This window comes from Anaeromassilibacillus sp. SJQ-5 (assembly GCF_054108045.1).
Genome location: NZ_JBPJWQ010000001.1, coordinates 1,499,074 through 1,614,416, shown reverse-complemented (window position 1 = coordinate 1,614,416; position 115,343 = coordinate 1,499,074). Strand labels below are relative to the sequence as shown.

At 60.4% G+C, this 115,343-nt stretch carries 83 protein-coding genes and 1 rRNA gene (2 of these 84 only partly in view); 68 read left to right on the top strand and 16 right to left on the bottom strand.

The genetic code is table 11. From position 1 onward, the window contains the following. The 47 genes from ACSAMM_RS06955 to ACSAMM_RS06725 all read left to right on the top strand — a co-directional run. Nucleotides 1-679: the 3' portion of a carbohydrate ABC transporter permease gene (locus ACSAMM_RS06955; protein WP_457790685.1), read on the top strand. It extends 200 nt beyond the left edge of the window; the window shows 679 of its 879 coding nt (coding positions 201-879); its start codon lies beyond the left edge, outside the window; the stop codon is at nt 677-679. A 20-nt stretch (nt 680-699) separates the two neighbouring features. Continuing rightward, nucleotides 700-2,466 (top strand): extracellular solute-binding protein, encoded by a 1,767-nt coding sequence (locus ACSAMM_RS06950; protein ID WP_457790683.1) that lies wholly within the window; start codon nt 700-702, stop codon nt 2,464-2,466. A 44-nt stretch (nt 2,467-2,510) separates the two neighbouring features. Further along, nucleotides 2,511-4,988: a hypothetical protein gene (locus tag ACSAMM_RS06945; RefSeq protein WP_457790681.1), complete on the top strand. Its 2,478-nt coding sequence runs from the start codon at nt 2,511-2,513 to the stop codon at nt 4,986-4,988. Beyond that, on the top strand, nt 4,985-5,542 hold the full coding sequence (locus tag ACSAMM_RS06940; RefSeq protein ID WP_178720752.1) for a hypothetical protein: 558 nt from the start codon (nt 4,985-4,987) through the stop codon (nt 5,540-5,542). Before ACSAMM_RS06945 ends, ACSAMM_RS06940 begins: the two co-directional genes overlap by 4 nt. Nucleotides 5,543-5,567: 25 nt before the next feature. Next, on the top strand, nt 5,568-7,625 hold the full coding sequence (locus ACSAMM_RS06935; RefSeq protein ID WP_457790679.1) for a hypothetical protein: 2,058 nt from the start codon (nt 5,568-5,570) through the stop codon (nt 7,623-7,625). Between the two features lie 35 nt (nt 7,626-7,660). Beyond that, the gene (locus ACSAMM_RS06930) at nt 7,661-8,980 is read left to right on the top strand and encodes an SGNH/GDSL hydrolase family protein (RefSeq protein WP_457790677.1); all 1,320 of its coding nucleotides are present in this window, start codon (nt 7,661-7,663) and stop codon (nt 8,978-8,980) included. A gap of 591 nt (nt 8,981-9,571) precedes the next feature. Next, entirely contained in the window at nt 9,572-10,012 is a 441-nt protein-coding gene (locus tag ACSAMM_RS06925; RefSeq protein ID WP_178720708.1) for a sigma-70 family RNA polymerase sigma factor, read from the top strand. A 421-nt stretch (nt 10,013-10,433) separates the two neighbouring features. Next, on the top strand, nt 10,434-11,543 hold the full coding sequence (locus tag ACSAMM_RS06920) for a recombinase family protein (protein WP_457790675.1): 1,110 nt from the start codon (nt 10,434-10,436) through the stop codon (nt 11,541-11,543). Nucleotides 11,544-11,761: 218 nt separating this feature from the next. Further along, nucleotides 11,762-11,878: ribosomal RNA gene (gene rrf / locus ACSAMM_RS06915) — 5S ribosomal RNA — on the top strand. A gap of 556 nt (nt 11,879-12,434) precedes the next feature. After that, nucleotides 12,435-13,505, top strand: coding sequence for a GntR family transcriptional regulator (locus ACSAMM_RS06910; protein ID WP_457790673.1), 1,071 nt, complete (start codon nt 12,435-12,437; stop codon nt 13,503-13,505). 169 nt (nt 13,506-13,674) lie between these two features. After that, nucleotides 13,675-15,987 carry a hypothetical protein gene (locus ACSAMM_RS06905; protein ID WP_457790671.1) on the top strand — a complete coding sequence of 771 codons (2,313 nt, stop codon included), beginning with the start codon at nt 13,675-13,677 and terminating at the stop codon, nt 15,985-15,987. An 81-nt stretch (nt 15,988-16,068) separates the two neighbouring features. Next, nucleotides 16,069-17,688 (top strand): hypothetical protein, encoded by a 1,620-nt coding sequence (locus ACSAMM_RS06900; RefSeq protein WP_457790669.1) that lies wholly within the window; start codon nt 16,069-16,071, stop codon nt 17,686-17,688. Between the two features lie 102 nt (nt 17,689-17,790). Next, nucleotides 17,791-20,229: a hypothetical protein gene (locus tag ACSAMM_RS06895; RefSeq protein WP_457790667.1), complete on the top strand. Its 2,439-nt coding sequence runs from the start codon at nt 17,791-17,793 to the stop codon at nt 20,227-20,229. 18 nt (nt 20,230-20,247) lie between these two features. Then, nucleotides 20,248-21,183: a hypothetical protein gene (locus ACSAMM_RS06890; RefSeq protein WP_457790665.1), complete on the top strand. Its 936-nt coding sequence runs from the start codon at nt 20,248-20,250 to the stop codon at nt 21,181-21,183. Next, on the top strand, nt 21,180-22,544 hold the full coding sequence (locus ACSAMM_RS06885) for a hypothetical protein (protein ID WP_457790664.1): 1,365 nt from the start codon (nt 21,180-21,182) through the stop codon (nt 22,542-22,544). The genes ACSAMM_RS06890 and ACSAMM_RS06885 overlap by 4 nt, the downstream gene beginning before the upstream one ends. A 107-nt stretch (nt 22,545-22,651) precedes the next feature. Further along, entirely contained in the window at nt 22,652-25,453 is a 2,802-nt protein-coding gene (locus ACSAMM_RS06880; RefSeq protein WP_457790662.1) for an extracellular solute-binding protein, read from the top strand. Between the two features lie 10 nt (nt 25,454-25,463). Then, nucleotides 25,464-26,396, top strand: a complete 933-nt coding sequence (locus tag ACSAMM_RS06875) for a carbohydrate ABC transporter permease (protein ID WP_457790661.1) — start codon at nt 25,464-25,466, stop codon at nt 26,394-26,396. Nucleotides 26,397-26,407: 11 nt separating this feature from the next. Further along, nucleotides 26,408-27,271 (top strand): carbohydrate ABC transporter permease, encoded by an 864-nt coding sequence (locus tag ACSAMM_RS06870; protein WP_457790659.1) that lies wholly within the window; start codon nt 26,408-26,410, stop codon nt 27,269-27,271. 9 nt (nt 27,272-27,280) lie between these two features. Beyond that, entirely contained in the window at nt 27,281-29,407 is a 2,127-nt protein-coding gene (locus tag ACSAMM_RS06865; RefSeq protein WP_457790658.1) for a YIP1 family protein, read from the top strand. Nucleotides 29,408-29,444: 37 nt separating this feature from the next. Beyond that, on the top strand, nt 29,445-32,072 hold the full coding sequence (locus ACSAMM_RS06860; RefSeq protein WP_457790656.1) for a DUF5696 domain-containing protein: 2,628 nt from the start codon (nt 29,445-29,447) through the stop codon (nt 32,070-32,072). After that, nucleotides 32,062-33,003, top strand: a complete 942-nt coding sequence (locus ACSAMM_RS06855) for a carbohydrate ABC transporter permease (protein WP_457790654.1) — start codon at nt 32,062-32,064, stop codon at nt 33,001-33,003. The genes ACSAMM_RS06860 and ACSAMM_RS06855 overlap by 11 nt, the downstream gene beginning before the upstream one ends. Continuing rightward, nucleotides 33,003-33,938, top strand: coding sequence for a carbohydrate ABC transporter permease (locus tag ACSAMM_RS06850; protein WP_457790652.1), 936 nt, complete (start codon nt 33,003-33,005; stop codon nt 33,936-33,938). The genes ACSAMM_RS06855 and ACSAMM_RS06850 overlap by 1 nt, the downstream gene beginning before the upstream one ends. Nucleotides 33,939-33,970: 32 nt before the next feature. Next, on the top strand, nt 33,971-36,676 hold the full coding sequence (locus ACSAMM_RS06845; RefSeq protein WP_457790650.1) for an alpha-mannosidase: 2,706 nt from the start codon (nt 33,971-33,973) through the stop codon (nt 36,674-36,676). A 16-nt stretch (nt 36,677-36,692) separates the two neighbouring features. After that, complete coding sequence (locus ACSAMM_RS06840) at nt 36,693-36,881, top strand: hypothetical protein (RefSeq protein ID WP_457790649.1); 189 nt, start codon at nt 36,693-36,695, stop codon at nt 36,879-36,881. Between the two features lie 5 nt (nt 36,882-36,886). Beyond that, nucleotides 36,887-37,015: a hypothetical protein gene (locus ACSAMM_RS06835; protein ID WP_457790648.1), complete on the top strand. Its 129-nt coding sequence runs from the start codon at nt 36,887-36,889 to the stop codon at nt 37,013-37,015. Between the two features lie 75 nt (nt 37,016-37,090). Further along, on the top strand, nt 37,091-38,356 hold the full coding sequence (locus tag ACSAMM_RS06830) for an L-rhamnose isomerase (RefSeq protein ID WP_457790647.1): 1,266 nt from the start codon (nt 37,091-37,093) through the stop codon (nt 38,354-38,356). A gap of 537 nt (nt 38,357-38,893) precedes the next feature. Further along, nucleotides 38,894-40,057: a M24 family metallopeptidase gene (locus ACSAMM_RS06825; RefSeq protein ID WP_457790646.1), complete on the top strand. Its 1,164-nt coding sequence runs from the start codon at nt 38,894-38,896 to the stop codon at nt 40,055-40,057. Between the two features lie 12 nt (nt 40,058-40,069). Continuing rightward, nucleotides 40,070-42,148 carry an alpha-amylase family protein gene (locus ACSAMM_RS06820; RefSeq protein WP_457790645.1) on the top strand — a complete coding sequence of 693 codons (2,079 nt, stop codon included), beginning with the start codon at nt 40,070-40,072 and terminating at the stop codon, nt 42,146-42,148. Nucleotides 42,149-42,375: 227 nt separating this feature from the next. Next, nucleotides 42,376-42,741 (top strand): sensory rhodopsin transducer, encoded by a 366-nt coding sequence (locus ACSAMM_RS06815; RefSeq protein ID WP_457790644.1) that lies wholly within the window; start codon nt 42,376-42,378, stop codon nt 42,739-42,741. A gap of 68 nt (nt 42,742-42,809) precedes the next feature. Continuing rightward, nucleotides 42,810-44,108 carry a hypothetical protein gene (locus tag ACSAMM_RS06810; RefSeq protein WP_457790643.1) on the top strand — a complete coding sequence of 433 codons (1,299 nt, stop codon included), beginning with the start codon at nt 42,810-42,812 and terminating at the stop codon, nt 44,106-44,108. 76 nt (nt 44,109-44,184) lie between these two features. Then, nucleotides 44,185-46,431 (top strand): hypothetical protein, encoded by a 2,247-nt coding sequence (locus tag ACSAMM_RS06805; protein WP_457790642.1) that lies wholly within the window; start codon nt 44,185-44,187, stop codon nt 46,429-46,431. Between the two features lie 24 nt (nt 46,432-46,455). Beyond that, nucleotides 46,456-49,335 (top strand): extracellular solute-binding protein, encoded by a 2,880-nt coding sequence (locus ACSAMM_RS06800; protein WP_457790641.1) that lies wholly within the window; start codon nt 46,456-46,458, stop codon nt 49,333-49,335. A gap of 26 nt (nt 49,336-49,361) precedes the next feature. Next, a complete protein-coding gene (locus ACSAMM_RS06795) occupies nt 49,362-50,300 on the top strand; it encodes a carbohydrate ABC transporter permease (protein ID WP_457790640.1) in 939 nt (312 codons plus the stop codon). 25 nt (nt 50,301-50,325) lie between these two features. Continuing rightward, the gene (locus tag ACSAMM_RS06790) at nt 50,326-51,204 is read left to right on the top strand and encodes a carbohydrate ABC transporter permease (protein ID WP_457790639.1); all 879 of its coding nucleotides are present in this window, start codon (nt 50,326-50,328) and stop codon (nt 51,202-51,204) included. A 48-nt stretch (nt 51,205-51,252) separates the two neighbouring features. Then, entirely contained in the window at nt 51,253-53,367 is a 2,115-nt protein-coding gene (locus tag ACSAMM_RS06785) for a YIP1 family protein (protein ID WP_457790638.1), read from the top strand. Nucleotides 53,368-53,389: 22 nt separating this feature from the next. Beyond that, the gene (locus ACSAMM_RS06780; RefSeq protein ID WP_457790637.1) at nt 53,390-55,624 is read left to right on the top strand and encodes a DUF5696 domain-containing protein; all 2,235 of its coding nucleotides are present in this window, start codon (nt 53,390-53,392) and stop codon (nt 55,622-55,624) included. A 16-nt stretch (nt 55,625-55,640) separates the two neighbouring features. Then, nucleotides 55,641-56,522 (top strand): carbohydrate ABC transporter permease, encoded by an 882-nt coding sequence (locus ACSAMM_RS06775; protein ID WP_457790636.1) that lies wholly within the window; start codon nt 55,641-55,643, stop codon nt 56,520-56,522. A gap of 18 nt (nt 56,523-56,540) precedes the next feature. Continuing rightward, the gene (locus ACSAMM_RS06770; RefSeq protein WP_457790635.1) at nt 56,541-57,533 is read left to right on the top strand and encodes a carbohydrate ABC transporter permease; all 993 of its coding nucleotides are present in this window, start codon (nt 56,541-56,543) and stop codon (nt 57,531-57,533) included. 48 nt (nt 57,534-57,581) lie between these two features. Then, on the top strand, nt 57,582-60,071 hold the full coding sequence (locus tag ACSAMM_RS06765) for a hypothetical protein (protein ID WP_457790634.1): 2,490 nt from the start codon (nt 57,582-57,584) through the stop codon (nt 60,069-60,071). A 15-nt stretch (nt 60,072-60,086) separates the two neighbouring features. After that, entirely contained in the window at nt 60,087-61,883 is a 1,797-nt protein-coding gene (locus ACSAMM_RS06760) for an ABC transporter substrate-binding protein (protein WP_457790633.1), read from the top strand. Between the two features lie 229 nt (nt 61,884-62,112). Beyond that, nucleotides 62,113-63,540, top strand: a complete 1,428-nt coding sequence (locus ACSAMM_RS06755; RefSeq protein WP_457790632.1) for a M81 family metallopeptidase — start codon at nt 62,113-62,115, stop codon at nt 63,538-63,540. 71 nt (nt 63,541-63,611) lie between these two features. Then, a complete protein-coding gene (locus tag ACSAMM_RS06750) occupies nt 63,612-64,625 on the top strand; it encodes a LacI family DNA-binding transcriptional regulator (RefSeq protein WP_457790631.1) in 1,014 nt (337 codons plus the stop codon). Between the two features lie 146 nt (nt 64,626-64,771). Beyond that, complete coding sequence (locus ACSAMM_RS06745) at nt 64,772-66,037, top strand: hypothetical protein (RefSeq protein ID WP_457790630.1); 1,266 nt, start codon at nt 64,772-64,774, stop codon at nt 66,035-66,037. Between the two features lie 6 nt (nt 66,038-66,043). Then, complete coding sequence (locus ACSAMM_RS06740) at nt 66,044-67,333, top strand: GDSL-type esterase/lipase family protein (protein WP_457790629.1); 1,290 nt, start codon at nt 66,044-66,046, stop codon at nt 67,331-67,333. Between the two features lie 129 nt (nt 67,334-67,462). Beyond that, nucleotides 67,463-67,756 carry an autorepressor SdpR family transcription factor gene (locus tag ACSAMM_RS06735; RefSeq protein WP_457790628.1) on the top strand — a complete coding sequence of 98 codons (294 nt, stop codon included), beginning with the start codon at nt 67,463-67,465 and terminating at the stop codon, nt 67,754-67,756. Next, nucleotides 67,743-68,372: an SdpI family protein gene (locus ACSAMM_RS06730; RefSeq protein ID WP_457790627.1), complete on the top strand. Its 630-nt coding sequence runs from the start codon at nt 67,743-67,745 to the stop codon at nt 68,370-68,372. The genes ACSAMM_RS06735 and ACSAMM_RS06730 overlap by 14 nt, the downstream gene beginning before the upstream one ends. Before the next feature lie 54 nt (nt 68,373-68,426). Further along, nucleotides 68,427-68,636: a hypothetical protein gene (locus ACSAMM_RS06725; RefSeq protein ID WP_178723206.1), complete on the top strand. Its 210-nt coding sequence runs from the start codon at nt 68,427-68,429 to the stop codon at nt 68,634-68,636. Between the two features lie 45 nt (nt 68,637-68,681). Here ACSAMM_RS06725 and ACSAMM_RS06720 read toward each other — a convergent pair whose 3' ends face one another. The 5 genes from ACSAMM_RS06720 to ACSAMM_RS06700 form a co-directional block, all read right to left on the bottom strand. Then, a complete protein-coding gene (locus tag ACSAMM_RS06720) occupies nt 68,682-70,265 on the bottom strand; it encodes an amidohydrolase (protein WP_457790626.1) in 1,584 nt (527 codons plus the stop codon). 159 nt (nt 70,266-70,424) lie between these two features. Then, on the bottom strand, nt 70,425-70,736 hold the full coding sequence (locus ACSAMM_RS06715) for a helix-turn-helix domain-containing protein (RefSeq protein ID WP_457790625.1): 312 nt from the start codon (nt 70,734-70,736) through the stop codon (nt 70,425-70,427). A 288-nt stretch (nt 70,737-71,024) separates the two neighbouring features. Further along, a complete protein-coding gene (locus ACSAMM_RS06710; RefSeq protein ID WP_457790624.1) occupies nt 71,025-71,240 on the bottom strand; it encodes a hypothetical protein in 216 nt (71 codons plus the stop codon). A 164-nt stretch (nt 71,241-71,404) separates the two neighbouring features. Next, the gene (locus ACSAMM_RS06705) at nt 71,405-72,625 is read right to left on the bottom strand and encodes a hypothetical protein (RefSeq protein ID WP_457790623.1); all 1,221 of its coding nucleotides are present in this window, start codon (nt 72,623-72,625) and stop codon (nt 71,405-71,407) included. A gap of 22 nt (nt 72,626-72,647) precedes the next feature. Continuing rightward, a complete protein-coding gene (locus tag ACSAMM_RS06700; RefSeq protein WP_457790622.1) occupies nt 72,648-73,169 on the bottom strand; it encodes an RNA polymerase sigma factor in 522 nt (173 codons plus the stop codon). A 266-nt stretch (nt 73,170-73,435) separates the two neighbouring features. On the opposite strand from ACSAMM_RS06700, the gene ACSAMM_RS06695 reads away from it, so the two are divergent. From ACSAMM_RS06695 to ACSAMM_RS06685, 3 genes are all read left to right on the top strand, one after another. Further along, nucleotides 73,436-73,768, top strand: a complete 333-nt coding sequence (locus tag ACSAMM_RS06695; RefSeq protein ID WP_457790621.1) for a cell division protein SepF — start codon at nt 73,436-73,438, stop codon at nt 73,766-73,768. Between the two features lie 223 nt (nt 73,769-73,991). Then, the gene (locus ACSAMM_RS06690) at nt 73,992-77,663 is read left to right on the top strand and encodes a discoidin domain-containing protein (protein WP_457790620.1); all 3,672 of its coding nucleotides are present in this window, start codon (nt 73,992-73,994) and stop codon (nt 77,661-77,663) included. A 169-nt stretch (nt 77,664-77,832) separates the two neighbouring features. After that, entirely contained in the window at nt 77,833-80,454 is a 2,622-nt protein-coding gene (locus ACSAMM_RS06685) for a valine--tRNA ligase (RefSeq protein ID WP_457790619.1), read from the top strand. Between the two features lie 81 nt (nt 80,455-80,535). Here the strand turns inward: ACSAMM_RS06685 and ACSAMM_RS06680 are convergent, their stop codons facing one another. The 6 genes from ACSAMM_RS06680 to ACSAMM_RS06655 all read right to left on the bottom strand — a co-directional run bounded on the left by ACSAMM_RS06680 (nt 80,536) and on the right by ACSAMM_RS06655 (nt 86,635). Then, nucleotides 80,536-83,016: a S8 family serine peptidase gene (locus tag ACSAMM_RS06680; RefSeq protein ID WP_457790618.1), complete on the bottom strand. Its 2,481-nt coding sequence runs from the start codon at nt 83,014-83,016 to the stop codon at nt 80,536-80,538. 21 nt (nt 83,017-83,037) lie between these two features. Beyond that, nucleotides 83,038-83,607 (bottom strand): hypothetical protein, encoded by a 570-nt coding sequence (locus tag ACSAMM_RS06675; protein ID WP_457790617.1) that lies wholly within the window; start codon nt 83,605-83,607, stop codon nt 83,038-83,040. 53 nt (nt 83,608-83,660) lie between these two features. Further along, nucleotides 83,661-84,230 (bottom strand): hypothetical protein, encoded by a 570-nt coding sequence (locus tag ACSAMM_RS06670; RefSeq protein ID WP_457790616.1) that lies wholly within the window; start codon nt 84,228-84,230, stop codon nt 83,661-83,663. Nucleotides 84,231-84,567: 337 nt separating this feature from the next. After that, a complete protein-coding gene (locus tag ACSAMM_RS06665) occupies nt 84,568-84,768 on the bottom strand; it encodes a hypothetical protein (RefSeq protein WP_178723781.1) in 201 nt (66 codons plus the stop codon). Nucleotides 84,769-84,838: 70 nt separating this feature from the next. Then, complete coding sequence (locus ACSAMM_RS06660) at nt 84,839-85,702, bottom strand: patatin-like phospholipase family protein (protein WP_457790615.1); 864 nt, start codon at nt 85,700-85,702, stop codon at nt 84,839-84,841. A 318-nt stretch (nt 85,703-86,020) separates the two neighbouring features. Continuing rightward, nucleotides 86,021-86,635, bottom strand: a complete 615-nt coding sequence (locus ACSAMM_RS06655; protein ID WP_457790614.1) for a sugar transferase — start codon at nt 86,633-86,635, stop codon at nt 86,021-86,023. 477 nt (nt 86,636-87,112) lie between these two features. Here ACSAMM_RS06655 and ACSAMM_RS06650 point away from each other — a divergent pair, with 477 nt between their 5' ends. Both ACSAMM_RS06650 and ACSAMM_RS06645 read left to right on the top strand, forming a co-directional pair. Then, nucleotides 87,113-87,721, top strand: a complete 609-nt coding sequence (locus tag ACSAMM_RS06650) for a sugar transferase (RefSeq protein ID WP_457790613.1) — start codon at nt 87,113-87,115, stop codon at nt 87,719-87,721. Between the two features lie 101 nt (nt 87,722-87,822). Further along, a complete protein-coding gene (locus ACSAMM_RS06645) occupies nt 87,823-88,653 on the top strand; it encodes a P-loop NTPase (protein ID WP_178723776.1) in 831 nt (276 codons plus the stop codon). Nucleotides 88,654-89,144: 491 nt separating this feature from the next. Here ACSAMM_RS06645 and ACSAMM_RS06640 read toward each other — a convergent pair whose 3' ends face one another. Next, nucleotides 89,145-89,783: a S24 family peptidase gene (locus tag ACSAMM_RS06640; RefSeq protein WP_178723772.1), complete on the bottom strand. Its 639-nt coding sequence runs from the start codon at nt 89,781-89,783 to the stop codon at nt 89,145-89,147. 371 nt (nt 89,784-90,154) lie between these two features. On the opposite strand from ACSAMM_RS06640, the gene ACSAMM_RS06635 reads away from it, so the two are divergent. The 11 genes from ACSAMM_RS06635 (at nt 90,155) to ACSAMM_RS06585 (ending at nt 98,583) form a co-directional block, all read left to right on the top strand. After that, nucleotides 90,155-90,532: a hypothetical protein gene (locus ACSAMM_RS06635; RefSeq protein WP_178723769.1), complete on the top strand. Its 378-nt coding sequence runs from the start codon at nt 90,155-90,157 to the stop codon at nt 90,530-90,532. A gap of 3 nt (nt 90,533-90,535) precedes the next feature. After that, nucleotides 90,536-90,811 carry a hypothetical protein gene (locus ACSAMM_RS06630; RefSeq protein WP_457790612.1) on the top strand — a complete coding sequence of 92 codons (276 nt, stop codon included), beginning with the start codon at nt 90,536-90,538 and terminating at the stop codon, nt 90,809-90,811. Further along, a complete protein-coding gene (locus tag ACSAMM_RS06625; protein WP_178723763.1) occupies nt 90,799-90,966 on the top strand; it encodes a hypothetical protein in 168 nt (55 codons plus the stop codon). Before ACSAMM_RS06630 ends, ACSAMM_RS06625 begins: the two co-directional genes overlap by 13 nt. Beyond that, the gene (locus tag ACSAMM_RS06620) at nt 90,956-92,245 is read left to right on the top strand and encodes a PBSX family phage terminase large subunit (protein ID WP_457790611.1); all 1,290 of its coding nucleotides are present in this window, start codon (nt 90,956-90,958) and stop codon (nt 92,243-92,245) included. The genes ACSAMM_RS06625 and ACSAMM_RS06620 overlap by 11 nt, the downstream gene beginning before the upstream one ends. Before the next feature lie 124 nt (nt 92,246-92,369). Then, nucleotides 92,370-92,636: a hypothetical protein gene (locus tag ACSAMM_RS06615; protein ID WP_457790610.1), complete on the top strand. Its 267-nt coding sequence runs from the start codon at nt 92,370-92,372 to the stop codon at nt 92,634-92,636. A 5-nt stretch (nt 92,637-92,641) separates the two neighbouring features. Then, the gene (locus ACSAMM_RS06610) at nt 92,642-94,363 is read left to right on the top strand and encodes a hypothetical protein (protein WP_457790609.1); all 1,722 of its coding nucleotides are present in this window, start codon (nt 92,642-92,644) and stop codon (nt 94,361-94,363) included. Next, on the top strand, nt 94,332-94,703 hold the full coding sequence (locus tag ACSAMM_RS06605; RefSeq protein ID WP_457790608.1) for a hypothetical protein: 372 nt from the start codon (nt 94,332-94,334) through the stop codon (nt 94,701-94,703). Before ACSAMM_RS06610 ends, ACSAMM_RS06605 begins: the two co-directional genes overlap by 32 nt. A 148-nt stretch (nt 94,704-94,851) precedes the next feature. Then, on the top strand, nt 94,852-95,763 hold the full coding sequence (locus ACSAMM_RS06600; protein WP_457790607.1) for a hypothetical protein: 912 nt from the start codon (nt 94,852-94,854) through the stop codon (nt 95,761-95,763). Nucleotides 95,764-95,838: 75 nt separating this feature from the next. Next, on the top strand, nt 95,839-96,228 hold the full coding sequence (locus tag ACSAMM_RS06595) for a hypothetical protein (protein WP_457790606.1): 390 nt from the start codon (nt 95,839-95,841) through the stop codon (nt 96,226-96,228). Then, nucleotides 96,210-98,243: a hypothetical protein gene (locus tag ACSAMM_RS06590; protein WP_457790605.1), complete on the top strand. Its 2,034-nt coding sequence runs from the start codon at nt 96,210-96,212 to the stop codon at nt 98,241-98,243. The genes ACSAMM_RS06595 and ACSAMM_RS06590 overlap by 19 nt, the downstream gene beginning before the upstream one ends. A gap of 139 nt (nt 98,244-98,382) precedes the next feature. After that, the gene (locus tag ACSAMM_RS06585; protein ID WP_457790604.1) at nt 98,383-98,583 is read left to right on the top strand and encodes a hypothetical protein; all 201 of its coding nucleotides are present in this window, start codon (nt 98,383-98,385) and stop codon (nt 98,581-98,583) included. Nucleotides 98,584-98,700: 117 nt separating this feature from the next. On the opposite strand, the gene ACSAMM_RS06580 is transcribed toward ACSAMM_RS06585, so the two are convergent. The 4 genes from ACSAMM_RS06580 to ACSAMM_RS06565 all read right to left on the bottom strand — a co-directional run bounded on the left by ACSAMM_RS06580 (nt 98,701) and on the right by ACSAMM_RS06565 (nt 103,465). Further along, on the bottom strand, nt 98,701-98,922 hold the full coding sequence (locus tag ACSAMM_RS06580; protein WP_178724781.1) for an NINE protein: 222 nt from the start codon (nt 98,920-98,922) through the stop codon (nt 98,701-98,703). A gap of 302 nt (nt 98,923-99,224) precedes the next feature. Beyond that, a complete protein-coding gene (locus tag ACSAMM_RS06575) occupies nt 99,225-100,580 on the bottom strand; it encodes a GH39 family glycosyl hydrolase (RefSeq protein WP_457790602.1) in 1,356 nt (451 codons plus the stop codon). A 124-nt stretch (nt 100,581-100,704) separates the two neighbouring features. Then, nucleotides 100,705-102,594, bottom strand: coding sequence for a DUF5696 domain-containing protein (locus tag ACSAMM_RS06570; RefSeq protein ID WP_457790600.1), 1,890 nt, complete (start codon nt 102,592-102,594; stop codon nt 100,705-100,707). 4 nt (nt 102,595-102,598) lie between these two features. Continuing rightward, nucleotides 102,599-103,465 carry a helix-turn-helix domain-containing protein gene (locus tag ACSAMM_RS06565; RefSeq protein ID WP_178722089.1) on the bottom strand — a complete coding sequence of 289 codons (867 nt, stop codon included), beginning with the start codon at nt 103,463-103,465 and terminating at the stop codon, nt 102,599-102,601. Nucleotides 103,466-103,900: 435 nt separating this feature from the next. Between ACSAMM_RS06565 and ACSAMM_RS06560 the strand changes: the two genes are divergently transcribed. The 5 genes from ACSAMM_RS06560 to ACSAMM_RS06540 form a co-directional block, all read left to right on the top strand. Next, on the top strand, nt 103,901-105,826 hold the full coding sequence (locus ACSAMM_RS06560) for a DUF4838 domain-containing protein (RefSeq protein ID WP_457790598.1): 1,926 nt from the start codon (nt 103,901-103,903) through the stop codon (nt 105,824-105,826). A gap of 21 nt (nt 105,827-105,847) precedes the next feature. Beyond that, nucleotides 105,848-107,542, top strand: a complete 1,695-nt coding sequence (locus tag ACSAMM_RS06555) for a DUF4838 domain-containing protein (RefSeq protein ID WP_457790596.1) — start codon at nt 105,848-105,850, stop codon at nt 107,540-107,542. Between the two features lie 47 nt (nt 107,543-107,589). Further along, nucleotides 107,590-109,434 (top strand): extracellular solute-binding protein, encoded by a 1,845-nt coding sequence (locus ACSAMM_RS06550; RefSeq protein ID WP_457792160.1) that lies wholly within the window; start codon nt 107,590-107,592, stop codon nt 109,432-109,434. Nucleotides 109,435-109,474: 40 nt separating this feature from the next. Further along, a complete protein-coding gene (locus ACSAMM_RS06545; RefSeq protein ID WP_457790594.1) occupies nt 109,475-114,112 on the top strand; it encodes a hypothetical protein in 4,638 nt (1,545 codons plus the stop codon). A 112-nt stretch (nt 114,113-114,224) separates the two neighbouring features. After that, nucleotides 114,225-115,343, top strand: the start of a protein-coding gene (locus ACSAMM_RS06540) for an extracellular solute-binding protein (protein ID WP_457790593.1). 1,746 nt of this gene lie beyond the right edge of the window; the window shows 1,119 of its 2,865 coding nt (coding positions 1-1,119); its start codon is at nt 114,225-114,227; the stop codon falls past the right edge of the window.

Here is a 115,343-nt window from a genome sequence, read left to right as displayed (position 1 = left end):
TTTGTTTCAGGATAGCATCGGGCGTTCTTTTCTTATTTCCATTGTCGTGACAATCACCAGTACTCTGTATTCCATGCTCCTGCTGTCTTTCGGCGCATACGCCCTGATCAAGGAAAACCTGCCGGGCAAGAAAATCTTCTTTACGCTATTGCTGATTACGATGTTTTTCGGAGGCGGTCTGATTCCCACGGTGCTGACCCTCCGTTCGCTTCACCTGACCGACAGCTATCTGGGACTTATCCTGCCTTTTGGCATTTCCGCGTTCAACATCATTTTGCTACGCAACTTCTTCGCTCAGGTTCCCCGCAGCGTAATGGAATCCTGCCGTATTGACGGTGCCAACGATTTCCGTTGCCTTTTTCAGTTCCTGCTGCCGCTGTCTAAGGCGGGACTCGCAACCATTTCCGTGTTTACTATCGTGGGAAAATGGAACGACTGGTACTGGCCGATGGTGCTGTTAAGCGATGAACGTATGTACCCGCTGGCCTATCAGGTGAAAATGGCACTGAGCGCCACAGGAGATAATCTCGAGGCCGGTATCATCGATATGACTAAGGTATTCGCTGAGGGTCGAAACGGCGCTATCATTGTGATTTCCCTGCTGCCGATTGCCATCGTTTTTATTGCGCTTCAAAAATATTTTGTACAGGGCGTTATGCTGGGCGCTGTTAAATCCTGAACATTGAGAGGAGCAACGACATGAAAAAATTATTCAGAAAAGGCGCCGCCATCATACTGGCGCTGGGCATGTGCCTTACGGCGCTGACTGGCTGCAACAGCTCGAAAGAGGCCGGCGAGGATGGAGCGCTGACGCTGTTCTATTCAGATCTCAGCGGCGTCAACACCGCTATTAAGAGAAAATCGGATTTATATAAGAAATACATGGAGCTTTGCGGCGTGGATTTTACCTGCCTGATTGCAGGCGGCGGTCAGGCGGACACCAAGCTGCAGCAGTATTTTAATACAGGTAATCTCCCTGATATGTTCATCTCCCGGACGGCGGAAACCCCGGTGCTGTTCAATAAGATGATTAAGGCCGAGGCGCTGCTCCCGATATCGGACTACGTTTCGGAAAAGGAATATCCAAACATCTACCGGCAGCTTCAGAAATATTCGTTCTTAAGCAAGAACATTGATTTCATGAACGGTAAAATGTATATGATTCCCACGGTCTGGACGCAGGAACACACCATGTTTATTCGTATGGACTGGATCGAGAATCTGAATAAAAAGCTGGCGTCAATCCTGGTGAAAGATGGCGTCATCAGTAACGAGATCTCTATGACGGACGCAATATATGAGACATACAAATTCACCGTGCCGCAGGACCTGATGGAGTTTTACCGTCTCTGCCGCGCCTTCACGTTGTATGACCCGGACGGCAATGGGAAAGACGATACCTATGGCTATACCTCAACGGTGGATATGTATTCCGACAACTGGCTGTATGTCGCGGGCGGCGGATACCGCATCATGGAGGATAACAATAAGGACGGCAAATATGAATTCAGCGGCACCAGTGACGGCAATAAGTACATTGTTAATTTTGTCAACAATCTACTGACAAACGGATTTATGGATCCCAGCTGGGCAACCAATGATGCCTCAGACAAGCTGGCGGCTTTCGGCAATGGACAAGTGGGTATCATCGAAAATCAGGCCATGCTCAACCTGGTGCTCTCCTATTTTGTTACCCAAAAAAACTGGTCTTATGAAGAAGCAGCGGAGAAGATTGCCATGTTTGCGCCGCCCAAGGGGATTGACGGGGAGTACGGTATTCAAGGTCATCCGAACTTTTGGACGTCGGTTTGCCTGAGTGCGGATATGTCGGAGAAAAAACGCGGCGATGCATTGAAACTGATGGATTGGCTGCTCAGCGACGAGGCTGTGGATTTATTGACTTATGGAGTAGAGGGGATCCACTATAAAAAGAGCGAAAATAACGAGAAAACTGTCCGGGAAAGCCTGATGGGCGCACAGGAAGGGGAGCATCCTGTGAACTGGACGATTGACGGGAAAGACACATTCAGCGCGCTGCGCCTATTCACCAATATCACCTCCAACTATTACAACGAAATGCAGACCAACAGCGGCAAAATTATTGAGGCGATGGAAAAGGCCAAAACGTATAACCGCTATCCCGATTACTATATGTTAACTGAGAAAACCTATACGGAATATTTTGAGGGCCTTTGCGACAAAATGCAGACAGAGTTTACGCTGATGGAACGCAATACCAGCTATGCCTCGGCCAAGCCGGATTTCACCAAGACCTCCGATACCTGGTGGGACACGTTCAAGCAGTATAGTGAGCCGTTCAACAGTGCCTGGAGTAGTTATGTGAAGACCATGAACACGACATACAAAGGGGATGCCATCACAACCGCTTACAACGCGGCCCTCAAAAACGGGCAGCTCGTCAAGGCACCCGAGATCGGCAGTGACGGCCGTTTGGTCTTTGACTGAGTTACTTTCTCCCGGGCTAACGATTGTAGTAAGGAGAGACACGGATGAAACGAAAGGGAAGCCGGATTCTGCAGATGGCCCTTACTGCCGCCCTGAGCTTCACATGGCTCATGGGAAGCTGGGGGACGAGCGTCACCGGTTTGGCGGAGGGGATCCGCGCAGACGGCGATTGGTATTACCTGTACGGGGATTTTTCCGGTCGGTATTTCAAAATGAGCCAGAAATCCGAGACGCTGTGGCGGTATACTGACGCCGATACGTTTGCTCAGGTTGAAATCGGGCAGCAGAATATCGTCAATTTGCATCCGGGCAATTTCGGAAACACTATAAAGGCATGGCGCGCACCGGCCGATGGAACGGTCAGCCTGAAAGGCAGTGTGAAACTGCTGTCGGATCCCCGCGCGGCGGGCAGCGACAGTGTCAACGGCATCCGGTTTTCCCTGCTGAAGCGGACGTTTGATGGGAAAAACTACGGGCCTGCGCAGGCGGTCGATCAGATCTGGGACGACGTACTCCTGAACGATCCAACGCCTGTGGACTTTACCGTTGACGACATCGACGTGTGCGCCGGCGATTTGATCGCGCTCTCTGTGAATAACAACGGCTGCAACGACAGCGATGGAAACTCTGTTACCTTTCAAGTCGGCTTTACCAAAGCGCCCGGGGCTGTGGAGTCAGAATTGCCGGAGGATTTGGGGTGTTCGGCAGCGCCGATCCCCAGCTTTTCCGACCAGCAGGGGAAAGACGGCTGGTTTTATGCCTATGGATTGCTGGAAAAGTATGTGCTGATGGACTGGGGTCATGTTTATGGGGACCATCAATGGACCTCAAAAAATCCTTTCCAGTTTATCGGGCGAACCAAAATGCACCCTTATGGAAAGTTTGATAACTTGAAAATATGGGTATCCGACTTTGATGGAGAAATCGCGGTGGACGGTTATGCGGCGAGGGATTCCGCCGTGGGTGACGGTTCGGTGGCGGGCGTCTATTTCAATGGTCAGCCCCTCTGGAAAGAGAACTGCGACCACACGGGCCGGAAGTACTATCGAATTCCGGAACAACGACTTTCTGTAAAAAAAGGCGATACGGTTATGTTTACCCTAGGAACGGGAGCGCAGTTTAATGAGTCGGGCGACAGTACGGATTTCATCACCAATATTTACGAAGTGCGCGTGGACAACCGTGGATCCGGCATCGATTTGAAAGGGTATCTGCATTTAGCGGATAATGAGGCCGAGCTCTTAAAAGTGAACGGCGAGGTTCCGGAGACGGAAGAACCCGCGTCCCGAGAATGGTTTTATCTATATGGCGATTTCTCCGGACGGTATTTTCAAATGTTTAAGAATTCCGATACCCTGTGGCGGTATACGGACACGGACACGTTTGCCCAGGTGGAGATCGGTTCCCGAGGGGCCGTCAATCTGCATCCCGGCAACTATGGTGATACCATCAAGGCCTGGCGTGCGCCGGCGGACGGTGTGGTCAATCTGAGCGGGAGCGTACAGTTGAAAACAGACGCTACAGCGGCGGACAGCCGGGATGTGGATGGTATTCGGTTTTCACTGGAAAAGCGGTCGTTTACCGGCGACGGTTATACGGACGCACAGGTGCTGGATGCATCGCTCGTGGATGTGGAGTTGACTAACGACAAGCCTGTGGAATTCAGTCTCAGCGGCATAGAGGTTCATGCGGGTGATTTAGTTGCCCTTTCTGTTAACAACAATGGCTGCAATGACAGCGACGGTAATATTGTTCTCTTTCAGGCGGATTTTACCGGGACGGCGGGGGCAGCGGATACAAAACTATCGGAGGATCTTGGCTGCTCCAAGGCGCCGATTCGCAGTTATTCAAACGAACAGGGTAAATACGGTTGGTTTTATGCATATGGCCATCCGGAAAAGTATCTTCTGATGACCTGGAACAATGTGTATGGAGAAAACCAGTGGGCCAGTCACTACCCGTATCAATTCATCGGCAGGACCACCGTACATCCTTATGGCAGGTTTGAAAACTTAAAAATCTGGGTGTCGGATATCGACGGGGAAATCGCAGTGGACGGCTATGTATCCCGTACCGCCACGGAGGGCGACGGCGCAGTCGCGGCCCTGTATTTCAACGGTCAATCCCTGTGGCGAGAAACCTGCGATTACATGGGTAAAAAGAATTACAGGATTCCAGAACAACGACTGAAGGTGAAGAAAGGCGACACAATTATCTTTGCCTTGAGTGCCGGGGAGAGATACAGCGAAGCGGGCGACGGTGTCAGCTATATCACCAATATTTACGAACTGAGCGTAGAGAACCGGTCGGTCAATGAGGGTTTAACAAAATATTTGAGTTTGGCCAAGAATGAGGCCGAGCTTATACAGAAAGATCCGTCAACAACCGAGATGGCGGTATCGGTTCGAGACAATACCGTACCTATCCTGTACATAGCACTTCCGGTCGCCGCGGTATGCGCTGCAGCCGGTGGTGTTACCGGTATCCTCATCCTGCGTAGGAGAAAGAGGGAGCATACATGAGAAGAAAATGCGCGGCTATGATGGCATCGCTGCTCTGTGTACTGCTGATACTGGCGGCGGGCGGTTGCGGAGAATCGGTTCAAACTTTTAACAACCTGACCGACTATGCGGCGCAACAGGGGCACATGGGGTGGAGTTATCTATTTGGCACAGTGAACTTTCAGCCGACTTTCATGACATACAACGCATACTCTGGTTGTTACAATTCGACGGTTACCTCTGTGGTAGGCGCGGAATGGAAGCCGCATCAGAATGAGGATATTATTCTGCGCTTTGAATCACCGAAAAGCGGCAAAGCGTCTGTCCACTGCACGGTCAACCTCATGCAGATTCAACGGACAGACGACGATGGTGTGCTCTTCAGCGTTTATGGCAGGGACACAGGCAAAGCCCTGACGGAAATGTCCCTGACGGGCAACGGAGAGGAGAGTGCGGCAGAAGAGAAGCTCTCCGTACAGCTCAAAAAAGGAGATTTTCTCTATTTCGTCCTGAACGCCGGATACGTCAGCGACAACGACTTGACCCATGTGGATATCACCGTTACCTTTGCGTGATATTGTGTCGGGAGGCTATGAGTGAATGAAATTCTGGAATAAGAAATTTCTGTCGATCCTGTTGAGCGTCTTGCTGGCTGCCTCACCGTGCAGTTTGCTGACTGCCTGCGGTGATGAAAAAGGAGAAACCGTGAAACTGAATTTTTCTCAAAAAGACGGATCCATACCGCAAAATCTGAAAAAAGTTGATATGTTCAACCCGACCTGGACTTTCATGGGACAGGCGGACGGTACGTTTGATCCCGCGGCGCTGGACACACTCACTGGGGTGAACGCGCTGAAAGCAGACAATTTCCGTATCGACATGATGTTTGGAAACGAACAGAACGGCATCGGGAAGCCGATAGGCCGGGGCGGCCTCACCGGCGTGTCGGCGGACGAATGGAGTCTGGCGTCCCAATTTCTGAAAAAATGCAAAGACAATAAAATCAGTCCCTATTTGGTGATGGTGGGAACCCCATCCTATGCGACTAAGCCGGGGGACGATCTCGATTTCCGCAATGTACCGGATTTGAAGCGCTATTATGAATTTTGCTACAATACCGCGGATTATCTGAAACGCAGCGGCGTGTACGCCATTCTGGAGACTTGGAACGAGCCGGATCTCGAGGGCAATGTGTACTGGCTGGGTTCCCAACAGGAATGGATCGATACGGTTGTCACGGGAACTCGTGCCTATTACGCGGCAAACCCGTTTTCCACCGTGATTTCAGCGGGCATCGCGCGTCCGCTGGCCTTTATCCGGGAGCCGGACTCCTTAGCCGGCATCCAACAGACCGGTTGGCAGTATTTCTGGGAGTCATCCGAAAAGGCGAGGGCGATACCTGACGGCTTCTCTTGGCACTATTATGGCCCTTCGGATGGCGATCTGGAGGGGGATTATATCAACGAGGGCGGGACCGGCAATTTCAACTATCAGCTGAATGTGGTGCGTGAGGCTCTCAACGCCTACCAGAACGGTACCGCTCCGGAACTCAATGGTAAAAAGTATGATCTGCGCCGGGTGCAGCAGCATTTGACCGAATTTCATCCGGTATCCAACGACTTTAACGGCGGTAAATCCATGCCCAATGATACATACGAGCAGGTTTGGGCTTTCTTTGACTCCATTCTGCGTATAAATGAGGCGTCGGATATCACGCGGGTGTCCTGGCCCATGTGGCTGAGTTCCGGGCAATTCGGGCTGTATGAGACAGACTATGCGGTCAATCCCGTCTATCACGCCCTTTGGTCATATGCGAGGCTGCCGGTGGATCGGGTTCCTGCGTCCACCGAAAATGAAGCGGTTGGGCTGATAGCCGGATCTGATTCGCAGCGGGCCGGCGTCATCGCCTATAATCGTTCTCTGAAAAAGGCACAGACTGTCACCATCGACTGGAGTGACCTGCCGTTTGAAGCACAGAGCTGCACCGTCTATCGAATCGATCCCGCCTATTATCAGAAAAGACTGTCAGATACGACACCGGAGATAGTCAAAGATGTAGAAAATCCTGGAAACAAAGGAAAAGAGACCCTAAGGATCCCGGTAAAGGGCGCGTATTATATAGAATTTAATAGTCAAGCGCAGGGAGCGGAAACCGATAATACCGCCGATGTCGGCACGTTGGTCAAGAAGCAATACTATTATACCGATCGGGGCGACGGCAAGCCGTACGCCGATATTTTCAACGAAAGTATGAACGCTTACGTCGGTATGCTGGAAGAGGATACGGGCGAGGCGGGGGTATCCGCCATTCTTAGCGGACTGGGAACAAGGGAGACATTGACGTTTCGCTATGAGACTTGGGGAGAGCCGCAAGAAAGTTCTTCATGTGCGCTGGGGGTGCGGGTAGATTATCATACTCAGAACGGCTTTGCTAAAAGTGTGTATCTGCCGGTGGGCGGCCGTACATACAACATGACAGTGCCGTTTGGCACGGAAAAAGCGGCCGATGAGTGCCTACCCATGGGCGACGGTGCTTCCGGTACCTATATATTTGAGCTAAAGAAAAATGCGCCTGAGGACTGGGACGGAATGGTAGAAGTCAGCTATCTGATACGCAACGCCGGCAAAGGTGCGACAGCGAAGTTTTTTATTAGCTAAGGAGGGATACAATGAAGAGAGGGCTTTCCATCCTTATGTGCACGTTGCTTTTCCTGGGAGTCTGTGCGGGTTGCGCCGGCGAAAAAAAAGTGAGCGGTGCAGCTGACGCCTCCGTGCCAGAGCAAAAAGAAGACACGGTGCCGGTCGGCAATCCCGACTGGCCGGATGGAACATCGGAGGATTTGAGTCAGTACGACGCGGCGAAATTCGGACCGGCAGATTATATTGTGCCGGTTTGGGACGACGGTGGCATCGCGCGCAGTGAAACCGTGTTTATTCTGCAAGAAAAAGACGGAAGCATTGCGCCCATTTCGCTGCTGTACCCTGCTAAACAAATTGTGTCCGTATACAGTTACGGGCTGGATATCCGGTATGAAGAGGGGAGGGATTACTCCCTGACGAAAGACGGAAAGCTGCAGGTCGCAGCGGACGGCGCGATCCCCGCCATCGCACACGAGGCGTTTTATCTCCCCGTTTACGATCCCTCGAATCCGGCCAATATGCCGGAAATCTATGGGACCGGCGCACAGCTTTACACGGAGGCTATCAAGGAAGGTGAAACCCGATCCTTGGGTATGACCCGCTGGCAGGTGCGCGTAACCTATCGGCATAGTGCAAGGTGGAACGGCGGTGTTCCCGCAAATCAAAGCGCCGACCTTAAAAGAACAAATGGTATTCTAAACGATACTGATAAGGCCGGTACTCTGAAGATTGCCTGTCTGGGGGACAGCATTACGCAGGGTTGGACAGCCTCTGGGTATGAGAATGTGGATATAGCGCCCCATATGCCGCCCTATGTTGAACTGTTCAAAACTGGTTTGCAGAACCGATACAAGAAGGCGAAAATTGAACTTCGGAATTTTTCTATCGCCGGAAAGACGACTCGTTGGCCGCTTTTTGAGGAGGACGGGATTGTTAATTTTCAGTCTCTACTGGCCTATAAACCGGATCTCGTCCTTGTGGCTTTCGGCATGAACGACGGAACTGGCATTGAGCCTAAGGATTTCAGCGACAACATTGAAGCGATTGTGAAACAGATCCTAGCTGCCAGGTCCGATACGGAAATCGTGCTGGTGTCCTCCATGCTGCCAAATCAGGAGATTCGCACAAATTGGGGAGACGGAGCGCCGATTTGCCGCTATCAGCCATCTTTCAAGTCCGTGCTAGAACGCATTGCCGCGGAATTCCGGGATCAGGGAAAAGCGGTGGTGCACGCGGATGTGCAGTCGGTATTTCAGCATCTTCTGCAAACCAAGCGGTTTCAGGATATAACGAGCAACAATACTAACCATCCCAACGACTATATGCAGAGAGTTTATGCCCAAGTGCTTCTGCAAACGGTAGCGGGGTTTTAGAACTGATGAACGACGGTTGAACTTTGGAACATTCTTTTTAGAATGACCGATTTTTAACCGTCTTTTCATACCCGGAAAGTTGGATGGTGCAAGGCTTTTTGAGTTTCCTTATCCCCCAAAAGTATCTAATTCCAGATTGAGTAATAAACCTAATTCAAGTAAAGAAACTATGGAAGAACTTCTGAACCATTTTATCCTCCAAGTACAAAGGCAAACTCAGAAATTCTTAGCGAATTTGGCAGGCAATCTCCCTGTTGTGGCTAATCGCGCTTAATGATGAGATTACTGCGTGTTGGAGAGATGAGGACTTTGTATAGCCATAACCCGGCTCATATTACCGCCTATATATACTTGCCACAAGAAAAAATTTACACTCACCCAAACGCTGTCGCTCCAGGCAAACACGTCGCGGTGGTACATCCCATGAAAACAATGATAGCGAGCCTCCCCCAAACGCGCGGCCAAATTCACCCTCAAAAATGAGGGCGAATTTGACCTTTTTTTTGCTTGCATACAGGTGTGCGGCCTTGTTGTCGATCGCCACCGTTCCGATCTGTTTTTGATTTAAAAACAGATCGGAGGTAAAGAAAGGTGGATGTCCAAAAGTATATCCGAATTCATGGCAAACAAATTTCAGTATCGGATGAAGTGTACGAACTATATCATAAGACAGCGAGAAAGGCACGGTATTTTGCGAAAGAATTAAAATATAGGAAGATCAGGGTAGATGCGAAAAACGAGAGCGTTCTGTACGTTCCGGCCCGAGAGGATTCGCTGGAAAGGCTCATGGATGATAATGGCGAACAGTTTTCCGACACATCTGTTCATGTTGAGGACGAAGCCTGTTTTGCGATTATGTGTGATGCTTTGCATCAGGCTTTATCTCAACTGGATGTGCAGGAACGCGAGCTTATTCAGGCTCTGTACTTCGAACAGAAAACCGAAAGACAATGGGCCTCAGAAATAGGTGTTCCTCGCATGACAATGCATGATCAAAAGGTTAGAGTATTAGAAAAATTAAAAAACTCCTAGAAAAGTAAAATAATTCCGTCCAGCCCCCTCGCTCAACGGCTAAGAGAGTGAGGGGGTTATTCTTTACTGAATTTTATGCCCGCCTCGTAGCGATGGACAAGCTCTTTGATAACAGAATATTCCGTCATACGAATACGTTAACTCTTGTGGCCGCGACGAACGGCCAGCCAGCTGGACGGATGCGCCATGACGAAAAAAACAAGCGAATAGGAATGCACTTGATGATGATTCCGGATCCGCTGTTTCTTTTCTAAGCGATTCTATCTTATAGTCCATACAGCAGGGTGATTCCCTGGGGGCGATGAAAGCAAGAGGGACAATGATACTCCCGTCCAGCCATAGATTCAAGCAATGGGGGCGGCTCGCAGAGATCCTGGGAGGGGTGAAATTCCCGTGACGCTGCTAATCGGCAGCGGTTCGTATGATTCCTGCACCTGGGGTCAACCAACCTCTGAACGGCTGGCGAATAGGTGCACGACAAAAACAGATCGGTTTGGCGAGGGCGGCTGGTGTCGGATGCCCTCGCCGGTACTTTGAAAAAACAGTCCGGGAGGGTTTCGGCTCCTACCGCATGGCTGACTATCTCAATGGATTGGGAATCAAGACTCACAACGGCAGCCAGTTTCAATGCAACACCATAAACCGAATTTTGCGCAACCGGATGTATTGCGGCTATTTTGTCGCCGGTGACGTCGAATCTCCCCATATAGAACGCATCCAAATTATTGAAGAACCACTTTTCTTTCAAGCGCAATACATCCTCGATCAGCGGGCCAACACGGAAAAAGAGAAACAGCAAATTGCTCGCACGACCAAAGGCAAGACGCTGTTGTCCGGCAATCTGTACTGTGCCCACTGTGGTTCCAGAATGGTGGCTACCAGCTATGTGGACAGGTATACCCGCGTCGACGGTTCGGAATACCGCGTCCGCAAGCAGCGGTATATCTGCTGCAACAAGGCGCAGAAACGCGGAGAATGCGACGGTCAAGCGGCATATATAGCCGCCACCGTCGACGACGCAGTCATGGAAATCCTGCGCGGTTATCTGGCGAGAATCCGTGTCACTCCAAGGGACAAAGCCCTGGAACGAAGATACAAGCGAGATATAACCTCCGCAAATGAGCAGCAGAAAAGGGTTGCCGTTTCCCTGGAGAAGAAGAAACGGCGGCTGGTAGAATTGTCCGGGGAGATTGCCAAATCGTTGATGGGGGAGAGCGCGTTCACGCCGGAGATGCTTTCCTTGGCCATTGAAAATGCCAAGAAAGAAATCCAGCAGGATGAACGACGGCTTCTGGAAATTGATAAGGTTCTTCGCGACAAAGAGAGCGCGATGAAAGATCTGGATTTCTATTACAGCCAATTTCGGAGCTGGGCGGAGGAATTTGAGAGCGCCACTGTTGAGCAGAAGAAGATGATCGCCTGTCAGCTGCTGCGGGAGGTCAGAGTTTCCAGGGGTTATGAACTGGATATCGTATTCAATATCAATTACCAGCAATTCATAGACGAGGCCGCCGGAGCAGCGGCCAGCTGACGTACCGCGTTTCATGGCACAAGCGCATGAGGGAGAAAACTACTTCAGAAGTTCACATTGTTGTGGCACTTTTTTGCCGCGTGACTTTCCGTAGTTTTTGTTTACGTTTGGTAGAGCGTTCGGCTGTTAACCGAAATGTCGTTGGTTCGAGTCCAACAGGGGGAGCCAGTCTCCGGAAGGAGACCCAAACGGAACATCGTGCAAGCGGTGTTCCCATAGTTGGTGTCGATGGCGGTGGGGGTACACCCGTTCCCATCCCGAACACGGCAGTTAAGCCCACTTGCGTCGAAGATACTTGGCTGGAAGCGGCCCGGGAAAATAGACAGATGCCAACATCGCAAGCCCCGGAAGTCATTTGACTTCCGGGGCTTGTGTTATTTCCGGCCATGCTGCACGAATCGTGTGGAGTCCGCCGAAGGGGATCCCGGTGAGAGGCCAAAAACAAAATGGGTGAAATAGATGCCGGCATCCACCGTGCTAAACGGAGGATGCCGGTTATTTTATGTATATAGACGGTGTTACATACGCCGGCGTATACAATTGGGATGTCGTTTCCCGGATGGTGCTTTGTATTGAGTAGGCATGACAAGGGGGGACGGGCATCCGGCAGGCATTTGCCAAACAGAGAAATTGGCGTTGTGCCTTTTAAATTATTGGGGTATAGCAATATATCCCGCCAAAAGTGTTCCAATTATTCAAATTGGAACACTTTTAAACAATAAAAAAGCTAATAATTTAAAAAATATAGTAAAAATATAACAAAAACCTCTTGACATACAAAAAAGCCAATGTTAGAATATGGGTGAATTAAAAAGTGGCTGAAAAATTGGAACATACCAATAAGGGGGGGACGAAGTGAGTACAGTGGCCGTGCCAAAAAAGAAACAAGATATGATTACAGAATATATTTTCGATTTTATAAAACAAAACCATCTGGTGGACGGCGACAAGCTTCCCACTGAGAGAGAGCTCTCTGAAATGCTGCAGGTAAGCCGTACGACGACGCAAAAAGTGTTTCGCGATCTAGAGCTGAAAGGGGTCGTATACAAGCGGCAGGGGAGTGGTGTTTTCCTGGGAGACAAGGGGAGACAGAACGGCAAGGTGGATTTTATCTCCTACATAAAGGTAGATAAGGGCGAAAGCGAGAACATATCGCAGTTCTTCCAAATTATACAAGGGGCAGAGGAATATCTGACCGAACAGGGCTGCTATCTAACCGTGCATACGGTCTCCAATCAGAACGATAACATTTATGACAAGGTATGCGAGCTCATCGGCAACAAGGTGAAGGGCGTTATCTTCAATTCGGATATCCGGATGGATGCCGTCACCTATTTCCGGCTGCTGAAAAAGAATTGCGCGATGGTATTCGCGGACTGCTCTCCGCTGGGGGTCAACGCCAACTTTGTCTCCAGCGATAATTTGCGGGGCGGCTATCTGGCCACCAGGCACCTCATCGACATCGGCTGCAGGCGAATCGGCTATGTCGGCGGCGGCGAAGAGCGGATACGCTCCCTTTCCGATCGCTTTCTGGGCTATAAGACCGCCTTGCAGGAGGCTTCCATGCCTATCCGGCAGGAATTTTTATGTATGGATTATGTGGAGCATCATCCCAATCAATTTGTAGAGTTCATTGACGAGTATTTGGAACGGGTACTGTCCCTTCCGGAGCCGATCGACGGACTGTTTGTGCGTAACGATATCACGGCCATCGCGGTAGAAAACGCCCTGCTGAAAAGAGGCGTACGCGTTCCGGAGCAGGTCGCCATCGTCGGGTTCGATAATCTGGATATTTCGGAGGTACAAAAGGTCCCGCTTTCAAGTATATCACAGGATTTCTATTTAATGGGAAAGGAGGCGGCGAAAATGTGCCTGCATCTGGCGGCGGGCGGTTCTTCGGTGGTGACCCAGATTTTGTCCCCCGTCCGGCTCGTGGCCAGAAATTCCACCGCGCGCGGGTAGAATCCGTTTCAATTTATTGAGGGAGGAATGTATTGTGGTAGCAAAGATCATGCGCAAAGTCTTAGCATCCATAGCACTTGTCAGCGTGCTTTCGGCACAGATCATATCAACGAATGCGTTGTCTTTATCGGAAGATTTGACCTCGGAAACGGTGAACAGGACGGCCGTCATGCTGTCCGCAGAAGAGAAGAAGACCACCGTTGGCGAGAACGCCGAGGCGCTCCTCGGCGATTTCTTCATCGGCCAAAAGGGACTGGCGGAGACGGATCTCACCGGCGGGGCCTATGTGGAATTTCAGCTTTCTGTCAGCGGCTATGACAAAATCGAGGCGCTGGTAGACGAGACGGTGTCCGCTGAGGTGAACAAGAAGCTGCCTGATGCATTGAAGGAGGCACTCAAAGGTGTCGAGGGCGACGAAGCCATCGCGGCCACCACAGAACAGGTTACGGCGGCTGTTACGGCGGACGCCAAGGCTGGCGTCATGCAGTTGGTCTTCACGTCGGTCGGCGGCGGCTCGGTGACCTGCGACTTCTTCGATCAGATCAAGGGAGACGGCGTGACCGACGTCCGCATTATAAAAGCGGACGAAAAACGCGTGGCCCAGGATGACAACTTCAACTGGGGTAAGGTTACCGGTTGGAACCTGCAGTTCGGCGAGAAGGTCGTGAAGATCGCGGCCGGCGACGCCTTTGACGCGGAGATCGGCGTGAAGAACCTGCGCACCGCCTTCTTCCGCCCGGTGCCCAACGTGCCGTCAAGTGCCCTTGACGTACTGGAGTTTGAGCCATTTTTCAGATCGCTCGGTAAGGGCGATCCCTCCGCTACAGGCGCGTGGTCATTCGATATTTTCATGAATGTGAATCTGGAAGCGGCGGACTTTTCTCAGGCGGAGTTTATCGAATTCGATTTTTATGTCAGCGACTATGACAAAACCATGGCTCTGTTTGAAGGCAAAGAGAATGTCGGACTGCGGCTCAGCTTGGGTTCTGAGCCCGCCAACCGGTATGGAGCCCGGGCGGTCTACGATTTCCAGAATCAGCTGAAGAAGACCGATGCAGGTTGGAGCCACGTCAAAGTCCCGGTTGGGGATCTCTTCCCCCTCGGGGAATTTGACCGGGGCAGTGTGAGCAACTGGATGATCGGACTGGAAGGCCTCGCGGGCTTTACGCTGGGCGACGCCTGCGATCTAGTGTTTGGTGTGGCCAACATCTGTGGTACCCCGGGACCCGATACGCCGCCGGCCAACGCGGTCGTCACCTTTGACACGGAAGAGACGTCCGCCACGCTGGGCAACGGTGAGGTAGATGCGCAGTTCCATTATTTTTCCGATATTCTGTATAAAGTCGGTCTGCCGGCGAAAGACTTTTCCAATGCGGACTTTGTCGAACTGGATCTTTACATCAGCGATTATGAAACCCTTAAGTCGGTTATGGACGCTTCCGACGGCAAGGTGAACGATTTGCTTTTCTGCATCGGTTCCAAAGAAGGGGATCGGTATGCAAACCGCTGGGGCGCGTCGATCTGGCCCTTGCTCGCGGATGTGGGCGAAGACGGCTGGGTTCATTTGAAGCTGAAAAAGAGCGACTTCCAAAACATGGGTTCCGGCCCGCTGGATTGGACGCAGGCGTGCACCTGGGGCTTCTCCTTTAACGGCCCCAATTTCGTAGGACTTCCGGTGGGCGACGCCTGGGATGTCCGGATTACGGTCAAAAACATCTACGCCACCGCCAAGCCGGTTCTCGTGCAGCCCGATCCCGACAAGCCCGCGAAGCCGGATAAAGACGCCATTTACCTGTCCGACTGCGAGAAGATGGTGGAGGAAAACGGGGATTCCTGGAACCCTGCCACCGTGCAAATCGACACCACTTATAAAACGGAAGGAAAAGCCTCGGTTTCGCAGAAGTTCATGCAGCAGCCCGACACCTCCAACGTCATGCGCTATGTATTTGAGCAAAAGGATTTCTCCAAAGTGAAGACGCTGAAGTTCGACGTGTTTGTGGACGATCTGGATCTGATGGCGAAGACCAAATTCGCGGTTTCCCTTACGGGAGATAACCGCGGCACCAGCAAGTATTTCCGCTGGGACGTGGACACCACCAGCTGGAAGCCGGGATGGAACAGCGTGGAGATCGACGTGACCAAGGGCTTCACGAAGGACGACGGCGCGGATATGTCCAAAATCCGCTGCTTTGTCTTCGGCGCCAAGGATTCCGCCTTTGCCGAAGGGGATGAGCTGATCGTGCGCCTGGATAACCTGCGCGTGACGGGCAGCCTGGATGCCGGGGAGCCCTCGAATCCCTCGAATCCCAGCACCCCGGAGGATCCGAGCAGCCCGACGGAGAATGAATCGTCAGCTGCGGGCGATCCCACCGGCTCGGAATCCGAGAATCCCGGCACCGGCGCGGCAACCGGCGCGGCGGCCTTCGCCGTCATGGCGGCAGCCGGCGGCGCCCTGCTCGTCAGCCGTCGCCGCGGGAAATAACGACAATCCATCGACAAGCAGAGGTGTGCGGGGCTGACAGGCCCCGCACACCGAGCGAATACGAGCGAAGGGAATGGGTTTATGCGAAACAGATTGCTCAGTATCCTATCCGGACTTTTGATAGCCGCTTCCATGCTGGCCATGGCGGCGTGCGGCAAGGAGCCGACACCGAATTCAGACGTGTCAGGCGGCACAGGGGAATCCACGGCTTCCACCAGCGCCGACACCGGCCCCTCCGCCGACAGCACCGAGACGGCGGGATCGGGCACAACGGAGACGGGGAAAGGCACAGGAAGCTCCGGCGGTAAAACGACGGCGAAGCCCAATACCAAAACCACCAAAAAGAGACTTCCCAACGTCGTCCCCACGGTTTCCCAGCCGATCATCACCGACCCGCTGAAGGTGAATCTGAAGGGCGCCACCATCAAGGTGTATACCAGCTATCCCAAGGACCAAATCGGCGTTTTCAACACCCAGAAGGGGAAATCCCAGACGGGCAACGCCTATGCCGATCGGCTGACCAAAATCCAGGATACCATTAAGTGCAAGGTGCAGGTGACGGTGGTACCCGCCGATCAGATGGTATCGGCCGCCTTCGCGGCGGTGGCTTCGGGCGAAAGCTACGGCCACATCATGGAGGCACCGATATACAACGCCGTATCCTACATATCCTCCGGGCTGGCCACCAACCTCAGGACGGTGCCGACCATGGATCTGACGCAAAGCTATCTCAACGGCGGGCAGGCGGTCAAGGCCTCCACCATAGGCAAGGGCGTCTGGTTCGTGGGGACCAAGGACATGTATCCGGCTGTGCTGGGGTATTTCTTCAACAAACGCATCCTGAACGAAATCGGGTATAAAGACACCGATTTGTATACCATGGTCAAGCAGAACAAATGGACCATTTCCCAGCTGAAAACCATCGCCAAGAAGGCGAGCAAGGATCTGGACGGCAAGCCCGGCATGACCAGCGCCGACCGCTTCGGCATTATCCAGAGCGACGGGCCTTCCTCGGCGGTGCTCAATTATATGTCGGCCAACGGCGCCGATATGCTCAAGGCGGACGGCAAAGGCGGCATCAAGTACAACATGCAGGACGCCAATGTTGTCAAGTATATCAACGAGGCCGTCGATTTCTATGCCAAATCCGGGATTTCCCGCGCCAGCGAGCAGGATGCCAACGCGATGAAGGAGTTTATGGAAGGGAAGTCCCTTTTCCTGGGGGCCGCCACTCTGTATGCCCAGAACATCGTGGATATGGAAGACGAGTACGGCTATCTGCCCTTCCCCAAGGGGGACAAGGCCAGCGGCTATGTCGCCTCCTGCAACTGGAACAGCACGGTGCTGATGGTGTCGGGCGGCCTTAAGGGCCAGGAGCTGGCCAACGCGGGCTCCTTCCTGCAGGCTTTCTGTTATCTGGCGGACGACTGCATCAAGGCGCAGCAGGCGGAATACCGCGACCGGTATTTCTGCGACGATGAATCGTACGACATGTTCGCCAAGAGCCTGGACAGCGCCAAGATCGAGCCCGTGTCCATCTTTGGCGGCGGGGCCGACTGGAACATTCACGCGGGAACCTTTAAGGCGATTTATGAGACGTATAATGGAAAAACCACACCGGAGGCGTATATCCAGGCCAACAAGGGCGTGGCGGAAGCCGCGCTGAACGATGTGATGAAGGTTGTAAATCAATTCAAGTAAATAGCGACAGACGGTTCCGTGGGGGATGCCGGCAGACGGCATCCCCCACGCCCGGAGGACTAAGGCCGAAAGGCCTTCGGAGACAGAATAGGAGGGGCCCCGTTGAAAAAGCTGCTCTGTTTGGTACTACTCGCCAGCATGCTGTTCTCGGTCCTGCCGCACGCGTCGGCTTCCACGGCAAATTATGTCTCCCGTTCGGATTTTTCCTGGGGAGTGAACGGACATAACCGGCATTATGCCTCCTATCCGGAAAAGAATTTGAAAACACAGGTGAAGCTTGCCGCCGAGCTGGGTTCCAAGATTTACCGCTTCAACTACAACCCGGTGACGGAGGAGGACTTCGCGTATTTGGACACCGTCCTGGCCGAGGTGCTGGCCTACGGCATGGATATGATGCTGGTGCTGGACGACGCGCAGGGAACGCCGGAGGCGATTGCGCAGCGGATCGGCGCCACGGCGGCCCGCTACACGGCCTCGAGCCCCCATGGATTCATCCGCTATCTGCAGGTGTTCGGCGAGGCGGATATTCCGGCGCTGCTCGATTCCAACCCGGCGGACGTTCCCGACGGCTCTCGGCCCAGCCACTACAGCGACGCCGTCGTCAACGACTGGTACGGCCGGTTTCAGTCGGCCCTCGGGGCGATTCGGGCGGTCAACACCGATTCGAAGACGGTGATCAGCATCAGCTATCTGCACTACGGGTTCCTGACCGCCCTGAAAAACAAGGGGCTGCAGTGGGATATCATCGGGCTGGACTGGTACGCCGATATGGGGGCGTTTTCCAGGGTGCTGACTCCCGTGAAGGCCAATTTCACCCAGGATATTCTCATCACCGAAACCAATATCCGCCCCTCCGGGAATAACACCTATGCGCCGATTTCCACATGGAGCTGGCTGACGGACGGCATGGCGGCGGTATACGCCGAACCCCGTGTGAAGGGCTTGATTTTTTACGAGCTGATGGATGAGCCGGCCATTTCCGACCCGGTCGAAGCCTACTGCGGACTGGTGGGCGGTACCGAGACCGGCGACGTGACGGCGCGCAAGGCCATCTACACCTACATACAGGAAGCGATTGGCGGAGGGCCGAGACAGCCGGCGTATCCTATCCGCCCGCCCGCGCCGTCGCTGCTGGGGATACCGCTGAAAGCGGCGATTCTGGACGCAGCCGGCGACAGCGCTCTGCTGGGCAACGGCGGAGTGGCGCCGGGGTTCCACTTCCTGGCGGATACGGTGTATAACGACGGCGTCGGCCCGCTCGATTTGACCGCGGCGGACGCGATTGCGTTTGACTTCTTTATTAGCGATTATCCCGCCCTTACCGCAGCGATGGCGAACACGAACGGCGGCGTGACGGATCTCTTCTTTTTCCTCGGCTCCACGCCGGGCAACCGGTATGGCACCCGCGAGGGAGCCCCCTTCCTTGACCAGATTACAGGCAGCGGATGGAACCATATTGTCCTCCCGCTTTCGGCCTTTACCCAGGTGGGGACGGGGACGCTGGATGCTTCCCAGGTGTCCTCCTGGATGCTCAGCTTCGCTGGCCCCAATATTTATACATCGCTGGGAGCGGCGGCCGATGTGGAGGTGGCGTGCGCCAATATCTGCGCCGTCATGGATCCGCCGCTGACCATGACGCTGCTGGATGAAGATTTTTCCTCCTACACCTTCCCGGACGGGGCGGCTTACAGCTGGCTGTGGGATACCCTTTACGGCAGCGGCCTGCCGCCGGTGGATCTTTCGGCCTGCGACACCATTACCTTTGAGTTTTACGTCAGCGATTATGCCACCTTTACCGAGCGGATTTCCGGGGGAAAAGGGGCTAGCGACATCCGCTTTACCCTCGGCTCGGACAGCGGCAATCGGACCAACAGCCGCGCCAGCGTCAGTTTTCTCGATCAAATCACCAAATCCGGCTGGAACACGGTGGAGGTAAAAAGAGAGTCGTTCTTTACAAACGGTGCAAACGGGCAGCAGCCCGACTGGTCGGCGGTCAGCACCTGGTCCTGCTATTTCGAGGGGAGCGCCGTCATGTCGCCGGCCCAGATGAGCGGTTTGCTGCTGGGCGTCCGCCAGGTGGGCGGCGTCCGGCTGACGCTTCCGGATGAGCCGGCCGGGATTGTCACGCGCTTCGGCGAGACCATCAACCAGACCTTTGAGACGGGCGCCACCTTCTTGTATGCCTTCGACAGGCTATGCCTCGAGGGCATGACTCCCGCCGTGGATTTCACCCAGGCGGACAACGTGGAGTTTGATGTGTTTGTATCCGATTATTCGATTCTGACCAACAGCCCGGGCGATCTGCGCATCGACTTCACCTCGGGCGCCAACCGATGGGAGGGGCGCGTTCCATACAGTGTCTCCTCCCAGATTCAAGGGATGGGCTGGAACCATGTGGTTCTGCCGGTAAACGACTATATCTACAACGCGGGCGATTTGAGCGCCGTGCGGAATGTGATGTTTTATCGGGAAGGCGGCCTCGACGCCAGCATCGCCGGGTTAAACGTCATCCTGGCCAATTTCTGCCTGACAAATTCATAAACGCGGAGGAATATGGAAATGAGCAAAGCATGGTCGTGGGGGATCAGCGGGCATAACCGGACGTACAAGGCCTATCCGGAAGCCTACTATAAAGAGCAAATTCGGCTGGCGGCGGAGCTGGGAAGCAAAATCTACTGCTTCAACTATTGCCCGACGACCGAGGACGAGTTCGCCTATCTGGACAGAATGGTGGCGGAAGTGCAGGCGCAGGGCATGGATGTCATGCTGATCACCGACAATTACAGCCTGTCCCCCGAAGAGGACGCCGCGCTGGTGGGGCCGATTGCCGCGCGGTATACCAAGGATTCGCCCCATGGGTTTATCCGGTATTTCCGGATTTTCGGCGAACAGGACTGCGGCGCGCTTTGCGAATCCTTCCCTAAGGATACGCCTATCGGGCAGGAGCGGGAGCACTTTACGCCGGAGATTCTGGATCGCTGGTATCAGAAGATGAAGGCCGCCATCGACGCCATCCGAGCGGTCAACACCGACAGTAAAATCGTGGTCAGCATCGCCCATCTGCATTTCGGCTTTCTGCTCGGCATGCGGGACAGGGGGCTGACCTGGGATATCCTGGGGCTCGACTGGTACGAGGACATGGGGCCGTTCTCCGAGCTGCTCGACCCGCTTAAGGAGCTGTTCCCGGAATACGACTACATCATTTGTGAGTCGAATATCCGGGCCGGGGACGATGCGAGCGATTCGCCGGCCGAACGGTGGCAGTGGCTGTACGACGGCATGGAAGACTGCTATCAGGACGACAAGGTGATCGGCTTCCTCTTTTATGAGCTGCTGGACGAGGTGTATTTGAGCGGATACAGCGATCCCAGAGAAGCGTACTTCGGCTTTGTCACCTGCGACGCCGAAGGCCACATCGGCGAGAAAAAGCCGGTGTATCATCGGGTGCAGGAGCTGATCCGCGACCAGTATCCGAACAGAGAGGGTTTGGCATGAAAAAAGCGAGTATCATTTGTCTGACGATCCTGCTGCTGGTTTCCTCCCTGTTTGCGGCTGTTCCGGCATCGGCGGGCGCGCTGCTTAAGGATCGGGAGGATTTTGAGTGGGGCATCGGCGGACACAACAGCGCCTATCCCGCGTACCCGGAACGCACGTACAAAGAGCAGGTGCGCCTTGCCGCGCAGATGGGATGCGACATTTACCGGCTGAACTATAACCCCACCAACATGTCCATGCTCAACTATCTGGACAAGATGGTGGCGGAAATCCAGGCCTATGGCATGGAGGTCATGCTGGTGATGGACGATACGTCCGGCACCCCGCAGGATGTGGCCAACCGGGCCAAGATCGTGGCCGGCCGCTACAAAAAAGGCAGCCAGTACGGCTTTATCAAGTACATACAGGTATTCGGCGAGGTGGACATTGTGGCGCTCGAGCAGAGCGGCACCACCTATAAATACGACGGCTCTAAGCCGGAGCACTACGATCCCAAGGTGGTTGACGAGTGGTATGAGAAATTCAACGCCGCCCTGACCACGATCCGCAGTGTCAACAAGGATGCCAAAACGGTGGTCAGCTTTTCCTATGTCCACTATGGTTTTCTGCTGGCGCTGCTGGAAAGAGGCTTGGAGTGGGACATTGTCGGCCCCGACTGGTACCAGGACATGGGCTCGTTTCAAAAGCTGATGGATCCGCTGAAGAAAGCCTTCCCGCATCACGAATTCCTGATTTGCGAGGCCAATGTGCAGTCGAATGAAGACAACACCCATTCGCCGCTATCCGATTGGAACTGGCTGCTTGCCGGGATGCATTACTGCTACAACGAGGAGCGGATTATCGGGTTTATTTACTACGAGCTGCTTGACGAGCTGTATTTTCTGGATGATCAGAATATCGAAGCGAGAGAGGCGCATTTCGGCTTTGTCTCCTGTTCGCGGGACGGGACCATCGGCGAGCCGAAGCCCATCTTTTATGCGGTGCAGCGGATGCTGGGCGGCGATCCGAATGTGAAGCCCACCTACAAAACCGAGCCGACCACCAAAGCCACCACCAAGGCCACCGACACGGCTCTCACCAAGGGGACGACGGTCAAGCCTCCGGTTTCCGCGCCGACGACGCAAGCCTCCACGGAATCGATGCCGCAAACGGAACCGGCTTCCTCGGACATACCGACGACGAGCGGAGCCGCGGTGACCACCGGTTCGCGGGAAGATCCCTCCTCCACACAGGAGGCCGTGGGCCAGCCGTCCGGTCATCCGGTTATCTGGATTGCCGTGGGCATCGCGGTTGTCGTCCTGGGCGGCGGCGCGGCCGTATTGGCGGTATACCTGCGCCGGAGAAAGAGCGGGCAGAGCTGACGACCAGCCGGCTCGGGAGGAAAACCCGGGCCGGCCGCACACTGAATGAACATAACGGAGGGGACCACAGGAAAATGACCATGAGGTTGAGAGGTAAAGCAAACAGGTTGGTTTCCGCGCTTTCCGCGGCTCTTTTGCTGATGGGGACGCTTCCGGTTTCCTCCGCAGCGGAACCCGCCCCGGCCGGGACGGGGAAGAGCTACGCCGCCTATTGGCAGCCGTTCGCGTCCTATCCGTCGGCGAAGGCGGCCATTATACCGGCCATAGAGACGGCGCAGGGTGTGACGGTTTCGCAGCATGCGGGCAAAACGGCGGCGCTTCTGTCCGAGGGCGAAACGGCGGTCTGGTCGTTGGAAGCGCCGGAAGACGCCTATTACGTTCTGGAAATCCAGTACATGGCCGCCCAGGCCGGCAGCGGCAACCTCGAGCTGTCCTTCCGCCTGGACGGGAAGACCCCGTTTGAGGATGTCACGGTGCTGTCGCTGCCGCGCAGCTATACCCAGACGCAGGAGGATTTCCCGACGAACGCGGCCGGCAACGACCAGAAGCCGGAGGTGAAAGAGGCGTTTCTCTGGAAAACCTATTGCCTCGCAGATCCTTCGGGATACCGCACCAGCCCGTATTTTCTCGGGTTAAGCCAGGGCAGCCATACGCTGGAGCTTACCGGAGCCAAGGGGCAAATCGCCATCGCCTCCGTCCGGCTGGCGGCGTATCAGCCGCCTGTCGATTACCAGGACTACCTGGAAGAGCACCGACAGGCCGGGGCGGTTCCGGCCAGCGGCGCGGAGCCGATTGTGATTGAGGCCGAGAAGCTCCGCTACAAAAACGCCCAGACGATTCTGCCAGTCACCGATCGGAGTTCCGCCGTCACCACGCCGCAGTCGGGAAAGGTTCTGAGGCTCAACGCGCTCGGCGGCAACAACTGGGCCCGGATCGGGGACAGCGTCACCTGGACCTTTCATGTAAAGACCTCGGGACTGTATCAGATAGGCGTGCGATTCCAGCAGAGCTTTGTGGACGGCATCTTCACCAGCCGGAAGCTGCTGCTGGACGATGAGCTGCCGTTCGAGCAGGCGGGGCGCCTCCGCTTTGCTTATTCCTCCGACTGGCAGGTGGAACGGTTTGGAGAGGGCGGAACCCCCTACCTGTTCTATCTGGAAGAGGGGGAACACACCCTGACGCTGGAAGCGACGGCCGGCGACGTGGCCGAAATGGTGGGCGTTATCGAAGACTCGGTGTCCGAGCTCAACACCATCTACCGCCGCATCGTCCGGATAACCGGCACCTCTCCCGATCCGTACCGGGACTACGGGTTTGAGGGCTTAATTCCCGATGAAATCGCCGCCATGGCCGTCCAGCGGGATAAGCTGCAGGAAGCGGTGGATGCGATCGATACGGCGGCCGGGAGCAACGGCAGCTATACCTCCGTGCTGAAGAAAATCATCTTTCAGCTCGACCGCATGGCGAAAAAGCCGAAGGAAATCGCCAAAACCCTTGAAAATTTCAAATCCAATCTGGGCGCGATGGGGTCTTGGCTTCTGTCCGCGATGAGTCAGCCGCTGCTGCTGGATCAGATTTTTATCGAGGGGCAAGACGCTTACGCCGCGCCGCGGGACGGCTTTTTTCAGAACCTTTGGTTCGGGCTGACCTGCTTTTTCCACTCGTTCACGGCGGATTACAGCTCCCTCGGGCAAATGGGCGACGCGCAGTATGATAAGACGCTGAAAATATGGACACAGGCCGGGCGCGATCAAGCCGAAGTGCTGCGCGGGCTCATCGATTCGTCCTTTTCGGCGCAGTATCAGACCGGCGTCCAGCTGGAAACCGTGGCGCAGGGCACCCTGCTGCAGTCGGTGCTCGCCGGCCTGGCGCCCGATGTGGTGCTGGACAATCCGTCCAGCGAGCCCATCAACTACGCCATACGCAACGCGGTGACCGATGTGTCGCAGTTCCCCGATTATGCGCAGGTGGCACAGCGGTTTCCGGCCAGCGCCAGCGTCCCCTATACCTATCAGGGGAAAACTTATGCGCTGCCGCAGACCTTTTCGTTTCTTATGTTCTTCTACCGGACGGATATCTTTGAGGAATATGGACTTTCGGCGCCCGAGACCTGGGACGATTTCATCAAAGTGGCGGCCATTCTTCAAAAGGACGGTCTGACGGTGGGGCTGCCTCACGACCTGTACAGCTACGCCATGTTCCTGTATCAGAACGAAGGCAGCTTCTATACGCCGGACTTTAAAAAGACCAATTTGAATTCCAACACGGCCATCGATTCTTTCATCCAGCTGACGGAATTTTTCAGTCTGTACGGGCTGCCGCCCACCTTTGATTTTGCTAACCGGTTCCGCTCGGGAGAGATGCCCTGCGCGGTACAGGATTACACCCAATACAACCAGCTGACGGTTTTCGCCCCGGAGATCAAGGGGCGCTGGAAGATGGTGGAGGTGCCCGGCACGCCCGGCGAAAACGGAGAAATCCGCCGCTATTCGGTGGGCAACGGCACGGCGGCCATGCTGCTGCGCGGGAGCCAAAACCAGCAAGCGGGCTGGGAATTCCTGAAATGGTTCACCGAAACCGGCACGCAGAGCCGCTATGCCATGGAGATGGAGAGCGTGCTGGGCCCGGCCGGCAAGGTGGCGACGGCCAATTGGGAGGCCATGGGCCGGATGTCGTGGAGCCGGGAGGAATACACGGCCCTGACGACGCAGCTGAAGAAGGTCAAAACCGTTCCCGAGGTGCCGGGAAGCTACTATCTGCCGCGTATCATTACGTTCGCATTCAACCGGGTATACAACGCCTCCGGTACCCAGAGCATGGCGGAGGAACCGGCGGAGGTGCTCGGCGACTATATTGCGGAGCTGAACTTCGAGCTGGCCCGTAAGCAGGCGGAATTTGAAGAAAGGTGAGAGATGCCCTTTGAATACGAGCAAAGCGCTGCCAAGGCCGGGCGCCAAATCGCAGGGCCTGTTCAGCGCGATAAACAAGCATAAGGTGTCGTATCTGTTCGTCGCGCCGTACCTGCTGCTGTTTGTCCTGTTCACGGTGCTGCCGGTTTTGATCGCGGTGGTTTTGAGCTTCACGTCTTTCAATGTGCTGGAGCCGCCGGAATTTGTAGGCTTTAGCAACTATTCGACCCTGTTCTTTCAGGATACGGTTTTTATTAAAGGGCTGCAGAACACCATTGTACTCGCCGCCATCCTGGGGCCGGGCGGTTATCTGCTGAGCCTGTGCCTGGCCTGGTTTATCAATGAGCTGACCCCCAAGGTGCGCGCCTTCGTCACGCTGGTTTTCTACGCCCCCTCCATTTCCGGCAACGTGTATTTGATTTGGACGGTGCTGTTCAGCGGGGACGACTATGGCTATGTCAACAGCCTGCTGCTGAAGCTCGGCTTGATATACCAGCCGGTGCAATGGCTGCAAAACGCGAATACGGTGCTGATCATCGTGATTCTGGTGTCGCTATGGATGAGCTTGGGCACCGGCTTCCTGTCCCTAATCGCCGCGTTCCAGGGGATCGATAAAAGCTATTACGAGGCGGGGGCCGTGGACGGCATCAAAAACCGGTGGCAGGAGCTGTGGTTCATCACGCTGCCGATGATGAAGCCGCAGCTGATGTTCAGCGCGGTCATGAGCATCACGTCCTCCTTTGGCGTGGGGCCGGTCATCACCGCGCTGTGCGGCTACCCCACCACCGATTATGCCGCCCACACGGTCATGAATCATCTGACCGATTACGGCACCATCCGTTTTGAAATGGGGTACGCCTCCGCGATTGCTGTTTTTCTCTTTTTCATGATGGTCGGCACCAATCTGCTGATTAAGCACTTTTTATCCAGGGTCGGGGAATAGGAGGGTCAGTCTTGTCTGTCAGAGTGAAAAAACGGATGCTCAACCGGTCCCGCAAGGGAAATGCGGCCATCTTTGTCCTGCTGAGCCTGATGGGGATTTTCATGATTCTCCCCATGGTCTATTCCGTATCAAGCGCCCTCAAGCCGCTCAACGAGCTTTGGTATTTTCCGCCCCGCTTTTTTGTGGAAAACCCGACCCTGCGCAATTTCAAGGAGCTGTTCGGCGTGCTGGGGGACAGCTGGGTGCCGTTCTCCCGGTATTTGTTCAACACGCTGTTTGTCTCGGTGCTGGGCACCTTCGGCCATGTGATTCTCTCGTCGCTGTGCGCGTATGCGCTGGCCAAGCACCGGTTCCCGGGTCAGGCCGTCATTTTCAACATCATCGTTCTGTCGCTGATGTTCAATACGACGGTGACGCTTGTGCCCACCTTCCTGATCATGTGCCGGCTGTCCCTGGTCAACAGCTACTGGTCGCTGATTCTGCCCGCCTTCGCGGCGCCGCTCGGGCTGTACCTGATGAAGCAGTTTATGGAGACCAATATTCCCGACACCCTTATTGAGGCGGCGCACATCGACGGGGCGAACGAATGGGTGGTGTTCTGGAGAATGGTGATGCCGCTGGTCAAGCCGGCCTGGCTGACCCTGATCATTTTCTCTTTCCAGAATCTGTGGAATACCGGAACCAACGTGCTTATTCAAAGCGAGCAGCTGAAAACCCTGAATTACGCGCTGGCCCAAATCGTGTCCGGCGGGATCGCCCGTACCGGAACGGCTGCCGCCGCCACGGTGATCATGATGGTCGTTCCCATCATCATTTTTCTGTTGTCGCAGAGCAACGTGATGGAAACGGTCGCTACCTCGGGGATGAAGGATTAGGAGGGCACGATGAACAAGCTGAAAATGGGGATGCTGTTTCTCCTGCTTCTGGCGGTGCTGTGCGGGACGATGACGGTATCGGCGGCGGAGGCCCCCTATGAAACCTACGTGTTTGCGTATGACAGCAGCGTCCAGATAACGCCGAACGCCTACCTGCCCGCTGAAAAAATCGCGGCGTTTAGAGAGACGCTTCTGAAAAACCCGAGCGACATGGTGGTGGACGAGGAGCGGGGCCTTATTGCCATTGCGGACACCGGCAATAACCGTATCGTCCTGCTGAACCGGAATTTTGAGGTGACGGGGACCATCGGCCCTTTCGCCCTTCCCAATGGGACGGAGGACACGTTCGACAGCCCTTCCGGCGTTTTCATCACCGAAGAGGATTGGCTGGTTGTCGCCGACACCAATCATGGGCGGCTGGTCGTTTTCGATAAGGATAACCGGTATCTGCGAACGATTGACGGCCCTCCCGCGCAGGTATTGCCCGAAAACTTTAAATATAACCCGATTTCGGTGGCCGTTAACGCGGCGGGCCAGTTCTATGTGGTGTCAAAAAACAGCAATATGGGCGTCATGGCTTTGGACGGGGACGGCGGCTTTCAGGGGTTCATCGGGGCGCAGCGGGTGGCGTCCAATGCCGCCCAGCTGCTGTGGCGCGCCTTTATGACCGAGGAGCAGCTGGCGCGCAGCGTCCAGTTTGTCCCGGTGGAGTACAGCAGCCTGACCATCGATCACAAGGGCTTTGTATACGTCACCTGCTCGTCCATCGATCGGTTTGAGCTGTACAACACGATTCACAGCCGGAGCATGGACAGCACCTATGCCCCTGTGAAAAAAATCAACCCGGCCGGCACCGACGTGCTGCGCCGAAACGGCTTTTTCCCGCCGGCGGGCGACATCAATTTCAGCCCTTATGACGGGGATGAGGCGGTCGGCCCTTCCCAGATTTCCAAGGTGATTCTGCTGGACAACGGGATGTACATGCTGCTGGATTCCTACGGAAATAAGCTGTTTACATACGATTCCTCCGGCAATCTGCTGTTTGCCTTCGGCGGCAAGGGCGAGGCGCTCGGGCTCTTTTCCAGACTGTCGGCGGCTGCCGCCTGGGGCGACGAGCTGCTGGCGCTGGACGCGGAAACAGGGGCCATTACGGTTTTTCGCAAGACCGCCTATGGGACTTTGCTGGACGAGGTCATCGGCTATCAGGAAAACCGGGAGTACGATAAGGCACAAGGGCTGTGGAACGAGCTTTTGGGCGAGAACAACAATTTCGATTTGGCCTACCTCGGGGTCGGCAAGGCGCTGATGGAGAAGGGGGACCTTACCGGCGCCATGAAGTACTTCGAGCTTATCAATAACAAGCTGTACTATTCCAAGGCCTACGGCCTTTACCGGCAGGAGATCCTGCAGCGCTGGGGCCTCTGGATCCTGCTGGGGGTTCTGATCCTGATTCTGCTGGCGGTATGGGTGTTCCGCAAAATCGCCGTGCACAATCAAAAAACGCTCGCGTCTCCGGCCGGCGGCAGGCTGCGCGATGCGCTTCTGCTGGGCTTTTATGTGATTTTTCATCCGTTCAACGGCTATTGGGCGCTCAAGGGGGAAAAACGGGGCGGTGTGCGTTCCGCCACCATCCTGCTGGCGCTGGCCTGTCTGACACAGGCGATAGCGGCGGCGGCCTCCGGGTTCCTGAGCGGCGACGAAGAGGCCTCGGTGGGCTCCGGCGTGCTGAATCTGCTGGCGCCGCTGCTTCTATGGTGCATTGCCAACACCTGCTTCACCTCACTCATGGACGGCAAGGGCTCCTTCCGCGACGTGTACGTGGCGGTGGGCACCTCGACCCTCCCGGTCACGCTGCTGGTGCTGCCCTGTACGGTGGTGAGCCATTTCCTGATTCTCGAGGAGCTTCCGATCCTGGCCATGGTCACCAATGTGGCGTATATCTGGATGGCGGCGCTGATTTTCTTTTCCATGATCACGGTGCATGATTACACGCTCGGAAAGAATGTGCTGGTATCGATACTGACCGTTCTGGGCATGGCGTTTATTCTGTTTTTGCTGTTTATTTTCGTCAGTCTGATCGGCCGGATGATTTCGCTGGTATCCGCCGTCGGTACGGAGCTTTCTCTGCGGACATAGCGGGGAGATATTGTTTAGACTCGAAGGGGGAAACCATATGAAGCGAACAGGCTGGATAGGCGGACTGCTGGCGGCGGCCGTGCTGCTTGGCGGTGCGCCGGGATATCAGGCGGCCACGGGCGCCGCGGCCGACATGGAGACGCCGATGGAGACGATTGCCGGTGCGGAAAACACCGCCGGCTTCGCGTACGAAAGCGAGGCGGCCATGCTGGCGGATATGCGGCCGGCCGCGGAAAACGAGGCCTATAGCCTGTACTTCCATCCGCAGTCGCTGGCCGTCGCACTGGCGGATAAGCGCACCGGCGCCGTGTTCACCTCCAATCCGTATAACGCCGCCCGTGATCCCAATTTCACCGGGGATATCCAGAGCAGCCTGGTTTCTCAGGTGGCGATCCATTACATTGACAACAACAATCAGACGGCTACCCTGTGGTCGGGCCCCGACTGCGCCGCGCTGGGACAATATACGGCAAAGCTGTATCCCGACGGCGTGGCCTTCGAGATGTCCATCGGCAAAGAGCAGAAACAGCTGCTGGTACCGGCGGCCTTTACGGTGGAAACCTATGAACGCATCACCGGCCAGCTCGGCTCGCGGGCGAAGCGGCGCATGAACCTGTTCTATTCCCTGACCGACCTGGCCAGCGTGTCCGACGTGCAGGAACGGGAGCGGCTGCTGGCCGCCTACCCGCCGCTGAAGACGGAGCCGTTATACATCTGCAACGACAACGTCAGCCGTAAGGAGAAAAACGAAATCGACGGCTATATGGCGGAAGCGGGCTATACCCGCGAGGAGTATGAAGCCGTCGCCGGGCAGTTCCACACCGAGGTGGAAGAAGAGATATTTGCCAATTTCAAGCTCACGATCCGGTATCGGCTGACGCCGGACGGCCTGCAGGTCACTCTCCCGCACGACGCGGTGTCTTACGACGAGGAGCACTTTCAGCTCGCCTCGATTACGGTGCTCGAGTATTTCGGCGCGGATCTGCCGCAGGAGGGGGGAGAGGGATACCTGTTCATCCCCGACGGCTCCGGCGCCATCCTGTCCCTGCAGGATCCCAGCCCCAACCGCCGTCCCCTTATCACCGGCCAGGTATACGGCCGGGACGGGGCGGCGAGCCAGACCGGGCCGGCAGAAGGGGAACCGTACTATCTGCCCGTTTTCGGCATCGTGCGCAACAACCGCACGGCCCTGTTCGCTGTCATAGAGAGCGGGGATGCCGGCAGCGAGATCACCGCCAAGCTGGGGGAGCCGAACGGCCGGTACTATACGGTTTACAATACCTTTTCCTGGACGAGCCGGGAGTATGTGACGCTGGAGGCCAAGGTGGCGTCCAACGGGTCGACCCGCCGGGTGTACCTATGCGACAAAAATGGCTTCCAATCGGATATGACGCTGGCTTTTTATCCTCTGACGGGGGAGAAGGCGTCCTATTCGGGGATGGCGGCGGTCTACCGCGCGATTCTTCTGGAAAAGGGGATGCGACAAGAGGGGGCGGCCGGCCCGGTTTTCCAGCTGCAGACGCTGGGAACCGCCGACTATACCACGTCCCTGCTGGGCTTCCGCTATCGGGCGGACGCGGAATTTACCTCCTACCGGGAAAACATGGAGATGGTTCGCTATTTTCAGGAGCGGGGTGTGGAGGATATTCACCTGAGCCTGCTGGGGTATGAAAAATACGGGCTGGACAGCGGCGCCGCCAACCGGGTGCGGCTATCCGGCGCGCTGGGAGGAGCCAAAGGATTTTCCGAGCTGCTCGACTGGTGCGCCGCGGAGAACGTGGGCTTCTCGGTGCGTAGCAACATGCTGTTTGTCGGTAAGGATCGATGGTTTGACGGGTTTTCCGCCAGGAGGGACAGCTCCCGCACACTTCAGCGGGTACAGGCCTCCGTCTCGCGGATGCAGCCCGACACCCTGGAATATGAAAACCCGCGGTACTGTCTCTCCCCACGAATGTATGAGCGCTTTTTTGAACGCTTTTTCGCCGACTGCGGCGAGCGGAAGATCGGCGAGGTGGTCTTGGGCGAAGTGGGACGGTATCTCAATTCCGATTTCTCGCAGAAGGAGCCGATCAACCGGGAACAGACGGCCGCCCGGCTCGCGCAGCTGCTCGGCGCACAGAAGGATCGCCTGAAGCTGTCTTTTGACGGGGCCAACGCCTACGTCCTGCCCTATGCGGCGGCTGTCACCGATTTGGGCATGACTCATTCGGGCTATGCCGGCGAAACCGCCGCGGTCCCCTTTGTGCAGATGGTACTCTCGGGCAGCGTGGCTTACAGCAGCGCCCCCATCAATCTCAAGGCGGATAAACAGACCGAGCTGCTCCGCTGCATTGCCAGCGGAACCTCGCCGACCTACCTGCTGGCGTACAAGAATGTGGATCGCCTCAAGCAATCGGCTTACAGCTATTACTACGCGGTGGATTTTGAGTATCTGCGCGAGCGGGCCCTGGAGGGGTACACCTATGTGGCCGACGCGCTGGCGGCCGCGGAGGGCTCCCGTCTGGTGGCGCATGAGGTGCTGGCCGACGGCGTCACCGTCTCCACCTTCGAAAACGGGGCGGAGATCGCCGTGAACTGCAACCGCACGGCCTACGCGCAGGGGGCCATACGAGTGGAAGCGCAGAGCTATACCGTTTTACAAAAGGAGCATACCGATGGGCAATAAACTTGTAGCCGGCGCGGGGAAGCGCGGCAGGCGCCGGAAGGTTCAATGGGCGGGTCTTGTCTTTGTTTCCCCTCTCCTGGCCGGTCTGCTTTTTGTTTTTCTCCAGATGATGGTCTCCGGCGTCCGGTTTGCCTTTTCCGACGTCAGCGTTCAGAACGGTCTGCAGTTCACCTTTGCCGGCCTGGAAAACTTTCATTATGCCCTGCGGGTGGACGCCGACTTTGTCAAGTATCTGGCGGAGGACCTGCGGTCGCTGGTGACCACGGCCCCCATCATTCTGGTGTTTTCCCTCTTTATCGCCGTCGTCCTCAACACCAAGGTTTGGGGAAGAACCGCGTTTCGCGCGCTGTTCTTTCTGCCGGTCATTGCCTGCACCGGGCTGCTCAGCATGATGGACAGCGAAAACATGGTCATGAGCGTCATGAACAGCGCGACTGCCAATCAGGACAGCACCGTGCTGGGCGCGCTCGGCAACGCGTCGCTGATTCTGCAGCAGCTCAATTTCAGCCCGGCGCTCATTCAGGGGGTCACCGGCGCCGCCAACAATATCATCGATGTGGTCAACCGCAGCGGGGTGCAGATCCTGATTTTCCTCGCCGGTATCCAGTCGATTCCGGTCTCGGTATATGAGTCGGCCAAGGTGGAAGGGGCGTCGGCGTGGTCTTCCTTTTGGAAAATCACGCTGCCGATGGTGGTCCCCTACGTGCTGGTCAATGTCGTCTATACCTTTATCGAGAGCTTGACCCGGGACAATACCCGGCTGATGGATTATTTGAAATATGTGGCCTTTACCAAAGGAAAATACGGATATTCCTCTGCCATGGCGTGGATCCATTTCCTGTGTATCGCCGTGCTGATGGCGGCGCTGCTGCTGCTTTTCTGGCTCTTCACCAGGGCCTATCGCAAAAGCCGAAAGGAGGGCGGGCGATAATGGCGTGGCTGTCCCAAAAAACGAAACGGCGGCTCGAAAAAAAGGCCGGCCATCTGGTCGTGCAATGCAGCCTGTTCGCGATGCTGCTCGGCTTTGCATATGTGATTCTGTATCCCTTCTTATTTAAAATCCTCGCCTCCTTCATGTCGCTGGACGACATGTACGATCCCACCGTCATGCTGATCCCGAAGAACTGGACGCTGGATATCTACCGGGGGCTGCTGCAGACGCCCGACTATGTGGAGGGCTTCTATCACACGACCTTGTATGCGGTGGTGGTGGCGGTGCTGGCGACCGTTTCCTCCGCCCTGGTGGGCTACGGGCTGGCGCGGTTTCGCTTCCCGGGCAGCAAGCTGCTGATCGGCGTGGTGGTGTTCACCATGATGCTTCCCATTCAGACCATATCGCTGCCGTTGTATTCCTCCTTTCGGTTTTTCGATTTCTTCGGGCTGATAGAGGGGCTGACCGGATCGGCTGTACAGCTGACCAATACCGTCTGGCCGATGGCGATCCTGGCGGCCACGACGCTGAGCTTCCGCGCCGGCATCTTCGTGATACTCACCTATCAATATTACCGCTCGATTCCGGATGAGCTCATTGAAGCGGCCCATGTGGACGGTTCCGGAACCTACCGCACCTTTTTCCGCATCGTGGTGCCCATGGCCAAATCCATTTTTGTCGTGATTTTCTCCCTTTCCTTTGCCTGGCAGTGGACGGATACCTTCTATTCGAATCTGCTCATGGGCGAGGTCAAGCTGCTGCCCAATGTCATCGCCATCATGAATGCGGTGTCCATCGGGAACAAGGAAATGTACTACACCATGGTCAAAGCCAACGCGGCGACCATCCTGGCGCTGCTGCCGCTGCTGCTGTTTTACTGCCTGCTGCAGCGCAAGATCATTCAGGGCATCGAGCGAAGCGGCCTGGTTGGCTGACATAATAAAATTCGAGTTGAGGAGTCGCCCAAATGAAGTATTTCTGTGTGGTTTCCCATACCCATTGGGACAGAGAATGGTATATGCCCCTTGAACGGTTTAAGCTCAAGCTGGTGGATCTCATCGATCACCTGCTGGCGACTCTGGAGAAGTATCCGGCGTATATATTCCACCTGGATGCGCAGACGGTGGTGCTGGAGGATTATCTGGAGTACCGGCCCTCCCGCCGGGAAACGCTGCGGCGGTACATCACCGAGGGCCGGCTGGTGGTGGGGCCTTGGTATCTGCAGAATGATTTTTATCTGACGAGCGGAGAGTCCACCATCCGCAACCTGCTGGAAGGGCGCCGCATCGCCGCGTCTTTTGGAAACTGCGGCAAGGTGGGCTATGCGGCGGATCAGTTCGGCAACATCTCTCAGCTGCCGCAGATCCTGAACAATTTCGGCCTGGACAATTTCGTTTTCGGCAGGGGGCTGGCGGATTACGAGGTGGGGCCGCAGGGGGAAGTGATCACCAAAACCACCCCGTCGGAGTTTATCTGGGAGGGCGCCGACGGCAGCCGGGTTTTGGCGATACATATGGCGTTCTGGTATAACAACGCCCAGCGCTTTTCCGAAGACATCGAGGTATCGAAGCTGCTGCTGGACTGTGTGGAAAAGCAGTTCGAAGGGGTGGCGGTCACCCCTTATCTGCTGCTGATGAACGGTGTGGATCATCTGGAGGCCCAGGACAACCTTCTTCCCATTCTGGACACGCTGCAAAAGGATTACGCGGTGCGGCAGTACCATATGGAGGCGTATATCCGTCAGGTGCAGGCGTATATTGAGGAACACCAGGTTCCCCTGAAGACCTATAAGGGGGAGCTGCGTCACGGCGGCGACCTGTCGCTCCTCAAAGGGACGCTGTCCTCCCGCAGCTACTTGAAGACGGCCAACGTCCGCGCGCAGAACATGCTGGAATGCCGGCTGGAGCCGCTGTACGCCATGCTGCAGCTCTATGGCGCCGCGCCGGAGAGCTACTCGCTCGATCATTTCCGGTACATGTGGAAAAACCTGATGAAGAACCACCCGCACGACAGCATATGCGGCTGTTCCCGCGACGAGGTTCACCGGCATATGGAGGATAACTACGCCCGGTTGTCCGAGGTGACGAATGAAATGCTCGCGCGCGGCCTGAGAGAGCTGGCGGAGCACATGGAGCTGGCGGAGGAGAGCGCCGACAGCTATATTCTGCTGGCGGTGAATTCCACGGAAACGGAGCAGTCCGGCGTTTTGAAAGCGGTCGTCGACATTCCGGCCTCGGATGACTTCGCGGGATTCACCATCACCGACGCGGCGGGCAGCCCCGTGGAATATGCGCTGCTTTCCAAAGAGCGCACCCATAGAGATGTGTTTTCCCCCGTAAACCTCCCCGGCGTTCTGGATGTGGATCGGTATACGCTGTATCTGTACGCGCAGGGGGTGCAGCCCTTTGCGGCGAAGGGATACCGCATCCGCCGGGCGGAGCGAACCCCCGCGCTGTTCGAGCCGCTGCAGAAAAGCGAGCCGGTGATGGAAAACGCCTGTATCCGGGTAACCGTCGGCGAGGACGGCCGCGTCGATTTGCTCGATAAAAAGACAGAGCGGCTGTACGAGGATATTCTGGATATCGAAGAATCCGCCGATTACGGCGACAGCTATATGTATTGGAACAACGGGGAGCCCTTCCTTTGGGGACGGGACTTCCCCGCCGCGGTGGAGGTGCTGGAACACAACGCTTACCGGCAGGCGATCCGGATTACGAGGGAGATGCGTGTCCCCGCCTGCTACGATTTTTCACAGAAAAAGCGGGCGGATCGGCTGGCCGTCTGCACGGTTGAGCTGACGCTGTCCATCGAAAAGGGCGACGCGCTGCTGCATGTCGGCTACACGCTGGACAACCGCGCGAAGGATCACCGGATGCGGCTGGTTTTCCACGCCGGCATCGCCTCGCAGATAAGCACGGCGGATATCCCCTTCGACATCGTGTCGCATACCATCCATGACAGCTATCCGACGACCAAAAGCCCGGTGTTTCCCAACACGTCCTTTGCCTTGCTGGAGGATGAGGAGGCGGGCTTTGCCGTGCTGACCGAGGGGCTGCATGAGTACGAGCATTTGGATGAGCGTCAGGCACTCGCCTTCACGATGGTGCGCTCCACGGGCAGCATTGTCCGCAACATGGAGACGCTGGAGCAGATCGGCGGGAGCCAGTGGGACTGCCCGGAGAACCAGTGCCTGCGCCGCTTGGAGGGCCGCCTGGCCGTTTATACCTACACCGGCGGCTATGTCCGCGCCGGGCTTCCGCAGGTTGCCAAGCGGTTCCGCAACCCGCTGCTCGCCTACGCCACCGCCTGCGATCGCAAGAAATTCTCGGGCGGCCGGACCGCCGTGCAGGACACGCGCCTGTCCGAGCTGTTCTATCTTCCGGACGACAACGCGGCCCTGCGCGTGGCGGACAACACGCCGGCTGTCGAGATCGCGGGGGAGGGCGTCCTGGTGACCGCTTTCAAAAAAGCGGAGGATGGGCAGGGGCTTATCCTGCGGCTTCTTAACTATTCCGAAAGCGAACAGACGGCGGTCGTGACGGCGGCGGCCCGCGGCAGCCTGACCACCATGAGCGAAGAGGGACAGACCTACATCGGCGAAGGCCGGATAGCCCTCTCTCTGAAGCCCAAGGAGCTGGTCACCCTGCGGCTGGATAAGCTGGAAACCGATTGATTGGTGGGGCGGTCATATGAACAAGCGGGAAATCTTTGATGCATACTTTGTCCGCCATAACAAGCATATCGAGCGTATGCCCCTGATTGAATATGCGCCTTACTGGGATCAGACGCTGGAGAGATGGTACGCGGAAGGGCTGGACAATGCGCTGGAGCCTGACCGGATTCAGGCGCTCATGGGACGTACTATCTGGCGTCCCTGAAAGAGATGAAAGCGCTGGGGCAGACGGTGATTTACGACAGCGATGGCATGGTGGAAAGCATCCTGCCATGGTTGGTGGAGTGCGGCTTTGATGACATTCTGCCCCTGGAACGCATGGCTGGCGTGGACATCTAAAAGAGGCATGACACGAAATGAAGGGCGATAGGGCTGCCCTATATAAAATCGATGATGCAAGGGAGGAAAACCAGGATGTATCCGACGGATACCGAGCAAATTCTGAAGGCCTATGAGGAGGCCAAGCGGGTTTACCGTGGGTTTGGCGTGGATACCGACGAGGCGCTGCGGCAGTTCCGGGAAATCCCCATATCGCTGCATTGCTGGCAGGGGGATGACGTACAGGGCTTCGAGCAGCTGGGGGATGTGGCCAGCCAAAATCTGGTCACCGGCAGCTACGGCGGAGCGGCGCGCAACGCACGGGAGCTGCGGCAGGATATCGACATGGCGTTCAGCCTGTCGCCTTGCCGCCATCGCGTCAATCTGCACAGCATGTATGCGGAGCCCAAAACGCCGACCCCGCGCAATGAGCTGACGGCGGAGGACTTCCAGAACTGGATCGACTGGGCGAAGGAACAGGGCTACGGGCTCGACTTCAACGCCTCCTTTTTCACCCATCCGATGATGGTGGACGGATTTTCCCTGGCTTCCCGTCGGAAGGACGTGCGCGACTATTGGATAAAGGCGGGGATCGGCGCGCGCGCCATTTCGGCCGAAATCGGCCGGCAGCTGGGCACGGTCTGCGTCAACAACATCTGGATTCCGGACGGCTTAAAGGATATCCCGGCCAACCGGCTGCTCTATCGGGAGTATCTGAAGGATTCGCTGGATCAGATTTTTGCGCTCAGGCAGGATAGACAGTATGTGGTCGACGTGCTGGAGGGTAAGCTGTTCGGCATCGGGGTGGAAAGCTTTACCGTGGGTTCCCATGAGTTTTATCTGGCCTATGCGGCGAAAAACCATGTCGGCGTCTGCATGGACACCGGGCATTATCATCCGACCGAAAGCGTCGTGGATAAGCTGTCCTCGGTGGCCCTGCTGGTGGATGATTTGATGCTGCATATCAGCCGGGGCATCCGCTGGGACAGCGATCATGTGCTGATTCAAAGCGACGATTTGACCAGCCTGATGCAGGAGATGAAGCGGGGCGGCTTTTTCGGGAAGATCGCCATGGGGTTGGATTACTTCGACGCGAGCATCAACCGGGTGGCCGCCTGGGTGATCGGCCTGCGGGCCGCCGGGAAGGGAATGCTGACCGCCCTGCTGGAGCCCAGTCACCTGCTCGAGCAGGCAGAGGCGGCCGGCGATTACACCACCCGTCTCGCGCTCATGGAGGAGTTCAAAAATCTGCCGATCAACGCCGTGTGGAACGCGCTGTGCCTGCAGACGGGCGTGCCCGTGAACACCGATTGGCTAACGTCGCTGAAGCAGTATGAGGAGGCCGTCCAAAGCAAGCGATAACCGCTTTGATTGCGCCGGAGCATACACAGACAACAGCACAAGCCCCGGAAGTCGTTCGACTTCCGGGGCTTGTGCTGTTGTCTGTGTAAAATGCGGGACCGGCTTATCGGAAACCATAAGCGGGTGGAGGAGGTTTCCGTTCGGTTTGAAAGGACAATCGCGCAAGGAGTATGGGGCCGATGCCGGTTGCATAACCAGGGAGAACACATGAAACATAAAGGCTTGCACTGGAACAGAAGAAGAGGCGTTTTTTCTTCATCCTGCCCTTGTTTTTTCGGAAAAATCGCCTTTTATTTGAAAAATATCGAAAAATACTATTCGCAAAATAGCGCAAACGATTTCACGATATAGAAATATGTACTGCTGCATTCATTTAGAACCTTCATTTAAAAGCTTGCTTATATGGGCTAATTTTATAGTTTATTTTTCAAAACAATGTCAATATTAACATATTGACATTGTGCAAACGTTGTTTTATACTGTAGTTGTTGATGCAAACGATTTATCAATGCATAATACAAAAACGGAGGGGTTAACATGGCATATTATGACAATAACGAACATGAAAGCCGCATCGTAGCGGTGCAAAACATTCTCCACCAAAAAAATCTGGATTTCGCCCTAATTTACTACGATGAGTACAATTTGGGCAACGGCTGGTACCTGACGGCCTGGTGCCCACAGTTTGAGAGCGGCACGGTGCTGGTGCCCGCACGGGGGAAGCCGATGATCCTCGGCGGGCCGGAAAGCGAGCCCTTTGCCAAGCAGGACAGCGCCGTCAAGGAGACCAGAAACCTGCCGGTGTTCATGGTGCCGGACGAGGAGTACCCCAACGCCACCATCATCACCTTCGCGGATTTGTTCCGGGAGATTTCGGCGGGCGGCATCCGGCGGGTCGGTCTGGTGGGGGCGGATCAGATGCCGGTTTCGGTGTATACCGGCATCCGGGAGGAGTTCCGGGGCGTGGAGTTCGTGGACATCACCGACGAGTTTTTGCGGCTGCGGTACATAAAATCCGACTGGGAGCGGGCGCAGATGCGCAAGGCGTTTGCGCTGGCGGACTTGGCCTATGACGCCATGGCGGCGCAGGTGAAGCCGGGCAACTATGAGTACCAGGTGGCGGCGGCCGGGGAAGCGGCCGCTCGGATGCAAGGGGCCTCCGGCTTCGCCTTCCAGACCATCGTGGGCAGCGGGCCCCGCTCCAACGCGGTGGTACCCACGGCGCTGGACAGGCGCATGGAGAGCGGCGAGCTGGTCATGCTGGGCATCTCGCCCCGGTACAAGGGGTACAGCGGCTGCTTCGGTCACACGCTGCCGGTCAGCGGGGCGTACACGCCGGCCCAGGAGGAATGCCTCAAGCACATGAAAGAGGTCATGCGGCTGACCCGGGCGATGCTGGTGCCCGGCAAATGCGGCAAGGAAATCCACGCGGTGGGCCGGGCGTATTTCGAAAAGCACGGCTATCTGCCGTATCTGGTCTGTCCCTTCGCGCACACCACGGGCATCATGGAGGCGGAGGCGCCCTTCTTCGGCCCGAACAGCATCGACGTGGTGGAGCCGGGAATGACCATCAACGTGGACGTCAGCTTCTTCGGACATCCGGAATTCCACGGCCTGCGGGTGGAAACCGGATATGAAATCACCGATAAGGGGCCGGTGCCGCTGAGCCCCAAGATGGACAAAATCCTGCTTGGGGATTAAAGGAGGCCAACCATGGACGCTCCCTGGTATACACGCAGCTTCCGGCGCAACCTCATAGACATGCATATTAGCGATTTCCAGGAAAAATACCTGGCGGCATACGACCCGGAGACATACGCTCAGAACCTGGCCCGCTCCAAGGTGGACACCGCCATCCTATACGCCGGCTCCTGTCTCGGGATCTGCTATTTTCGGACGCGGGCGGGGTACATGCACAAAAACCTGCACGGCCGGGACATCCTGGGCGAAACCGTCGCGGCCTGCCGCCGGCGGGGGCTGCGGGTGGTGATCTATTTCAACATCTGGTCCCGCTGGGCCTACGACACCCATCCGCAGTGGCGGATGCGAGACGCGGATGGTCTGGGGTATTCGGTGGACCGTGGGGAGCGCTTCGGCCAATGCTGCCCCAACACCGGGTACCGGGACTATGTCCGGGAGCAGATAAGCCAGCTGGTTTCCGACTACGATTGCGACGGCCTGTGGATCGACATGATCGGCTGGTTCTCCAACATCTGCTACTGCGACGGCTGCCGAGAACGGTTCCGCCGGGAGACCGGGCGGGATCTCCCCGAAACCATCAATTGGAACGACGAAACCTGGCGGCTTTTTCAGGAGAAGCGGGAGGGCTGGTTCACCGAGTTGGCCGCCCTTATCCGGGAGACGGCCACCGACATCCGGCCGGACATCACCGTCACCCAGCAGTGCTCCTCCTGGTCGCTGGGTTGGGTCGGGGCGGCGACGGCCTCCTTCTTCGAACAGAGCGACTACCTGGCCGGGGATTTTTACCAGGGCGGGGTGGAGCAGTCGGTCATCTGCAAGTACCTCAACAACGTCACGGTACATAAGCCCATCGAATTCATGGTGTCCCGGTGCAGCACCCTGGAGGAGCACACCACCACCAAGCCCATGCCGCTGCTGGCGGCCCAGCGGTATTCGGCCCTGGCCAACAACGCGGCCTTTGTCTTCATCGATGCCATCGATCCCGAGGGAACTGTGGACAGCCGGATTTACGACCGGATGGGGGCCCTGTTCGAGGAGGCCGCGCCGCTGGAAAAGGCGCTGGATCCCGGGCAGCGGCTGCGGGCCGACGTGGCTTTGTTCCTCAGCCAGACCTCTATGGCCGATGTGCGGGAGAACGGGGAGGACGTGCGGCGGGGCAGCCTGGCGAACGGTTTGCTTGACGCGGTGTACGCCATGGGGGAGGCCCTCATTGAGGGGAACATCGCCTTCGACGTGGTGTCGGGGGAAAAGCTGAACGACAACGGCTACAAGGTGCTGGTGGTATCGGACGCGGCCATGCTGTCAGCCGAGGACGAGGCGGCCATCCGCCGCTTTGTTCGGGAGGGCGGCGCGCTGTACGCCAGCAAGGGGACTTCCCTGTACCGCCGGGATTCCGGCAGCAGCGGCGATTTTACCCTGGCGGATGTGCTGGGCGTGAGCACCCAGGGGGAGACCGCGTGGAACGTCACCTATTTGACGCCGGCGGAAGAAGGCGGATTCTTCGGGGATTTCAACGCCCGCTATCCCCTGTCGGTCAGCGGAACCCAGCAGCTGATCGAGGCGGATCCGTCCTGCCGCGTGCTGGCGACGCTGACGCTCCCCGACTACGATCCCCGGGATTTGAACCGGTACGCGGGCGCCATCAGCAGCCCGCCGGCGGTGAACACCGGCCGGGCGGCCATGACTGAGCACGTCTACGGCCGGGGCCGGGCGATTTACGCGGCGGCGGCCTTCGAGCGCTCGCCCCATCCCGCCCACCGGGAGGTGTTCTGCCGGCTGCTGCGGGAGCTTATCGGCGGAGAGCCGGCGTTCACCACCGACGCGCCCGCGCCGGCGGAGGTGCTGGTGTACGACCGGGAGGCGGAGAGCCGACTGGTGGTTAATCTGCTGAATTTTCAGAAGCAGCTGCCGCCTGTGCCGCTGCGTGACACCCATATCGCTGTCCGCCTGCCGGCGGGACGGCGGGCGCTGGAGCTGCGGGACGCGGCCTCTGGCGAGGCGATTCCCTTCCGGGAGGAAAACGGATACGCGGCCTTCATCGTCCCGGCCTGCGCCTATCTGGCGAGCTTTCTTCTGGATTACGGCGAGTAATGAGCCGCTTTAGGGTGGTACATCGAGTGGATAACCACGAGCAAAATTTCTATATGAGCCGTCTGCGGGCGGCGGAAATGAGGGAGTAGGCAGAGTAGAAAACCACTAGCGGGATTGGAAAGAACCGCTTACCGGCCGCACGGAGGGCCGGTCCCCCGCTTGAGGCGGGGCCGTGCTTCTTTCCATTCTATAGGAGTTGTTTTAGACAGTGAAAAGAGGGAGTAGACATGGAGGAATGGGGTAAAAGGCATTGGGTGTTCACCGACGGCGATCTGCCGCCGGCGGGGGATGCGGACTTACAGGGGCACGAGGCGCTGATTATCACCAACGCCGGGGAGGAAGACGCTCACCTGCTGGTGGACGTTCTGTTCGAAGATCGGGCGCCTCACAAGGGGATCGAGGTGGAGGTGGCGGCCGAGCGAGTGCTGTGCATCCGGCTGGATAAGCCCTTTGGCAAGACGCCGTATCAGATTCCCTTTGGGCAGTATTCCCTGGTGCTGCGCAGCGACGTGCCGGTGGTGGCCACCTTCGGCCGCCTGGACGTGCGGCAGCCCAACCTAGCCTATTATGTCGTGCAGGGATACGGCTTCTGAGCGTTTGATTCGGAGAAAAGCGCGGTTTCGGACTGGTTATCGTGTGAATGAAGGAGTGAAGCAGGGCTATGAAAAAAGGATTTCGGCGGATACTGACCGGCTGCCTGATGGCCGGCCTGCTGTTGGCGGCGCTGCCCGTGGCGGCGGCGGAAAACCTGAAGGCCAAGGATTTTCGGGAAATATACCCCGCGGGAACGCCCATCGACATCACCGACGCGGCAAACGGCGCGCAGATTACCTTCCACAACATCGACAGCCGCATCACGCTGGTGGGGGAAAGCGAGGAGGAAGCCTACGGCAAAACGGTGCCGGTCAACGGCCTGGTGATGAAGTTCAGCAACGTCAACTTCCCCAAGGCCACCACCAAGACCAACGGCGTCACGCTGGCCTTCACCCTGTCCTCCGAGCCGGGCAGCTTCTACAGCGTCGGCTCGAGCGGCCTGCATGTGCGGATCTTCTCCCGCAAAGAAGGGGTGAGTCTGTATGTGAAAGCCGCCCCCGCCCCGGACACGGGCGACGACGTGTACTATCCGGACACGCCGGTGGAGGGCTGGGATCGCATTCCGGCCAACCTGACCATCAAAATTTTCAAATCCGGCGATAAGTACAACCTGCAGTTCAACGACAAAACCATCTCCATCACCGCCGGACAGATGGAGAAGAACATCGCCCGGTCGGGCAAGGCGTTCGTCAACATCGGGCTGATGGGCATACAGAACCGGGATTGCAGCATGGTGATTAACCAGATTTATCAGGATACCTCCCTCATTGGCGGCGGCGCCACCACCGCGAAGCCCACCACCGCGCCGCCCGCCGTCAAGCCCGGTACCACCGCGCCGCCGGCCACCACCGGCAAGACAGCGGGGCCGCAGACCACCGCGCCCTCCGACGGCACCACCGAAGCGCCGGCGACCTCGGACACGCAGGCCGTTTCCGGCGAGAGCAGCGCCGTCCCCGTGCAGGGCCCCTCCAAGCTGTCTGCCGACGGCAAGCTGGTGAAGATCAACGGCAGCGCCATGACCATGACGGTCAAGAGCGGGCTGACGGCGGATGAGTTCCGGGCGGCGCTGACCATTTCCGACGGGTTCGCGGCCAAGGTGCTGGCTGCGGACGGCACGGAGGTGGCCGGCGACGGGCTGATGGCCGAGGGGCAGACGGTGGATATCGTCAGCCTCGACACAGGAGAATCCGCCGCCCGGTTTCAGGTGAAGCTGACGATGGAGGAGCCGGAAGGCGGCCTCTCTGCCGGCTGGATCGTGCTGATTGTCGCCGGGGCGGTGCTGGTGCTCGGCGGCGGGGGCTTCGCGGTGTGGTATTTCTTCCTCCGGGGGAAAAAGGCGGCGGGTTCGCCGGAGAAGCCGGAATAATCCGGGGAGAGAAACGGCCATGAAAAAAACGATACCATGGCGCCGGATATGCGGCGTGATGCTGGGAGGCGCTTGTATGATGAGTGTATGCGGCTGCGAGGGCGGCAAAACGCCGGCGGTGAGCCGGCCGGCCACCTATATCGAACCCGATTTTGTCCGGCAGGATCCCGCCGTCATCGAGGCGAAGCTGGTGACGGTGAACGGTGTGCCCCGGATGGTCATCGACGGCAGGCAGACCGAGCCGATTATGATGTCGGCCATGTACGGCTACGACAATCCGGAGGCCACCCTGCATGAAATCAAGCTGGCCGGGGAGAACGGCACGGATATTGTGCGCACCGTGGTGAACTTCGATGTCAGCGCGCCGGAAAGCAGCATTCCCGCCGCGGTGGACGGCATGATGAAGCAGGTGCTCGAGCAGAACCCGGACGCCCTCATTGTCATGGGCTTCGGCGTGACGGCAGCGGCCTACCGGCTGCCCGGCGGGGACGCGGCGTTCGATCATTTCCGGGATCAGACCGGCAAGCAGGAAATGTTCTGCTCCCTGGCTTCGGAGGCCTGGATCGACCAGGCCTGCCGCGCGTCGAAGGCGCTGGTGGAATACGTCCTCAGCGTGCCGGATTACGCCGGGCGGGTCATCGGCTATCAGCCCTGCGCCGGGTCGGCGGGGGAATGGTTCGGCCCCCTGTTCTGGGAGGGCTCCATCGACCATTCCCCGGCCAATACCGCCGGCTTCCGCGCCTCTTTAAAGGCCAAGTACGGCACCGACGCAGCCCTGCGGGACGCCTGGGGGGACGGGAACGTGTCGCTGGACACGGCGGAAATTCCGGACGGCATTCCCGGCTCCGGGCTGAGCGAAACGCGCAACCCTCTGAACTATACCTTAATCCTCACCCCGGAGAATCAGGTGTATACGGATTACGAGGATTACTACAGTGGGATGCTGGCCAGCCGGATCGCCGCCCTGTGCGGCGCGATTAAGGAGGCCAGTGGCCGCCGCAGCCTGACCATGACCTATTTTGGGTATCACAGCGAGGTGCGCGCCCCCTTCTCCGGCAGTTTCGGGCTGTACCGCCTGCTGGAGAGCCCGGACGTGGACATCCTGGCCGGTCCGGTATCCTACGCCGACCGCAACGAGGGCGGCATCGGGGCCTTCATGTCCCCGGTCAGCAGCATCCACGCGGCGGGAAAGATGTGGATCGACGAGGGCGACTACCGCACCCCCTTCCAGACCTCGCCCGGTTTCGCGCCGGGGGGCACCCAGACCGGGGTGGGGGACAGCATGCCTTTTATCCAGACGGCGGAGCAGGCCTACGAGGTGCTCAAGCGGCAGATCGGCAAGGGCATGGTCTACGGCAGCGGCACCTGGTGGCTGGATCTGGTCTACCGGGGCTGGTTCGACGACGAGACCTTCTGGAAGGTGAACGCCGAGGCGCAGAGGGCCTACGCCGCCTACGCGGCCTATCAGTCGGGCGCGGGGCCCGAGGTGGCCGTGGTCTATGACGAGCAGGCCATGAACATGCTGGGGCAGCCCTGGCAAATCAGCGAGGATCTGCTGGTCAAGACCAAGGATTTCCTCTACCGCTCCGGGTATTCCTTCGGCTACTACAGCTCGAAGGACGTGGCCGAGGGCCGGGCGGACGACGCGAAAATCTATTACATGCTGACCCCCTGGCGGCTGGACGCTCAGACGGCGGCCGCCCTCAAGGAGAAGCTCCATGGCTCGAAGAAGACAGTGGTCTGGCTGTACGGCTACGGCCTGACGGGGCAGGAGGAATTTGCATCCCTGACCGGGTTCCGCCTGTCGGAAAACCGGACGGCGGGGCTGTGCGACATCCAGTTTATCGCCGATCCGCCCAAGGGGCTGGAGACGCTGAAGGGGCAGTTCTTCACCAACCGGGACACCAAGCCCTGGTACGCCGTGGAGGCGGGCGGGAAAACCGCCCTGGCCCTCTACGACGGCTCCGACAAGGTGGCGGCGGCTATAAACAAGGACAACGGGTATACCTCCATTTTCTACGGCAATACCGGCCTGAACGAGAAGCTGTACAAAACGTTCAACGAACTGGCCGGCGCGCACTGCCTGCTGGACAGCGGGGATGCGATTTACGCCGACGACGCCCTGGCGGTGGTGCATACCGGCGCGGCCGGGACGCGGACGCTCCGTCTGCCCCGGAAATGCGACGTATACGACTATTTCGGGAAGACCTGGACGGAGAATGTCCGGGAGCTGACCTTCGAGGCGGGACGAAACCAGACGTTCTATTTCTTTTACGGTGATCGGAAGGCATTCGAGGCCTGCGGCATAGGCGCCGCGGATTGATTGGCAGCGGGGGCGGTGAACGGATTGACGAGATACAGACGGCTGGCGGCGGGGCTTCTGAGCGCTCTCATGCTGGCGGCGGGGCTGCCGGCGGCGTCCCCGGCGGCGGAGCAAACCCCGGACGCCGGGGCGGCGAAACCGTCCGAGGCGGCCGGGAGCCCGGGAGAAGACGGTACCGATTACGAGGCCTATCTGGCCGGGCTGGAGGGCCGGGATTCGCCGGTGACGTCGCTGACGCTGGAGCCGGCGCCCGGCACGGCGGCGGGGACGTTCCAGGGCCGGGACGCCTGCGTGCCGCTGAGCGCACAGGGAGAGGCGGCCGTCTTCACGGCACGGGTGGAACGCGCCGGGCTCTACCGGCTGGCCCTAACCTATTACACCGAGCCGGACATGACTCGGCCGCTGGAAATCGCGCTGCTCCTGGACGGGAAAACGCCCTTTGACGAGGCGACGTCCATCCCCCTGCCCAAAACCTACGGCAACGAAAACGACCGGATCGAAACGGACCGGAACGGCAACGAGCTGTGCCCCATTCAGACGGCGCGGGGCGGCTGGCAGGAAACCGAGGTGTACGGCGGCGATTTCCGTGCCGAACCCTACCGCTTCTATCTGGAGGCGGGGACGCACACCTTCACCCTGCGGGCGCTGGACGGCTCCATGACCCTGGCACCGCCGGCCCTGCGCAACCCGGCGGCCCCCGCGCCCTATCAAAAGCCGGCGGACGTGCCGGCCCAGGAGGCGCTGGTCATCGATCTCCAGGGGGAGCTGGCCGACCGAAAATCCGATTCCACCCTCTATCCCACCGCCGACCGCTCCAGCCCGCTGACCGAGCGGAACGACGCGTCCCGTATGGTGCTGAACACCATCGGCGGCGACAGTACCTGGGGGAAAAACCGCCAGTGGCTGGAATGGGATTTCCACGCGGAGAAAGCCGGATATTACCGGCTGGTCATGCGGGTGCGGCAGAACGTGGCCCTTGGGGTGAACAGCTACCGCCGGTTCTGGCTGGACGGGGAGGTTCCCTGCGCGGAGCTGAACGCCTTCGCGTTCTCCTACGACTCCGGCTGGCAGCTGGTGACCGCCGGCGGGGAGGATCCCTTCCTGTTCTATCTGGAGGAGGGGCCGCACACCCTGCGCCTCGAGGTGGTGCCCGGCGAGTCGGCTTACACCGTCGGGGTGCTGGAAAGCGAGCTGCAAAAGCTCAACGACCTGTACCGCGACATCGTCATGATCACCGGCGCGACCCCTGACCTGTCTCGGGATTACTATCTGGATGAACAGATGCCTGGTCTGCTGTCCTCTCTGCGGGCCATCGGCAAGAGCCTGAACGACGAGTTCGACCGGGTGTCGGCGCTGAACGCCAGCCTGGGATCGGAGCTGTCCTTTCTGAAGACCCTGGCGGCCCAGCTGACGAGCTTTGCCGGGCAACCGGACACCATTCCCGAGCGGCTGGGCAACTTCAAGACCAACATCAGCACCCTGTCCACCCTGATGACCAGCCTCAAGAGCCTGCCGCTGGAGGTGGATTACCTGCGGTTCCAGACCCCGGAGCAGCCCCTGCCCCGGCGGGACGGCAATTTCTTCGAGTGCGCCGGCTTCGAAATGCGGAAATTTTTCGCCTCCTTCACCGGCGACTATGACACCATCGGCGCGTCGGAGGAGCTGGAGGAACAGATCGAGGTATGGACCACCTCTGGCCGGGATCAGGCGCAGATTATCAAGAATCTCATCAACAACCGCTTCACCCCGGCGGAAAAAGTCAGCGTCAAGCTCAGCCTGCTGCCGGGAGGCTCCATCGTCGAGCCGATTATGGCGGGCAAGGGGCCCGACGTGATTCTGGGCGCGGGACGCAACCTGCCGGTCAACCTGGCGGCCAGGGGGGCGCTGGCCCCCCTGGACGGGCTGGAGGGCTTCGACGAGGTGAAGGGGCGGTTTCACGAGACGGCCATGGTGCCCTATACATTTGAAAACCGGGTGTACGGCGTGCCCGACACCCAGGAATTCAACATGATGTTCGTGCGCACCGACATTTTCGCCATGCTGGGGCTGGAGCCGCCGGCCACCTGGGACGAGATGCGGGCCATCCTGCCCGTCATCGTGCAGAACAACCTGGACGTGGGGCTGCCCAACGGGATTCAGGCCAGCATCACCGCCGGCATGACCGGATCCCTGCCCACCATTCTGCCGGCCCTGCTGCTGCAGAACGGGATGAGCTATTACCGGAACGATTTGTCCGCCACCGTTTTTTCCACCCGGGAGGGGGTGGAGGTGTTCGACGCCTTCGCCAGCCTGTACACCGACTATTCCTGCCTGGTGTATTTTGACGCCCTCAACCGGTTCCGCACCGGCGAGATGCCGCTGCTCATCGGGCCCTTCTCCACCTACAACAGCCTGTATATCCAGGCGCCGGAAATCAAGGGCCAGTGGGTCATGCTGCCCATCCCGGGTACTCCGCGGGAGGAAGACGGCCGCACCGTCGTGGACATCAGCGAGGAGGGTACCGGCACCGCCGCCATCCTGCTCAGGGATTCGGATAAGCGGAACAGCGCCTGGCGGTTCATCCGCTGGTGGTCGAGCGACGAGATCCAGAGCGCCTTCGCGGCCAACCTGGAAACCCTGCTGGGCCCGGCGGCCCGCTATTCCACGGCCAACCGGAACGCCTTCGCGTCCCTGGCCTGGTCGCGTCAGGAACGGGAGCGGCTGGAAAGACAGCGGGACAGCGTCAAGGAAATGCCGGAAATCCCGGCCAGCTATATCCTCTCCCGCAACCTGGCCAACGCCTTCCTGGACGTGGTCAAGGACGGCCGGAACGCCCGGGAAACCATCGGTACATACGCCGTCATCATGGACAACGAGCTCGAGCGCAAGCAGAAGGAACTGGACGCGCGCAAGGCCCGTTCGTAAAGACGAGCTGAAAAGGAGCGTTGGGTATGGAAAAAACAGCGGGCCGGCGGACTTTCCGGGCGCCGGCCACACCGCGCGGCAAGCTGCGCGAGATCCGCCGGGCGGGCGTGTCCTATCTGATGCTGGCGCCCTTCCTGGTGTTTTACGCGCTGACGGTGCTGATACCCATCGCTCTGGTGGTGGTGCTCAGCTTTACCGATTACAACATGTTTCAGGCCCCCGGGTTCACCGGACTAAGCAATTATCTCAACCTGTTCGTTTCGGACACGGTGTTCCTCAAGGCGCTGACCAACACCGTGTACTTCGCCCTGATCACAGGGCCGGTCAGCTTTTTCCTCTGCTTCATCATCGCCTGGATCATCAACGATTTTCCGCCCAAGGTGCGCGCGGTGGTGACGCTGGTGTTCTACGCCCCCTCCATTTCGGGCACCGCCTACACCATCTGGCAGTTCATCTTCAGCCCCGACTCCTATGGCATCGCCAACGGCCTGCTGATGCGCCTGAACCTCATCCGCGAGCCGCTGGTCTGGTTCCAGGATCCGGGCATGAGTTTGAACCTGCTGATCCTGGTGCAGCTGTGGCTGAGCCTGGGGGTAGGGTTCCTGGCCTTCATCGCCGGGCTGCAGAATGTGGACGCCGAGCTGTACGAGGCGGGGGCCATCGACGGCATCCGCAGCCGGTGGCAGGAGCTGTGGTACATCACCCTGCCCTGCATGAAGCCCATGCTGCTCTTCGGCGGCATCAACCAGATCACCACCGCCTTCGCCGTCAGCGACATCAGCATGGTGCTCGCGGGCTTTCCCAGCATCCAGTACGCCTCCCACACCCTGTCCCTGCACGCCTACGACTACGGCATGGTGCGGTATGAGATGGGGTATGCCGCGGCCATTTCGGTGGTGCTGTTCGTGCTCATCCTCTTTACCTACAAGCTGTTTACCTTGATCCTCAGCAAGACCGGACAATGATAAGCGAAAGGGTGGGAAGCCGGCCATGACAAACGCACGCGCGGCGAGCGGCAGCCGCAAAGCCAAATCCCTGGTCCGTTCCCCGGCGGGAAACGTGTTCCTGTTCGCGGTGCTGGCCGTCATGGGGGCGTTTATGGCCCTGCCGCTGGTCTACGCGGTGGTCAGCGCCTTCAAGCCGCTGGAGGAATTCTTCGTGTTTCCGCCCCGGTTTTACGTGGTGAACCCCACCGGCGACAATTTCACCCAGCTGTTCACCCTGACCTCCAATTTGTGGGTGCCCTTCTCCCGCTACGTGTTCAATTCCCTGTTTGTCAGCCTGGTAGCCACCGGGGGAAACCTGCTGTTCTCCTCCAGCGCCGCTTATGTGCTGGCCAAGCACAAGTTCCCGGGGAAAGCCGCCCTATGGAGCGTCATCATCGTGTCCCTGATGTTCACGGCGAAGATTATGAACATCCCCCAGTATCTGGTGTTCGCCCAGCTCCATCTCATCGACACCTACTGGGTCATCATCCTGCCGGCCTTCGGCATGACCATCGGCGTGTTCCTCATGAAGCAGTTCATGGAGGGGATCCATGACGCCATCCTGGAAAGCGCCCGCATCGACGGGGCGGGGGAGATGCGCATCTGCTGGCGCATCGTGATGCCCTCGGTCAAGCCGGCGTGGATCACCCTGATCATCTTCGTGTTCCAGGGGGTGTGGAGCAACACCGGCGGCAACATGATTTACACCGAGGCGGGCAAGGTGCTGCCCACCGTATTGACCCAGATTTCCGCCACCGGCATGGTGCGCGCTGGCGTCGGCGCGGCCGCCGCCTTGATTTTGCTGATTCCGCCCATTGTGGTGTTTGTCATAGCGCAGAGCAACGTTATCGAAACCATGGCCACTTCCGGCGTGAAGGAGTAGGCTGATTTCGGGGGCGCGACGCCCCCGCGCAGAAGGGATGGAGAGCCCATGTTCAAAAAGCCCGCCGCCGCCCTGGCGGCCGTCCTGCTCCTTGTCACCGGGCCCGCCGCCGCGCTGGAGGAAGCCAAAATCACCGCCGGCGCGGAACGCCCCTACAATTACACCGTCTGGGGCGAGTCGGCCGCCGCGCCCTACGCGTATCTGCCCGCCGGGCTGGTTACCGGCGCCGACGCCGGAACCACGGCCTTTGATAAGCCGGCGGATCTGTATGTGCGGGACGGCGAGGTATACGTCCTGGACGGGAAAAACGGCCGGGTGGCGGTGCTGGACGCCTCCCTGAAGCTGACGAGAGAGATCCGTCCGGCCTATGAAAAGGGGCTGGCCGACGCGGCCGGGCTGTTCGTGGACAAGGACAAACGCCTGTACATCGCCCTGCCCGAGCAGCAGGCCGTGCTTATCACCGACGACAAGGGCGCGGTGATAAGGAGCGTGGGCAAGCCGGTGTCCCCGCTGGTGCCCAAGGATATGACCTATAAACCGAAAAAAGCGGCGGTGGGCACCGACGGCAACCTGTATGTGGCGGCCGAGGGCGTGTATTACGGCATGACGGTGTTCAGCCCGGAGGGGGAGTTCCTCCGCTTTTACGGGAGCAACCAGGTGAACGCTTCACTGAAAACCTTCCTGCTCAGCCTGCTGGACGTGTTCCTGACGGCGGAACAGAAGAGCAAGACCGAGCGCAGCCTTCCCGCCGAATATGCCGCCATCGACGCGGACGAGGAGGGCTTCCTCTACTCGGTGACCACCCTGAACGCCGCGGCGGACGGGCAGGTGAAAAAGCACAGCCCCGACGGCGGCAACATCCTGCCCCGGAAAAGCGAGGGTGGCTTCTTCACCGCGTCGGTGAAAACCGGGGTGGGCAACTACGGCGATTTGGAAACCTCCCTGGCGGCCGGCACCGTGGTGACCAGCGTGCTGAGCGATATTGCCGTGGACGAGGAGGGCTTTCTCTTTGTGTTGGATACCCAGCGCGACAAGGTGTTCACCTATGACCAGGACAACACCCTCATCGGCGTCATGGGCGCGCAGGGCACCGCTTTCGGCGCGCTGAAGGAGCCGGTGGCGCTGGACACCCTGGGGGATGACTGCCTGGTGCTGGACGCCTATTCCGGCGGGCTGCTGGTGTTCCGGCCCACCGATTACGGCGGCGGTCTGCGCCGCGCCGTCACTCTCTACGCCGATCAGCAGTACGAGCAGGCGGAAGCCCTTTGGGAGGAGATACGCGAGCAGAACAACAACCTGGAAATTGTGTACGACGGCATCGGCAAATCCGCCCTGGGACGGGGGGATTACGAAAAGGCCATGGCCTGCTTTTCCATCGCCCAGGATAAGCATGGCTACAACCAGGCGTTTTCCGCCCGCCGCAACCAGATAATCCAGAAGGTGTTCCCCTTCCTGTTCGTCGGGCTGCTGGCGGTGCTGATTCTCGTGTGGGTGGCCGTCACTCGGAAGGTCAAGCGGAGCGCGGCGGCGGAGGAAATCCGCGTGCCCCGCGGCAAACTGACGCCCGCCTATACCCTGTTCAAGCCCTTTGCCGGCTATGAGTTGATCAAGAGTGAGCACAAGGGCAGCCTGCTGTACGCCACCCTGCTGCTGGCGGCGGTGTTCGTGCTGCGGCTGGTGTCCATCCGCTATACCGGCTTTCTGTTCAACGACCGCCGGCTGGAAACGGTGAACCTGGCCTTTGAGTTTCTGCAGGTGGCGCTGCTGTTCCTGGTGTGGATCGTCAGCAGCTGGGCGGTGGCCTCCTTCATCGAGGGGGAAGGCTTTTTCCGGGAGATTTACATCGCCTGCGCCTATGCCCTGACGCCCTACGCCTGCTCGCTGCTGCTGGCGGTGCTGCTCAGCAACGTGCTGTCTTTGGAGGAAAGCGTCCTGCTGACGGCGGTGCAGAGCATCGGAATTTACTGGAGCGCGCTGCTGATGTTCGTGGGGCTGATGAAGGTACACCGCTACTCCTTCCGCAAAACCGTCCTGTCCCTGCTGCTGTCGGCGGTGGCGATCCTATTCCTGCTGTTTATCGGGGTGCTGGCCTACAGTCTGGTGGGACAGCTGGCGTCCTTCTTACAGGATATTGTCCGCGAGATCGGGTTCCGGATCCAGTGATTATGAACGGAGGGTGCGTGCCGTGAAGATAACCAAACTCAGCGCCGTCCTGCTGGCCGGCTGCCTGCTCTGCGCCTCCTGCGGGAAGGCGGAGGAACCCGAGGCGGCCCCGCACACCCCCCTCGCGTATACGGGCGGGGAGGCGGCCTTCGAGCCGGCGGCGGAAAACGGGGAGCTTAAGCTGTACGTCCGGCGGGACACCGGCGCGTTCTATGTGGAAAACGCCGCCCGGCAGGCCCGCTGGTACAGCAATCCGCCGGACGCGGAAAACGACCCAGTCGCCAACAGCCTGTATAAAATCAACATGCGTTCCCAGCTGCACCTGACCTTTCTGAACGACAAGCTGGTGACCGACGACGTGAACAACTACACCGGATCGGTGCAGCAAAAGACCTTTGCTTGTGAGAGTATCCCGAACGGGGTGCGCTTCACCTTCGATTTTCCCGACGAGGGCTTCACGATACCGGTGGAATACGTCCTGGGGGACGGCCGGCTGACCGCCCGCGTGGCGGTGGGGGAGATCGAGGAGTACGGGGACAACCGGCTGGTGTCCGTCGAGCTGCTGCCCTATTTCGGCGCCGCCGCCTCCGCGAGCAGCGGGTTCGTGCTGCTGCCGGACGGCTGCGGGGGGCTCATCGACGTGGGCTCCCCCGGCGAGGACGTGCTGCGGGCCGGCAGCTATTCCGGGCAGGTGTACGGCCGGGATCCGGTGTATTCCCTGCCCAGCCGGGCGCTGGCCCGCTCGCCGGAGCTGACGCTCCCGCTGTTCGCCATCCGGGAGAACAGCCAGGCGTTTCTGGCCATTATCCGCAAGGGCGCGGCCCTTGCGTCCGTTTCCGCCTCGCCCAACCTGGTGGACACTTCCTACGCCAGCGCCTCGTCCGCCGTCACCCTGCGCGGGGTGGACAACGCCGTGCTGCGGGAAATGACCGGTTCGGCCCGCTCGGTGGTGACCTATAATCCCTATATGGCAGCGCTGGATGCCTATGAGGTGGACTATTTCCTGCTGACCGGGGAGGACGCACAGCTGGAGACGATGGCGGAGCTGACCGGCCGGGAGCTGCTGGGCGAGAAGGCCGGCGGCGCGCCGGACAGCCGCCTGTTCCTGGAGCTGCAGATGACCGCCCGGGAGCTGTCCAGCATCCTGGCCGTGCCGATGGAAACCGTCCGGCCCCTGATGACCGCCGGGCGGGTGGAGACCCTGCTCGGGGAACTGGGGGAGGCGGGGCTGTCGGGCCTGTCCGTCCAGCTGGACGGCTGGCAGAAGGGCAGCGACTACCAGAAGGTGCCGGTGTTCGGCAAGGCGGACGGGGCCGTCGGCGGGCGGCGGGCGTTCGCCGAGCTGCTGGCGGCCGGGGAGCGGACCGGCGCCGCGATTTACCCGGCGGCGGACTTCATCAACCTGTACAAGGCGGGCAACGGCGCGGGGAAAAGCGCCGACGCCGTGCGCAATATTTCCGGCGGGGTGTATGAGCAGAGCCCGTATTTGCGCAGCACCTATACGAAAAATCCCGCTATCCCGACCTGGAATCTGCTGGGCGCCGCGGCGTTCGAGCGGCTGTTCACCGCTTTCGCCGGGCAGGCGGCTGGCCAAGCGGTCGGCATTGCCGACCGCTCCAGCGGGGCCATCCTGCCCTCGGACGGCCGGCGCTCCCAGTTCACCGGCGCCCGGCCCACCGACCGCCAGACGGCGCTGGAGCGGTACGAGAGCGCTTACCGGGCGGCGGGGGACAAGGGACTGCGCCTCTTGTTCAACGACCCCAAAGGGTACGTGTTCCCCTACGCGGCGGGGCTGACCGGCCTCGAAAATTCCACCAGCGGGTATGCCGGCTTCTCCCGGGAGGTGCCCTTCGTGCAGATGGTGCTCCACGGCCGGGTGAGCTACGCCGGCGGGGCCTGGAACCTGAGCGGCGATTTTCGCCGCACCCTGCTCAAGGCGGCGGAATATGGGGAAGCGCCCTATTTCCGCCTGACGGAATTCGCGGACGGCGACACCCGCCTGGCCGCCCGGTTCAGCGACGTGTTCAGCAGCAATCTGGCCTACTGGCAGCCGAAGCTCGTCGAGGCGTACCGGGAGCTGGAGCCGCTGCTCGCCCGGGTGGAGGGCGCGCGGATGACCGGCCACGGGGCGCTGGCCCCCGGCCTGTACCGCACGGTCTACGACAACGGCGTGCGGGTCTATGTCAATTACGGGGATGTGCCGGCGCAGGCGGACGGCCTGGAGATTCCGGCCCGCTCCTTCCGCTTGGCCGGCTGACGGGGAGGAAACAACCATGTCTTATGAAAAGAAAAAGTCCCTGATCGGCTACGGGTTCATCAGCCCGTGGATCCTCGGCGTGGCGCTGTTTTTCGCCTATCCCTTCGTGCTGACCGTCTACTACTGCTTCAACACGCTGACCTTGGAAAACGGCGGCTTTCAGACCAGCTTCGACGGGCTGCGCCATTTCCGCACCATGTTCACCGGGGATCCAGAATTCCTCACGGCCCTGGGAGGCGCGCTGGTCAACCTGTTGTACACCGTGCCCCTCATCGTGCTGTTCAGCCTGCTCATCGGCGTGCTGCTCAACCAGAAAATTTTCGGGCGCACCCTGTACCGCGCCATCTTTTTCCTGCCGGTTATCGTCACGTCGGGGGTGGTGCTGTCCATCCTGTCCAGCGACCTCAACTCCTCCCTCATGCTCGGGGAGCAGGCCAGCCGGAGCAACAGCGCCCTGATGAACATCACGGTGCTGGACGATCTGCTGGGCGGGCTCGGGCTGCGGCAGGGTTTGGCGGACGGCATCTCCAAATTCGTGTCCCAGACCATCAACGTGGCCTGGTACGCGGGGGTGCAGATTCTCCTGGTGCTCGCGGGGCTGCAGAGCGTGTCGCCCAGCCTGTACGAGGCGGCGCGCATCGAGGGCGCCACCAAATGGGACGAATTCTGGAAAATCACCTTCCCGATGCTGATGCCCATCCTGTTCGTCAACATCCTGTATTCCATCATCGATTCCTTCACCCGGGAGGACAATCCCGTCATGAAGGTTATCAACGGCAACATCGACAGCTATTCTTACGCGAGCGCCATGTCCGTGGTGTACAGCGTGATCATCCTGCTGCTCATCGGCGCGGTGTTCCTGCTCATCGGCCGGCGGATCCTGTATACCGAGAAATAGGGAAGGAGGAACGCGTCCATGACCTTCAGTAAACGGGGCGGCCTGACCCCCCGCCAGGTGCGCGCGGCGCAGAAGCTGTCGCGGCATACCGCCGGCTTTTTCGGCAAGCTGCTCTATCATGTGTTCATGTTAGCCGTCAGCTTCATTATGCTGTATCCGGTGCTGTATATGCTCAGCATGACCTTCCGCCCGGCGGCGGACATGAACAACCCCAATGTGGTCTGGATTCCCACCGCCTTCACCCTGTCGAACCTGAGGCAGATCTGGGAGTACATGGACTATCCCCGGCTGCTGCTCAACACCGTTACCCTGTGCGTGCTCACCTCCCTCATTCAGGTGGCGGTCTGCGGCATCGTGGGGTACGGCTTCGCCCGGTTCCAGTTCAAGGGCAAGGGCGTTTTCATGGCGGTACTGCTGCTGACCGTCGTTCTGCCGCCCCAGGCGGTGGCCATCCCCAACTTTTTGATGTACAGCGATTTCAACCCTTTCGGCCTCATCAGCCTGGCCAACGTCTTTCTGGAGCCCAACATCAAGATGTCGCTGCTGGATAATCCCCTGGTGTTTTATCTGCCCGCCGCCCTGGGCATGGGTTTGCGCAGCGGCCTGTTCATCCTCATCTTCCGCCAGTTTTTCCGCAACCTGCCCCGGGACCTGGAGGACGCCTCCTCCGTGGACGGCTGCGGCCCCGTGCGCACCTTCGGGCGGATCATGCTGCCCAACTGCGTGCCGGTGATTGTGGTGGTGCTGCTGTTTTCCATGGTGTGGTATTGGAACGACAGCTATTACGTCTCCATGTATTTCGACAATTTCCAGACGGTGTCCTCCAAGCTCTCCCAGCTTTCGGTGGACATCTACCGTCTGGTGGCCGGGGTGGACGCCACCAACCCGTTTACCATGGCCGTGTGGATTCAGGCGGGCGCGGCCCTGTCCATGCTGCCCATGCTGCTGCTGTATATCATCTGTCAGCGGTTTTTCGTCGAGAGCATCGAACGTTCCGGCATGGTCGGCTGAACCGGCCGGGACGGACACGATATAGCGCGAAAGAAAAGGGGGATACTCATGAACAAACACGCCCACGCAAGCATCCGGCTGCTGGCGGCCGCGGCGGCCTGCCTGCTGCTGGCCGCTTGCGCCCGGCCTCCGGCCGGCCCCATTGCCTCGTCGGGGGACAACACCTTCACCTTCGGCGGAGAGGAAGCCTCCGCCCCTCTCTCGACCACGACGGGGGACGCCGTGTCGTCGGAGGAAAGCAGCGGACAGACTGCCGAGCCCGGCAAGGAGCCGGACAAGACCAAGCGGCCCACCACGGCCTCCACCAAGGGGACGACCGGCACCTCCTCCGCCCCCATTCCTCCCAAGAACGGCATGACGGAGGCCAAGATCCAGCAGGTGAACGGCATTCCCCGCCTGGTGATCGACGGCAAGCAGGTGCAGCCTGTGCTGGCCGCCCTCAACGGCACCGCCTCGGAGGGGGAGAACTTCGCCGCGGTGCTCCGCCAGATCCAGAAGGCCCGGGACGGCGGCGTCAACCTGCTCGAGCTGACCATCGACGTGTCCGGCGTCCGGTACCCCGACATGTATGTGGATAAGCTGTACAACCTGATGAAAAAGGTGTACGACGCCAACCCCGCCGTCAAGGTCATCCTGCGCTTCACCATCTGGCTGACCCCCACCTATATGGGCGTGCCGGAAACCGAGGTGGGCGAGCTCAACGGCGGTTCCAAGCCTTACACCTCCTGCTCCTTCGCCTCCGAAAAGGCGGTGGAGGGGGCGAAGAAAATGACCCGCAACCTCTGCCAGGTGGTCTTGCAGGACGATTTTCTCAACAAGATGGTCGTCGGCTACCAGCCCTGCGCCGGGGACGCGGGCGAATGGTTCGGCCCGGAGTACTGGAGCGGCGGCATGGACACCTCCGTGCACAACCGGGACGCCTTCCGCGCCTATCTGAAGAAGGTCTACGGCACCGACGCCAATCTGCGCAAGGCCTGGGGCGACGCCTCCGTCACCCTGGCGAACGCCCCCCTGCCCGATCACCACAAGCTGCCGAGCGTCATCGGCACCGGCGGCTATACGGCCACCAAGCAGTACCTGATGACCGACCCCGCCAACCGGATTTACGTGGACTATCTCGACTACACCAACCAGCAGCGGGCCGATATTCTCAACGCCCTGGGCCGGGTCATCAAGGAGGCCACCGGCGGCAAGAGCCTGGTCAGCGTGTTCAACGCCTATCACACCGAGGTGTACAGCGCGGCCTCCGGCTCCTTCGGGGCGCGGCATCTCATCGACAGCCCGTACATCGACTGCATCGCCGGCCCCGTTTCCTATGAGGATCGCAACGAGGGCGGCATGGGCGCGTATTACACCTTCGTCAACTCCCTGGCCCTCAACGGCAAGCTGTGGATCGACGAGGGCGACTACCGCACCACCTTCAAGACCGCGCCGGGCAGCAACCCCACCGGCGGCGGGCAGGACGGGGTGGGGGACAGCATGCCCTTCATCAAGAGCACCGAAAACGTCTACGAGGTGCTCAAGCGGCAGTTCGGCAAGCAGATGGTATTCTCCACCGGCACCTGGTATTTTGACCTGGTGGAGCGGGGCTGGTTCGACGACGCGCCGTTCTGGAAGCTGAACGGGCAGCTGGCGGGCCTGGCCGACAAGTACCAGAGCCTGAAAAAGGGCAGCCGCCCCGAGGTGGCCATCGTCATGGACGAGAGCGCCATGTCCCTGTCTGGGGACGGCCGGCTCGGCCAGGACTTGCTGGCGGCCAGCCGGAAGGTGATTTACCGCTCCGGCCTTTCCTTCGGGCTGTACATGATGGAGGATCTGGTGGCCGGGAAGATACCCGACGCCAAGCTGTACGTGCTGCTCAACCCCTGGCGTATCGACAGCGCGGAGGCCAAAAAGCTGGAGGGAGTCCTGCATAAGAAGGGCAAGACCACCCTGTGGCTCTACGGCGCGGGGGACACCTCCCTGGCGGATTTCCGTTCCCTGACGGGGCTGAACGTCCAGGAAAAGAAGGGGCAGAGCTTCGACAACACCATCAAGACGGCGGCCAACGCCGGCAGCCTGCTGCCCGGCCTGCCCGGGAACGCGGCCCTGTCCGGCATCGGCGCAAACCCGCTGTATACGGTGAACGAGGCGGCCGGCGTGCAGGTGCTGGGCCGGTACCAGAACGTTTCCGGCTCCCCGGCCGGGTACGCCATGACGGAAAAGGACGGCTGGACCTCGATTTTCTACGGCAGCAGCAGCCTGACGCTGGAGGTGCTCAAATCCGCGGCCCGCAAGGCGGGGGCCACCGTCTTCTCCGACGTGTCTTCCACCTCTGGCGATGTGCTGTACGCCGACCAGGGGCTGGCAGTGCTCCACACGGCCACCGCCGGCAACAAGACCATCCGTTTCCCCGCCGGCACCACCGATGTGTATGAGTATTTCACGGGCAAATGGACCAGCGGCGGCACCGTCACCCTGTCCTGCAAGCAGTACCAGACCCTGTATTTCTTCTACGGGAAAAAGGCGGACATCCAGGCCGCCGGCATCGGCAAGTAAAAGGAGGCTTCGACCATGAAAAAAACCATCGCGCTGCTGGCGCTGGCTGGGCTGCTGGCCGCTCCGCTGACCCTGCTCGGCGGCTGTAACACCATCCAGACCGAGGGCGGGGATCTCAAGGACATCAAGGGCCGCCCGCTGACCATCGCCTCCTTCGTCGACCTGTCCCTGGATAAGCCGGGGCAGAACGGCAACGTCAACCTGTTCTACGAAGCCAAGCAGAAATACGAGAAGGAGAACAACGCCGCCATCACCTTCAAGCTGTACAACGAGCAGATTTTCCAGAACAAGCTCATTCAGATGGTCGGCTCGGGCAACGCGCCGGATCTGGTGTACTGCGGCACGCTGCACATGCCACGTTTCGCGGCCATGCAGCTGCTCCAGCCCATCGACGAGTTCATGGATCCCGCCGCGGTGAACTATCCCGACACCGCCGCGTCCATCATGTGGGGCGGCAAGCACTACGCCGCCCGGGTGGAGCAGATCCAGCCCTACGTCATCTGGTACAACAAGAAGATTTTCCAGAAGAACGGCATCACCGAGCCCTACACCCTCTGGAAGGAGGGAAAATGGAACTGGGAGAAGTTCCGCGAGGTGGGCATGGCCCTGACCCAGGACACCGACAAGAACGGCGAAACCGACCTGTGGGGCTTCGACACCTCCGGCATTTACACCCCCATGTGGGCCAACGCCGGCAAGTGGTTCAAGGTGGACGACAATAAAAACGTCACCATCACCTGGAAGGAGCCCGCCTTCTACAACGGTCTGAAATTTATGCAGACCGCCGTGCAGACCGACAAGTGGTGGTGCCCCGATCCCATCGCGGGCTATAACCAGTTCGCCACCGGCAACTTCGCCATGATCGGAGAGCCCTTCGAGTTCATTCAGAAATACGCCAAGAACATGGACACCAGCCTCATCGCCTGCGCCCCCTGGCCGCAGGGTCCCAATTTCCAGGAGAACGGCGGCAAATACTACACCGCCTGCAACATTATCGGCATCGCCAACGGCGCGAAGAACCCCTACGGCGCGGCGGCCTACTGCAGCCTCATCACCGAGCTGGAGAAGGGCCTCGACCGCATCCCCTTGGGCAACGCCGAGGCGGAGAAGTACCTCTCCGAGCAGGACTGGGAGGTGCTGGATCATGTGCGGAACAACGCCCTCATCGACTCGCTGGGCTGGGGCGAATGGGACGGCAGCAAGTGGTTTTATCCCATCGTCACCGAGAACCAGGACATCTCCACGGTGCTGGATTCCCTGGAAAGCGTGCTGAAAAATGAGATCAACAAAACCATGTCCTACAAGCTGCCCGAGATCGAGGACTTCAAAGAGCCGGAGCCGCTGACCTTTGAAAACGGCGACATGGGGTACATGACCACCGACGGCTGCGCCGGATCCGCGTCCATTACCACCGCCTCCGGGGAGACCTTGGCGGGCAAATCCTCCCTCAAGCTCAAGCTGGGCGGCACCGAGAAGGCGGCCCTGCGCACCGACCCGGGCAAGCTGAAAATCCCCGGCTACCATTCCTACAAGGTGAGCTTCGATTACAAGTTCCTGAAGGTGGACGAGGCGTGCAAGGAGTACGGGCTGGATCTCTTCGTGACCATGCGGCCCTTGGCCAGCGTGGATTCCGACGCCTACCAGACCGGCTACATCGCGCTGTCGGGCGTCGACGGGGACACCGGCACGGCCACCGGTGAAATCAACCTCAACACCGGGGAGGCCGACATCTGCCTGACCTTCGTCAACGGCATCACCGGCGGCGGCGAAATCGCCATCGATAACCTGCAAATCACCGAAATCCCCACTTGACGGCGAAAAGAGGGATGCGAGAGATGAAAGGGTTCACACGGCGTTTCCTGGCCCTCGATCTCAGTCTGTTCCTGCCGGCGGGCGCCGGCCAAGACCACCGCGACGCTCCCGGTTTCCGCCGCCGAGATCTCCTCGGTCCCGCTTACGACGCGGGCCGTCCCGGTCTCCGTCCTACAGGCGGGGGAACCTGGTGGTTCGTCTTCCGAAAGAGAAAAGGAGAGGATGCCCCATGAACATTGCGGTCGGGTCGCTGCAGCAGGAGGCCAACTCCTTCTGCCCCCTGCTGGCCGACGAGACGGCCTTCGATTACGCGGCGGGGGAGGCCATGCTGCAAAACATCGCCGTGACCGACTTGTTCCGGCAGGCGGGCGCCGTGCTGTGGCCCACCATTTACGCCAACGCCGTCCCCTGCGGCACCTTGAAGAGGGAAGCCTTTCTCCGCCTGGCCGGCGACCTGGTGGAGCGGCTGCCCGACGCGGCGCGACTGGACGGGGTCTGGCTCTACCTCCACGGCGCCATGAACGTGGAGGGGCTGGGCAGCGGCGAGCTGGCCCTGCTGAAAATGGTGCGGGAAAAGGTGGGCTGGGAGGTGCCGGTGGCGGTGGCCCTGGATTTCCACGCCAACCTGCCGCCGGAGCTGATGGATACCGTCAACGTGGTCTGCGGGTACAAAACCGCGCCCCACGCCGACATGCGCGAGACCCAAATCAAGGCGGGGGAATGCCTGCTGCGCTGTATTCGAGAGGGGCTTCGGCCTCGGCCGGTCATCGAGAAAATCCCCATGATGCTCTCGGGCGACACGGTCATCACCGCCGAGGAGCCCATGCGCGGGGTGATGGAGCGGGCGGCCGCCCTGGCCGGCCGGCCCGATATTCTGGACATTTCGGTTTTCAGCGGCCAGAGCTGGGTGGACGCGCCCCAGGCGGGCGCCTGCGTGGTGGTCAGCCCCGCCGGCCCCGTTCCCGACGCGAAGGAGCTGGCCCGGGATGTGGCCCGCCGGTTCTGGGACGCACGGCGGGATTTCCGCTTTCAGGTGCCGGCCCTGGAGCCGGCCGAGGCCGTCGCTCTGGCGGCGGCCAGCCCGGAGAGTCCGGTGTTCGTCTCGGATTCCGGGGACAACACCACGGCGGGGGCCGCCGGGGACAGCACCGAGCTGCTGCGGCACCTGCTGGAGCAGCCGGCGCCCTGCCTGGCGGCGGGGATCACCGACCGGCCATTTGTGGAGGCCTTCTGGGACTGTCCGGCCGGGACGGCGCTGACCGCGTCCCTGGGCGGGACGCTGGATCCCGCGAACCCCCGCCTGACGTTGGAGGCCGTCCTGGTGCGCAGCGGGCGGATCCTTGGCTGGGACGGGTTCGATGCCGGGCGGGCGGTGGTGGTGCGGGCGGGGCAAACCGACGTGCTGGTGACCGAGAACCGCTGCTCGATTATTTCCCCGGAAATCCTCCTCTCCATGGGACTGGATTTCCGCGATTACAAAATCGTGGCGGTGAAGCTGGGCTATCTGTATCCCAAGCTGGCCGCCGCGGCGCCGAAGGCCGTGCTGGCTTTTACCTCCGGCTCCAGCTGCGTGGCGATAGAAAAATTAAAATTTCGGGAAATTTCGCGTCCCATGTTCCCAATTGATGCCAATACAGTGTATACTATAGGGGAATAACGGCTTCCGGGGCGTTCGGCTCTGCGGGAGCGGATAGGATGTCCGGCTGGGGCCGGGCAGGAGGTGCGACTATGGCGGTGAGTATTAAGGACGTGGCGCGGATGACGGGGTTGTCCCCCTCTACGGTTTCCCGCGTGATCAATAAGAAGGGCAATATCAGCGGCGCGACCACCGAACGGGTGATGGAAGCGGTGCAGGAACTTGGCTATGTCCCCAACAACGTCGCCAGAAGCCTGAAAAGCCGCAAAACCCGTACGGTCGGCGTGATCATCCCGGATATCAGCGAGACATTTTTCTCCCACATCATCAAGGGCGTGGACGCGGTGCTGGGGGAGCATGGGTATTCCATTGTGCTGTGCGACACCAACGAGAACCCGGACAAAGAGGAAAAGCTGATAAACGTCCTGCACGAGTCCCAGGTGGATGGGGTGGTCATCGCCACGGTGCAGGAAGGCGCGCGGTTGGAAAAAATCCGCAGCCTGCAGCATCTGCCGGTCGTGTTCATCGACAATATCCCCAGCATGTCGGCCAATTTCGACTCGGTGGCCCTGGACAACGTGCGGGCCAGCACCCTGGCGGTCGATTATCTGCTGGATAACGGGCATGAGCGTATCGCCGCCATCATGGGCAAGCAGAGCGAGTATACCGGTTTCGAGCGGTATGTGGGCTTCATGCGCGCCCTTCAGAACCGGGGCGTCGCGCCCGATCCGGATCTCATCCGCTTCGGGGATTTCAAGGAGGCGTCGGGCTATCAGGAGATGATGGCCCTGCTCGAGAGCGGCCGCGCCTTCTCGGCGGTATATATCGCCAGCAGCAAGATGACCTACGGCGCCATCGCCGCTCTGCGGGAAAAGGCCGTGCGCTTCCCCGAGGATCTCTCGGTGGTCGGCTTCGACGTGCACGACGAATATCACCTGATGTCCCCTCAGATCACCACCATCCTGCAGCCGGAAAGGGAGATCGGCGTCGCCGCCGCCCAGCTGCTGCTCAAACGGATGGACACGGAGGGACAGCAGGTCAGCTTCCGTCAGCGGATCGTGCTCGATCCTCTGATCAGCGTCAAGGAATCCTGTCGGAAATTGTAGGGCGGTTCCCTCCCATACGGGAGGGGGTTCCCGAACAAATGCAAACGTTATCATAACTAACTGTACAAAGAACCGGTTGGAAAACTGTCGTTTTAATGCTGCCCTTCGGGGCGCTTTAAAAGAATATTATAAGGAGGTCTGCAAACATGAAAAAGCGGAGTTTGTTGCTGGCGGCGGCGGTGCTGACCGCGGCGCTGGCCCTGCCGGCCGCGGCGGAGGAAGCCACGGTCGTGCCCAACGCGGATATCGTTCATGCCTACCTGACCACCACCGAGCAGGGAATCGCGGTTGCCTACGACGCGGAGAAGGGGGCCACCTTCAGCAAAAGCGCGCCCCTGACCAGCTATGAGCGGATTGGCACCTCCTGGACGGCCGCCAATTATCAGGTGGACGGCCTGCGCCTGGAATTCACCGACGTCACCATGAAGAACGAGGGGGAGGCCATTCCCCGCATCTCGGTAGAGCTGACCCCCAACACCGACGGCGCCACCTTTATCGGCACCGCCAACAACAAGGGGCTTCTGTTCATTCCGGCCAAGGGCTTTTTCGGGGACACCGATCTGATTCTCAACCTGGGCAATCTGAAAAGCTACCCGGATGATTACGTCAAGGGCCTCAACGTGCTGGAAGCCTTCTACGTCCGGGAGGGCGAGGCGCCCTTCGCCCACCTGACGGAGGAAAACGCCTCCTACAGCATCCAGTTCAATAAGGTGGGGGACGACTACATCATCGCGGTGGACGACTGCGCCTATTACCGGGTACCGGCGAGCATCATCGACGAGAGCATCAGCAACGACATCGAGGGCTACGATCCCGCCCCGACCTTTATCTATGAGGATCTGCCGGCGGGCAACGCCGTGATCAACCTGCGCACCTGGTCGGCCGGCAAGTCCTTCCAGTTCACCTGGTCAGCCATCACCACCGGCGCTGCGGCCGCGGCGGATCTGCCGGTCACTCTGACCGAGGCCCAGCTGAAGGCCGCCCTGGCCGCCAAAGGGGACGCCGCGTCCGTCACCTACGGGGACGCGCCCTCCATCGAGCTGCCCGCCGGGGCCACCCTGGCCGATCTCGAGGCGGCGCTGAGCATCAGCGACGATTTCACCTATGTCGTCAAATCCGGCGCGGACGCGGTGACCGGCGCCACGACGCCCCTGACGGCGGAAATGACCCTGCGCCTGTTCACCGGGGACAGCCCCGTGGCCAACGGTGTGTTCGCCATCAAGCTGAAGGAAGAGACCCCGGCCACCACGACCACGACTGCCACGCCCACCACCGCCGCGACTTCGCCCACCAGCGGCACGGCCGACGTGCCGGCAACCGGCGGCGGCTTGCCTTGGCCGGCTCTGCTCCTCCTGCCGGCGGCGGGCCTCGCCCTGGCGCTGGCGGCCGGGCGGAAGCGCGCGGCGCGGTAAGCGGCGATGGCGCGCGGCATACGCCTCGGGGCGGCCCTGCTGGCGGCGCTGCTGCTGACGGCCGGCTGTTCCCGGCCGGCGGCCGGCCCCGCAGGGAGTGACAGTTCCATGGACAACACCTTTGTTCTCGGGAGCACGGCGGCGCAGAGCGCCGCCTCCTCCCCGCAGACGACGGCGGGCACCGCCGCCGTTTCAACCGGCGGCGTCCGAACGGAAGGCACCGCCCCCGCTACGGGCCGGCCGCCTTCCTCCTCCGCCGCGACGGCCCCCGCGCCCTCCTCGTCCGGTTCCACCGAGCTGACGGTCAGCGAGAGCAGTGTGACCTTTTTCGGTCGCCACTACGAGGATCCCCGCTTCGGCGCCTGGTTTTTCAACTGGACGGGGGCCGGTTTTCTCGTACGCTTTTCCGGCACCTCCCTGGCGGCGGATTTCATTTCTAATCACGGCATGGAGACGGCGGCCACCCAGCCCTATATCCGCGTATATGTGGACGACGGGGAGCCGGCGCGCCTGAAAATCACCCAAAACGGGCGGGTGACGCTGGCCGAGGGGCTGTCGGCCGGTGAGCATACCGTCCGGGTGGTGAAGCTCAACGAGACCATGCTCAATTCCCTGGGGGTGCAGAAGCTGATCGTCTCCTCCGGCGGCCGGTTTCTTCCGCCGCCCGCCCTGCCGGCGCGGCGCATCGAGGTAATCGGGGATTCCATCACCTGCGGCTACGGCAACGTGCCCCCCTTCGGGCAGGCGGAGCTGACCTCGGAAATCGAGGACGGCACCCAGACCTACGGCGCCTTTATCGGCGCGCATTTCGGCGCGGACACCCGGATCGCCGGTGTCTCCGGGGCGGCGGTGTACCGCAACTATCTGGGGACGGTGAGCAACTTTTTCACCCGCTACGCCTGGTCCGATTACTACGACGAAATCCCTTACGATTTCACTAGCTGGACGCCGGATTTGGTCATTCTCAATCTCGGTACCAACGATTTCGACAAGGGTTCCACCCGGGAGGAATTCCTGGCCGGCGGGAAGAAATGGCTGGAATTTCTGCGCCAAAAGTATCCCGGCGCGGTCATCCTCTGGACCTACGGCGTGATGAACCGGCAGAGCGATCCGGTTATCCGGGAGGTGGTGGCCGCCCGCAACCAGGCGGGGGACAGCCGGGTGTCCTACCATCCGCTGACCGCCATGAACACGGCGGCGGACGGCATCGGCGGCGGGGGCCATCCCACCGCCGCCACCCACCGCAAGATGGCCGACGAGCTGATCCCGGTCATCCGCACCCTCATGCGCTGGTAAGCAGCGAAGCCGCTCGGATGAAACGTCCGAGCGGCTTCGTTTTGCAGAAAAGGGGCTTGCATTTTTCTACGGGAGGGGGTATTCTATATTTAGATAAATTTCTAAATATAGAATATGGAGGATGCGGTTATGGGTTTTGCGGAGACCTTCAAGGCGTTGGGGGATCCGGTGCGGCGGGCCATTCTCGAGCTGCTGCGGGAGGGGGAGCGGCCCGCCGGGGACATCGCCGCCCGGTTCGATTTGACCGGCGCGACGGTATCGTACCATCTGGCCCAGCTGAAAAAGGCGGGGCTGGTGGCCGAGACCCGGCGGGGGACCTATCTGTATTATCAGCTGAACGCCTCGGTGGTGGAGGAGGCCATGCTCTGGCTGGCCGGATTGACGGCCGGGGCGGGGGAGGAGGAAGCCCATGATCAGGCTTGACCGCACGCTGCTGTGCTCCTCGCTGCTGTGCCTGGCGCCCATGGTTCCCTCCGGCGTCTTTTACAGCCGGTTGCCGGAACGGGTGGCGGTGCATTTCAACGCCGCGGGGCAGGCCGACGGCTTTGCGCCCCGGTGGTTCGCCGCCTTCGGCCTGCCGCTGCTCCTGCTGCTGGTGAACGTTTTCGTCCATCTGCGGCTGAATCATGACCCCCAGCGTCAAAACGCCTCGGCGGTGCTGGCGCAGGCGGGCAGATGGATCGCGCCCCTGGCCAGCGTGGTGACGGAAGCCGTCCTGCTCATCCACGCCCTGCGGGGGCCGGTGAACTTCCATCTGTATTTCTCCCTTCTGGCGGGGGTGCTGGTGACGGTGGCGGGCAACTACCTGCCCAAATGCCGGCAGAATAGGACTGTGGGCATCAAGCTCCCCTGGACGCTGCGCAGCGAGGCCAATTGGAACAAGACCCACCGGGCGGCCGGCTTCGTGTGGATAGCGGGGGGCCTCATGCTGATAGCCGGTGCCTTCCTGCCCGTGCCGTGGCTGGAGCCGGCGGTGGCAGCCCTGCTGGTGCTGTTCCCCCTTCTGTACTCCTTCGCGCTGCATAAACGGGGGAGTTAGGCAACTCCCGTCCTCCCGCTGCATAGACTGAGATAGGAAGCGGGAGGTGATCCATTGGATTTAAAAAATTACCAGGTGACGGTGCGGGAGATCCTGGCCAATCCGGCGGCCAAGGCGGTGATTCGCCGGGAGCTGCCCGAGGTGATGAACAGCCCGCTGCTGTCCTTCGCCCAAAGCATGACCCTGCGGCAGGTGCTGAGCCTTGCGGGGAACATCCCCCAGGAAAAGCGCGATCGCATCCTTGCCGCCCTGAAAGAGGCCTGAACCAAGCCCAAATGAAAACGCCCGCCGATTTCGGCGGGCGTTTTGTCAGCTTTTGCGGCGATAGATACAAACGCCGTCCTTGTAGGTTTCCAGCACCCGGATGTCTCGCAGGGCTTCCGGCGGGGTCTGCAGGGGGTTGCGATCGAGGACGGTGAGATCCGCCCTCTTGCCGGGGGCCAGCGTGCCCTTTTCCCCCTCCTCGCCGTACTGCCAGGCGGCGTTGGCCGTCACGGCCCGCAGGGCGGTCAGGGTGTCCACCCGCTCCTCCTCCCCCAGCAGGACGCCAGCCTTGGTGCGGCGGTTCACGGCGCACCAGACGGTTTCCAGCATGTCGGGCGGGATCACCGGGGTGTCCTGGTGGAAGGTGAAGCGAATCCCCAGCTTTTCGGCGGAGCGGGCGGGGCTGATGGCCGAGGCCCGCGCCCTGCCGAAGTTTTCCAGGTGGGTGTCCCCCCAGTGATAGACATGGGCCACAAAAAAGGAGGGGGTCACGCCCAGCCGCTTCACGGCGGGAAGCTGATCCGTCCCCAGCAGCTGGGCATGGATGAGGACCGGCCGCAGGGCGGACGCCGCCGGGCCGACGGCCTGCACCGCCCGCAGGAACTGGGCACAGGCGGCGTCGCCGTTGCCGTGGGCCAGCGGCTGCATCCCGTCCCGGACGGCCTGGCGCAGCACGTCCTCCACCTGATTGTCCGTCAGCGTGCCGTAGCCGGTATAGTCCCCGCCCCCCTCGTAGGGGCGGCGCATCCAGGCGGTGCGCCCCTGGGGCGAGCCGTCCAGGAACATCTTGTACCCGCCGATTTTGAACCGATCCTTGTACCGGCGGAGGTGCTCCGGAAAGGCCGCCTTCACCGCCGCGGCGCTGGCGGCGTCGGGGTATCCCACCACGTCGAGCCGGAGCAGCCCGGCCTGCAGCAGCGCCTGGTACAGGGGGATGAGCTGCGTGGGAAGCATCCCCTCCTGGACGGTGGCGATGCCATGGGAGGCGTACTGATCCTGCACCCGGCGATAGGCGTCCAGCAACGCTTCGACAGAGGGCATGGGCACCTGCTTCTGGGCCTCCAGGAAGGCGTTTTCCTCCATATAGCCGGTCAGCCGGCCGTCCTGGAGCCCGATGCGGCCTCCGGACGGGGCAGGGGTGTCCGCCGTGACGCCCAGGCGCTCCAGTCCCCGGGTATTAAACACCCCCATATGGCCGGAGCGGTGCTGGAGCATCACCGGGTTGTCCGGCGCGGCGGCGTCGAGCAGGGCCCTGTCGGGGTGGCGCTTTTCCCTCAGCGCGTTGTGGTCGTAGCCCTTGGCGATGATCCACGCACCCGGCTCCGGACGCTGGGCGCGGATGTGCTCCCGCAGCCGGCCGGCGATTTCCTCCAGGTCGGCGCATTCATCCAGAGGCACCTGGAGCAGGGCGTTGGCCGCGGCGGAAAAGTGACCGTGCGGGTCGATGAAGGCGGGCAGCAGGGTGTGCCCCTGCAAATCCACCCGCCGCGCCCCGGTCCCGGCCAGCTGGCCGGCTTCCTCCCGCGTCCCCGCCAGGACGATCCGGCCGTCCCGCACCAGCAGGGCCTCAGCTGTGCGCGCGCCGTCCTCCAGGGTCAGCACCGCGCCGTTTTCAAACAAGGTGTCCATACGCATCCTCCCGTCTGCCTTCGTGTCTCAGTTTCAGTGTGTCCAATCACCAGAATAGCACCCGCCGGGCGGCTCTGTCAACTTTTGGAAGTCCCCGGCGGACTCCAGGCGGCAAAACACCCCGGCCGATAAGGGCCGGGGTGTGTGGTTTGGGCAGGATTAGTCAGCTTTTTCGTCAACAAACAGTTTGATGAAATCCATGACAAACTGTTTCTTTTCATCGGCTAGACCGCTTATTTTGATGACAGGTTCGTCCTCTAAACCAAGCAGATAATCGGCAGACGTGTTAAGAAGGACCGCCAGCCGAACCACATTGGCTAGTCCGGGAGTCTGCGTATTGTTTTCGTAATGCGATATGGCTTCCTTGGTGACATGCAGTCTGTCGCCAAGTTCCTTTTGCGTCCAGCTTTTTCGCTGTCGCAGCTGTTTAATCCGCAGACCGAAATCATATACAGGATTATCCGCCATCATCTCACCACGTTTCTTCTTTTGCAATCATTATATAGGATTCGAGATGATTAATATTTCATACATACACGATAATTATATGATGTATAAATTTACTTATGGAAAGCATGTGGCATTTTATGAGAAAATATGAGCCCGCCTGTGTGTTCTGCGGAGAATCCCGCAATATAGAGTCTTTCAAAGGAAAAAATATTTGTCCGGCTTGTGTGAAGAGCCTGGCACGGTACGACAGGGACGCCCCATAAAAGAGCTCCCCGGCCGCTGTTGCAGCCGAGGAGCTGTGTACGGGAATTACCGGCGGCAGCCGCAGCCACGAGGAGGCATGGGGGCGGGGTCGCAGGGCAGAGGCGCGGGCGCGCCGCAGCCGCAGTCGTTCTCGTTCTCGTCCGCTTCACGACTGTCCTGTCCCCAGTTCTGGAGCAGCAGAATAAAGACGATAATGACGATCGCGAAGAAGAAGCCGTTCCGATGGAACATATCGCCGCAGCCGCTGTTGCAATGGCACATGGATTTCACCAACCCTTCCGGCAATGGTGCGCCGCCTGGCGGCGCGGGGGAGGACGAGCGTCCTCTCTCCTTACCAGCATATGCGCGGGGCGCCGGTTTGGCTCATGCGTTATCGGGAGCCTAGGTAAGCGATGAGGAAATCCCGCCAAGCCGTCGAGCGTGATTTATTCATCACGCACCCAGGTGCCGCGGACGGTTCCGTCGTTGATGTACAGCCTCAGGTCGTTCCAGTCCGCGTCGGCGGCGGATACGGCCGGCACGGCGTAGCGGAACACGTCCTCGTGCGCCCCGGCCGCCACGTACAGGATATAGACCGGCAGGCGCACGGCCTGATCCGCCTGCTCCCAGTATTCCAGACGCACCCGGAGCACCCGCGCCCGCTCCCGCGGCGGCTCCTCCATATAGGCGGGCGGATACATGTGCAGATAGGTGCCCTGCTCCCAAAGGGAAACCGCCTCGTCCGGGGTGAGGGCGGCGGCCTGCCGGATTTGCTCGTGCGCGTATCCCGCGGGCAGCGTGATCGCGCTTAGCGAGCCGTCTGCCTCGATATCCAGGCGCATGCCGGCCAGCCCCGCCGCCCCCAGCGCCTGCAGGGGATCGGCGGTTTTGGGGTACACCGTGACGTGGTAAACGGGGGAGACCACCGGATCCGCCGCCCCTTCCGGATAGGACAGATACCCTTCCGTCCAGGCCTCTACGGCGACCTCATCCATGGGGCACAGGGCGCGGAACCGCTCGTAGTAGGAGCGGGCCAGCTTGGTCAGCGCCCCCGGCGCGGCCATGTCGGTGCCCTCCGGCGGGAGGATGGGCCGGCTGAACCCGCCGACGCTGCCTAGACCGGGCTGGCTGACCCCCACGCTGATGCTGCCGGACGGGGTGACGCTCAGCTGGGAAATTGCCAGCGGGTTGTCCGCCACCCTCGCCAGAATGTACCGGAGATCCTCCCCCATGCTGACGCATACGGGAGAGGTGGTTTCCTCGAGAATGATCAGGCCCTGCTCCCGGCAGAAGTCCTGGAGCCGGCCGCGCATCTCCTCCATGGTCAGCAGCGGCCGCTCTGCCACCGGCAGGGTGTCGCCCGTCTCAGGCAGCGCGGCCTGGGTGGGGGGCAGCATGGCGGCGAGCATCCGCTGCCAGTCGTCGGAGGAGGAGGGGCTGCTCGCCTCCTCGCTGACGGCGCTGGTCGGGCCCAGGATGGCGGGGGACTGGCGGGAGGCCCAAAGCCCCACCCCCGCAATGCCCGCCACCAACAGCAGGCAGGCGGCGGCCAGGGCGATCCGGTGCAGCAGGACGCCCTGCTTGGGAGGAGCTGCCAGCTCCCCGGTCAGCTGCTCCACCAGGGACTCGTCCAGCAGTTCCCGGATGGACACGCTCGGTTTGGTCATACGGCATCGTCCTTTCCATGCGTCAGGCTTCCCAGCCGGTGATCCCCTGCCGGCGCAGGAGGCGGATGAGCTTGGCCCGCAGGCGGCAGACCCGGGTGTGCGCCGCGCCCTCCGCGACGCCCAGCTCCCCGGCGATTTCCGCCCCCGAGTATTCGTACACGTATTTCAGCGTGAACAGCCGCCTCTCCGCCGGGCTTAGGGCCAGCACGGCGGCCCGTACCCCGTCCCGCGTCAGGGCGTCGTCCGGCCCGCCGCTTTCCACCAGGATGTCCTCCTCCAGGGGGAGGCAGGCCCGGCGGGTCAGAGTCCGGCGCCGGTTGAGCGCCCGGCTGCGGGCCAGCACGCACACATAGGTGGAAAGCCCGCCCCGCCCGCCGTCGTATTTTTCGGGATGGGCCAGCAGCTCCAGCATCACGTCGTCGGCCACCTCTTCCGCGTCCTCGTCACTGCCCGTCCCCTGGAGGAAGCGGGCCGCGGTGGCGCGGGCCAGGGGAAAATACCGGGCGTACAGGTCTTCCGCGTTTTCCGGCTGCTTGCGCGTCATGGAATCCCCTCCTTCTCTGGCTGCCCTCTCATCCATTATACAACGGAACCCGCCGGTATCTTACAATAAAGTTGACAAACCCGCTCGGCAAGGAATAGACGGGCGAAAAATGACAAAAATGATGCAAATTCGCGGCGCCGGCGGGAAAAGGCCTTGAAAAGCGTGAAAAAGTACGCTATAATAAATGAATACAGAACCGCTGGACAGAAGAGGGCGGAGGCCTTTTTCAACACGTCCTCGTGAGTGCGAAAGGATGGGTCATTCTAATGGGCTATGCAAACAGAGCGGCCGCGTACCGCGAGGAGCCGGCCGTCCGTCAAGAGACGGAGGAATTCCAGCTGGTGTTGGCGAATCCAGAACGGTATGAGGACGCGGGCGGCATCGCCCGGCATTTCGACGCCCGCCATCCGGTGGTGCTCAACCTGGAGGGCGTGACCAAGGACGCGGCCCTGCGCCTGGTGGATTTCCTGGGCGGCGTGGCGTACGCCAAGGGCGGCGAGCTGGTCCGCATCGCCAAAAACGCGTTTTTGCTGGTTCCGAATACGGCGACGGTGGAGAGCACCGTGCTGGATGAATGGGACGAGATTGGGAAATACTGAGTTGCTACCCGGCCACAGGCGGCCGGGATCGGGTAAACGCCCGGTCCCGGCCGCTTTTTGCGTCGATCGTATGGCTAATCAACCATTTTCCGGATGCTGGAAAATTAGCGATATACACCTTCCACCGCTCATGCTATTCTAAAAAACAAGCGGAGGGGAAGCCCTCAAGCGGATACCGGACGGTGCAGTCGTTCCGGCCTACCATTCTGAAGGAGGAAAACAGATGAGCGGAAGAATACGATGGAGGCTCCGCCAGCCTGGGCGAAGGGCGTTGGCGCTGCTGACGGCCGCCATGGTGCTGGCGGGAAGCAGCTTGCTGGGCGGGAGCTCCTCCCTGCTGCGGGTAAAAGGGGAAGGACAGCAGACCCAGACGCTCGGTTCAGCCGCATTGCAAGCCGGCGCGGGCGTCGTTCTGGACGTGACGGACGAGTCTGCCGTTTTGCACAATGCTTTGGTGCGGGTGGCCTTTGACCTGAAAAAGGGACGTTACTCGGCTTATGACCAGGTATCCGGCAAGCCCTATATCCTGGGCGCCTACGTCAAGGTCAATGGAGCGAGCAGCCTGGACGGCTACGCTTTTACGGCGGAGAACGCCACCGCCGACGGCTTTGCGGGCAAGTCGATGCGGCTGACCGGCACCAAGGCGGGAAGCGATTTCGATATGGTGCTGGATATTACTCTTCGGGACAAAACGGGAGAGATTGAGCTTGCCTGCGGTTTGATCAACCGCACCGCCGCGTCTCTCCAGCTTAAGGAAATGCAGCCGCTGACGGCGGATGCCCAGCATTCCTCCGGTGTGTTCGTGGGGCCGAATCCCGCGAAGAATCATGCGGTGCTGACCGGCGAGGGAAACTGGGGAACGCCCGACGTGTCGTCCAATGTATCGGTTACCTCCAAGAACAATCTGCTGATCTCTTATCGCAACAAGCCGGACATGGAAAGCCTGGTGCTAGGCGGTCTGACCTGCTATGAGTTCCAGAGCGAAGTGATAACCAAGTATAACGAGGTGACCAGCCTCGTCAACTCCGATCGCCGCAGCATCGATGCGCTTATCCGTGTGTTCGATTACACCGGCAAGCGGGTGGACGCGGGCATGCTGGCCATGGGCGACGCCGCCTTGGTGAATTTCACCCAGAAGAACCCGTACACCGCGCTGGAGGAATACGCCGAGCTCCAGGCCGGGGCCATGAAGGTGGATTTGGGGACGACGGATCCCTATCTCTACCAAAGCCTGTGGTATGTGGAGGGCTACGCCTTCAACGAGAAGGCCAACACGGCGGATTTCGCCCTGGAGGAGGCCAAACGGGCGAAGGCGCGGGGCCTGACCAACTATGTCCCGCTGAACATCCGGCTGGAGCCGGACACCTATACGGATCCCAACGAGCAGCTGTGGTGGGACGACGCGCACTGGAAATCCTTCGGCCATTTGACCGACACGTTCCCCACCATTAAATCCTGGTCCGACGCCCTGAAATCCCTGGGGGTCACGACCGCTCTGTATATGCAGCCCACCTTCCGCAACTCGGACTACGCCTCCCAGTATCCGGGGCACATGATCGGCAACAATGCGAAGGAGACGGCGGATTACACCGATCCGGATTTCCTGGCTCACATGGCGGAGGTCTACCGCAATATCAAGAACGCGGACATCAAGCTGATGATGTACGACTACACCAACATGAACAAGGCGGCGGGCGGCGACACCATCAAGCGCACCGGCGGCTTTGCGGATCCTTATGCCACAGCAGTTTCCGCCTACCGGAACATGTTCGCCATCGCCAAGCAGGGAGTGGGTAAGGACTTCCGGGTGATGGAGAACGCCTGGACCTGGGCCGGCGAGGACGTGGCTATCGGCGTCATCGATTTCCAGCGCACCGGCACCGACACAGTTCGCCTGACGCCGAATATCGCGCGCAACGGCCTGTATCAGTGGTACCGCAACCGCACCACCAAAATCCTCTATCCCGATGTGCAGATTTTCGAGGAAGAGGATTTGGATTTGCGCCGGGCGCAGATCACCGGCGCGGGCGTCATGTTCGGCAATCTGTCTCTGGGCGAGAGCCTGCTTCAGATATCGGACAGCAAGCTCCATGATATCACCCGGGTGACCCCCATGCCTATCGACGGGGCCTCCCCGCGGCCGGTGGGGTTGTTCGAGCATGAGGACGACATGCCGGAGGTATACGATTACAAATACGCCGGAGACAACGGGGATCACCTGCTGCTGCTCTGGAACTACCAGGATGACGATAAGGATATGACCGTCAAGCTGGGAGAGGACAGCGCCTTTGGAGGCATCGGCCTGGATCCGGACAAAACCTATGAGATTTGGGATTTCTGGGACTGGCGTTATGTGGGACGGTTCCAGGGCTCCGACACCCTCGTGCAGCGGGTGCGCCGCAACGAGATGAAGACCCTGGCTGTCCGCGAAGTAAAGGACACCCCTTATCTTCTCTCCACCGACCGGCATGTGCTCCAGGGAACCCTGGATGCCCATGACGTCACCGCGCAGGGCAACACGGTTACCGGCGCCTTCGACGTGGTCGCGGGAGACCCCTACAAGGCGGTCATTGCTTTGGGGAATAACCGTTTGAAGGTAAAATCTCTGCGCACGGATCCGCAGATCAAGGCGGATTACGTGCTGGACACCTTCCACAACGTGGTAGAAATCACCCTGCAGTCGGACAAAAATGTCACCGCCTCCGTTACCCTCACTTTGGAGGAACGGGAAGCGGGAACGGACACACAGGCGCCCGGCGCACCTTCCGCGCTGCTGACCGCGGCGGATGAGCATGGAAACGTGACTTTGTCCTGGCAGCCGGCTTTTGACGATAGCGGCTATGTGGAATACGAGATTTTCCGGGGAAGCACATCTGACTTTGCTCCTTCCGCCGTTAACAAGCTGACCCAGACCGGCCATCTGAGCTATCTGGATCGGGAGGTACCCGCCGGCGTCCAGTACTACAAGGTGAGGGCGCTTGACGCGGCGGGAAACGCCGGAAAGATCATGTGCGTCAAGGCGGAGGTTCTGACGGCGACTATCCCGGTGAGCAAGCTGACGGCTACCGCCGGCTCCTACGAGGTCAGCGGCCACTATGACGGACCGGAGCAGGTGCTGGACGGGGATCCTAAGACCCTGTGGCACACGGCTTGGGGCGGCAGCGCCCAGAAAGACCGGTGGATCAACCTACATCTCAGTGAGCCCATGGAGGTCAGCCAGCTGCAGTACCTCCCCCGGCAGGATTTGGACAACGGGGTCATTACCAGCTACGAAGTGCAGATCAGCAGCGACGGAGGAAAAACCTTCCGGAGCGTGGCCGAGGGCGTTTGGGAAATAACGGCGGACTGGAAAACGGCCGATTTCTCGGCGGAGAAGGTTACCGACGTGCGGCTGTACGCCAAGGCATCGAAAAACGGATTTGCCTCGGCAGCGGAAATCCGGCTTTACAACGAGCCGGTGCTGAACGGGCTTTCCCTGTCAGACACCGCCGTGACCATCTACCCGGGGCAGCCGTACCATCTGGCGGCCAACCTGTACCCATCGATCTTCACCGGCTCCGACGTGGTTTGGAGCAGCAGCGACGAGGCCGTGGCCAAGGTGGTTCCGGGCGAGGATCCCGCCCGGGCGGTGGTGACGGGCGTGGCCGTGGGGAAAGCCGAGATTACGGTGAAAACCGCGGACGGGGCCTTCAGCGGCGTCTGCACGGTCACGGTAACCAACGGCGGGAGCGACGTCCCGCCGCCGGAGGAACCCTCCAAGCCAGGCGGGGAGGAAAGCAGCGGCTCCTCCGCGGCCACCGGAGAGACGGGGACGGCCGCGGCAGCGTTGCCCCTGGCCGGTACGGCGGCGCTGCTTTTGACAGCTGCCAAAAAGAGAAAAACGCCTCTGCGATAATCGGCAGACAGGGAAACGCCGGCAGGCCCCGCCAAGGGGATGCCGGCGTTTTCTACGTTTGGAGCGGTATTTTCCCGCGGATTTCTCGCTGGACGGGATAACTGGGTCTTGCCGGGCGGCGGGGATTATGGTACACTGGTGTACAAGTTGAAAAGAAGGATGGTCGCACATGGCACAGAGAAAAGAACTGGCGAAGACCTACGAGCCGCAGGAGGTGGAGGACCGCATCTACCGCTTCTGGGAGGAGGGCGGGTATTTCCACGCCGAGGCGCATCCCGATAAGAAACCCTATACCATCGTCATGCCGCCCCCCAACATCACGGGGCAGCTGCACATGGGCCACGCCCTGGACGAGACGCTGCAGGACATCCTCATCCGCTGGCGGCGGATGCAGGGCTATGAAGCGCTGTGGGTGCCCGGTACCGACCATGCCTCCATCGCCACCGAGGCGAAAATCGTGGAGGCCATGGCCAAGGAAGGGCTGACCAAGGAGGATCTGGGCCGGGAGGGGTTCCTTGAGAGGGCCTGGGCCTGGAAGGAGACCTATGCCGGGCGGATTGAGCAGCAGCTCAAAAAGCTGGGCTCCTCCTGCGACTGGGAGCGGGAGCGCTTCACCCTGGACGAGGGCTGCTCGAAGGCGGTGCGGGAGGTGTTCGTCCGCCTGTACGAGAAGGGGCTGATTTACCGGGGAGAGCGGATCATCAACTGGTGCCCCCACTGCAAGACCTCCATTTCCGACGCGGAGGTGGAGTTCGAGGAAAAGGACGCGTTCTTCTACCATCTGCGGTACCCCATCGAGGGCACCGGGGAGTATCTGGAGCTGGCCACCACCCGGCCGGAGACCATGCTGGGCGACACGGCGGTGGCCGTCCATCCGGACGACGAGCGGTACAAGGCCCTGGTGGGCAAAAACGTCATTCTGCCCCTGGTGAACAAGGCCATCCCGGTGGTGGCCGACACCTATGTGGAAATGGATTTTGGCACCGGCGTGGTGAAAATCACCCCGGCCCACGACCCCAACGACTTCGAGGTGGGACTGCGGCACGATCTGCCGGTCATCACCGTCACCACCGAGGACGGCCATATGAACGAGCTGGCCGGCAAGTACGCGGGCATGACCCTTATGGACTGCCGCAAGGCGGTGGTGAAGGACCTGGAGGATGGGGGCTACCTGGTCAAGACCGAGCCCCTCAAGCACAACGTGGGCAGCTGCTACCGCTGCCGCACGGTCATTGAGCCGCGGGTGTCCCAGCAGTGGTTCGTCAAGATGAAGCCGCTGGCCGATCCGGCCATCGAGGCGGTGCGCTCCGGACGGACAAAATTCGTGCCCGAGCGGTTCGACAAGGTGTATTATAACTGGATGGAGAATATCCGGGACTGGTGTATTTCCCGCCAGCTGTGGTGGGGGCACCGGATTCCGGCGTGGTATTGCCCCGATTGCGGGGAAATCGTGGTCAGCCGGGAGGATCCCGCCGCCTGCCCGAAGTGCGGCTGCACCGCCCTGAAGCAGGACGAGGACACCCTGGACACCTGGTTCTCCTCGGCGCTGTGGCCCTTCTCCACCCTGGGCTGGCCGGACAAGACGCCGGAGCTGTCGTATTTTTACCCGACCAGCACCCTGGTGACGGGGTACGACATCATCTTCTTCTGGGTGGCGCGGATGATTTTCTCCGGCGTGGAGCACATGGGGGAGGCCCCCTTCGACACGGTGCTCATCCACGGGCTCATCCGGGACGCGCAGGGGCGCAAAATGTCCAAATCCCTGGGCAACGGGGTGGATCCCCTGGAGGTTATCGCCCAGTATGGGGCCGACGCGCTGCGCTTCATGCTGGCCACCGGCAACAGCCCGGGCAACGATATGCGCTTCACCACCGAAAAGGTGGAATCCTCCCGGAATTTCGCCAACAAGCTGTGGAACGCGGCCAGGTTTATCCTCATGAACCTGGGAGACGGCGACATCGAGCCGGGGCTGCCTGACACGCTGACCCTCGAGGACAAGTGGATTCTCTCGAAGTTCAACAGCCTGGCCCGGGCGGTGACCGACAATCTGGAGAAGTTCGAGCTGGGGCTGGCGGTGCAGAAGCTGTACGATTTCATCTGGGATCAGTTCTGCGACTGGTATATCGAGCTGTGCAAGGCCCGGCTCCAGGGGGAGAAAGCGGCCGACGCGAGGCGGGTGCTGGTGTTTGTCATGACCCGGACGCTCAGCCTGCTGCATCCCTTCATGCCCTTCGTCACCGAGGAAATCTGGCAGTCCCTGCCCCATGAAGGGGAGGCGCTCATCCGCGCGCCCTGGCCGGTGTACGACGAGGCGCTGGCTTTCCCGGCGGAGGAGAAGGAGATGGAGCGGGTGATGGATGCCATCCGCGCCATCCGCAACCGCCGCGCCGAGATGAACGTGCCGCCCTCCCGCAAGGCGGAGGTGTATGTGGAGACCGCCTTCGCGGATACCTTCCACACCGGTGCGCCCTTCATCCAGCGGCTGGCTTCGGCCTCGGCCGTGCGGGTGGGGGAGAGCTTCGAGGTGCCGGGTGCGGTGAAAATCGTCACCGCCGACGCCACCATCCAAATCCCCATGGACGAGCTGGTGGACAGGGCGGCGGAACTCGCCCGCCTGAGCAAGGAGCGGGAGTCGGTGCAAAAGCAGCTGGACGGCGCGCAGGCCCGGCTGAACAACCCGGCCTTCACCAGCAAAGCGCCGGAGGCCGTGGTGGCCACCGCCCGCGAGAACGCGGAGCGGCTGGCGGAAAAGCTGGCCCTCCTGGACCAGACTATCGAGAGCTATCGGTGAAGTAAAGCAAAAGGAATCCGCCCTGCTTGTACTAGCGGGGCGGATTCTTTGTTGAAGTCAAGTATCAATGTCAGGTTTGTTTTAAAAAGACGTTCCGGTTGACTTATAAATGTGCGGCTGACCAAGCCCCTCGTTGTAGGCGTAGAGGGCCGTAATGTCGTCTTTGCCGTCTGCGTTCATATCCCCGCATACAACTAGGCCGGTAGCCCTGTCAGGCTCATAGGAGCCAGGGGTCATGGATTCCTTCCAGGAATAGAAGCCATTGAAAGAGGACCCGGTAGAAGGCCATACCTGGATTTTCATTGTGTCGCCATTATACTTATACATGGCGGCGAGATCATCCTTGCCGTCGCCGTTGAAATCGCCGGCAACGAACCTTCCGGTGACTCTATCCGCGTTATAGGAGCCGGGGGTCATGGATTCCTTCCAGGAGTAGAAGCCGTTGAAAGAGGAACCGGTGGAAGGCCATACCTGGAGCTTCATGGTGTCATCGTTATATTTATACATGGCGGCGAGATCATCCTTGCCGTCGCCGTTGAAATCGCCGGCAACGAACCTTCCGGTGACTCTATCCGCGTTATAGGAGCCGGGGGTCATGGATTCCTTCCAGGAGTAGAAGCCGTTGAAAGAGGAACCGGTGGAAGGCCATACCTGGAGCTTCATGGTGTCATCGTTATACTTATACATGGCAGCGAGATCATCCTTGCCGTCACCATTGAAATCGCCGGCAACGAACCTTCCTGTGACTCTTGCGGGCTCATAGGAGCCGGGGGTCATGGAATCCAGCCAGGAATAGAAGCCGTTAAAAGAGGAGCCGGTAGAGAGCCAGACATGAATTTTCATGGTATTGTTATTATACTCATACATGGCGGCGATATCGTCTTTGCCGTCGCCGTTGAAATCACCTACAGCTACACGGCCCCGTATACGCTCCAGGCTGTTGTATTGGGTATTATAGCACCAATTTTGCGTGTCGCTGTAAGTGGAACCGTTGGACAGTCGGACTTGAATTTGCATCGCCTCGTTGGGAGCGGCGACAAAATAGGCCAGGTCGCTTTTTTGATCCCCGTTAAAATCGCCGGAAACGGTCAGGTTCTTAATATCGGCAGGATATGATTGTGTTTTCTGCAGCGCCTTGTAGGCATTCAGACGACCGCCAGAAACGCATTTTCCGCTCAAGGCGCTGACAGGATCCACGCTGTTGAGGATGACCTGTTTGATCTGAAGGGCATCCATGTTAGGATTATAGGCTTGAATCAGCGCCGCCACGCCGGCCACTTGTGGGGAGGCCATGGAGGTGCCGGACTTGTAGTCATAAGAACCGCCGGGAATTGTGCTGTAAATGTTGCTTCCCGGGGCACCGAGATCCACGGTAGTCGCGCCATAATTGGAGGTGGAGGCTAATTGGTCTGAGGACGTTGTGTTGGCCACGGAAATGATGTTGTCATTGGGGTAGCAGGCGGGATAAAATTTTAAGGAGTCTGTGTCCATGTCAACAGGAATGTTCGGGGTTTTATCGTTGTTGTCATGATCTTTTCCGTTGCCGGCGGAACAGACTAATAAACCTGGATAGTTGGAGATGGCATCACGTAAAGTTTTATTTTGGGAATTACCGCTACCACTGTAATTAATAATGGGTATTTGGTGATTGATAGCATATTTGACAGCATCAACCACCCAGTCCATTTTTCCGGTTCCTTTAATATTTCCATTTTCGTCATATGTTCGTTTAAACACGCGAAGGGAAACCAATTTTACATTCCAGCAGACGCCGGCGATGCCTTTGCCGTTGTTCCCCACCGCGCCGATGATGCCAGCCACATGGGTGCCATGCCCAACCGGATCGGTCCAGGCGGCCAGTCCATCATCCGTATAATTCTGTCCTAACGAGGTGTTGAGATTGGCCTTCAAATCCTCGTGATTGGGATCGATGCCGGAATCGAGGACGCCTACGGTTACCGTCGGACTGCCGGTGGTGAGGTTCCAAGCCTGCGGCAATTGCATCTTATTCAAAACATATTGGGTAGTGTTGGGATCTGACGACGTGGCGCTGGGAATGGTTTCTTCTTCCCCAGATTCATCTGATGGTATTTCTTCCAGCTCCGCGCTATCCTCCTCCGGCAGGCCTTCGTCAAGCGTAAAAATATAGTTTGGAGTGGCGCGAAGTACATCGTTCCGTTTCTCCAGTTTTTTTATCGCATCCAATACGGCGCTTTTGCTTTTATCCTTTAGTTCCAGTTTAAGTATTTGATGATAATTGTCCTTGTCAATCCAGTTCATAGCTTCCTCGTTTTCGATGCACGAGAGATCCGTAACCGAATCGACACGAACCCCCTTGAACGCGGAGGGGGGATGCTTTTTATTGATGACAGTACTTTTCTTTTTGAGAGTGACAAGAACGACGCCAGCTTCGAAGTTCTCATCTTCAGTAGCCTGCGATATAACCGTTGTTTCGGTGTCCCGTTCGGATACTTGAGGGGCTGACAAAGAATCCGCTTGGATGCTCACCACGAGAGAAAAGAACAGAATACACGTCATTAACGGTCCAATGATTCGTTTCACGTCACTGGCTCCTTTATTTTATTATTCGGTTGTACACACAGAATCAAAAGAAGCTAATTCGATTAGCGGATTGTTCAAAAGCGTATCCACAGCTTTTCTTACTTCCGCTTCACCAGCTTTGTTTAAAGTAATATAACCACTTTGCGAATGCGTTTTTTCATAATTCCTTATCTTTATTTTTTTAACATCCACTCCTGGAAAGTCCTTTGCCGTATATTGTTTATCAAAATCTACATATTCATCCTTTATCGTGATGACAACAGTATCAATTGAATACTGTTCGTTAAAGGATTTGGTACGGGTGGTAGGCGTGCTGGTTGATTCCGGCTTTTTAGTGGTGGTTGTCGGTGCTTTTGTCTTTACCGTCGTTTTCTTGCTGGCAGTGGTTGTTGTTTCTTTTCTCTGGGGAGTCGTTCCTTCTTCCAAAGACGCCTCGGTTTCTGGTGTGGTCGTTGTTTCTGCAATGGTAGTGTTTGTGGTCGAAGCTGTTCCAGACGACTGCGGCTTCCCCTCTTCCGGCGCCTGGCAGGAGGCGAGAAGGACGGCGCATAGGATGCTGGTCAAGATTAGCGATGTACATATTCGTTTCATAAATATTTCCTCCAATATTTAGAAACTATATCTAATATCCATATCTTTTTATCTCAGTCAGTCGTACATATAGAATCAAAAGTGGCTGATTCAATAATGGGGTTTTTTGATAAAATTTCTATGGCTTTACGGACTTCGGTTTCCCCAGACTTATTTAAATAAATACAAAGACCTTGAGAATGGGTTTTATCGAAATTATATATTTTGATTTCCTTAATATCTAGTCCTGGAAAATCCTTTGCCGTATATTGTTTATCAAAATCGACATATTCATCCTTTATCGTGATAACGACACTATTGTCGGAATACCGTTCATTAAAGGGTATAGTATAGGTGGTAGGCGTGCTGGTCGATTCCGGCTTTTTAGTGGTGGTTGTCGGCGCTTTTGTCTTTACTGTCGTTTTCTTGCTGGCAGTGGTTGTTGTTTCTTTTCTCTGGGTAGTCGTTCCTTCTTCCAAAGACGCCTCGGTTTCTGGTGTGGTCGTTGTTTCTGCAATGGTAGTGTTTGTGGTCGAAGCTGTTCCAGACGACTGCGGCTTCCCCTCTTCCGGCGCCTGGCAGGAGGCGAGAAGGACGGCGCATAGGATGCTGGTCAAGATTAGCGATGAACGTATTCGTTTCATAAATATTTCCTCCAGTATTTAGAAACTATATCTAATGTTTAAGAACTGCCGGCAATTATAGTATATGCCAAATCTTGGAAAAAGTCAACTATGTAGTCCATTATTATCCAAAAAGTTAAGGAAATATGAAAGATTAGATTGAAAATAGCAAATCCTCAAGCAAAGGGAATAAAAACCATAGTATGGCGATTTTCAACCTTACATATAGTATATATCAAAAAATAAAAACAGCAATAAAATCCAGGGAAATATTAGGAGAATTGAATATGTTTCACACGATATGTTGCGGTTAATACGTGTGAACAATAAAGAAGAGGAGGGGATTTCCCCTCCTCCTTTACATGGTGGCGTTGTGGCCTAGGTCTCTTACCAGCTGCTCCATTTCCTTTTTGGAATGGACGCTGTGGGTTTTCTCGATGACCGCGGCTTTCCCCTCCGGGGGCAGGGCGGTGAAGGCGTTCATGGCCTCCAGGTTCTTGGCTAGAGCCATGGACAGGCCCATGGGCACCTCGTCGCTGGCCAGCAGGTTTTTATCCATGAGGCGGCGCTCCTTTCGCTTGCGTATAATATAGGTATATATATAGAATACCCCGTGGCGGGGCGCGTATTCATCCGAACAGGGCCCGCAGGACCGGCAGCTGCCGCCGTGTGGCTTCATAGCCCGCCTCCATGCAGGCAGGCATCTCCCGGAAGGTCAACAGTCCCGCTTCCTCAGGCAGGGCGGGATGGAGCAGGAAGCGTTCTCCGGTGGCCATATGCTCCTTCAGGCGGGTGCTCATGATGGTCAGGGAATGGGAGGCGATTTCAATGAGGTTGTCGTGCTCCGGCGGGTGGTACGCCTCCGCCACGTCCACGGCCAGCACCCGCCGCTCCCCGGCCGCCAGGAGGAGATCCACCGGCAGATTGTCGGCGACGCCGCCGTCGGTCAGGCAGAGCGATCCCCGCCGAACGGGGAAGAACACCGCCGGGAAGGCGGCGCTCGCCCGCGCCGCCTCGCACACCGGGCCGTCGGCCCGCCAGGTGACGTGGGGCAGGGGACGCAGACCGGCCAGGGTGTTGGTATAGGCCACGGTGCCTCCGGTGCGCAGGTCGACGGACGGAAGGATCAGCCGGCGCTTCACGTCCCGCAGGGCCATGCCGCCGGTCTCCCGGCGCAGCAGCCGCTCCAGCCGGCCGCCTTTAATGAGACCGGGCAGGGTGACGTGACGGCGGGCCAGCAGCTGAAAGGCGGCCCGCACAATCCCCAGAAAGGCCGGGTCGACCAGGCAGATCCGGCCCCGGGCGATATCCTCCACCAGCCGCCGCAGCCGCTCGGCGCCGAGGCCGCAGGCGTACAGCCCGGCCACCACGGCCCCCGCGCTCGTGCCCGCCAGCGCCCCGGGAGGCAAACCGGCCTCCTCCAGCGCCAGCAGCACCCCCACATGGGCCGCACCCCGCGCGCCCCCGCCCGACAGGGCCATCGCGTATCTCATCATCCGCCGCCTCCCCGTATATGGAATGCTTCTCTTTTCCAGTATATGGGCCGCGGCGGCGATTTAGGTAAGGGATAATGAAATCCAGTGATGGGGGCCACCAAGCAACCGCAGAGCTGCTGATGGTTTACCTAGGTAAGCGATGATTAAATCCGGTTGCGCAGATTTTCGAGCGGGATTTGTGCCCGACAAGGCGAAAATACGCCGAAAAGCTGGCGCTTTTCAAGGATTTTCAACGATGGCGGACACAAATCCCCGCCGAAAAGATGCTGTGGCCGATTTATTCAGCGCTTACCTAGAGCAGGGAGGGCGCGGCGTTCAGCCGCGGCGGCCGGACACCTGCCGGGCGGCGGCTTCGGGGGAATGACCGCCCTCCCGGATACCCTCGCCGGTGACCACGCAGCGCAGGGTCTCCAGCACGATGCGCCCATCCAGCCCCAGTGACATCCGGCGTGCATAGTACGCATCGTAGCGCGCCTTATGTTGGATGGATACGGTGTCCCGGCCCCGCACCTGGGCGAGGCCGGTGATGCCGGGACGCACCAAATCCGCCCCCAGGCGGCGCCGCCGGGCCAGCAGCTCGGTTTCGGTCAGCACCACGGGACGGGGGCCGATAAAGCTCATGTCCCCTTTGAGGATGTTCCACAGCTGGGGCAGCTCGTCCAGGCTGGTCCGGCGCAGAAAACGGCCCACCGGGGTGATGTACCGCCCGGCGTCGGCCAGATCGTTGGTGGCCACGTCCGGCGGGGCGGCGGCCCGCATGGAGCGGAATTTCAGCATGGTGAAGGGACGACTGTATAATCCTGCACGTTTTTGCATAAAAATTATATCCCCCGGCGAATCCACCGCGATCGCCAGCATAATCAGAAGAAAAAGCGGCAATAACAATAGAAACAGCGCCAGCGAAATTAGTATATCGAGCAGCCGCTTCACGATTCGATACAGCAGATGGTCGTCCCCCTTTAGATACGAAAAATGACAACGAGATTAGTATATCCCCCGTTCAAAAATATAACAAGCGGAATAATGGATAATCGGCAAAAGTTTCTCGTTAATCAATAAGTCCAAAAGAAAAAAAGCGCTTTTTTGAGGCGAAAAAGATAAAATATTATATACACTGAACAAAATGTCTCCACGTGTTAAGATGACGTTAAACGGAATGCCAATATTGATTTTGATTACAAAAATGAAACTTGATTTTTGACGAATGGGATAGTATAATACGATAAGCGCAAGGGACGTCCTGCGCTGGTGGAAAAAAGACTTGCCTTCGTGTGGGAATACGATGCCGCTGCCGGACAGGTCATTGGAAGAAGCCGGCGCTTGAAGGAGGTAAATTTTATGCAGAAGATTCTGCTTTTAGATCGTTCGTATACAGAACGCGGACGCCGCAGAATGGGGTTTCTGCTCGTGAAGAGGACTTTTGACGTTCTTGCATCTTTTTGCATGCTGCTGGTGTTGCTGCCCCTCGGGCTGCTGGTGGCGCTGATTTGCGCACTGGACACCAAGAGCTCGCCGATTTTTTCGCAGGAGCGTATGGGGCGGGGGGACAAACCCTTCCGCATTTATAAATTCCGCACCATGAGCCCCCGGACCCCGGCCGACGTGGCCACCCACCAGCTGGTGGGTGCGGAGAATTACATTTCCCGCACCGGCCGCGTGCTGCGTAAGCTCAGCCTGGACGAACTGCCCCAGCTGTGGAACATCCTCAAGGGGGACATGAGCTTCGTGGGGCCGCGCCCCGTGGTGCTGACCGAAACCGATCTGCTTCGCCTGCGCAGCCGCAACGGCGCTTCCTCTGTCCGTCCGGGCCTGACCGGGCTGGCCCAGGTGAGCGGCCGTGACTGCGTGACCGTGCCGGAAAAGGCGCGGCTGGACGGGCAGTATGCCCGGTGCCAGAGCGCGGCGCTCGACTGCCGGATCCTCCTCAAGACGGTGGGTTACGTCTTGCATTCGAGCGGCGTGGTGGAAGGCGCTAACCCGGCGATCACCCACTGCAAAAAGGAACGCTCGGCCTGAAGGGCGGGGAAGCCCTGAAATTCATCTGAAAACAGCCTGCATGGAACGGCAGGCTGTTTTTTCGCGTAGTGATCTTACAAGAGAAAGGATACGATTTTCTTATGAGCGAAACCTGCAATCACGACTGCGAAAGCTGCCAGGCGGGGTGCCCCTCGGCCGGAGAGCCGCAGGATCCGCATGCCGCTCTCAACGAGTACAGCGCGGTGAAAAGGGTGGTGGCGGTCAGCAGCGGCAAGGGCGGCGTGGGCAAATCCTCCGTCACGGCCATGCTGGCGGTGCTGATGGCCCGCCGAGGCTACAAGGTGGGCGTGCTGGACGCCGACATCACCGGCCCCTCCATTCCCAAGGCCTTCGGCATCACCCGCAAGGCCAAGGGCACGGCCATGGGCATCATGCCGGAAGAAACCCACATGGGCATTAAGGTCATGTCCATCAACCTGCTGCTGGAGCATGAGGATCAGCCGGTGGTCTGGCGCGGTCCGGTGCTTTCCGGCGCGGTGACCCAGTTCTGGACCGACGTGGCCTGGGGCGAGCTGGATGTGCTGTTCATCGACATGCCGCCGGGAACCGGCGATGTGCCGCTGACGGTGTACCAGTCCATCCCGCTGGACGGGACGGTCATCGTCTCCACCCCCCAGTCCCTGGTGCAGATGGTGGTGGGCAAGGCCCACAAGATGGCGGGAATGCTGAACATCCCGGTGCTGGGCCTGGTGGAGAACATGAGCTACGCGCTCTGCCCCGACTGCGGGAAGAAGATCCCGCTGTTCGGCGAAGGGCTGGACGAGGCGGCGGCCCAGATGGGCGTGCCGGTGCTGGCCAAGCTGCCGCTGAACGCGGACATCGCCCGGCTGTGCGACAGCGGGGAGATCGAGCGGGTGGTCTGCGAGGAAATGGACGGCGCGGCCGACGCGGTGGAAGCGCTGCTGAAATAATCGGAACAGGAAAAATCCCCCCGCCCTAGCACAAGGCGGGGGGATTGCCGCGTTCGGGGTGTCCGCGCAGGGCGGACGGGGGGCGGCGGGTTATACAGGGGGTACAATGGATCGACGCGTCGGGGGCTGGTGCAGGCCTCCCAGGCAAAGGAAGATTCCTACCAGAAACCGCTGTCGCCCGTAAGGGTGTTCGACATGACAATTCAAGGATCGTCTAAAAATGTGATGGGTTTATGGACGGTATATACGAATATTTGTTACTGAAGGGGCATCGAGTAACACTCCGGTAACACCCCTCAGCCCGCATGGCGGCTGGCTTTTTTATGATGTTGTAACTTGTAACCGGTTTCCTATAAAAGATGTAGAGACTAGTACTGGTACAGAAAAAGAGGCTAGGAAAACATGTTGCGGAGCCGGTTACAGCCGGGAAAACCCGCGAAGCCGCTTGGCGCCTGGCTTTTTCCGTGTAACCGGCCATGTTACCGGGCCGGTTACAGGTAACGGCGGCGGCTTTCCGCCACCGGCCCGAGCAGCCGCACCCGCTCCAGCGCCTCCCCCTCGAACCGGCGGGGCGGATAGTACGGGTTGACGCTGCGCAGCTCCAGCCAGCCGGGGCCGTGGAACACCTGCTTGACCAGGCCTTCCTCCCCGTCCACCAGGGCCACGGCGTATTGGCCGCTGTCCACCGTGTCCTGCCGGCGGATAAGCACCAAATCCCCCTCGCACAGCACGGGGGCCATGCTGTCCCCGGTGACCCGCAGCCAGAAGAAGTCCTCCCCCTTGCCGAAGCGGGAGGCGTCAGCCGGCTCATAGCCGAGAATTTCCTCCTCGGCCACACCGCCCACGCCGCCGCGCACCGTACCCAGGATAGGCACCGGGCGGGTCCGGCTCTCGGCGGCGGGTTCCGGCTCGTCCCGGCCCAGCAGCCAGGCGGGATCCACGTCGAAATGTTCGGCCAGCAGCCGCAGGGTGGGGCGGTTGATTTTGGAGGTATCGCCCCGCTCCCAGCGCAGGACGGTGGATTTATGCACCCCGGCCAGGGCTCCTATCTGGGCCAGGGTTTCCCGCGCGCCCAGGCGGCAGGCGCGCAGGCGTTTGGCCGCCAGGTTGTCGCTGTCCAGCGGATTCATAAGCATTCTCCTTTCGGTCGGCGGCGCCGGCGGGCTGGTCGTCTTACAGCAAGCGTTGAATCCATCAAGACTGGCGGCTTGGCGGGGAAAACCTGCACCAAGCCGACCACTGGATGGAATCCTTCCGGTCCTAGCATAGCATATTTTGCAACTTTTTCCAAGGGGAAAATAAAAAAGTTGCAAAATGCACTTGACAAATGCTGGGAAATGGTGTATCATAGAGTTAACAAAGCGATACGACGGAACTCGGGAGAGGCCCCTTTGGGGTGGGAATCTTCCGGGTTCTTTTTTTATGCTGCGGGCAAGGGTGCGTCCCACGCCGCGGGGCGCTTTGTATGAAGTTGCATAATGCAACTAAGAAAGGGTGCGGGATGGATATGGAACAGCGGCGGGGCGGCGGGCTGGCCGGGGTGCGGGCCGCCGTGAGACGAGCGCGGGAGTACGCCGAGGAGCGGGGGCTGCCCCTGACGGTGGAACGGCTGGCGGCCGAGCTGCAGATGCGGCCGGAGGAGCTGCGGGCGGCGGCGGAGGGCGGGCCGGCCGGGGGCGTAAAGGACGAGAGGGCCCTGCGGGTTCTCCGCCGGGCCTACGGCGAGGCCATGGCGAGCGTGGTGGAGCACGCCTTATCCAAGGGAGGCGGGGCCTCCATGCATCAAGCGTATCTTAAAAATTACGGCGCGCTGGGCAGCGAGGGCGGGGAGAGCAAGGCCCCGGTCTGCTTCACCGGCGGCGACCGGCTGGAGGAATGACAAATGGGATGGTATGCGCAAATGGAAAAGGAACAGGAATGGGACGCTATGGCCGGGGATGTACGGATGATGAAGCTGCTCTACCGGCGCAGCCGGCTGCAGGATGCCCGGTGGAAGCCGTTTTTCAAGCGGCGGAACAGAGCGCTGGGCGAGAAGATACTGGCGCTGGCGCTCAAGCTCTGGAAAGTGCGGGGCTATGGCTGGAAGATGATCACGCCTCTCGACCAGGGCGGCATCGTGCAATGGGACGAAAAGGCGGGGACGTCGTGGACGATTTGATACGGGAGTATGAGCAAACGCTGGCCGCCCTGCTGGAGCGGCGGGAGGAGCTGAGCGGCCAGCGGCTGCTTTTCGAGAGACGGCTGGCGGTGCTGGACGCGGAAATCGGGGAGGTGTCCGAGGTGCTGCGCGGCCTGCGGGGCTATGGGCGGTGAGGTGGATATCCCGGCGCTGGTGGGGGGCGGCTACGGCGCGTTCTGGAACTGCCGCAAGCGGTACCGGGCGGTCAAGGGGGGCAAGGCCTCCAAAAAATCCTGCACGGCGGCCCTGTGGTACATCTATCACCTGATGCGGCTGCCGGGAGCCAATCTGCTGGTGGTGCGGGCGGTGCAGCGCACCCACCGGGACAGCACCTTCGCCCAGCTGCGGTGGGCCATCCGGCGGCTGGGGGTGGAGCATCTGTGGGGCGCGTCGCTCGAGCCGCTGATGCTCTGGTACAAGCCCACGGGGCAGCGGATTCTGTTCCGGGGGTTCGACAGCGCCGAGAAGCTGGCCTCCACCACGGTGGAGACGGGGGCGCTTTGCTGGGTCTGGGTGGAGGAAGCGTACGAAATCGCCGCGGAGGAGGAATTCGACAAGCTGGATCTTTCGGCGCCCCGGGGCCGGGTGGAACCGCCCTTGTTCAAGCAGACCACCCTGACCTTCAACCCCTGGGACGGGCGGCACTGGCTGAAGGCCCGGTTCTTCGACCATCCGGGGGAGGACGTGCTGGCCGTGACCACCGATTACCGGGGCAACGAGTTCCTGGACGAGACGGACCGGGCGGTGTTCGCGGCCATGAAGGCGCGGCAGCCCAGGCGGTACGCGGTGGCGGGGCTGGGAGAATGGGGCGTGACCGAGGGGCTGGTGTTCGAACGGTGGGAGGTGGCCCCCTTCGACGAGAGGGCGCTGCCGGCGGCTTACCGGCGGGTGTTCGGGCTGGACTATGGCTATGCCAACGACCCGACGGCGTTTATCGCGGCGGCGGTCAGCCCGGCGGACAAGCGGCTGTACGTCTACGACGAACACTACCAGGTGCGGATGCTCAACAGCGACATCGCGGCCATGCTGCGGGCCAAGGGGGCGGCCAAGGAGCGGATCCGGGCGGACAGCGCGGAGCCGAAATCCAACGAAGAGCTGCGGCGGCTGGGGATCACCCGGCTGCGGGCGGCGGTCAAGGGGCCGGATTCCATCCGCAGCGGCATCGCGCGGCTGCAGGAATACGACATGGTGATTCATCCCCGGTGCGTCCACACGGCGCGGGAGCTGGCGGGCTACGCCTGGGAGACCGGGCGGGATGGCCGGCCGAGCGGCCGCCCCATCGACAGCGGGAACCATCTGATGGACGCGCTGCGGTACGCCATGGCGGACGTGCCAGCGGTGGATCGCCAGCCGGGCCGGGTGGAGGCAGGGCGGCTGATCCGCCCGGAGGATGTGGCGGGAGGATGGGGATAAGGGGGGAGCCGCAGATAGACGCTGATTGGCGGGCCTGCTCGCCCCTACAAGGCAGCCACGGGGTTCTGCGAACCGCACAGTTCGCTTGATAGGACTCACAACCATAAAAAGGAGGTACTCTCCCATGCTCGATATGATTCTCGGCCTGGCCGGGGCCGCGGTCGGCCTGCTGCTGTTCGCCGCGGGCCGTTATACGACCCGCCCCGGCCAGGTAGCGGCCAAACGCCGGGCGGCCATTTCCCGGGAAATCCCATCCCGGCGCCCGGAGGACGGGCCGCCGCGCCCCCTTCCGCCTCTGCCGAAGGAGGACTGGCGGGCGCTCTACAATTTTCTCCATTACGACGGCGGCGAGATGCCGCCTCCCGATGAGCAGACAGGAAAGGACGGATGAACCCCATGGATCCGCATAATCTCCCGGACAGCCTGTTCCGGGAATACCGGGCGGGCCTCCGCTACAAAAACGCCCTGGGCGGGCGGGGCATGGCCGAGCAGAACCGGATAAACGGCCGGTTCTATATCGGCGACCAGTGGCACGGCGCCCGCTGCGGCGAGAGCCGCCCCCTGGTGCGGCACAACATCATCAAGCGCATCGCCGACTACAAGATGGCGGTGGTGGGCGCGGCGCCGGTGGCGGTGGAATACACGGCGGAGGGCGTCCCCGCCACCGCCGCCACCCTTCGGGCGGTGGAACGCCTGCGGGACGCGGGGGCCGGAGGCAAGCCGACCGCCGCCGCCTCCCCGGAGGAGGAAGCGGCCCTGGTGGCCTCGGCGCTGTCCGATTACTTCCGCGTCACCGCCGAACGGGTGAATTTCACCGACCTGAAGGATCGGGTGCTGCGGGATGCCTACATCACCGGCACCGGTGTGCTGTACACCTATTGGGACGAGGGGATCCCCACCGGGCAGTACGCCGATTTCTCCCGCACCGCCCCTATCGGCGGGGACATCGCCTGCGAGGTACTGGACATCGACAGCGTTTTCTTCGGCGACCCGGCGGAGGAGGACGTGCAGGCCCAGCCCTATATCCTCATCGCCCAGCGGCGGGGCGTGGACGATCTGCGGCGGCAGGCCCGGCGGCGGGGCTGCCCCGACTGGCGGAACATCGTCCCCGACCGGGAGGGCCCCCTGCCCGAGGACGAGGACGCGCCCGGCGGCCGAAAGGCCACCCTGCTGACCCGCTTCTGGAAGGAGTGGGACGAGACGGGGGAGCGGTACACCATCATGGCGGCCCAGGTCTGCCGGGGCGTGGTGGTGCGCCCGCCCTGGGATTTGGGGGTACGGCTGTACCCTCTGGCCGTCTTCCGCTGGGAGCGGGGGCGGGGCGGCGCGTACGGGGAAAGCGAAATCACCTACCTCATCCCCAACCAGATCGCCATCAACCGGATGATCACCGCCAGCGTCTGGGCCGTGATGATGATGGGCATGCCCATCATGGTGGTCAACGGCGACGTGGTGACCCAGCCCATCACCAACGACCCGGGCCAGGTGGTGCAGGTCTTCGGCACCGGGGAGGACGCGGACAAGGCCATTCGGTACGTCAGCCCGCCCGCCTTCTCCCCCCAGTTCGACCAGAACATCGCCTCTCTCATCGAGAACACCCTGGCCCAGGCGGGGGTCAACAACGCCGTGCTGGGGGATGTGCGCCCGGACAACACCTCCGCCATTGTGGCGGTGCGGGAAGCGGCCATCCTGCCCCTGCAGGTGGTGCAGAACCGCTTCTACGGCTTCTGCGAGGACGCGGCCCGGGTGTGGGCGGAGTTCTGGATCACCCAGTACGGCCGGCGGAGCCTGAAAATCCAGGACGAGCGGGGGACGTGGTATCTGCCCTTTGACGGGAACCGCTGGCGGGATTTGCTGCTGCATGTGCGGGTGGACGTGGGGGCCTCCACCCTGTTCAGCGAGAGCCGGGCGGTGCAGACCCTCGACAATCTGTTCGACCGGGAGGTCATCACCCCGGCGCAGTATCTCAGCCGCCTGCCCCGAGGCGCGGTGCCCAACCTGGCGGGCCTCATCCGGGAATTGAACAAGGAGAGTGACAGTCATGAAGCAGAGGATAGCGGATCCCGCCCCGCGGGAGAATCCGCCAATGGAAGAAACGACGCCAGCGGGGACGCCTGAACCAGACGGGACGGCCGCTCCGGCCGCCGCAGAAGCGGCGGATGGGAACGCCTCCCCCGCCCGGGACGAGGAATGGGAGCGGCTGCGGGCCGTTCTGCCGGAATGCCGGGGGCCGGAGGACGTGCCGGAGCCGGCGCGGCGGCTGGCCGAGGCGGAAGGGCTTCCCCTGGCCGACGCGTACCTGCGGTTTCTGCATCGGGAGCGGCAGCGGGCCGCCGAGGAGCGGGAACGGCAGCGGCAGGCGGCGGCACGCTCCTCCGGCCCGCTGGCCGGCGAGCGGGCCGAACCGCAGCCGGAACAGGAGGCCTTCCGCCGGGCGTTTGAAAAGGCGCTGTGGTAGGAACGCGGGGCTGTTGCAAAATGTAAAATTTTGCAACAGCCCCCTACAGGGGAGCCGCTGATTTCTGCGGCTCGCGTATACATATTTACCGGCCAACCGGCGGCGCTCTGCCGCCTGGCAATAACGACTGTAAAGGATGGATTGACACATGAGTTTACAACTGGACAACCTTGCACGGAACATGACCGACGAGCTGGACAAGGCCGTGGCGGCCAAGCCGGTCACCGGCTTCTTCGCCGACAACCCCCTGCGCAGCAAGTTCGTGGGCGCCAAAACGGTGCTCATCCCCGAAATGGAGATCTCCGGCCTGGGCGATTACGACCGGGACAACGGCTTTGTCAAGGGCACCATCGCCGTGTCGGCTCAGCCCCACGTGCTGGCCATGGATCGGGGACGCTCCTTCCAGCTGGATCGGGAGGACAACGACGAGACCGGCATCGCCGACCTGGCCGGTCAGGTGATGGGTGAGTTCGTGCGCACCCAGGTGGTGCCCGAAATGGACGCCTACATCCTCTCCAAGCTGGCCGCTCACGCCGTGAGCAAATCCCAGACCGTCACTGGCACCCCCGCCTCCCAGGCCTACAAGATGATGACCGACGCGGTGGGCAAGGTGCAGAACGCAGCGGGCTACGACGAGGAGCTGGTGGCCTTTGTCAACAGCGCCATGTGGACGGCCCTCCAGTCCACCACCGAGCTCTCCCGGCAGCTGGTGGTAAGCGACTTCCGCAAGGGCGAGCTGAACACCCGGGTGCAGTCCCTCAACGGGGTGGCTATTCTGCCGGTGCCGGACAACCGGATGAAATCGGGCTTCACCTTCTACGACGGGACGACCTCCGGCCAGGAGGAGGGCGGCTTCGCTCCCGCCACGGGGGCAAAATCCATCGGGCTGCTGGTCATGCCCCGCCGGGCCGCCTCCCTGGTCAAAAAGACCGAACAGGTGCGCGTCTTCGACCCGGCCCAGAACCTGGGGGCCGACGCTTGGAAATTCGACTACCGCCTGTACTACGACCTGTTTATCCGGAGCAGCCTGAGCACGGCGGTGTACACCTATGTATATTAACGACTGATAAAATTAACAAAAAAGGGGCCGCGGCGGAGAACCGCGGCCCCTTTTGCGGAAAGGGAGGCTTTACCTATGGCAACCGGACAAGAGGTTTTGAATCAGGCGCTGCTGCTGTTGGATTATGCCGGCCGGTACGCGGGGGGACAGGCCGCCATGGCGCGCCGGGGGCTGGCGGCGGTCAACCAGGCGTACTGCGACCTATGGCACATCGAGGGGCGGGGCGCCTTCGTCCCGCTGAGGACGCTGGACGGCGTGCTCGAGCTGTCGGAACGGGCCTGCGCCGACATTTTGCCCTATGGCGCGGCCATGTTTCTGGCCCAGTCGGAGGGGGACGGGGACAGCCAGCGGCTGTATGCCGCGCTGTATAACCAGAAGCGGGCCGGGGCGGTGAGGCGGCCCCTGAGGGTGCGGGACACCCTGTTTGGCCGGGAGGAGGACGACGGATGCGGTATGGAGAAATGAACGGGGCGGCGGTCAAGCGGCTGACGGTGCCCCGCCTGGACGGCGGACTGAACCAAAGCGGCGCGGCCCACCGCATCGCCGACAACCAGCTGGCGGACGGCGTCAACCTCTGGTGGCAGGAGGGGGCGCTGCGCACCCGGCCGGGGTTCCAGACGGGGCCGACGCCCTGGCGGACGGCCGGGGAGGGGGTGACCCGCCTGTTCAGCAGGGAGGACGGATCCGACCGGGAGGTGGGGGAGCGGCAGCCCGTGCGCCGGTTTGTGGAGCGGCGGGGGCTGGCTGGCGGGGCCGCCACCTACGTCGTGGGCACCTTGCGCGCCGACGGGACGGTGCACACCAGCGGGGCGGTGAGTTTGACAGGGCCGGCCTCCGGCCCCTTTGCCAACGATCACGGCCTCGTGGTGGATTGGTGGGAGGCGCCGCTGGTCTTTTTTGGCTGCGGGAAGGTCTATCGCCTGGAGGCGGGGAGCCTGACCGACATCGGCGGGGAAATCCCCGTGCCCCGGCTGCTCATCGGCGGGCGGGGCGTGCCCTCCTCCTCGTCGGAGCCGATCATCCAGACCGGGGTGAGGGAGAGCCGCAATCTCCTGACCCCCAAATTCCGGGCGGTGTACACCACCGATGGCAAATGCTCCGCCTTTTACCTGCCCCTTCAGGGGTTGGATGACGCGCCGGTGACCGCGGCGCTGACCATGGCGGCGGGCACGGTGACCCACACCGTCCCGGCGGGGGCCTCGGCCGGCGGGCTGGGGGCGGACGGGTACCGGCTGCACCTCGACCGGGCCCGGGGCTGTGTGTGGTTCACCGACGCGGCGGGAAACGCGGCCATGCCCCCCTTCCGGCAGGCCAACAACCTGGACATCACCGCCTCCAAGGCCGATGAGACAGGGCGGGACCGGATATTCGGCATGACCTTTTCCACCTGGTTCGGCGGGGATCCCACCAACATGGGAGGCGGCACCCGGCTGTTCCTGGGCGGCAACCCCCGCTGCCCCGGCCGGGTGTACTGGAGCCAGTTCAACAACCCCCTCTATTTCCCGGAATACAATTACAGCGTTGTGGGCCGGGAGGATGAGCTGGTGACCGCCTTCGGCCACCAGGGGGACAACCTGGTGCTGTTCAAGGAGCGGGAGGTATACGCGGTCAACTATGTCCAGCGGCCCCTGGACGCCGAGAAGATCACCGATTTGACTACCCTGGGGGCCTATTTCCCGGTGACCCAACTGCACAGCTCCATCGGCTGCGGCGCGCCGGGCACCGTCACCCTGTGCGGCGGACGGCTGGTTTGGGCCGACCGGGGACGGGTGTATATGCTCTCGGGCGTGGACGCCTACAGCCGCGCCAACGTGCGCAAGCTGTCCGCCCCGGTGGAAAAGGCGCTGGCCGCGTTTGCCCCGGCGGATTGGCGGGAGGCGTCGGCGGGGGTGTATGCCGGGCGGTACGTCCTGCTGGTGGGCGGGTCGTTCTTCCTGCTGCCGGCGGAGGAAGGGGTGCTGCGCCGGCTGGCGGGGACGGCTGGGGAGACGGCGGCGCAGTCCCTGCTGAACTGGAGCCGCTGGGAGCCTCCCGAAGGAGCGCGGCCCCTGTGGCTGACCGCCCGGGAGGAGAGCGCGGCCCTGCTGGCCGAGGCGGCACTGCCGGGCGGCGCCGTCACCCTGGGAATGTGCCTGGATGGGGACGACGACCGGGTGCCCCTGACGGTAGACGGGGAGACGGCCGAGCGGCCGGTGGCCTGGCTGGCGGCCACCAAGGCGTTCGACTGCGGCGCGCCCGATCGGAGGAAAGCGTTTCTTTCGGTGCGGGCGGGGCTGGCGGTGGACAATCTGCGCCCGGCTATGGCCGCCTACGTCACCGAGGATGGCGTCTGCCCCGATCCGGTGCTGCTCCCGCCCGAGGGCGGCTGGCTGCGGCGGATCCCCGGCGCGGCGCGGGCCCGGCGGCTGGGGCTGCGGCTGGAGGGCACCGGCACGGTGGAAATCGACGGCGTGACCCTGCTCTACCGGTTGCTGGGGTGAAAGGTTTTCACAGGCGGTTGCCGTTGGAGATAGACGGGTGTAAGATGAAGGAGAAGACTATGGGACTGCTGTCGGATATATTTACCGCTTCGTTTCGCGGCGAATCCTCGCCTCGGCTTCCCCATAGGAGGTTGATTGGATGAAAGAATACGATCGGGTTCGATTGCTTGTGGAAAAAGAGTGCTATGCGGAGGAAGGCGTTCACAAGGGGATGGACGGCTGGATTTGCAATGAGCAGAGATGCGAGGGAAGCTGGCTGGTTTGCTTCGATCAATACGGCGATCTGCCGAACATCGCTACCATTGCCGTTAAGGTAGAGGACATGGAGGTCATCGATTAGGAGGCCCACGGGGAATACAGGGACGGCATCATCCGCCCGTTGACTGGTAAGAAATAAACAAAGAGCCGGGGCGGCGGGGAGAATCCCGCTGTCCCGGCCCTTTTGCCGTTGTATGTTTTATTCGGCGAGAGGATTGCCCTGCGCGTCGGTCGTGATTTTACCGCACAGGATCATGATCCCTTCGATGAAGCCCCAGATACCGCCGATGCCGCAGGTGACCAGGGAAACGACGATGCGGATGATGCCCTTCTTGGTATCCCCCAGATAGAACTGGTGAACCCCCCAGGCGCCCAGGAAAATCCCGAGCAGACCCGCCGCCATTTTGCTTTTCTGATTCATGCAAATCCCTCCAACGAAAATATGCAAAATTCCCGGATGGAATTTTGTCGATAAGGAAAGCGGACAGGCCGCCGCACGGCCTGAATTCGCAAGCGCCTTTTATCCATTTTACTCAGAGCGAACCGAAAAAAGACGCGCGTTTCTTCGACAAAAATCGATCTGGCATTAGCATAGCATATCTATTTTCTGGCTGTCAAGTAAACGATGCTAATTTTTCTCATAAAATTTTTATGCGTTTTTATTTTATAATGGAACCCGCCGGCCCCGATGAGAGGGTCGGCGGGTTTCGTCGATGCCGTTTGCTAGAACGCGGCGGTCAGTTCTATCAAACAAACCGTATGGTTCTCCAGGCGAATCGTTTGCGCCACATCCTCGCCGTGGTAGATTTCGGTACGCTCCAGCTCCAGATCCCGGTCATGGTTCAGCAGATACAGCTCGGCCTTGATGGGCCTGGCCGGATGGAGCTTTTTCATGTCCACGGTATAATAATCGCTTTCGCCGCCGTAGTTGCTGATCAATATCCCGCTCTTTTTCTCCCCAGCGGCCGCCAAGACGTACAGGCCCTCTCCCCGCGCCTGGGTTTCGACTATCCGGCCGCCGAGCCGGTACAGCCGGCCGTACGCGCGAAAGGCGTGATAGGTTTTTTGCGGCACCGCATAGCGGTCGAACAGGCCGCAATAGCGCAGCTTGGGCTGTCCGTCATAATAGGTGGCGATATCCACCGGAAGCCGGTTCATTTCTATCATCGAGGCCGCCGCGAAGGACGCGCCGATCTCACTTTGCGCCGTTTCAAACAGGCTTTTCGCCACCAGACCCCGCCCGGCGTCGCGGATGGCCCTCCACAGCTCCAGGTCCGGCATGTCGTCAGAGCCGAAATAATTCCATTCGTCAAAAATCCGCTCCACATGGGACAGCCCGTATTTGGCAAGCAGCCGGTCGATGGCCGTCACATAGCTTTCCAATTGCTCCATTCGCCGGTAATACAAATGGAAGGAAAAGAAGTCGAGAGGAATCGCTTCCTGCGCGCACTGCCGGAAAAAGTCCTCCGCAAAGTCCAGGACGCCGGCGAGCGCGCAGCCGCCCACCTTCAGCGACGGATCCAGCGCCTTGATGCCGGCGGCCGCGGTTTTGTACAGATCCCGGTATTGCTGCGCCGTTCCGCCGTCCCACATTTCATTGCCCAGGTCCGGCTCGTTCCAGATTTCCCAGTAGGAAATGCCCAGCGTAAAGCCACCGGCCCAGCCCTCGTTATAATGCCGGATAATGTTCACGCAGATTCGCGTCCACTTTTCAAAGTCCTTGGGCGGCCGCGCGTACCGCTTGAAAATGCTGTGATCAATGCTTTCTCCCAAGCGATAAATCGGTTTCGCCCCCAGCCGGTCGATGGCTAGCAGCAATTGATCCGTATGCTCAAAAAAGTAATTGGCCGGATCGGATTCGTCCGCGTCGAAATTCGGAAAAATCCTGGAGATGTCCACCAGCGTCCGGCTGGTGGGCGTGTCCGTGTCGTGCAGCCGAATGAAAGGGATGCCGATTTCCTCATAAAAGGCGGAGGTATCGATTAAGCCGGATTCGCTCAGCGGCCCGTTGCATATGCCGTGCACGGGCTTGACCGCCTGTCCGCTCTGTCTGTCGAAGCGAACGGTTATGGTTTTCATGTGGCCCATCTCCTTTGCGCGCATTTCCCGCCCGGCGGAACGGTCGGGTAATTATCCTAATTATAGGGCGCTTACGCCAAAGGATCCACAGGGCTTTTTGCTGATAGTATGGATTTGTTGCTCTTCAGCTTTTGCCGGGGTATACCCGGTAGGTGTCCGCGTCGAAATCCACCTCGATGGCGGTGCCGTCGGAATAGGTGGCGCGCTGCCGGCGGAAGTTTCCTGACAAAAACTCGTGCCGGATCATCCGCTCGAAAGCCAGTGAACGGCTCAGCTCGCACAGCGCGGTGCATTCCGCGATCTCCTCCTCGCCGGCGTCGATGGACAGATAGGCGGGGTTGGCGTTGAGGGCGGCATGGGTGGAATAGCGGTCGTTGTTCGGGATGCCCCAGCTGCCCAGGGAGGCCTGGAAGCTGTTCCAGTGCACCAGCACCGCGTCGTGGTACACCAGGTTGAACAGCGGCACGGGGATGCCGTTGCCGATACCGTTCCACAGGCTGGGGGACAGGGAATAGGGGGCGTGGGACACCGTGTCCAGCCAGGGCAGGAAACAATCCATCGGCTCGTCCGAGCCGACGGCCAGCCCGTGGCTGCGGGCCAGGGCGAAGGCGGCCCGCCGCGCCTCGATGCATTCCCGCTTGCTCATGGGGTGCAGCGGGTTGAAGCATTCGTCCACCGCCCCGCCGGAGAAGGAGCCGAGATGGATGCCGTCGAAGGCGATGCCACTGTCCTGAAAGCGCTTCAGGTTCCGTTCCAGGTAGTCAGAGGCCTGGGTGGCGCACAGCAGGGACTGCCGCCCCCCCTGCCACAGGCTGAGGACGGGGAGATTCCCCTGCCGATCGAACACCGCCTGCTCCTGGCGGAAGCTGGGGGCGTTAAAATAGAAATCCCGGTACTGGTCGTGGATGTCGAAGGGCAGCCCGTGCTCCCGGCATAGCGCCGCGAACCGCCGCATCCCCTCTTCGCCCCCGATGGCCTCGTTGATGGGGAACAAATCGGGATGCCCGTTGTCGTAGCCCCGGTTGCCGCAGCCGTCCAGGTGGACGGTGAAGCCGGCGGCCCCCTTTTCCAATAGGGCCTCGATCTGCTTCCAGCGGTATTCGAAGGAGTAGAAATATTCGTTCATCTGGGGCAGCCGGCGGCGGTACATGGGGGAGAGCTTATCCACCGAGACGAAAAGAAAATCGTGCACCACCGGCTTGCCGATCCGGGCGGCCAGGGAGGGGGTGCGGGCGATTTTCTCCCGCAGGGTCAGCAGTTCCCCCCGCCGCTCCACGATCCGGCGGTAGTTCAGACACATGGCGTTGTAATCGCCGCCGCGGAAGAAGTAGAACCGGCATTTCCGCCGGTAGGCCATCCGGCCCAGGGAGGGGTACCAGGCGCTGCACACCGCCGTTTCCCCGCCCGGCTCGTGCTGCAGGGCATAGCCGCCGTCCCAAGGGGTTTCGCACACGCACTGGCAGGCTCCGCCGCCGTACGCCTGCCCCCACCAGGGCATGTACCCGTCGGACTCGAAATACCGCCCGTCGCTGTAGGTCTTAACGGTATTTTTCCACTTGGCGGGGATGAGGGTGCCCTGCATCATGGGCAGGACGGTGTATGCCTCCCCGTCCTCGCAGTCGAAATCCAGCGACTGGGGGAAGCAGACGCGGCGCACGGCGCCCGCCTCGTCCCCGGTGATTTCCAGTTCGCATTCCAGCGAGCCCTCGTCCCCCCGCAGGCGGTAGACTGTTTCGACGCACAGAGGCAGCTTTGTTCCGCCGCAGTAAAAATCGGCGTACCGGGCGCGCAGGCAGCCTCCCGTTTCCTCCGCGTATTCCCGTATAAGGACGGAGCGGGCCATGTCGAAGGGAATGGTCTGTACAGCGCCGTCCACCTCCGCCTCCAGAAACGGCGGCCGCTCGGATGAAAAGGCGTACACCACATCCCGGTGGGTCACCCGCAGGATGCACCGCCGGGGGTCAAGCTCGGCGAAAAACGTCTCGCCCGCCTGCAGATAATAGGGGGTATCCATATCGTCAGGCCCCTCCCTTTTTCAAAGATTTCTCATACTCCGACGGCGTCATGCCGGCCACGCTCTTGAACATGCGGGAAAAATAGTGGATGGAGGAAAAGCCCAGCCGTTCGGCGATTTCCGTGAAATTGTACCGGCCGGAAGCGATGAGCCGGCGCGCCTCCTCGATTTTCATCTCGTTGAAATGGGCGATGATGCTTTTCCCCGTCTTCCGCTTGTACAGGCTGCTCAGGTAGCTTTTGGACAGGTTGAGCCGCTGACAGATGTCCTCAATGCTCACGCTGTCGCACAGGTGGCGGCGCAGCTCCTCGTTGGTGCGGGCGACCAGCTGGCTGCGGGAAACCGGGGCCGCGTCCTGTGCCTCGGGGCACTGCTCCAGCAGCTCCAGCAGGAACAGCTCGATCTTGGCCTGCAGGATCTGCTTGACGGAAACGGTGGTGTCCTTGTCCACCGAGTCGGTGTACTGGCGGGAATCCGCCGTGATGTTGAAGATATCGTCGGCGTAGTCGATGATGTCCCCCAGCGCCTGAAAGCCGGAGGGGGACAGGGCGGTTTGCAGGCGGCCGAGCCGCTCGAGCCCCTTGCCGTCCAGCTCCAGCGCCATGGTGAACACCCGGGTGGGCGTCTGCCCCGTGACGCGGATGCTGTGGGGCCACTCGGCGCTCAGCAGCAGGATGTCCCCGCCCCTCAGCACGGCGGTCTCCGCGCCGATGCGGATGTGCAGCTCCCCCTGTATCACATCATACAAGGTCCAGCAGTTGGTGGTGTTGTCCTCCAGCACAAAGGGGGAGTCGTACTGATCCAGGCGCATGTACGCGATGCTGTTGACCTGGATGTCCTTGTCGAAAACCAGCTTGTTGAAAGAACTCACGGATGCAGCCACCTCCTAATAAAACGATTATGCAAACCTTCCATTGGGGAAAATGCGGAAATGCCTAAAATAAGCGCGCGGATCGCCGCAGGCTTATGGCAGGATAACGGGATAGCCGCCGCGCTTATTGGCGGAGCACGGATGATAAAGTAGGAAAAGATAAATCTAACCATAGAATACCAAAGAATACCGGCCGTGTCAATCGAAGAAACTCGATAACAGTTGGTATGTACTGGCAATTAAAATAGAAATATCTCGGGCGCCTTGCTATATTTCGCATGGATGTTCCAGTTTTTCCAAACGAATGTGCAAAAATAAGATAAAATCGTGTAAATACTTTTTTATAAATCCTCACTATAATGGAAGTGCAAAAGGAAGCACGCCGCAAGTTTTGGGGAGGGGGATCCCCCCCTGTGAGGAAAGGAAGAGACGACTATGTGGAGATCCGTACGCATCCGCTGGCTGAGCGCCTGCGCTGCGGCCGCCCTGCTGGCGGTCGGCCTGGGCGGCTGCCATCCCGGCCAGACCCCCGCGAGCAGCGATTCCTCCGTGGTGACGGACTATCCGCCCGTGAGCACGCCGACCACCGAGCCCTCTGGATCCGCCACGACGACGGAATCCACCGGCCCGGAGGATACCGGTCCGGGCGGCAGCCGGTTGGTGACCGTCACCCGCCGGGTGTCGGACACCTCGGTGGTTCCCGGCACCCCCGGCACACCGGACGTTTACAACCCGGTGTACACCCTGCAGAAGGGGGACTTCTGCCTGATTAAGAAGGGGGAGGTCAAATCCACCATCGTCGTGTCGGAGGACGCCGGCCCCAACGTGACGGCGGCGGCCAACGACCTGGCGGCCAACCTGCAGAAAATGACCGGCAAGACCTTCCCGATCAAGAGCGACAAGGAGACGGTGGCGGGCAACAAAATCCTGGTGGGTAAAAGCCGGTACACCGCCGCCGCGGGGGTGGATATCCCCTCCCAGTATCCCGGCAAGGAGCTGTTCCGGGTGGTGGCGGGGGCCAACCTGCTGATTCTCGCCGGCAACGACGCCGGGATATACAAGGGGTCCCAGTTTGCCGTGACCTATTTTCTGGAATCCCTTGGCTTCGGCTGGTTCGGCACCGATGACCTGTGGACGGTGACGCCCAAGGGGGACACCATTTACGCCACCTCCTGCGACATCACGTCCCAGGCCAGCTTCTCCTCCCGGTACACCCGCCTGAGCGCCGCCGAGCCTCAGCTGACGAGCCGCTGGTTTGTCGGCGGGGAACTCACCCAAACGGATCATTCCCTGCCCAACCTGGTGTCCCCCGACCTGTACGGGGAGCATCCCGAATACTTCGGCTACTCAAAAGGAACGCGGGATCCCAGCGGCAAGCGCTGGTGGCAGCCCTGCCTGTCCAACCCCGAGGTGCAGCAGCTGGTGGCGGATCAGATCATCGATTTCTTTAAGACCAACCCCAATTACACGGTGGCCTCCATCGGGCAGAACGACGGCAACGGCGACCCTGCCAGCGAGGATTACGCCAACTGGTGCGAGTGCGACGACTGCAAGAAATTTGCGACCGACTTCACCCAGGCCATGATGAAGTTCGCCAACATCATCGGTCAAAAGATTGAAAAGCAGTGCCCCGGCAAATCCATCATGTTCTACGGCTATTTCCCCACCTTCACTGCGCCGGATACGACGGCCCTGAAGGCGGAGGATAACGTGGTGATGATGCTGTGCAAGGAGGGCGGGCTGACCCGCTTCATCCGCAACGGCAACCTGTTCAACGCCGCCATCGGCCAGCCGCAGTTCAAGGACAATTACCAGGCGTGGAAGGATCTGGGCTACCAGATGGCCATTTACGAGTGGAACTGCCCCGGCGCGGCCAGCGACAAGTGGAAGGACATGTTCTGGATCCAGGGCGAAGTGTTCCTCGATAATCTGAAATGGCTCAAGCAGAACGGCACGCAGTATCTGTGCATGGATCAGGGCCCCAACCCGGCCTACGAGCGGGCGGACGGCTATATGGACATCCGCTGGCCCCTGTGGTACGTGTCGGCCAAGGGCATGTGGGACTGCAATCTCAGCTTCGAGGACATCCTGATGCCGGCCTGCAAAAAGCTGTTCGGCCCCGCCGCCGCGGACATGTACGCCTTCTATAAGGCGCTGAACGACGCCAACAAAAACTGCACGGCCCCCAACTACTATTGGGCGTTGCCCGAGCCGGAGCAGGTCTATACCGCCCAGTGGATCGCCAAGGCGGACGCCGCCATGGACAGGGCGCTGGACGCGGCCGCCAAGGCCGGCGGGGACGTGTTCAAACGTGTGGAAAACCAGTCGGCCAATTGGGAAGTTACCAAACAATATACCTAGTAAGCGAGGAGAAGCACATATATGGAAGGCAATCGGATACGGCTGGCCAGCGATTTCTACATCACGCGGGACGGGACGCCCGCCGCGAGTATCGTGGTGCGCACCGGCGCGCCGGACAAGGTGATGGAGGCGGCCCGGGATTTGCAGGACATTATACGCCGGATGAGCGGGGCGGAGCTTCCCATCTGCGACGACGCCTTCCGGGTGGAGGGCAACAAAATCCTGCTGGGCCCCAGCGGCTACACCCGGATACATAACGTCGTCTTTCCCGAACAGAAAGGGGAATGGTGCCTGCTGCGCCGCCGGGAGGACACCCTGGTGCTGGCGGGCAACGACGAGGGCTGCTATACCGGCACCCAGTTCGCCGTAACCATGCTGCTCGAGCGGCTGGGCTGCGGCTGGTTCGGGCCGGAGGAGCTGTGGCAGGTGATCCCGCAGAAGAAGACCCTCACGGTGGGGTATCTGGACATCCTGCACACCCCGCAGTTTTCCTGCCGGCGCACCCGGGTGCTGGAGAAAAACCCGGAAATCGGCCGCCGCTGGTATCAGGGGGGCGACAAATCCCTCATCGAGCACGCCTACAGCATCCTGTTCCCCCGGGAGCAGTATTTCGAGGCGCATCCCGACTGGTATTGCATGCATGGCGGCGTGCGGGATCCCTACAACAACCGGAGCATCCACCTGGAATCCTGGCAGATGTGCTATTCCAACCCGGAACTGGCGCAGGCCACGGCGGACAAGGTGATCGCCTTCTTCGACGCGCATCCCGATTACGCCAGCTATTCCCTGGCCGCCAACGACGGGATGTACGAGGGCTTTTGCGAATGCGAGGAATGCCAGAAATGGGGGATGCCCGGCGAGGTGATGATGGAATTCGTCAATCGGGTGGCCCGGCTGACGGCGGCGAAGTACCCGGACAAAACCCTGTATTTCTTCGTCTATTTCCCCACCTTCGATCCCCCCAACCGCTTCATTCAGGCCGAGCCCAACGTGCAGCTCATGTTCTGCAAGGAATCCTGCATGTATCACCCGGTGGACAAGGGGCCAGATTGCGGGTATCATGAGGATTACGAGTTCGAGTTTCGCTATACCCAGTACCCCCGTCCCTGGCGGCAGACCATGGAGAAATGGCTGGAAATGACGGGCCTTAGCTCCTTCTGCATCTGGGAATGGTACTGCCCGGCGGCCTGCGTCACCTCCTGGGAGCATCTGCCTTGGGTGCAGGGGGACGTGGCCACCCGCAACCAGCGCTTCTGGCACGACAAGGGCGCCACCTTCGTGTTCTATGACCAGGGGCCCAACGATTACTACCACGACACCGAGAAGAGCTATCCCCTGCGCTGGCCCCTGTGGTACGTGGTCTCCAAGGGGATGTGGGATAAGGACCTGACCGGCACCGACATTCTCACCGACGCCTGCAAAAAGCTGTTCGAACAGGCCGCCGACGTGATGCTGTCCTACTACCTGGCCCTGGCGGACATCAGCCGGGACTGCCACGCCAAGAACATCGCCTGGCAGAGCGCCGAGCCCTACGAGTTCTACACCCCGGCGGCCATCGAGCGGGTGGATCGCATCCTGGCGCGCGCCGCGCAGCTGCTCGACGAGGTCAGCGGGCCGGTGCGGGCCCGCATGGAAAACCAGATGGCCCTGTGGGAAGCCTGCAAACGGCAGGTGGAAGCCTCCTACAGCGGCTCGGCCTATCAGCCCATCTATTGACACGCTGCCAATCCGCTTGAACGAAAGGAATGAGTCGTTTGAAAGCCATGAAGATACAGCGAGCAATTGCGGCGGGGCTCACGGCCCTGCTGTGCGTCTGCCTGCTCGGCTCCTGCAAGGAAGGCGGCGGCCCTGCCAGCGATCCTTCCGTCGCCGAGGCCAGCCGGGTGCCCGATATTTTCGAGGACGGCCTGTTCGGGGACGACGAGGCGACGGCCAGCGGCCCGCAGGCAAGCGGCGGCCAGGCCGACACTCCCTCCGGCGGCGGGCAGACCCATACCGCCAGCAGCGGCAGCCAGACCAGCAGCAAGCCGCAGGCCGGCGACACCTCCAGCCGCCCCACCAACTCCGGCACCCAGAACCTGGTGGGCAACACCTACACCAGCGGCTTCCCCATCGTCAAGGACAAGGTGACCCTGAAAATCCTGACCTACAGCCGTCCGGCCCACGCCAAGGACTGGGACAGCATGTATTTCTCCAAGAAGTACGAGGAGAAAACCAACATCCATATCGACTGGAGCGTCGTGCCCCAAAGCTCGATTCTCGAGCAGACCAAGATCATGCTGCAAACCCAGAGCTATCCGGACATCCTCATCGTCCCGGCCGGCGTGCTTTACGATTCCGACGTGTACACCTACGGCACCCAGAACGTCCTGTGGGACAGCAGCCAGTCCTTGAAAACCTACGCCCCCAATCTATACGATCTGATGAAAAACGACAAAACCATCCGGATGTCCGTGCAGCAGCAGAACGGTTCGATCTACTCCCTGCCCTACATCAACTACGACTATCCCGGCGCGCCCGGCCACGCCTGGACCATCAACAAAAAATGGCTGGATAAGCTGGGGCTGTCCATCCCCAAAACCACCGAGGAGCTCGAGCGGGTGCTGCTGGCCTTTAAGAACAACGATCCCGACGGCGATGGCATCCAGAATCAGGTTCCCTTCATGACCTTCTGCCATCTGCCGGAAATGTTCGGCCCCTGGGGCCTGTATTTCGACTGGGCCAACAACGTCACCATGGACAACAACGGCAAGGCGCAGTTCGTCTTCACCCAGAACGAGATGCGGGAGGCTGTGCTTTACTGGAAAAACCTCAAGAAGCAGAACCTGCTGGACATCCCCTGGACGGAGCGCTCCAGCACCGAAATGGCTCAGATTATCAACGGCGGCAAGGTGGGGATGTTCCTCTGGGGCGACCCGTACACCAGCGTGAATCCCGACGTGCTGAAAAACTACGTGGTCATCGACGTGCCGAAAGCCTCCACTGGGGTGGGCGCCAACTACACCCCCGGCGTCATGCGGCACAATGCCAACGTCCAGGGCAACAGCACCTTCATCTTCAACACCTGCAAGAACAAGGAAGCGGCCCTGCGCTGGATGGACTATTTCTATTCCTACGAGGGCAACGCCTTCAAGACCTATTTGGACGTGGACTATAAATATCTGAAAAAGACCAGCGGCGGCAAGGTGTACGTGGATGTGCCCGAAGGGGGCAACACCCTCAATGACACCCCCGGATCCGTGCTGCCCGGCATCTACGACGCGTATTTCTCCACCAGCTATTTCGCCCCCAACCCCAACCAGACGGAGAAATCCAAGCTGGCCTCCTCCTGGTCGCAGACGGTGGTGAGCACCTACAAAAAGCAGGTGCCTAAGTACATCTGGCCGGACATTACCTTCACCGCCTCCGAAATCAAAACCATTAAGAGATACGAGCAGTACCTCAATTTTGATACCTGCTGGTACACGGTGCGGCGGATGATCGAAAGCGGATCCGACGTGGTGGATCCCTCCACCGGCTGGAACACCTGGGTGTCCAGCAAAACCAAGGCAGGCCTGGACGAATATCTGGCGGTTCACCAGAAGGCCTACGACCGCGCGTCCAAATAGCCTGCAGCCGACATTTCCGAAGAAAGGAATGGGCAAACGCATGAAAGAGAGGTTTGGAAGGACAGGAGGCCGGCTGCTGGCATTGCTGCTGGCGGCCGCGGTGACCGTCTCCCTGGCGGTTCCCGGCGCCCTGGGGGCGCTGGCCGGGGAGACCGGCCCCAACCGGATTCTGTACGACGGCTCCACCGTCGAGGGGATCCACCGCATGGGCGGTATGGACGTCGAGTATGCCGTGCGCGAGGGCGCCGGGTATTACGGAGACGCCCTGGCCATCAACCCCACTAAAATGCTGGGCAGCGGCTGGGCCGCCCTGCCCCTGTCCGGGGCGGGGGAGCTGGATTTCGCCGCCGCCAAGGGCATCGCCATGTATGTAAAAATCCCCGCGGTCACCCAGACCAATTTCTCCATCCGGTTAATCGACGAGGGCTGGAGCACCTGGGCTGAAATCGGGAACAGCGCGGAGCTGACCTATGTCTCCCTGGACGGGACGGTGCAGACCAAGACGCAGGAGCCGCCCTTCGACGGCATGCCTGGCTTCGAGGGCTTCGTGTTCATCCCCTACGAGGCGCTCTCCGCCGGCAGCACCCCCGGCCGCGCCATCACCGAGCACATGGCAGCGGACGGCTGGAACATCGAGTTCGGGTATTATAAGCGCAACGCCGATGAAATCGGCCCCGATTACCTGTACGACTGCATCGGCTTTTACTCCGATATTGACGCGTATATTGCGCTGGCCCGCGATCAAATCCCGGGCCCCAACCAAATCCTGTACGACGGCTCCACCGTCGAGGGGATCCACCGCATGGGCGGTATGGACGTCGAATACGCCGTGTGTAAGGGCGCCGGGGCTTACGGCGACGCCCTGGCCATCAACCCCACCAAAATGCTGGGCAGCGGCTGGGCCGCCCTGCCCCTGTCCGGGGCGGGAGAGCTGGATTTCGCCGCCGCCAAGGGCATCGCCATGTATGTGAAGATCCCTCAAGTCACCCAGACCAATTTCTCCATCCGGTTAATCGACGAGGGCTGGAGCACCTGGGCCGAAATCGGGAACAGCGCAGAGCTGACCTACGTCTCCCTGGACGGGACGGTGCAGACCAAGACGCAGGAACCGCCCTTTGCCGATATGCAGGGCTTCGAGGGCTTCGTGTTCATCCCCTATGAGGCGCTCTCCGCCGGCAGCACCCCCGGCCGCGCCATCACCGAGCACATGCAGGCCGATGGCTGGAACATCGAGTTCGGCTACTATAAGCGCAACGAGGACGAAATCGGCCCCGATTACCTGTACGACTGCATCGGCTTCTATTCCGACATCGACGCCTATATCGCCGCCGCCGACGCGGCCAACGACCGCACCAACCCCGTTCTGTACGACGGCGCGAGCGTCAAGGGCATCGCCCATAAGGGCGGCGCCGACGTGTCCTGGTCGGTGGTGAAGGACGCGTCCTCCCACGGCAGCGCCCTGGCCATCAACCCCACCAAAACGATGGGCAGCGGCTGGGCCGCCCTGTCCCTGGCCGGTGCCGCGGGCGTGGATTTCTCCGCCCTGTCCGGTATCGCCATGTATGTGAAAATTCCGGACGTCACCCAGACCAATTTCATGATCCGCCTCATTGACGACGGCTGGACCACCTGGGCGGAGGTGGGGGACAGCGCGGAGCTGACCTACGTCTCCCTGGACGGGACGGTGGAAACGAAAACGCAGGCCCCGCCCTTTGCCGATATGCAGGGCTTCGAGGGCTTCGTGTTCATCCCCTATGAATCCCTGACCGCCGGCAGCACCCCCGGCCGCGCCATCACCGAGCATATGCAGGCCGCGGGCTGGAACATCGAAATCGGCTACTACAAACGCAACGAGGACGAAATCGGCCCCAACTACCTGTATGACAACATCGGCCTTTATACCGATATCGAGGGCTATATCGCCGCGGCGGGCCGGGTGGTGGAGCATCCGGACGAGGAACCGGACGACCCGGGCTTCGAGGGCGGCGAATGGGTCGCCAACGCCGGCGATCCCGCCGGCATCACCGTCGGCCACGGGGAGGATATCGCCGTCAAACAGGCCGCGGCCGTCTCCAAGTACGGCAAGGGCGTGGCCATCAACCCCACCAAGGTGGAAGGGGGCGGCTGGGCCGCCGTGGCGGTCAACAAGCCGGAGGGCTTCGACTTCCGGGGCACCAAAGGGGTCGTGACCTATGTCCGCTTCCCCGAAGGCGTGACCGCCACCAACCTGACCATCCGCCTGATCAAGAACGACTGGAGCGCCTGGTATGAGGTGGGCACCGGCATCACGGTGACCCTCGTGGACAAAAACGGGGTCAAAACCGAGAAGGGGCAGACCCTGCCCTTCGAGAACCTCCAGGGCTACGAGGGCTATGTGTTCATCCCCTATGAGGCGCTGTATGCCGGCAGCAGCCCCACGGTAGACACCGCCGCCCTCAACGACTGGACCGACTGGTCCATCGAGATCGGGTATTACAAGCGCAACGCCGACGAGATCGGCCCCGACTATATCTTCTACAGCTTCGGCTTCTACACCGATGTGGACGCCTACGTCGCGGCCATGGACGCCCGTCACCCCAACTTTGTGGCCAATACCGGCACCATGGACGGCGTGCGCATCACCGGCGGATCCACCACCGAGCCCGACAAGGATATCGCCGTGGAGGTGCGGGAGGACGCCACCCAGTTCGGCGACGCGCTGTCCATCTATCCCAAGAAAACCTACAGCGGCAACCTCGCGGCCATCCCCGTCCATAAGCCGGAGGGCTTTGATTTCAGCAAGACCAAGGGCCTGGCCGTGTACATCAAATTTCCCACCACGGCCATGGCCACCAACCTGAGCATCCGCCTGATCAAGGACGACTGGTCCCAGTGGTTCGAGATCGGCACCAGCGTGACCCTGACCACCCTGTCGGTGATGGGGGAGAAGAAGTCGGTCAGCCAGTTCCTGCCCTTCGAGGATATGCAGGGCTTTGAGGGCTTTGTGTTCATCCCCTACGAGGCCCTGTACGCCGGCAGCCCGGGCCAGGTGGATTTTGACCTGCTCAACTCCTGGGAGGATTGGTCCATCGAAATCGGGTATTACAAGCCCAACGAGGCCGATGCCAACGTGGATTACCTCTACGACAATTTCGGCTTCTATTCCGACCCGGAGGAGTACGCGGCCCTGTGCGGCTTCGTCGCGCAGGATAAGCCCAGCGACGACGTGTATTTCAACTTCGGCACCGACGATCTCGGCTGGTACCTGGTCAACAACATGCTGGATACGGGCGCCACCACCTTCGGCGGCTTCGGCGCGGCGGTGTCGCCCACCGCCGATACCCCGGACGGCGCCGGCCTGCTCGTGGCGGGTCAGAAGGCGTTCCGGGTGGCGCTGAAGAACTTCCGCGCCGGGGACTCCCGGCTGAAGGGAACCGCCGGCCTGCTGTTCTACATCCGGGCGGATGAGGCCGTGGCGGGTCTCGATTTCACCATTGGCCTCGTCGACGAGACCAACCCCGACGCGGTGGAGCTCTACGAGTTCGACAGCTACGAGGGGGATTACTACTACGCCCCAACGGGCGGCCGGCTGTATAAGGTCTCCCGGGACGCGATCCGCCTGCCCGCCGGGTTCGAAGGGGTCGTCTATTTCCCCTTCGAGACCTTCCTGCCCGCTGCCGGCAGCGTACCGGATAACCTGAAGGTGGATCCCGACGGCGTCACCCGCGTCACCATCGCGGCGGAGCCGAATAATGCCGAGCAGGGCGATGTCGTTTTCACACTTGACAACCTAAGCTTTTACGCCAGCCAGGATCAGCTGGAAACCATGGTGGGCGCGCCCTGCGACCCGAGGGATTTCCAGGTGTCGGCCACCGGCGCGGGCAGCGAGTTCGTGACCCTGACCGGCGACGCCCTGCGGGTGTACGATCCCGCCATGACCTATGAGAAGCTCCAGGCCCTGCTGACGGTTTCGGGGGATGTCTCCCTTCGTCTGCTGGACGCCGGCGAACAGCCGGTGAAGCCCGGGGATACGCTGGCGCCCACCTTCCTGCTGGCCGTGCTGCGCGGGGAGACTATCGTCGCCCGGATTCCCGGCGCGGTAGTAACCAAGGATGTGCCGGATGACCAGAAAACCCTGGTGCAGCCGGGCAAGCCCGCCATCCCGGACAAGACAGTCACCGTCGACCGCGTGGTGGTTGACGTCCTCTTTGAGGACGATCCCGCCGGGGAGGAGAGCGAGCCTCCCGTCAGCGGTGGGGAAGGGGAGGATGCCCTGCTGACGGTCAAGCGCAGCGCGCAGGCTCTCGTGGAGCTGGGGGAGGGCAGCGTCACCGTGCGGCAGAACATGGCCGCCACCCGGTTCTTCAGCGCCTTCAACGTCCCGGACGGCGTCACCCTCAGCCTGGCCGATACGTCCGGTGCCCCCTGCGCCGGCGGCGCGGTGGTGGCCGACGGCTTCACCCTGATCGCCACCAAGGCGGACGGCGAAGAGGTGCGCTACACCGTGCGCAACGAGCTCAGCCAGCCGGCTGATAATCCGACCCCGCCGGCCAGCAGCCAGGCCGGCCAGTCGCCGGAGGCCTCCACCCCCGTGTGGGTGTGGATCCTCGTGGCGGCGGGCGCTGTCCTGGTGATCGCCGCGGCCGTCCTGGCCGTGGTGCTGGTGAGAAAACGGAAACAAACGCAAGCGGACAAATAGGTGCCGCGCCGGGAGAGGACACGCGCCTCTCCCGGCTTGACCAAGCGGCCGGGGGCCTGTATCCGGCCGCTTGGTCAAGCCGGGAACACCATCGCATAGGAGGGACAGCTCTATGGGCTTTACTGCATATCGAAAAGCCGCCGCCCTGCTGCTGGCGGCCTGCCTGCTGGGCCGGGGCTTCGCCCTGTCGGCCGCGGCAGAGGGCCAGACCCTGGCCGACCGGGTGGGGACGGACAGCGCCGGCGGCGTCACGGAGGATACGCTGCCCTATTACTCCCAGGTCAAGGGCGGCTATACCGTCCGCCCCGCCGGCGTGCGCGCCGCCGCCGCGGGGGAGGGCTATACCGCCTGGGAAGGGGAGAAGCCCGCCATAAGCGAAACGGGCGGTGTCTATACCGATGAAAGCACGGCCTCCCTGACCTGGACGGTGGAAGTGCCCGCGGCCGGGGCCTATCACATCGAGGTGGCCTACCGCACCGAGCCGGGCACCGCCGTATCCCCCCAGCGGGAGATTCTCATCAACGGCAAGCAGACCTATACCGAGGAGAGCGTCCTCGCCTTCGAGCGGAAATGGCAGGACGCCGCCGACCCCGTGCGCAACCGCCTGGGGGACGACGTGCGCCCCGATCAGAAGGAGCTGGACATTCGCAGCGTCAAGCGCCTGACCGACCAGTGGGGCAAGGACGCGGAGCCCCTGCTCTTTCCCTTCGAACAGGGCCAAAACACCATCACCCTGCGATATATCAACCAGCCCCTCATCGTCGAGGAAGTGGCGGTTGTCTCCTACCAGGCGATCCCCTCTTACAGCGAGGCGCGAGGCGCCTATACCCTCCCGGCGGGGACGCAGTCCCTGCGCTTCGAGGCCGAGGATCGCCGCCATATCGCCTACCGCAGCGACGCCACCGTCTCCATCGGCAGCGACGGCGATCCCCTGCTCACCCCCTTTTCCGCCGCCAATATCCGCCTGAACATTCTGGGCGGCTATTCCTTCCGCAAGGGCGGGCAGGAGGTCTGCTGGGAGTTCGAGGTCCCCGAGGCGGGGCTGTACGCCATCAACCTGCGGGCGCTGCAAAGCTACAGCGACGGCCTGCCCGTCTACCGCACGGTGAAAATCAACGGCGCGGTGCCCTTCGAGGAGATGCTCGCCTACGAGCTGCCCTACGACAAGCGGTGGAACTCGGTCACCCTCTGCGACGGGGAGGGGGAGCCCTATCTCTTCGCCCTGCAAAAG

Excerpts from the sequence above, each read along its gene's own strand:
- ACSAMM_RS06600 (WP_457790607.1), top strand. The coding sequence starts at position 94,852 with ATGAGTTTACAACTGGACAACCTTGCACGGAACATGACCGACGAGCTG.
- ACSAMM_RS06750 (WP_457790631.1), top strand. The coding sequence starts at position 63,612 with ATGGCGGTGAGTATTAAGGACGTGGCGCGGATGACGGGGTTGTCCCCC.
- ACSAMM_RS06710 (WP_457790624.1), bottom strand. The coding sequence starts at position 71,240 with ATGTGCCATTGCAACAGCGGCTGCGGCGATATGTTCCATCGGAACGGC.
- ACSAMM_RS06715 (WP_457790625.1), bottom strand. The coding sequence starts at position 70,736 with ATGATGGCGGATAATCCTGTATATGATTTCGGTCTGCGGATTAAACAG.
- ACSAMM_RS06950 (WP_457790683.1), top strand. The coding sequence starts at position 700 with ATGAAAAAATTATTCAGAAAAGGCGCCGCCATCATACTGGCGCTGGGC.
- ACSAMM_RS06820 (WP_457790645.1), top strand. The coding sequence starts at position 40,070 with ATGGACGCTCCCTGGTATACACGCAGCTTCCGGCGCAACCTCATAGAC.
- ACSAMM_RS06865 (WP_457790658.1), top strand. The coding sequence starts at position 27,281 with ATGAACAAGCTGAAAATGGGGATGCTGTTTCTCCTGCTTCTGGCGGTG.
- ACSAMM_RS06760 (WP_457790633.1), top strand. The coding sequence starts at position 60,087 with ATGAAAAAAACCATCGCGCTGCTGGCGCTGGCTGGGCTGCTGGCCGCT.
- ACSAMM_RS06700 (WP_457790622.1), bottom strand. The coding sequence starts at position 73,169 with ATGACGCGCAAGCAGCCGGAAAACGCGGAAGACCTGTACGCCCGGTAT.
- ACSAMM_RS06885 (WP_457790664.1), top strand. The coding sequence starts at position 21,180 with ATGAAAAAAGCGAGTATCATTTGTCTGACGATCCTGCTGCTGGTTTCC.
- ACSAMM_RS06860 (WP_457790656.1), top strand. The coding sequence starts at position 29,445 with ATGAAGCGAACAGGCTGGATAGGCGGACTGCTGGCGGCGGCCGTGCTG.
- ACSAMM_RS06755 (WP_457790632.1), top strand. The coding sequence starts at position 62,113 with ATGAACATTGCGGTCGGGTCGCTGCAGCAGGAGGCCAACTCCTTCTGC.
- ACSAMM_RS06705 (WP_457790623.1), bottom strand. The coding sequence starts at position 72,625 with ATGACCAAACCGAGCGTGTCCATCCGGGAACTGCTGGACGAGTCCCTG.
- ACSAMM_RS06675 (WP_457790617.1), bottom strand. The coding sequence starts at position 83,607 with ATGAAACGAATATGTACATCGCTAATCTTGACCAGCATCCTATGCGCC.
- ACSAMM_RS06550 (WP_457792160.1), top strand. The coding sequence starts at position 107,590 with ATGAAGATACAGCGAGCAATTGCGGCGGGGCTCACGGCCCTGCTGTGC.
- ACSAMM_RS06630 (WP_457790612.1), top strand. The coding sequence starts at position 90,536 with ATGGGATGGTATGCGCAAATGGAAAAGGAACAGGAATGGGACGCTATG.
- ACSAMM_RS06555 (WP_457790596.1), top strand. The coding sequence starts at position 105,848 with ATGGAAGGCAATCGGATACGGCTGGCCAGCGATTTCTACATCACGCGG.
- ACSAMM_RS06745 (WP_457790630.1), top strand. The coding sequence starts at position 64,772 with ATGAAAAAGCGGAGTTTGTTGCTGGCGGCGGCGGTGCTGACCGCGGCG.
- ACSAMM_RS06940 (WP_178720752.1), top strand. The coding sequence starts at position 4,985 with ATGAGAAGAAAATGCGCGGCTATGATGGCATCGCTGCTCTGTGTACTG.
- ACSAMM_RS06720 (WP_457790626.1), bottom strand. The coding sequence starts at position 70,265 with ATGGACACCTTGTTTGAAAACGGCGCGGTGCTGACCCTGGAGGACGGC.
- ACSAMM_RS06645 (WP_178723776.1), top strand. The coding sequence starts at position 87,823 with ATGAGCGAAACCTGCAATCACGACTGCGAAAGCTGCCAGGCGGGGTGC.
- ACSAMM_RS06570 (WP_457790600.1), bottom strand. The coding sequence starts at position 102,594 with ATGGATACCCCCTATTATCTGCAGGCGGGCGAGACGTTTTTCGCCGAG.
- ACSAMM_RS06830 (WP_457790647.1), top strand. The coding sequence starts at position 37,091 with ATGTATCCGACGGATACCGAGCAAATTCTGAAGGCCTATGAGGAGGCC.
- ACSAMM_RS06930 (WP_457790677.1), top strand. The coding sequence starts at position 7,661 with ATGTGCACGTTGCTTTTCCTGGGAGTCTGTGCGGGTTGCGCCGGCGAA.
- ACSAMM_RS06765 (WP_457790634.1), top strand. The coding sequence starts at position 57,582 with ATGAACAAACACGCCCACGCAAGCATCCGGCTGCTGGCGGCCGCGGCG.
- ACSAMM_RS06935 (WP_457790679.1), top strand. The coding sequence starts at position 5,568 with ATGAAATTCTGGAATAAGAAATTTCTGTCGATCCTGTTGAGCGTCTTG.
- ACSAMM_RS06835 (WP_457790648.1), top strand. The coding sequence starts at position 36,887 with ATGAAAGCGCTGGGGCAGACGGTGATTTACGACAGCGATGGCATGGTG.
- ACSAMM_RS06580 (WP_178724781.1), bottom strand. The coding sequence starts at position 98,922 with ATGAATCAGAAAAGCAAAATGGCGGCGGGTCTGCTCGGGATTTTCCTG.
- ACSAMM_RS06545 (WP_457790594.1), top strand. The coding sequence starts at position 109,475 with ATGAAAGAGAGGTTTGGAAGGACAGGAGGCCGGCTGCTGGCATTGCTG.
- ACSAMM_RS06810 (WP_457790643.1), top strand. The coding sequence starts at position 42,810 with ATGAAAAAAGGATTTCGGCGGATACTGACCGGCTGCCTGATGGCCGGC.
- ACSAMM_RS06890 (WP_457790665.1), top strand. The coding sequence starts at position 20,248 with ATGAGCAAAGCATGGTCGTGGGGGATCAGCGGGCATAACCGGACGTAC.
- ACSAMM_RS06560 (WP_457790598.1), top strand. The coding sequence starts at position 103,901 with ATGTGGAGATCCGTACGCATCCGCTGGCTGAGCGCCTGCGCTGCGGCC.
- ACSAMM_RS06735 (WP_457790628.1), top strand. The coding sequence starts at position 67,463 with ATGGGTTTTGCGGAGACCTTCAAGGCGTTGGGGGATCCGGTGCGGCGG.
- ACSAMM_RS06945 (WP_457790681.1), top strand. The coding sequence starts at position 2,511 with ATGAAACGAAAGGGAAGCCGGATTCTGCAGATGGCCCTTACTGCCGCC.
- ACSAMM_RS06665 (WP_178723781.1), bottom strand. The coding sequence starts at position 84,768 with ATGGATAAAAACCTGCTGGCCAGCGACGAGGTGCCCATGGGCCTGTCC.
- ACSAMM_RS06585 (WP_457790604.1), top strand. The coding sequence starts at position 98,383 with ATGAAAGAATACGATCGGGTTCGATTGCTTGTGGAAAAAGAGTGCTAT.
- ACSAMM_RS06855 (WP_457790654.1), top strand. The coding sequence starts at position 32,062 with ATGGGCAATAAACTTGTAGCCGGCGCGGGGAAGCGCGGCAGGCGCCGG.
- ACSAMM_RS06690 (WP_457790620.1), top strand. The coding sequence starts at position 73,992 with ATGAGCGGAAGAATACGATGGAGGCTCCGCCAGCCTGGGCGAAGGGCG.
- ACSAMM_RS06610 (WP_457790609.1), top strand. The coding sequence starts at position 92,642 with ATGGATCCGCATAATCTCCCGGACAGCCTGTTCCGGGAATACCGGGCG.
- ACSAMM_RS06900 (WP_457790669.1), top strand. The coding sequence starts at position 16,069 with ATGCGAAACAGATTGCTCAGTATCCTATCCGGACTTTTGATAGCCGCT.
- ACSAMM_RS06815 (WP_457790644.1), top strand. The coding sequence starts at position 42,376 with ATGGAGGAATGGGGTAAAAGGCATTGGGTGTTCACCGACGGCGATCTG.
- ACSAMM_RS06660 (WP_457790615.1), bottom strand. The coding sequence starts at position 85,702 with ATGAGATACGCGATGGCCCTGTCGGGCGGGGGCGCGCGGGGTGCGGCC.
- ACSAMM_RS06740 (WP_457790629.1), top strand. The coding sequence starts at position 66,044 with ATGGCGCGCGGCATACGCCTCGGGGCGGCCCTGCTGGCGGCGCTGCTG.
- ACSAMM_RS06605 (WP_457790608.1), top strand. The coding sequence starts at position 94,332 with ATGGAAGAAACGACGCCAGCGGGGACGCCTGAACCAGACGGGACGGCC.
- ACSAMM_RS06850 (WP_457790652.1), top strand. The coding sequence starts at position 33,003 with ATGGCGTGGCTGTCCCAAAAAACGAAACGGCGGCTCGAAAAAAAGGCC.
- ACSAMM_RS06920 (WP_457790675.1), top strand. The coding sequence starts at position 10,434 with ATGATTCCTGCACCTGGGGTCAACCAACCTCTGAACGGCTGGCGAATA.
- ACSAMM_RS06840 (WP_457790649.1), top strand. The coding sequence starts at position 36,693 with ATGAACAAGCGGGAAATCTTTGATGCATACTTTGTCCGCCATAACAAG.
- ACSAMM_RS06590 (WP_457790605.1), top strand. The coding sequence starts at position 96,210 with ATGCGGTATGGAGAAATGAACGGGGCGGCGGTCAAGCGGCTGACGGTG.
- ACSAMM_RS06575 (WP_457790602.1), bottom strand. The coding sequence starts at position 100,580 with ATGAAAACCATAACCGTTCGCTTCGACAGACAGAGCGGACAGGCGGTC.
- ACSAMM_RS06730 (WP_457790627.1), top strand. The coding sequence starts at position 67,743 with ATGATCAGGCTTGACCGCACGCTGCTGTGCTCCTCGCTGCTGTGCCTG.
- ACSAMM_RS06775 (WP_457790636.1), top strand. The coding sequence starts at position 55,641 with ATGTCTTATGAAAAGAAAAAGTCCCTGATCGGCTACGGGTTCATCAGC.
- ACSAMM_RS06805 (WP_457790642.1), top strand. The coding sequence starts at position 44,185 with ATGATGAGTGTATGCGGCTGCGAGGGCGGCAAAACGCCGGCGGTGAGC.
- ACSAMM_RS06825 (WP_457790646.1), top strand. The coding sequence starts at position 38,894 with ATGGCATATTATGACAATAACGAACATGAAAGCCGCATCGTAGCGGTG.
- ACSAMM_RS06795 (WP_457790640.1), top strand. The coding sequence starts at position 49,362 with ATGGAAAAAACAGCGGGCCGGCGGACTTTCCGGGCGCCGGCCACACCG.
- ACSAMM_RS06595 (WP_457790606.1), top strand. The coding sequence starts at position 95,839 with ATGGCAACCGGACAAGAGGTTTTGAATCAGGCGCTGCTGCTGTTGGAT.
- ACSAMM_RS06635 (WP_178723769.1), top strand. The coding sequence starts at position 90,155 with ATGGATATGGAACAGCGGCGGGGCGGCGGGCTGGCCGGGGTGCGGGCC.
- ACSAMM_RS06685 (WP_457790619.1), top strand. The coding sequence starts at position 77,833 with ATGGCACAGAGAAAAGAACTGGCGAAGACCTACGAGCCGCAGGAGGTG.
- ACSAMM_RS06845 (WP_457790650.1), top strand. The coding sequence starts at position 33,971 with ATGAAGTATTTCTGTGTGGTTTCCCATACCCATTGGGACAGAGAATGG.
- ACSAMM_RS06905 (WP_457790671.1), top strand. The coding sequence starts at position 13,675 with ATGCTGTCCGCAGAAGAGAAGAAGACCACCGTTGGCGAGAACGCCGAG.
- ACSAMM_RS06695 (WP_457790621.1), top strand. The coding sequence starts at position 73,436 with ATGGGCTATGCAAACAGAGCGGCCGCGTACCGCGAGGAGCCGGCCGTC.
- ACSAMM_RS06790 (WP_457790639.1), top strand. The coding sequence starts at position 50,326 with ATGACAAACGCACGCGCGGCGAGCGGCAGCCGCAAAGCCAAATCCCTG.
- ACSAMM_RS06785 (WP_457790638.1), top strand. The coding sequence starts at position 51,253 with ATGTTCAAAAAGCCCGCCGCCGCCCTGGCGGCCGTCCTGCTCCTTGTC.
- ACSAMM_RS06640 (WP_178723772.1), bottom strand. The coding sequence starts at position 89,783 with ATGAATCCGCTGGACAGCGACAACCTGGCGGCCAAACGCCTGCGCGCC.
- ACSAMM_RS06910 (WP_457790673.1), top strand. The coding sequence starts at position 12,435 with ATGATTACAGAATATATTTTCGATTTTATAAAACAAAACCATCTGGTG.
- ACSAMM_RS06620 (WP_457790611.1), top strand. The coding sequence starts at position 90,956 with ATGGGCGGTGAGGTGGATATCCCGGCGCTGGTGGGGGGCGGCTACGGC.
- ACSAMM_RS06670 (WP_457790616.1), bottom strand. The coding sequence starts at position 84,230 with ATGAAACGAATACGTTCATCGCTAATCTTGACCAGCATCCTATGCGCC.
- ACSAMM_RS06615 (WP_457790610.1), top strand. The coding sequence starts at position 92,370 with ATGCTCGATATGATTCTCGGCCTGGCCGGGGCCGCGGTCGGCCTGCTG.
- ACSAMM_RS06770 (WP_457790635.1), top strand. The coding sequence starts at position 56,541 with ATGACCTTCAGTAAACGGGGCGGCCTGACCCCCCGCCAGGTGCGCGCG.